This is a genomic window from Marinibaculum pumilum (assembly GCF_042646425.1).
Classification (GTDB): domain Bacteria; phylum Pseudomonadota; class Alphaproteobacteria; order Ferrovibrionales; family Ferrovibrionaceae; genus Marinibaculum; species Marinibaculum pumilum.
This window is the reverse complement of the sequence record NZ_JBHRTR010000034.1, coordinates 1-84,485: the sequence shown is the minus strand read 5'-3', so window position 1 is coordinate 84,485 and position 84,485 is coordinate 1. Positions and strand designations below refer to the sequence as shown.

At 69.7% G+C, this 84,485-nt stretch carries 85 protein-coding genes; 47 read left to right on the top strand and 38 right to left on the bottom strand.

The window, feature by feature from the left end; all coding sequences use genetic code 11:
• Both ACFOGJ_RS20260 and ACFOGJ_RS20255 read left to right on the top strand, forming a co-directional pair.
• Positions 1 to 428: hypothetical protein (locus ACFOGJ_RS20260; RefSeq protein WP_379903943.1), on the top strand; the 428-nt coding region annotated here is incomplete at its 5' end.
• A 110-nt stretch (positions 429 to 538) separates the two neighbouring features.
• The gene (locus ACFOGJ_RS20255; protein ID WP_379903941.1) at positions 539 to 1,240 is read left to right on the top strand and encodes a DUF3011 domain-containing protein; all 702 of its coding nucleotides are present in this window, start codon (positions 539 to 541) and stop codon (positions 1,238 to 1,240) included.
• 51 nt (positions 1,241 to 1,291) lie between these two features.
• Here ACFOGJ_RS20255 and ACFOGJ_RS20250 read toward each other — a convergent pair whose 3' ends face one another.
• A complete protein-coding gene (locus ACFOGJ_RS20250) occupies positions 1,292 to 1,792 on the bottom strand; it encodes a GNAT family N-acetyltransferase (RefSeq protein WP_379903939.1) in 501 nt (166 codons plus the stop codon).
• 354 nt (positions 1,793 to 2,146) lie between these two features.
• Here ACFOGJ_RS20250 and ACFOGJ_RS20245 point away from each other — a divergent pair, with 354 nt between their 5' ends.
• Together ACFOGJ_RS20245 and ACFOGJ_RS20240 are read left to right on the top strand one after the other, a co-directional pair.
• Positions 2,147 to 2,758, top strand: coding sequence for a flavin reductase family protein (locus ACFOGJ_RS20245; RefSeq protein ID WP_379903937.1), 612 nt, complete (start codon positions 2,147 to 2,149; stop codon positions 2,756 to 2,758).
• Between the two features lie 48 nt (positions 2,759 to 2,806).
• Positions 2,807 to 3,211, top strand: coding sequence for a hypothetical protein (locus tag ACFOGJ_RS20240; protein ID WP_379903935.1), 405 nt, complete (start codon positions 2,807 to 2,809; stop codon positions 3,209 to 3,211).
• 205 nt (positions 3,212 to 3,416) lie between these two features.
• On the opposite strand, the gene ACFOGJ_RS20235 is transcribed toward ACFOGJ_RS20240, so the two are convergent.
• Both ACFOGJ_RS20235 and ACFOGJ_RS20230 read right to left on the bottom strand, forming a co-directional pair.
• Positions 3,417 to 4,712, bottom strand: coding sequence for a dicarboxylate/amino acid:cation symporter (locus ACFOGJ_RS20235; protein WP_379903933.1), 1,296 nt, complete (start codon positions 4,710 to 4,712; stop codon positions 3,417 to 3,419).
• A 26-nt stretch (positions 4,713 to 4,738) separates the two neighbouring features.
• Entirely contained in the window at positions 4,739 to 5,362 is a 624-nt protein-coding gene (locus ACFOGJ_RS20230) for a glutathione S-transferase family protein (protein ID WP_379903931.1), read from the bottom strand.
• Positions 5,363 to 5,550: 188 nt separating this feature from the next.
• Between ACFOGJ_RS20230 and mscL the strand changes: the two genes are divergently transcribed.
• Complete coding sequence (gene mscL / locus ACFOGJ_RS20225; protein WP_379903929.1) at positions 5,551 to 5,997, top strand: large conductance mechanosensitive channel protein MscL; 447 nt, start codon at positions 5,551 to 5,553, stop codon at positions 5,995 to 5,997.
• Between the two features lie 39 nt (positions 5,998 to 6,036).
• On the opposite strand, the gene ACFOGJ_RS20220 is transcribed toward mscL, so the two are convergent.
• Positions 6,037 to 6,222, bottom strand: coding sequence for a hypothetical protein (locus ACFOGJ_RS20220; RefSeq protein ID WP_379903927.1), 186 nt, complete (start codon positions 6,220 to 6,222; stop codon positions 6,037 to 6,039).
• A 210-nt stretch (positions 6,223 to 6,432) separates the two neighbouring features.
• On the opposite strand from ACFOGJ_RS20220, the gene wrbA reads away from it, so the two are divergent.
• The 3 genes from wrbA (at position 6,433) to ACFOGJ_RS20205 (ending at position 9,103) form a co-directional block, all read left to right on the top strand.
• A complete protein-coding gene (wrbA, locus tag ACFOGJ_RS20215) occupies positions 6,433 to 7,032 on the top strand; it encodes an NAD(P)H:quinone oxidoreductase (RefSeq protein ID WP_379903925.1) in 600 nt (199 codons plus the stop codon).
• 41 nt (positions 7,033 to 7,073) lie between these two features.
• Positions 7,074 to 8,048: a glutathione S-transferase family protein gene (locus tag ACFOGJ_RS20210; protein ID WP_379903923.1), complete on the top strand. Its 975-nt coding sequence runs from the start codon at positions 7,074 to 7,076 to the stop codon at positions 8,046 to 8,048.
• 89 nt (positions 8,049 to 8,137) lie between these two features.
• The gene (locus tag ACFOGJ_RS20205) at positions 8,138 to 9,103 is read left to right on the top strand and encodes a LysM peptidoglycan-binding domain-containing protein (RefSeq protein WP_379903921.1); all 966 of its coding nucleotides are present in this window, start codon (positions 8,138 to 8,140) and stop codon (positions 9,101 to 9,103) included.
• Positions 9,104 to 9,115: 12 nt separating this feature from the next.
• Here the strand turns inward: ACFOGJ_RS20205 and ACFOGJ_RS20200 are convergent, their stop codons facing one another.
• Positions 9,116 to 9,661, bottom strand: coding sequence for a DUF924 family protein (locus tag ACFOGJ_RS20200; protein WP_379903919.1), 546 nt, complete (start codon positions 9,659 to 9,661; stop codon positions 9,116 to 9,118).
• Positions 9,662 to 9,726: 65 nt separating this feature from the next.
• Here ACFOGJ_RS20200 and ACFOGJ_RS20195 point away from each other — a divergent pair, with 65 nt between their 5' ends.
• The 3 genes from ACFOGJ_RS20195 to msrB all read left to right on the top strand — a co-directional run bounded on the left by ACFOGJ_RS20195 (position 9,727) and on the right by msrB (position 11,777).
• Entirely contained in the window at positions 9,727 to 10,758 is a 1,032-nt protein-coding gene (locus tag ACFOGJ_RS20195; protein WP_379903917.1) for an LLM class flavin-dependent oxidoreductase, read from the top strand.
• Between the two features lie 62 nt (positions 10,759 to 10,820).
• Positions 10,821 to 11,312, top strand: coding sequence for an NUDIX hydrolase (locus ACFOGJ_RS20190; RefSeq protein WP_379903915.1), 492 nt, complete (start codon positions 10,821 to 10,823; stop codon positions 11,310 to 11,312).
• Between the two features lie 21 nt (positions 11,313 to 11,333).
• Entirely contained in the window at positions 11,334 to 11,777 is a 444-nt protein-coding gene (gene msrB / locus ACFOGJ_RS20185) for a peptide-methionine (R)-S-oxide reductase MsrB (RefSeq protein WP_379903913.1), read from the top strand.
• Positions 11,778 to 11,947: 170 nt separating this feature from the next.
• On the opposite strand, the gene ACFOGJ_RS20180 is transcribed toward msrB, so the two are convergent.
• The 5 genes from ACFOGJ_RS20180 to ACFOGJ_RS20160 all read right to left on the bottom strand — a co-directional run bounded on the left by ACFOGJ_RS20180 (position 11,948) and on the right by ACFOGJ_RS20160 (position 17,194).
• Positions 11,948 to 12,796, bottom strand: a complete 849-nt coding sequence (locus tag ACFOGJ_RS20180) for a carbohydrate ABC transporter permease (protein ID WP_379903911.1) — start codon at positions 12,794 to 12,796, stop codon at positions 11,948 to 11,950.
• Positions 12,793 to 13,668 (bottom strand): carbohydrate ABC transporter permease, encoded by an 876-nt coding sequence (locus ACFOGJ_RS20175; protein WP_379903909.1) that lies wholly within the window; start codon positions 13,666 to 13,668, stop codon positions 12,793 to 12,795. The genes ACFOGJ_RS20180 and ACFOGJ_RS20175 overlap by 4 nt, the downstream gene beginning before the upstream one ends.
• 223 nt (positions 13,669 to 13,891) lie before the next feature.
• A complete protein-coding gene (locus ACFOGJ_RS20170) occupies positions 13,892 to 15,205 on the bottom strand; it encodes an ABC transporter substrate-binding protein (RefSeq protein WP_379903907.1) in 1,314 nt (437 codons plus the stop codon).
• A 67-nt stretch (positions 15,206 to 15,272) separates the two neighbouring features.
• The gene (locus ACFOGJ_RS20165) at positions 15,273 to 16,400 is read right to left on the bottom strand and encodes an ABC transporter ATP-binding protein (protein WP_379903905.1); all 1,128 of its coding nucleotides are present in this window, start codon (positions 16,398 to 16,400) and stop codon (positions 15,273 to 15,275) included.
• 5 nt (positions 16,401 to 16,405) lie between these two features.
• On the bottom strand, positions 16,406 to 17,194 hold the full coding sequence (locus ACFOGJ_RS20160; RefSeq protein ID WP_379903904.1) for a DeoR/GlpR family DNA-binding transcription regulator: 789 nt from the start codon (positions 17,192 to 17,194) through the stop codon (positions 16,406 to 16,408).
• Between the two features lie 188 nt (positions 17,195 to 17,382).
• Between ACFOGJ_RS20160 and ACFOGJ_RS20155 the strand changes: the two genes are divergently transcribed.
• From ACFOGJ_RS20155 to ACFOGJ_RS20145, 3 genes are all read left to right on the top strand, one after another.
• Positions 17,383 to 18,063 (top strand): TetR family transcriptional regulator, encoded by a 681-nt coding sequence (locus ACFOGJ_RS20155; protein WP_379903902.1) that lies wholly within the window; start codon positions 17,383 to 17,385, stop codon positions 18,061 to 18,063.
• A 104-nt stretch (positions 18,064 to 18,167) separates the two neighbouring features.
• A complete protein-coding gene (locus tag ACFOGJ_RS20150; RefSeq protein WP_379903900.1) occupies positions 18,168 to 19,214 on the top strand; it encodes an aromatic ring-hydroxylating dioxygenase subunit alpha in 1,047 nt (348 codons plus the stop codon).
• A 12-nt stretch (positions 19,215 to 19,226) separates the two neighbouring features.
• Complete coding sequence (locus ACFOGJ_RS20145; RefSeq protein ID WP_379903898.1) at positions 19,227 to 20,279, top strand: hypothetical protein; 1,053 nt, start codon at positions 19,227 to 19,229, stop codon at positions 20,277 to 20,279.
• Positions 20,280 to 20,294: 15 nt separating this feature from the next.
• Here ACFOGJ_RS20145 and ACFOGJ_RS20140 read toward each other — a convergent pair whose 3' ends face one another.
• The 5 genes from ACFOGJ_RS20140 to ACFOGJ_RS20120 all read right to left on the bottom strand — a co-directional run bounded on the left by ACFOGJ_RS20140 (position 20,295) and on the right by ACFOGJ_RS20120 (position 24,347).
• On the bottom strand, positions 20,295 to 20,849 hold the full coding sequence (locus ACFOGJ_RS20140) for a GNAT family N-acetyltransferase (RefSeq protein ID WP_379903896.1): 555 nt from the start codon (positions 20,847 to 20,849) through the stop codon (positions 20,295 to 20,297).
• Between the two features lie 7 nt (positions 20,850 to 20,856).
• Positions 20,857 to 21,603 (bottom strand): hypothetical protein, encoded by a 747-nt coding sequence (locus ACFOGJ_RS20135; protein WP_379903895.1) that lies wholly within the window; start codon positions 21,601 to 21,603, stop codon positions 20,857 to 20,859.
• A 2-nt stretch (positions 21,604 to 21,605) separates the two neighbouring features.
• Positions 21,606 to 22,994: an amidase gene (locus tag ACFOGJ_RS20130; RefSeq protein WP_379903893.1), complete on the bottom strand. Its 1,389-nt coding sequence runs from the start codon at positions 22,992 to 22,994 to the stop codon at positions 21,606 to 21,608.
• Between the two features lie 157 nt (positions 22,995 to 23,151).
• Entirely contained in the window at positions 23,152 to 23,973 is an 822-nt protein-coding gene (locus ACFOGJ_RS20125; protein WP_379903891.1) for a family 1 encapsulin nanocompartment shell protein, read from the bottom strand.
• Positions 23,974 to 23,978: 5 nt separating this feature from the next.
• Positions 23,979 to 24,347 (bottom strand): encapsulin-associated ferritin-like protein, encoded by a 369-nt coding sequence (locus ACFOGJ_RS20120; RefSeq protein ID WP_379903889.1) that lies wholly within the window; start codon positions 24,345 to 24,347, stop codon positions 23,979 to 23,981.
• Positions 24,348 to 24,610: 263 nt separating this feature from the next.
• Here ACFOGJ_RS20120 and ACFOGJ_RS20115 point away from each other — a divergent pair, with 263 nt between their 5' ends.
• Positions 24,611 to 24,949, top strand: a complete 339-nt coding sequence (locus tag ACFOGJ_RS20115) for a hypothetical protein (RefSeq protein ID WP_379903887.1) — start codon at positions 24,611 to 24,613, stop codon at positions 24,947 to 24,949.
• A gap of 3 nt (positions 24,950 to 24,952) precedes the next feature.
• Here the strand turns inward: ACFOGJ_RS20115 and ACFOGJ_RS20110 are convergent, their stop codons facing one another.
• Positions 24,953 to 25,561, bottom strand: coding sequence for a Crp/Fnr family transcriptional regulator (locus tag ACFOGJ_RS20110; RefSeq protein ID WP_379903886.1), 609 nt, complete (start codon positions 25,559 to 25,561; stop codon positions 24,953 to 24,955).
• Positions 25,562 to 25,663: 102 nt separating this feature from the next.
• On the opposite strand from ACFOGJ_RS20110, the gene ACFOGJ_RS20105 reads away from it, so the two are divergent.
• On the top strand, positions 25,664 to 26,299 hold the full coding sequence (locus ACFOGJ_RS20105) for a hypothetical protein (RefSeq protein ID WP_379903884.1): 636 nt from the start codon (positions 25,664 to 25,666) through the stop codon (positions 26,297 to 26,299).
• A gap of 6 nt (positions 26,300 to 26,305) precedes the next feature.
• Here ACFOGJ_RS20105 and ACFOGJ_RS20100 read toward each other — a convergent pair whose 3' ends face one another.
• A complete protein-coding gene (locus ACFOGJ_RS20100) occupies positions 26,306 to 26,458 on the bottom strand; it encodes a hypothetical protein (RefSeq protein ID WP_379903882.1) in 153 nt (50 codons plus the stop codon).
• A 124-nt stretch (positions 26,459 to 26,582) separates the two neighbouring features.
• Between ACFOGJ_RS20100 and ACFOGJ_RS20095 the strand changes: the two genes are divergently transcribed.
• Positions 26,583 to 26,762, top strand: coding sequence for a hypothetical protein (locus ACFOGJ_RS20095; protein WP_379903881.1), 180 nt, complete (start codon positions 26,583 to 26,585; stop codon positions 26,760 to 26,762).
• Positions 26,763 to 26,839: 77 nt separating this feature from the next.
• Entirely contained in the window at positions 26,840 to 27,367 is a 528-nt protein-coding gene (locus ACFOGJ_RS20090) for a c-type cytochrome (RefSeq protein WP_379903879.1), read from the top strand.
• Positions 27,368 to 27,409: 42 nt separating this feature from the next.
• Here the strand turns inward: ACFOGJ_RS20090 and ACFOGJ_RS20085 are convergent, their stop codons facing one another.
• Positions 27,410 to 28,717 (bottom strand): MFS transporter, encoded by a 1,308-nt coding sequence (locus ACFOGJ_RS20085; protein ID WP_379903877.1) that lies wholly within the window; start codon positions 28,715 to 28,717, stop codon positions 27,410 to 27,412.
• Positions 28,718 to 28,872: 155 nt separating this feature from the next.
• Between ACFOGJ_RS20085 and ACFOGJ_RS20080 the strand changes: the two genes are divergently transcribed.
• Together ACFOGJ_RS20080 and ACFOGJ_RS20075 are read left to right on the top strand one after the other, a co-directional pair.
• Positions 28,873 to 29,724, top strand: coding sequence for a polysaccharide deacetylase family protein (locus tag ACFOGJ_RS20080; RefSeq protein ID WP_379903875.1), 852 nt, complete (start codon positions 28,873 to 28,875; stop codon positions 29,722 to 29,724).
• Between the two features lie 7 nt (positions 29,725 to 29,731).
• The gene (locus ACFOGJ_RS20075; protein WP_379903873.1) at positions 29,732 to 30,643 is read left to right on the top strand and encodes a putative capsular polysaccharide synthesis family protein; all 912 of its coding nucleotides are present in this window, start codon (positions 29,732 to 29,734) and stop codon (positions 30,641 to 30,643) included.
• A gap of 21 nt (positions 30,644 to 30,664) precedes the next feature.
• Here ACFOGJ_RS20075 and ACFOGJ_RS20070 read toward each other — a convergent pair whose 3' ends face one another.
• Both ACFOGJ_RS20070 and ACFOGJ_RS20065 read right to left on the bottom strand, forming a co-directional pair.
• Positions 30,665 to 31,141 carry a hypothetical protein gene (locus ACFOGJ_RS20070; protein WP_379903872.1) on the bottom strand — a complete coding sequence of 159 codons (477 nt, stop codon included), beginning with the start codon at positions 31,139 to 31,141 and terminating at the stop codon, positions 30,665 to 30,667.
• Between the two features lie 250 nt (positions 31,142 to 31,391).
• On the bottom strand, positions 31,392 to 35,282 hold the full coding sequence (locus tag ACFOGJ_RS20065) for a hydantoinase B/oxoprolinase family protein (RefSeq protein ID WP_379903870.1): 3,891 nt from the start codon (positions 35,280 to 35,282) through the stop codon (positions 31,392 to 31,394).
• Between the two features lie 112 nt (positions 35,283 to 35,394).
• On the opposite strand from ACFOGJ_RS20065, the gene ACFOGJ_RS20060 reads away from it, so the two are divergent.
• Together ACFOGJ_RS20060 and ACFOGJ_RS20055 are read left to right on the top strand one after the other, a co-directional pair.
• Entirely contained in the window at positions 35,395 to 36,762 is a 1,368-nt protein-coding gene (locus tag ACFOGJ_RS20060; RefSeq protein ID WP_379903868.1) for a tetratricopeptide repeat protein, read from the top strand.
• Positions 36,763 to 36,864: 102 nt separating this feature from the next.
• Complete coding sequence (locus ACFOGJ_RS20055) at positions 36,865 to 37,629, top strand: lipid-binding SYLF domain-containing protein (protein WP_379903866.1); 765 nt, start codon at positions 36,865 to 36,867, stop codon at positions 37,627 to 37,629.
• A 107-nt stretch (positions 37,630 to 37,736) separates the two neighbouring features.
• Here ACFOGJ_RS20055 and ACFOGJ_RS20050 read toward each other — a convergent pair whose 3' ends face one another.
• Positions 37,737 to 39,200: an amidase gene (locus ACFOGJ_RS20050; RefSeq protein ID WP_379903863.1), complete on the bottom strand. Its 1,464-nt coding sequence runs from the start codon at positions 39,198 to 39,200 to the stop codon at positions 37,737 to 37,739.
• Between the two features lie 405 nt (positions 39,201 to 39,605).
• Here ACFOGJ_RS20050 and urtA point away from each other — a divergent pair, with 405 nt between their 5' ends.
• The 8 genes from urtA to ureC all read left to right on the top strand — a co-directional run bounded on the left by urtA (position 39,606) and on the right by ureC (position 48,091).
• Positions 39,606 to 40,907, top strand: coding sequence for an urea ABC transporter substrate-binding protein (gene urtA, locus ACFOGJ_RS20045; protein WP_449288597.1), 1,302 nt, complete (start codon positions 39,606 to 39,608; stop codon positions 40,905 to 40,907).
• A 175-nt stretch (positions 40,908 to 41,082) separates the two neighbouring features.
• Positions 41,083 to 42,732, top strand: coding sequence for an urea ABC transporter permease subunit UrtB (gene urtB / locus ACFOGJ_RS20040; protein ID WP_379903859.1), 1,650 nt, complete (start codon positions 41,083 to 41,085; stop codon positions 42,730 to 42,732).
• Positions 42,729 to 44,048: an urea ABC transporter permease subunit UrtC gene (urtC, locus tag ACFOGJ_RS20035; protein ID WP_449288596.1), complete on the top strand. Its 1,320-nt coding sequence runs from the start codon at positions 42,729 to 42,731 to the stop codon at positions 44,046 to 44,048. Before urtB ends, urtC begins: the two co-directional genes overlap by 4 nt.
• Before the next feature lie 3 nt (positions 44,049 to 44,051).
• Positions 44,052 to 44,798, top strand: coding sequence for an urea ABC transporter ATP-binding protein UrtD (urtD, locus tag ACFOGJ_RS20030; protein ID WP_379903857.1), 747 nt, complete (start codon positions 44,052 to 44,054; stop codon positions 44,796 to 44,798).
• 19 nt (positions 44,799 to 44,817) lie between these two features.
• Positions 44,818 to 45,513: an urea ABC transporter ATP-binding subunit UrtE gene (gene urtE, locus ACFOGJ_RS20025; protein WP_379903855.1), complete on the top strand. Its 696-nt coding sequence runs from the start codon at positions 44,818 to 44,820 to the stop codon at positions 45,511 to 45,513.
• Positions 45,514 to 45,577: 64 nt separating this feature from the next.
• Positions 45,578 to 45,880 carry an urease subunit gamma gene (locus tag ACFOGJ_RS20020; RefSeq protein ID WP_379903853.1) on the top strand — a complete coding sequence of 101 codons (303 nt, stop codon included), beginning with the start codon at positions 45,578 to 45,580 and terminating at the stop codon, positions 45,878 to 45,880.
• 176 nt (positions 45,881 to 46,056) lie between these two features.
• Entirely contained in the window at positions 46,057 to 46,374 is a 318-nt protein-coding gene (locus ACFOGJ_RS20015) for an urease subunit beta (RefSeq protein WP_379904621.1), read from the top strand.
• A gap of 4 nt (positions 46,375 to 46,378) precedes the next feature.
• Positions 46,379 to 48,091 (top strand): urease subunit alpha, encoded by a 1,713-nt coding sequence (gene ureC, locus ACFOGJ_RS20010; protein ID WP_379903851.1) that lies wholly within the window; start codon positions 46,379 to 46,381, stop codon positions 48,089 to 48,091.
• Positions 48,092 to 48,604: 513 nt separating this feature from the next.
• Here ureC and ACFOGJ_RS20005 read toward each other — a convergent pair.
• The gene (locus ACFOGJ_RS20005) at positions 48,605 to 49,714 is read right to left on the bottom strand and encodes a 5-methyltetrahydropteroyltriglutamate--homocysteine S-methyltransferase (RefSeq protein ID WP_379903849.1); all 1,110 of its coding nucleotides are present in this window, start codon (positions 49,712 to 49,714) and stop codon (positions 48,605 to 48,607) included.
• Positions 49,715 to 49,790: 76 nt separating this feature from the next.
• On the opposite strand from ACFOGJ_RS20005, the gene ACFOGJ_RS20000 reads away from it, so the two are divergent.
• Positions 49,791 to 50,441 carry a TetR/AcrR family transcriptional regulator gene (locus tag ACFOGJ_RS20000; RefSeq protein WP_379903847.1) on the top strand — a complete coding sequence of 217 codons (651 nt, stop codon included), beginning with the start codon at positions 49,791 to 49,793 and terminating at the stop codon, positions 50,439 to 50,441.
• On the opposite strand, the gene arfB is transcribed toward ACFOGJ_RS20000, so the two are convergent.
• From arfB to ACFOGJ_RS19985, 3 genes are all read right to left on the bottom strand, one after another.
• A complete protein-coding gene (arfB, locus tag ACFOGJ_RS19995) occupies positions 50,438 to 50,869 on the bottom strand; it encodes an alternative ribosome rescue aminoacyl-tRNA hydrolase ArfB (protein ID WP_379903846.1) in 432 nt (143 codons plus the stop codon). The two genes, ACFOGJ_RS20000 and arfB, sit on opposite strands and share 4 nt — an antisense overlap.
• A complete protein-coding gene (locus ACFOGJ_RS19990) occupies positions 50,866 to 51,564 on the bottom strand; it encodes a 4-hydroxythreonine-4-phosphate dehydrogenase (RefSeq protein WP_379903844.1) in 699 nt (232 codons plus the stop codon). The genes arfB and ACFOGJ_RS19990 overlap by 4 nt, the downstream gene beginning before the upstream one ends.
• A gap of 625 nt (positions 51,565 to 52,189) precedes the next feature.
• Positions 52,190 to 52,606 carry a response regulator transcription factor gene (locus ACFOGJ_RS19985; protein WP_379904619.1) on the bottom strand — a complete coding sequence of 139 codons (417 nt, stop codon included), beginning with the start codon at positions 52,604 to 52,606 and terminating at the stop codon, positions 52,190 to 52,192.
• On the opposite strand from ACFOGJ_RS19985, the gene ACFOGJ_RS19980 reads away from it, so the two are divergent.
• The 5 genes from ACFOGJ_RS19980 to ACFOGJ_RS19960 all read left to right on the top strand — a co-directional run bounded on the left by ACFOGJ_RS19980 (position 52,517) and on the right by ACFOGJ_RS19960 (position 56,986).
• A complete protein-coding gene (locus ACFOGJ_RS19980) occupies positions 52,517 to 53,503 on the top strand; it encodes a hypothetical protein (protein WP_379904633.1) in 987 nt (328 codons plus the stop codon). The two genes, ACFOGJ_RS19985 and ACFOGJ_RS19980, sit on opposite strands and share 90 nt — an antisense overlap.
• Positions 53,504 to 53,798: 295 nt before the next feature.
• Complete coding sequence (locus tag ACFOGJ_RS19975; protein WP_379903842.1) at positions 53,799 to 54,434, top strand: glutathione S-transferase; 636 nt, start codon at positions 53,799 to 53,801, stop codon at positions 54,432 to 54,434.
• Positions 54,435 to 54,449: 15 nt separating this feature from the next.
• The gene (locus tag ACFOGJ_RS19970; RefSeq protein WP_379903840.1) at positions 54,450 to 55,421 is read left to right on the top strand and encodes an alpha/beta fold hydrolase; all 972 of its coding nucleotides are present in this window, start codon (positions 54,450 to 54,452) and stop codon (positions 55,419 to 55,421) included.
• 79 nt (positions 55,422 to 55,500) lie between these two features.
• On the top strand, positions 55,501 to 56,370 hold the full coding sequence (locus tag ACFOGJ_RS19965) for a phytanoyl-CoA dioxygenase family protein (RefSeq protein ID WP_379903838.1): 870 nt from the start codon (positions 55,501 to 55,503) through the stop codon (positions 56,368 to 56,370).
• A gap of 118 nt (positions 56,371 to 56,488) precedes the next feature.
• Positions 56,489 to 56,986 (top strand): YciE/YciF ferroxidase family protein, encoded by a 498-nt coding sequence (locus tag ACFOGJ_RS19960; protein WP_379903836.1) that lies wholly within the window; start codon positions 56,489 to 56,491, stop codon positions 56,984 to 56,986.
• A gap of 54 nt (positions 56,987 to 57,040) precedes the next feature.
• Here the strand turns inward: ACFOGJ_RS19960 and ACFOGJ_RS19955 are convergent, their stop codons facing one another.
• Positions 57,041 to 59,203, bottom strand: a complete 2,163-nt coding sequence (locus tag ACFOGJ_RS19955; RefSeq protein ID WP_379903834.1) for an anthranilate synthase component I — start codon at positions 59,201 to 59,203, stop codon at positions 57,041 to 57,043.
• Positions 59,204 to 59,579: 376 nt separating this feature from the next.
• On the opposite strand from ACFOGJ_RS19955, the gene ACFOGJ_RS19950 reads away from it, so the two are divergent.
• Together ACFOGJ_RS19950 and ACFOGJ_RS19945 are read left to right on the top strand one after the other, a co-directional pair.
• Positions 59,580 to 60,845 carry a cytochrome b/b6 domain-containing protein gene (locus ACFOGJ_RS19950; RefSeq protein WP_379903832.1) on the top strand — a complete coding sequence of 422 codons (1,266 nt, stop codon included), beginning with the start codon at positions 59,580 to 59,582 and terminating at the stop codon, positions 60,843 to 60,845.
• 219 nt (positions 60,846 to 61,064) lie between these two features.
• Positions 61,065 to 62,585, top strand: coding sequence for a sensor histidine kinase (locus tag ACFOGJ_RS19945; RefSeq protein WP_379903830.1), 1,521 nt, complete (start codon positions 61,065 to 61,067; stop codon positions 62,583 to 62,585).
• Positions 62,586 to 62,633: 48 nt separating this feature from the next.
• On the opposite strand, the gene ACFOGJ_RS19940 is transcribed toward ACFOGJ_RS19945, so the two are convergent.
• The 8 genes from ACFOGJ_RS19940 to ACFOGJ_RS19905 all read right to left on the bottom strand — a co-directional run bounded on the left by ACFOGJ_RS19940 (position 62,634) and on the right by ACFOGJ_RS19905 (position 70,314).
• Positions 62,634 to 63,200: a YceI family protein gene (locus tag ACFOGJ_RS19940; protein WP_379903828.1), complete on the bottom strand. Its 567-nt coding sequence runs from the start codon at positions 63,198 to 63,200 to the stop codon at positions 62,634 to 62,636.
• 254 nt (positions 63,201 to 63,454) lie between these two features.
• Entirely contained in the window at positions 63,455 to 64,495 is a 1,041-nt protein-coding gene (locus tag ACFOGJ_RS19935) for a ThiF family adenylyltransferase (RefSeq protein ID WP_379903826.1), read from the bottom strand.
• Positions 64,480 to 65,121, bottom strand: a complete 642-nt coding sequence (locus tag ACFOGJ_RS19930) for a thiamine phosphate synthase (RefSeq protein ID WP_379903824.1) — start codon at positions 65,119 to 65,121, stop codon at positions 64,480 to 64,482. Before ACFOGJ_RS19930 ends, ACFOGJ_RS19935 begins: the two co-directional genes overlap by 16 nt.
• Positions 65,114 to 65,938 carry a thiazole synthase gene (locus ACFOGJ_RS19925; RefSeq protein ID WP_379903822.1) on the bottom strand — a complete coding sequence of 275 codons (825 nt, stop codon included), beginning with the start codon at positions 65,936 to 65,938 and terminating at the stop codon, positions 65,114 to 65,116. Before ACFOGJ_RS19925 ends, ACFOGJ_RS19930 begins: the two co-directional genes overlap by 8 nt.
• 3 nt (positions 65,939 to 65,941) lie before the next feature.
• On the bottom strand, positions 65,942 to 66,139 hold the full coding sequence (gene thiS, locus ACFOGJ_RS19920; protein WP_379903820.1) for a sulfur carrier protein ThiS: 198 nt from the start codon (positions 66,137 to 66,139) through the stop codon (positions 65,942 to 65,944).
• 4 nt (positions 66,140 to 66,143) lie between these two features.
• Positions 66,144 to 67,130: an FAD-dependent oxidoreductase gene (locus tag ACFOGJ_RS19915; RefSeq protein ID WP_379903819.1), complete on the bottom strand. Its 987-nt coding sequence runs from the start codon at positions 67,128 to 67,130 to the stop codon at positions 66,144 to 66,146.
• A 70-nt stretch (positions 67,131 to 67,200) separates the two neighbouring features.
• On the bottom strand, positions 67,201 to 67,833 hold the full coding sequence (locus tag ACFOGJ_RS19910) for an ATPase, T2SS/T4P/T4SS family (protein ID WP_379903817.1): 633 nt from the start codon (positions 67,831 to 67,833) through the stop codon (positions 67,201 to 67,203).
• Positions 67,834 to 67,956: 123 nt separating this feature from the next.
• A complete protein-coding gene (locus tag ACFOGJ_RS19905; RefSeq protein WP_379903815.1) occupies positions 67,957 to 70,314 on the bottom strand; it encodes a bifunctional salicylyl-CoA 5-hydroxylase/oxidoreductase in 2,358 nt (785 codons plus the stop codon).
• Positions 70,315 to 70,430: 116 nt separating this feature from the next.
• On the opposite strand from ACFOGJ_RS19905, the gene ACFOGJ_RS19900 reads away from it, so the two are divergent.
• Both ACFOGJ_RS19900 and ACFOGJ_RS19895 read left to right on the top strand, forming a co-directional pair.
• Positions 70,431 to 71,000: a winged helix DNA-binding protein gene (locus ACFOGJ_RS19900; RefSeq protein ID WP_379903813.1), complete on the top strand. Its 570-nt coding sequence runs from the start codon at positions 70,431 to 70,433 to the stop codon at positions 70,998 to 71,000.
• Positions 71,001 to 71,022: 22 nt separating this feature from the next.
• Complete coding sequence (locus ACFOGJ_RS19895; protein WP_379903811.1) at positions 71,023 to 72,219, top strand: BaiN/RdsA family NAD(P)/FAD-dependent oxidoreductase; 1,197 nt, start codon at positions 71,023 to 71,025, stop codon at positions 72,217 to 72,219.
• Positions 72,220 to 72,304: 85 nt separating this feature from the next.
• Here ACFOGJ_RS19895 and ACFOGJ_RS19890 read toward each other — a convergent pair whose 3' ends face one another.
• Positions 72,305 to 73,378, bottom strand: a complete 1,074-nt coding sequence (locus tag ACFOGJ_RS19890) for a helix-turn-helix domain-containing protein (protein ID WP_379903809.1) — start codon at positions 73,376 to 73,378, stop codon at positions 72,305 to 72,307.
• Positions 73,379 to 73,631: 253 nt separating this feature from the next.
• On the opposite strand from ACFOGJ_RS19890, the gene goxA reads away from it, so the two are divergent.
• From goxA to ACFOGJ_RS19870, 4 genes are all read left to right on the top strand, one after another.
• Positions 73,632 to 75,683 carry a CTQ-dependent glycine oxidase GoxA gene (gene goxA / locus ACFOGJ_RS19885; RefSeq protein WP_379903807.1) on the top strand — a complete coding sequence of 684 codons (2,052 nt, stop codon included), beginning with the start codon at positions 73,632 to 73,634 and terminating at the stop codon, positions 75,681 to 75,683.
• Between the two features lie 7 nt (positions 75,684 to 75,690).
• A complete protein-coding gene (gene goxB / locus ACFOGJ_RS19880) occupies positions 75,691 to 76,845 on the top strand; it encodes a glycine oxidase maturase GoxB (RefSeq protein ID WP_379903805.1) in 1,155 nt (384 codons plus the stop codon).
• A gap of 37 nt (positions 76,846 to 76,882) precedes the next feature.
• On the top strand, positions 76,883 to 77,359 hold the full coding sequence (locus ACFOGJ_RS19875; RefSeq protein WP_379903803.1) for a RidA family protein: 477 nt from the start codon (positions 76,883 to 76,885) through the stop codon (positions 77,357 to 77,359).
• 108 nt (positions 77,360 to 77,467) lie between these two features.
• Positions 77,468 to 78,166 (top strand): isochorismatase family protein, encoded by a 699-nt coding sequence (locus ACFOGJ_RS19870; protein ID WP_379903801.1) that lies wholly within the window; start codon positions 77,468 to 77,470, stop codon positions 78,164 to 78,166.
• A 12-nt stretch (positions 78,167 to 78,178) separates the two neighbouring features.
• Here ACFOGJ_RS19870 and ACFOGJ_RS19865 read toward each other — a convergent pair whose 3' ends face one another.
• The 3 genes from ACFOGJ_RS19865 to ACFOGJ_RS19855 form a co-directional block, all read right to left on the bottom strand.
• Positions 78,179 to 79,285, bottom strand: coding sequence for an FAD-dependent oxidoreductase (locus tag ACFOGJ_RS19865; RefSeq protein ID WP_379903799.1), 1,107 nt, complete (start codon positions 79,283 to 79,285; stop codon positions 78,179 to 78,181).
• Positions 79,286 to 79,396: 111 nt separating this feature from the next.
• Complete coding sequence (locus tag ACFOGJ_RS19860; RefSeq protein WP_379903798.1) at positions 79,397 to 80,311, bottom strand: TauD/TfdA dioxygenase family protein; 915 nt, start codon at positions 80,309 to 80,311, stop codon at positions 79,397 to 79,399.
• Positions 80,312 to 80,449: 138 nt separating this feature from the next.
• Complete coding sequence (locus ACFOGJ_RS19855) at positions 80,450 to 81,631, bottom strand: ABC transporter substrate-binding protein (RefSeq protein ID WP_379903796.1); 1,182 nt, start codon at positions 81,629 to 81,631, stop codon at positions 80,450 to 80,452.
• A 245-nt stretch (positions 81,632 to 81,876) separates the two neighbouring features.
• Between ACFOGJ_RS19855 and ACFOGJ_RS19850 the strand changes: the two genes are divergently transcribed.
• Genes ACFOGJ_RS19850 through ACFOGJ_RS19840 form a run of 3 tightly spaced genes read left to right on the top strand, consistent with a single transcriptional unit; the run spans position 81,877 to position 84,286 of the window.
• Complete coding sequence (locus tag ACFOGJ_RS19850) at positions 81,877 to 82,662, top strand: ABC transporter ATP-binding protein (RefSeq protein WP_379903794.1); 786 nt, start codon at positions 81,877 to 81,879, stop codon at positions 82,660 to 82,662.
• A complete protein-coding gene (locus ACFOGJ_RS19845; RefSeq protein ID WP_379903793.1) occupies positions 82,659 to 83,405 on the top strand; it encodes an ABC transporter ATP-binding protein in 747 nt (248 codons plus the stop codon). The genes ACFOGJ_RS19850 and ACFOGJ_RS19845 overlap by 4 nt, the downstream gene beginning before the upstream one ends.
• Positions 83,402 to 84,286 (top strand): branched-chain amino acid ABC transporter permease, encoded by an 885-nt coding sequence (locus ACFOGJ_RS19840; protein ID WP_379903791.1) that lies wholly within the window; start codon positions 83,402 to 83,404, stop codon positions 84,284 to 84,286. Before ACFOGJ_RS19845 ends, ACFOGJ_RS19840 begins: the two co-directional genes overlap by 4 nt.
• Positions 84,287 to 84,485 lie beyond the last annotated feature (199 nt).

Sequence of the window (84,485 nt, the reverse complement as noted above, 5' to 3'; positions counted from 1 at the left end):
GCCGCGGCAAGTTCATCCAGGGCAATTGGGATGCCTGCGGGCCGACGCCGGGTGTCCGCCGGCCGCCGCCGCCGGCCGCCAGCGCCGGCATTCCGGTTACCGACATGCCCTGGCGACAGAATGACGGGCGCCAGAGTGGCGGCCAGCCGTCCGGCGGCTGGCGGCCGCCGGAGCAGAATGCCGGGGTGTCGCAGCGGGACCTCGCCGCCTGCCGCGATTCGCTGAACAACTATGTCCACCAGCAGGCGTCGCAGGCGCGGCGGGTCGCCATCGACGTGGAACGCACCGATGCCCGGCAGCAGGGCGGCAATACCGTCGTGCAGGAAGTGGCCAGGGTTTCCACCGATTTCGGCAATGGCCTGCTCAGCTATCGCTGCACCCTGTCCCCCGCCGGCCACGTCATCGCCTTCGACGCCAGCGACATGTGAGCGGGCGGCAACGGCCAACCTGAACCTCGGCCAACCGCCGCCTTCAGTCCCGGTTCAGCCCCCGGCCGCCACCCTTTTGCCGGGATGGGGGTCGAACGGGAGGCAAGGCGATGGGGTTGAGACCGGTATGCCGGGCGGGAATCGCCGCGGGCGCAGCGATGCTGGTGGCCGCGGCCGCGTTGGCGCTGGCCGGCACGGCGGCGGCGCGCAGCGGGGGCTCGACGGTCCCCTGCTACAGCGAGAACTATCACTACAAGCACTGCCCCGCCGACACCCGCGGCGGGGTGCAGCTGTTCGAACAGTATTCCCGCGGGCGCGGGCGCTGCGTGGAAGGGCAGAGCTGGGGCTGGGACCAGCGGGGCGTCTGGGTGAATGACGGCTGCCGCGCCCTGTTCTGGGCCGGACCGCCGTACGGCGCCCGACGGGGCTGGGACAGGGGCCGTCCCTGGGATGATGGCCGGGATCGCGATCGGGGCCGCCCGCCGCCCGGCATTGTCGGCCAGCCCCTGGGCGGGCTTCTGGGCGCGCAGCCGGGCGGTCCGCGCCCCCCTTGGCAGAGGCCGGGCGGCCATGGCGCACCGGGGCGCGGCCAGCCGTCGAGCTTCACCCTGGACTGCGCCAGCCAGGGATATCGCCGCGCCTTCTGCTACGCCGATACCAGCGGCGGCGTGGCCCTTGAGCAGCAATATTCCAACCGCAGCGGCGAATGCCGGGAAGGCCATAGCTGGGGGGCCAGCGCGCGGGGCATCTGGGTCGACAATGGCTGCCGCGCCCGGTTCCGGGTCTGGCCGGCCTGGGGCAGGCGGCGCTGAACCGCGCCGTCCGGCCGGGCGGGCGTGATGACGCCCGCCCGGTATTCCGGATCAGGCGCGGGCGCCGGCCACCATGCCGCTGACGCCGAGCAGGGCGCGGGCGGCCACGTCGTCCTGGAGGTTCAGCGCCAGCAGCCGCTTCGGGTCCGGGTTGCCGGGCATCACGATGCCGGCGGGGCTCGCCGCCTGGAAGCCGAACTGGGTGTAGTAGGCCGGATCGCCGACCAGCACGCAGTAGGTATGGCCCAGGTCATGCGCCCGCTTCAGGCCGGCGGCGATCAGCGCCTTGCCGATGCCCAGGCCCTGCCGGCCGGGTTCCACCGCCAGCGGCCCCAGCAGGATGGCGGGGGTGCCGCCGACCTGGATCGGCCAGAAGGCGAGCGAACCGATCAGCCGGCCTTCGCTGCGCACGCAGAGGCCCAGCTGGGGCAGGATTTCCAGCCCGTTCCGCAGGCGCGAGGCGGCCTTTTCGTGCCGGCCGGCGCCGAACGCCTTGTCGAGGAGAATGTCGTTGGAGGCCGCATCCTGCGGCAGGAGGGTGTCGATCGTCACCTTCGTAGATCCCAAACTGTGCCAGTCCAAAAACCGATGGCCTGGCCGGGACCCCGAGGGCTAAGCCGGACAGGCCGCGAGGCCGCGGTGCATGCGCACCACCTCGCTCAGTCGTCGTCGTTGCACGTCCGGCTTGCATGCCTGCATGGCAGCTCTTCTTTCTTCCGGGCCCGGCGTCACGGCGCTGCGCGCCGCAATTGCAGTCGGATGCGCCGACTGCGGCCGGGATCCCCTCAGACCCCGTTACCGTGATCCAATGGGTGCCGCCTTCACCATGAAAGCGGCTTGCGTCCCAATGCGGGCTGCTCATTATCATGAGCGGCCCCTCAGCGCCACAGATATCGGAGCCCCTGCATGTTTTACAAGACCAGCGACCCGCCGCCGCTGCCCCATCGCCCCTTCAAGTCGCTGGTCGTGCCCCGCCCGATCGGCTGGATCAGCACGATCAGCACCGACGGCAAGGTCAACCTGGCGCCCTATTCCTTCTACAACGCCGTCGGCGACGATCCGCCGATGGTGATGTTCTGCACCAACGGCCCGCACAAGGACGGTCCGCTGAAGGACAGCCGCATCAATGCGGAGGAAACCGGCGAGTTCGTCGTCAACCTGGCCAGCTACGACCTTCGGGAGCAGATGAACGAGAGCTCCCGCCATGTCGAGCGGGGGGTGGACGAGATGGCGCTGGCGGGGCTGGAGGCGGCCCCCTGCAACCTGATCAAGGCGCCGCGGGTGAAAGAGGCGGCGGCGAACCTCGAATGCGTCTACCTGCAGACGGTCGAGATGCCGTCCTGGAATCCGGAGCATGTGAACTCCATGGTGATCGGCGAGGTCGTCGGCATCCATATCCGCGACGACGTGATCACCGGCGACCGGGTCGACATCACGAAGATCCGCCCCCTGGCCCGCATGGGCTATCTGGATTATGCCGTGGTGAACGAGGTGTTCACCATGAAGCGCCCGCGCTGACGGATGCGGGCCCCCCATCTGCGGTCGATACCGAACAGGAGAGCCGTCATGCCGGATCTGCATCAGCCCGCCCGCCCCACAGGACGGTGCCGCGCCGTTCCGCTGGCCGTGGCGGCGGCGGTCCTGGCCTGCCTGGCCGGCGCCCCCTCTCTCCCCGCACTGGCGCAGATCTCGGAACGGCTGGACACCAACGGCGACGGCTTCATGGACCAGAAGGAGGCGCAGGATTCGGCGCTGGCCAAGTTTCAGTCCCTGGACCAGAGCCGGGACGGTGCCCTCAGCGACGCGGAGATGGGCCTCGCCCGGGGTGCAGCCAACCCGCTGGACAAGAACGCCGACGGCCTGGTGAGCTTCGACGAGTACTGGTTCTATTTCGGCAACGTCTTCTCTGCCGCGGACAGCAACCGCGACGGCCGCCTGTCGCCCGACGAACTGCAGTCGATGCGGCAGTAGGCCCGGCTTCCAGCGCGGTCACAACTTGGCCGGTCACCACTTGGTTGGAAGCGGTCCGGATGGAAGCGGTGACGCGACCACTAACGTCATCCCGGACTTGATCCTGGATCCATTCCGCCAACTTTGCGGCCTCTGAGCAGCTGGCGGAATGGGTTCTCGGGTCAAGCCCGAGAACGACACGTTTTCTACCAAATCTAGGCAGTCTCTATGCGGGGATGCCGGCGGCGGCGGCCCTGTGCCGCAGCAGCAGGCAGGCGACCAGGTCGCCGCTGACATTCACCGTCGTGCGGCACATGTCCAGGATCCGGTCGACCCCCAGGATGATCACCACCCCTTCCGCCGGGATCCCGGCGGCGGCGGCAACGCTCATCAGGATCGCGATGCTGACGCCCGGCGTGCCCGGCGCGCCGATCGAGGAGGCGACCAGGGTGGTGGTGATCAGCGCGATCTTAGCGAAACCCAGGTCCACGCCGGACATCTGCGCCAGGAACAGGATCGCCACCGACTGGTAGAGGGCGGTGCCGGCCATGTTCATCGTGGCGCCCAGCGGCACGACCAGGTTGCCGATCCGCTCCGGCACGCCGAGCCGCTTCGCGGTGCCGATCGTCATCGGCATGATCGCCGAGGAGCTGGAGGTGGAGAAGGCCAGCAGCAGGGTGCCGCCGGCTTCGCGCAGGAAGGTGACCGGCCGCGTGCCGGCCGCCATCAGGACTGCCATGTAGACCAGCATCAGCAGCGCCAGGCCCAGCAGGACCGTGCCGACATAGGCTGACATGCCGACCACCGTCTGCAGGCCGGTGCGCATCACCAGCTGCGCCATCAGGCCCAGAACCGCCCAGGGCGCCAGGAACATCGCCCACTTCACGACCGTCATGGAGATCGACAGCAGGGCGTCGAGCAGGCCGAGGAACGGCCCCACCTTGTCCCGGTCCACCTGGGTGGCGGCGATGCCGACCAGGACAGCCAGCACGACGACCGCCAGCATGTCGCCATCCACGATGGCGGCGGTCGGATTGGTCGGCACCACATTGGCGATCGCCCCCGGAATGAGTCCGAGGTCGAAGACGGTGCCATCATCGGCAGATTGCGGCGGCAGCCGAAGGGTACCCGCCAGCGGGGCGCCGGGCTGCAGCCAGTCGGCCAGGAAGATGCCGATCCAGGCCGCGGCCAAAGTGGTGACGCCGACAAAGGCGGCGAAGCGCAGGCCGACCTGCCGCAGCTCCCGCCCCGATCCGGCGCCGGTCAGGCCGCCCACCACGGAGGCAAAGATCAGCGGCACCAGGACCATCGCGATCAGGCCCAGGAACAACTGCCCAGGCAGGGCCAGCCAGCGCCCGACCACCTCGGCCGTGGCGGGCGGCAGCCAGCCCACATCCGGCCCCAGCAGGGTGCCCAGGCCCAGGCCGGCCAGCAGCCCGGCGATCACCTGTGCCCAGAGCCGGGTCCGGATCCAGGCGCGCAGACGGAAGCGCTGATGCTGCAGATGGACCGCGGGTTCCATTGCGCCGCCGCTCCCCGGTCAGCCCGTCAGGCGAAGCGGTAGGGACCGCCCCGCTCGATCGCGGCGGTATAGGCCGGCCGGGCATGGATCCGCTCCCGGTAGGCGGCCAGCGCCGGATAGCTGTCGAGCAGTCCGTAGACCGCCGCGATCTCGGCCACGAAGCTCATCAGGATGTCGGCCGCGGTCAGCTGCGAGCCCATCAGCCAGTCGCTGCCCTGCAGCGCACCGTCGATATAGGACAGGTGGTTCGCCAGCTCGCTCTGGATGCGCGGCTGCAGCGGCGCGCCGGCATCGCCCAGCCGGCTGACATAGAGGTTCAGCAGGAATGGCAGCATCGCCGAACCCTCGGCGAAATGCATCCAGTGCAGATAGCGGGGATAGTCGGCGGCGCCCGGTTCCGGCGCATAGCGGCCCTCGCCGTATTTGCGCGCCAGATATTCGACGATCGCCCCCGACTCGGCGATCACCTGGCCGTCGTCGACGATCACCGGCGACTTCCCCAGGGGATGGATCTGCTTCAGCTCCGGCGGCGCCAGATTGGTCTCCGGATTCCGCTTGTACTGCACGATGCCGTAGGGCTGGCCCAGTTCCTCCAGGAACCAGAGGATGCGCTGCGAGCGGGAATCGTTCAGGTGATGGACGGTGATCATGCTGCCTCCGAGAGGTTGCGCCGCCTGCCGGCGGCGGCATCTGAACATGCGCCGCGATGGCGGTCCATCGGGCGCCTGCCGGCCCCGTGCGGCCCGCCCCCGTGGCCGGATCGAAGCGCAATCGCGCCCTGGACAAAGCGCGGGAATGGGCGCGAACTCCGGACATCGTCCTGGCTTGGAGAAAAGCGATGCTCAAGGAGTTCAAGGAGTTCGCCCTGCGGGGCAATGTCGTCGACCTGGCCGTCGGCATCATCATCGGCGCCGCCTTCACCGCGATCGTCACCTCGCTGGTGAACGACATCGTCATGCCGCCGATCGGCGTGATCCTCGGCGGCCTCGACTTCTCCGACTTCTTCGTCGTCCTGGCAGGCGACCAGACCCCGGCCTCGCTTGCCGAGGCGAAGGAGGCCGGCGTACCGGTCTGGGCCTATGGCACCTTCATCAACGCCCTGATCAAGTTCGTCGTGGTGGCGGTGGTGCTGTTCCTGGTCGTGCGCCAGATGAACAGGATCCGGCGCCGCTTCGAGAGCGGCGCCGAGGTCGCGGTCGCGCCGCCCCGGCAGGAGGTGCTGCTGGAAGAGATCCGCGACCTGCTGAAAGCCTCCGCCGACCGGGGCAAGCCCCCTTCCGCCTGACGGCCGCAGCGATCGGGGCCGCGGTCAGGCGGCCGGCCCTCAGAAGCAGGAGATGCCGGCGTTGACCGCGGCGATCAGGGGCGCCAGCAGATAGGCCTCCAGCGCATTGTCCAGCCCGGCGAGGCGTGACGGGTCGATCAGCAGCCCGAGCGCCGCGCCGGCCAGGATTCCGGCGGCGATGATCAGGCCCTCCGGCCGCAGCCGGCGCAGGGGGTCCTTTGGCATGCGCGCATCCATATCCTCTAGCTAGGCGATCGATCCGCCGCAGGCAATTCCCTGTCCGTCCGGAGACCGGCCGTACGGCCTCGCCCCGGCCATTGTCCACTCATTCGGAACAATGCGTCGGCACCAGACCGCTTTTCCATGCCTGCAGGCCCCCTATATCCGCCGGGAAGGTCAACGGATCCGGCATCCAGGCCGGACAGGAAGGGCGAGATGACGAAGGTTCTGGTTCTCTACTATTCGACCTACGGCCATATCGAGACGATGGCGAAGGCAGTGGCGGAAGGCATCCGCCAGGTCGACGGCGCCGAGGCGGTGATCAAGCGCGTGCCGGAACTGATGCCGCGCGAGGTCGCGGAGAAGGCGGGCGCGAAGCTCGACCAGGAGGCGCCGATCGCCGACCCGGCGGAGCTGCCGGACTATGACGCGATCATCGTCGGCACCCCGACCCGGTTCGGCAACATGGCCTCCCAGATGCGGAATTTCTGGGACCAGACCGGCGGTCACTGGATGAACGGCAAGCTGATCGGCAAGGTCGGCAGCGTCTTCACCTCCACCGCCACCGGCGGCGGCAACGAGACCACCATTCTCTCCACCCAGGTCACCCTGATGCACCACGGCATGGTGATCGTCGGCATTCCCTATTCCGCCAAGGAACTGCTGGAGATCGACGAGCGCCGCGGCGGCTCGCCCTACGGCGCCGGGACCATGGCGCTCGGCGATGGCAGCCGGCAGCCCGGCGAGAAGGAGCTGGCGCTGGCCCGCTTCCAGGGCCGCCATGTCGCCGAGATCGCGAAGAAGCTGTCGGCCTGATCGCAGGCCGACGGGACAGGATAGAGAAGGGAGCGGCTGCGATGGGACTCCTGGTCGACGGCAAGTGGCAGGACAAGTGGTACGACACCAGCAAGTCCGGCGGGCGCTTCGTGCGCCAGGATTCCGCCTTCCGGGACAGCATCGGCGACGACCGCTTCCCGGCGGAAGCCGGCCGCTACCATCTCTATGTCTCCCTCGCCTGTCCCTGGGCGCATCGTGCCCTGATCGTGCGCCGCCTGAAGCGGCTGGAGGATGCGATCAGCCTGTCGGTGGTCGACTGGCTGATGCTGGAAAACGGCTGGGAGTTCTCCGACCGGCCGGGCTGCATCCCCGACACGGTGAACGGCGCCGACTACATGCATCAGGTCTATACCGCCGCGCAGCCGGACTATACCGGCCGGGTCACGGTGCCGGTCCTGTGGGACCGGAAGGAAGGCACGATCGTCAACAACGAGAGTGCGGAGATCATCCGCATGTTCAACAGCGGCTTCGACCATCTGGGCGGCGGCATCGGCAATCCGCAGCTGGACCTCTATCCGAAGGCGCTGCGTGCCGAGATCGACGCGATCAACGAGCGGGTCTACAACGACATCAATAACGGCGTGTACAAGTGCGGCTTCGCGACCACGCAGGAGGCCTATGAAGAGGCCTTCGACGCCCTGTTCGCCGCCCTGGACGAGGTCGAGGCCCGGCTTGCGCGCCAGCGCTACCTGGCCGGTAACCGCATCACCGAAGCGGACTGGCGGCTGTTCACCACCCTCGTCCGCTTCGACCCGGTCTATGTCGGCCATTTCAAGTGCAACCGGCAGCGGATCGCCGACTATCCGAACCTGCAGAACTACCTGCGCGAACTCTACCAGGTCCCCGGAATCGCAGACACGGTGAACCTGCGGCACATCAAGGGGCATTATTACGAGAGTCATCGCGGCGTGAACCCGACCGGCATCGTGCCGAAGGGCCCTGCCTTGTCCCTGGACTCACCGCACGACCGCGACCGGCTGAAGGCCGCCGCCTGACCCGGGCTATCCCCGGGAACCTGCAGGACGCGCCGACGGTTGTCCTCACGTCCCCTGCCGGGCAAGAGTGGGGGCGGAGCAACGGCAACATGTCCCCTGGAAGTCCGCATCGCCGCCGATCGGTGCGCCTCGCCGGCGCCACGATGCTGCTTGCCTGCAGCCTTGCCGTCCTGGCCGCCGCCAAGCCGGCGCTGGCCGCAGGCCCCTGCGGCGACAGCGCGACCGTCAGCCGCGGCGACACCCTCGCCGCCATCGCGCGACGCTGCGGCACGGCGGTCGACGACCTGATGAATGCCAACCCGCAGATCGCCGATCCGCGCCGCATCCGGCCCGGATGGGTGCTGCGCCTGCCGGGCGCACCGGCTGCTTCCGGGGCCGCGCCTGCGACGCAGGAGGCGGCACCCGCGGCCGGGCCGGCGGAAGCGGCCGCGGCACCGCGGCGGCCCGCCAACCGGGACGGCCTGACCCGGGAGGGCTATCAGCCGGCCCGCCGCAGCGTACAGAGCCTGATGATCTGGCCGCGCGAAGGCGCGGCCGGCAGCCGGCTGACCGTTTCCGGCAGCGGCCTGCCGGAGGGCGAGGCGGCGATCGGCGTCGGCCCGCCCGGCACCGTCTGGCAAAGGGTGGCCGCCGTCGCGGTCGGCCCGTCGGGAGAGGTCGAGACGGAGATCCCGGTGCCCGACTGGGCGCGGCAGGGCGAGGAACTGGTGGTCACCCTGCAGAACGGCGACGGCAGCACCCTGAACAGCGGCCGCTTCCGGGTCACCGGCAGCGGCGACGCGATGCTGGCGGGCGGCGTGCCGGACGGCAGCTTCTCGGTCCGGGGCACGGTGCGCCAGGGGCGGGGCTGCATGCTGCTGGAGACGCCGCACGGTCATCTCTACAGCCTGTCGGGAGGCGGCTGGCGCTTCGACCCGGGCACCCGGGTCGCACTGACCGGCCTGCCGGCCGCGGCGGGCAACTGCGACACCGCGCGCGGCACGATCGAGGTCGTGGCGCTGCATCCCGACGACACGCCGGAGACGATCGTCCCGCCGCCGCCGAGCGCGAACTGACCCGCAGCGGCGTCAGAAGGAGGAGCCCGGCTCCTTCAGGAAGGCCTCCTCCTCCGCCGTCGAGGTGCGGCCGAGCACCGCGTTGCGGTGCGGAAAGCGGCCGAACCGCGCGATGATCCGCTGGTGCGCCTTCGCATAGTCGACGAACGTTTCGCTGCCCGTCCGCTCCCGCATCAGGGCGATGCAGCGGTCCTGGTGGGCCAGGTCCTCCGAATGCTCCAGCGGCAGGTAGAAGAAGTGTCGGCGGTCCTGCGGTACCTGCATGTCCTGGCCGCGCGCGATCGCCTCGATCGCGATCTGGCGGGCCTCCGGATCGCAGGCATAGGCCTTCGGGCTGTCCCGGAACAGGTTGCGGCTGAACTGGTCCAGCACGATCAGCAGCGCCAGGGTGCCGTCGGCGGTGACCCGCCAACCATCCAGCGCCCCGCGCGCGGCCGCCGCATGCAGCTCGCCGAACCGGGTCCGGACCCGGTCGTCGAAGGCCGCATCCTTCTTCCAGTGCAGTTCCACCACGTCGGGTGCGAACCAGAAGTCGAGGATCTCCGCAGGGTCTGTCATTCTCTGCCGCCTGTCCCGGTTCAGGAACCTGTCGGGACCGCCCGTCCCGCCGATCGAGAGGCGTTATGGTCAGATTGAGCGTGCTGGATCAATCCCCGATCGCCGCGGGGCGGAAACCGGCCGATGCCTGGGCGGAGAGCCTGGAACTGGCGCGGGCCTGCGACCGGCTCGGCTATCACCGCTACTGGCTGGCGGAACATCACGCCACCCCGGCCCTGGCCTGCTCCGCGCCGGAGATCATGATCGCCCGCATCGCCGGCGAGACCCGCAACATGCGGATCGGCGCCGGCGGCGTGATGCTCAGCCACTACAGCCCGCTGAAGGTGGCGGAGCAGTTCCGCATGCTGGAGCTGATGTTCCCGGGCCGCATCGACCTGGGGATCGGCCGTGCGCCGGGCTCCGACGGGCTGACCGCCGTCGCCCTGGCCAGCGGCCCGAACGGCTATTCCGACGGCCGCTTCGACCCGCGGCATTTCCCGCGCCAGGTTGCCGACCTGGTCGGATACCTCACCGACGCCATGCCGGCGGAACATCCCTTCGCGCATATCGCCGCCATGCCGGTGGGGCCCGATGCGCCGCCGGTCTGGATGCTCGGCTCGTCGGACCAGAGCGCACAGGTCGCGGCCCTCCTGGGCACCTCTTTCTGCTTCGCCCATTTCATCGGCGGCGATGCCGGGGCCGAAGTGACGGCGATGTACCGGAAGCTGTTCCGCCCGTCGGCGCTGCAGCAGGCGCCGGCGACCAGCGTCGGCACCTTCGTCCTGGTGGCGGAGAGCCAGGAGGAGGCCGACCGGCTGGCACGCAGCCGGGACCTGTTCCTGCTGCGCCTGCGTCAGGGGCGGCACCTGCCCTACCCGACCCCGGAAGCGGCAGAGGCCCACGACTACAGCGCGGCGGAGGCGGCAATCGTCGCCGACGGGCGCAGCCGGGCCATCGTCGGCACGCCGGAGGCTGTCCGCGCCGGGATCGAGGAACTGGCCCGCGCCTTCGGCACCGAGGAGGTCGTCGCCCTGACGATCTGCCACGATTTCGGCGCGCGCCTGCGCTCCTACGAACTGCTGGCGGAGGCCTTCGGCCTCGACCGGATCGCCGCGTGATGCTCTAAGACGGCCCAGATCTTCCGCCGACATCCTCCGCCTGCCATCCGTTCGAGGCCCCCATGTCCGACCATGCCTTTGTCGATGCACCGCTGCCGCTGGTGCCCCGCCCCGCCGTGGCCGCCCTGGTGCGGCTGGCCGACGGGCGCTACCTGCTGCAGCTGCGCGACGATATCCCCGGCATCTGGTACCCGGACCATTGGGGCCTGTTCGGCGGCGCCATCGAGGCGGGGGAGACGCCGGAACAGGCGCTGGTGCGCGAGGTCCGCGAGGAACTGGGGGTCGAGCCGCTGAGCCACGGCTATTTCATGCGGCTGACCTTCGACTTCGCCTTTGCCGGGCTGGAGACCATGCCGCGGGACTATTTCGAGGTGACCCTGCCCACCACCGACCCGTCGGAGCTGGTGCTGGGCGAGGGCCGCGCGGTCGCCGCCCATACCCCGCAGGCGATCCTGCAGGACCTGCGGGTGGTGCCCTACGACGCTTTTGCCCTTTTCCTGCACATCAACAACGCCAAGATTAAGGGCGACGCGGATCACGCCCACGCCCGCTGAAGAACCGAGAAGGAGGACCCGATGGTCGATCGCATCACCCGCTCCGACGAGGAATGGCGCGCCCTTCTGACGCCGGAGCAGTACAAGGTCACCCGCAAGCACGGCACCGAGCGCGCCTTCACCGGCCCCAACTGGGACAGCAAGGCGGCAGGCGTCTATCGCTGCATCTGCTGCGGCACGCCGCTCTTCGCCTCCGACACCAAGTTCGATTCCGGCACCGGCTGGCCCAGCTTCACCGCACCGATCGCACCGGACCATGTCGCGACGAAGACCGACCGCAGCTTCTTCATGACCCGCACCGAAGTCCTCTGCGCCGCCTGCGACGCCCATCTGGGCCATGTCTTCGAGGACGGCCCGGCGCCGACCGGCCTGCGCTACTGCATGAACGGCACGGCGATGCACCTGGACAAGGACGTGACCCCGGAAGAGGCGCTGAAGGGCGGCGCCGAGGACGCGGCGGAATAGGCCTGCGGGGCAGGCGCGAGGCCGGACCGGGAAGCCATTGCACCTCTCCGACCGTCATCCCGGCCTTGAGCCGGGATCCATTCCGCAAGCCCTCGGGCATCCGTGAGGCTTGCGGAATGGGTTCTCGGGTCAAGCCCGAGAACGACAGGGTCCAGCGGACAAGAAATGCCTCACTTCACCCCGGCGCGCATGAAGCTCTGCACGAACTGGCGCTGGAATAGCAGGAAGGCGACCAGCAGCGGCCCCGCGGTCATCAGGGTGGCGGCGGTGATCACCGACCAGTCGACCCCCTGGTCGGTGGAGGCGAAGACCGACAGGCCGACCGTCAGCGGCCGGGTCTCCACCGAGTTGGTGATGATCAGCGGCCAGATGAAGTTGTTCCAGTGGTGGCTGACCGAGACCAGGCCGTAGGCCAGGTAGGTCGGCGCCGCCAGGGGCACATAGACCTTCCACAGCACCTCCAGGAAGCCCGCCCCTTCCACCCGCGCGGCCTCGTCCAGTTCCTTCGGCACGGTCAGGAAGGTCTGGCGCAGCAGGAAGATGCCGAAGGCCGAGGCCATGTAGGGCAGGCCGATCGCCAGGATCGTGTCCACCAGGCCCAGCGCCCGCATGGTCTGGTAGTTCTGCACGATCAGGATGTCGGGCATGATCATCAGCTGCACCAGCACCAGGACGAAGACCAGGTCGCGGCCGGGAAAGCGGAACCGCGCGAAGGCGAAGGCCGCCAGGGTGCAGAGGATGAACTGCCCCGCCAGGATCAGGGTGACCAGCAGCACCGAGTTCAGGAAATAGCGGGCGAAGGGCGCCGCCTCCCAGGCGCGGGCGAAATTCTCCAGGGTCAGCGGCGCCGTCAGGTCGAAGCGGGTGGCATAGGCGCCCGGATGGAAGGCGGTCCAGACCGCGTAGGCCAGGGGCGCCACCCAGAGCAGCGCCAGCAGCCAGGCGCCCGCCGTGTTCAGTACCCGGTCATAGTCCCAGCCGCCGGCAGCCGCGGAAGGGTGCAGGAGCCGCGCCGTCATCGGTAGTGCACCCGCTTGTCCAGCAGGACGAACTGGCCGATCGCCGCGACACCGAGGATCAGCAGGATCACCACCGTCAGGGTCGAGGCATAGGCCGTGTCCCAGAACCGGAAGGCCGTCTCGTAGACGTAGAACAGCAGCAGGGCGGTGGCATTGTCCGGCCCGCCCTCGGTCATCACGAAGACATGGTCCACCAGCCGGATCGCGTTGATCACCGCATTGACCAGGACGAACAGGGTGGTCGGCATCAAGAGCGGGAACAGCACCCGGCGGAAATAGGTCCAGCGGCCCGCCCCCTCGATCGCCGCGGCCTCCCGCAGGTTCGGCGGCACGGTCTGCAGGGCGGCCAGGTAGAAGATCATGAAGAAGCCGGCCTCCTTCCAGATCGCCACCACGATCAGCGCGTTCAGCGCGGTGGAGGGGTCCCCCAGCCAGTTCCAGCGCGGCAGGCCGAACAGGCCGGTGACCTGGTCGATCAGGCCGAAGCCCGGCGTGTAGAAGAACATCCAGATATTGGCCACCGCGATCAGCGGCAGCACGGTCGGCGTGAAATAGGCCATGCGCAGGAAGGCCCGGCCGCGCAGCCGCTCGTTCACCCAGAGCGCCATGGCCAGGGCCAGCACGATCGACAGCGGGATGGTCAGCAGGGCGTACCAGGCATTGTTGCCCAGCACCTGCCAGAACTGCTCGTCCGCCAGCAGCTTCTCGTAGTTCTCCAGCCCGACGAACTTTGCCGGCCGCCGGCCGCGCGGGGTGGAGAAGAAGCTGTCCCAGACGGTCAGCGCCGCCGGATAGTGGGTGAAGGCGACCAGGAGGATCACCGCCGGGCTGAGGAACAGCCAGGCATAGATCCAGCTGCGGCGGGCGGTCATCGGGATGAGGCCCCGTATCGTCGCGGCCCTCGGGTCAGGCCCGAGGGCGACGGCATGGCTGGTTGAAGCTGCCGCGCCCCCTGCCTCCCCGTCGCCCTCGGCCCCCGAGCCGAGGGCCGCGACGATACAGGGCCACGGACGGGCTCGTTGCTAAGGCGATGGCTCATGCCCGTTGCCCCCGGAAGGTGGGGCCGGCGGCGCGCGCCGCCGGCCCCGGCCTTCGTCAGTGATAGTCCTTCAGGATCGCGTCGGCCTTTTCCTGCGCTTCCTTCAGCGCAGGGCCCGGCTCGCTGCGGCCGGTGATCGCCGCCTCCAGCGCGTCGTTCAGGATCTGGGTGATCCGCTGGTTCTGGTAGGTGGAGAGCTCCGCCACTGCATGTTGCAGCTGGTCGCGGGCGACCAGGGCCGGCGGGAAGTCCTTGACGTATGCCTTCATCGCCGGGGTCTCCCAGGCATCGGGACGCGGCGCGACATAGCCGGTCGCGATGGTCCACTTCGCCGCCTGCTCCGGCGCGGTGATCCACTTGATGAAGTCCAGCGAGGCCTGCTTCTGTTCCTCGGTGGAGTCCTTGAAGATGTAGAAGTTGCCGCCGCCGGTCGGCGCACCGCGGCGCTCCTTCTTCGGCAGCATCGCGACGCCGAAGGGGAAGGGCGCGTTGTTGCGCACGTTGGTCAGGTTGCCGGTGGTGGTCCACATCATCGCCGTCTCGCCCTCGAAGAAGGCCTTCGGCGTGGTGCCCCACTCGATGATGCCGGGGGCCATCACCTCGTACTTCTTCGACAGGTCGACCAGGAACTGCAGCGCCTCCACGACCTTCGGGTCGTCGAAGTTGGTCTGGTTGCCGGCGTCGTTGGCCAGGATCGCGCCGTTCTCGGTGGTCAGGCCCTGGAACAGCCAGTACGGGAAGCCGGAGGACGGGATGCGCAGGCCCCACTGGGTGACATTGCCGTCCTTGTCGCGCTTCGTCAGCTTCTTGCCGAATGCGACCATCTCGTCCCAGGTCGCCGGCGGCGTCTCGGGGTCCAGGCCGGCCTCCTCGAAGGCGGTCTTGTTCCAGTACAGCACCGGGGTGGAGCGCTGGAACGGGATGCCGTAGGTCTTTCCGCCGGTCCGGCTGTTCTCCATGAACGCCGGGTAGAAGGAGGTCAGCCAGGCCTTCTCCTCCTCGGTCTCGACCAGATCCTCGAAGGCGGCGATCGCGTCTTCCTCCAGCAGGGTGAACATGTCCACCGCCAGGATCACGGAGAGCTGCGGCGGCTGGCCGCCGCGCACAGCGGTCAGGGTCTTCGTGATGGTGTCCTGGTAGCTGCCGGCATAGACCGGGTCGATCTTCACGTCCGGATTGGCGGCCAGGTATTCCTTGGTCAGCCCCTCGATGGTCTCGGCAGCCTTGCCGCCCACGGCCACCGGGAAGAAGAACTGCAGGTCCGTCGCCTGGGCCTTGCCGCCGAAACCGGCGATCCCGAAGGCGAGCGCCGCGGCGAGGGCCCCCGCCCCCAGCCGCCGGCCGAGCAGCTGCTTGCTGGTATGCTTCATCGGTCTGGTTCCTCTCTCCACCCTGTATGGCCGCCGGCGGCGCCGGCGGTCCGCTTGCGCCGGCCGCTCAGCCGGCGCCTCCGCCACAGCCGGTCGCCATCCCGGCGGCCGCGTGGGTCAGTTCGTCCAGCCGTTCGCCGGTATCGGCGTCGAACAGGTGCATCGCCCTGGGCGACCAGCGCAGCTGCAGGACCTGTCCCGCCTGCAGCCGCTGCGCGCCCTGCATCCGCACGGTCAGCCGCTCCGCCCCCAGGCGGCAGTCGACCAGGCTGTCGGCGCCCAGATATTCCAGCCCCTCCACCACCGCGGGCTGGCCGCCTGTGTCCACCGCCGCGATGTCTTCCGGCCGCAGGCCGAGCACCAGCGGCCGCGCCACGGGCAGCCGCAGCAGAGGCCGCTCCAGGCCCCGGATCGCATGGCCGTTCGCCCCAGGTTCCAGCTGGAGAAGGTTCATCGGCGGCGTGCCGATGAAGCGCGCGACGGTCAGGTTGGCGGGGGCGCCGTAGATCGCCTCCGGACCGGCATCCTGGGCAATGCGGCCCTCGTGCAGCAGCACGATCCGGTCGGCCAGGGCGATCGCCTCCGCCTGGTCGTGGGTGACGTACAGCATGGTGATGCCGAGCTTGCGCTGCAGGCTGCGGATCTCCGTCCGCATCTCGTGGCGCAGCTTGGCGTCCAGGTTCGACAGCGGCTCGTCCATCAGGCAGACCGGCTTTTCGGCGATGATCGCCCGCCCCAGCGCGACCCGCTGCTGCTGGCCGCCCGACAGCTGCGCCGGCTTGCGCCCCAGCAGCGCCTCAAGTCCCAGCAGCGCCGCGACCCGGTTCAGCCGCGCCTCGCGCTCCGCCCGGGCGATGCGCCGGACCTTCAGGCCGAACAGGATGTTCTCCGCCACGTTCAGGTGCGGGAACAGGGCATAGGACTGGAACACCATGGCGATGCCGCGCGCCGCCGGCGGCGCGTGGGTCACCTCCTGCCCGGCGATGTGGATGCGGCCGGCGGTGGCCGCGTCGATGCCCGCGACCAGGCGCAGGGTCGTCGACTTGCCGCAGCCCGAGGGTCCCAACAGGACGGTGAAACGGCCGGCCTCGGCGGTGAAGGAGATTCCGTCCAGCGCGGTCGTGTCGCCCCAGCGGCGTACAAGGCCTTCCACCCGGACCTCGCCGCCGGCGGCGGCGTCTGCAGAACGGGACATGGAGGTCATGCCGCGTGCTCCGCATCGTCGGCGACCACCAGCTCGCGTCCGGCGACTGCAAGCTGCCGCGCGATTGCGGGCGGCGGGGCACGGTCGCAGAACACCACGTCCGGGTCGGCGATCAGGCCGCCGCGGACATGGGCCGGCCGGCCGAACTTGCTGTGGTCCAGCACCAGGAAGCTGGTCCGGCAATTGGCGGCGATGGCGGCACGGGCACGGATCTCTTCCTCCGCGAAGTCCAGCAGGCAGCCGTCGCTGTCGACGCCGCCGACGCCGAACAGGCCGATATCGACCTTGTGCGCGGCGAACATCCGCTCCGCCTGTTCGCCCAGCACGTCCCAGCCTTCGGGCCGCAGTCGGCCGCCCGCGATGGTCACCTCCGCATCCGGCAGGCCCATGGCGGTGAGCGCGGCGGCGATGCTGTTGGTGACGATGCGCAGGCCGCGGTGGTGCTGCAGGTGGCGCAGCACGATCTCCGGCGTGGTGCCGATGCTGACCGCGATCGATGCGCCATGCGGGATCCGTGCCGCGGCCAGCCGCGCCACCCGCTGCTTCGCCGCGAACTGCAGGACCCGGCGCTGCTCGATCCCGAGATTGAGGTTGGGCGCCGGCAGCTCCACGCCGCCATGGCGCCGGCGCAGCAGCCCCTGCCGGCAGAGCTCGTTCACGTCGCGGCGGATCGTCTGCTCGGTCAGGGCGAAACGCGCGGCCAGCGCCGCCGTCGACTGGAAGCCCTCGGTGCGGACGATCTCCGCGATCTCGACCTGTCTGGCGGTGAGGGTGCTGGCTTGCAATGGGGGTCCCCGACCTGGTTGCGTCGGGCTTCCCTAAAGGCTGCGTGTTACAGTTCCCCTCCCCATTCGGTGACGATTTTCTGACATTCGAATGTTCGAACGAACATGGCCGGTGCTGGACGGTACAGCTCGAACCCATGTAAGCAGATACTGATATTTTGGCGGCGACCGACCGGGAGCAGCAGGACATGACCGCAGATGAAGGCGGCACGACAGCACCGTCCCGCCCGGCCGCGGCGGCGCGCAGGAAAGGCGAGCGCGCACCAGCGGTCACCCGCGCCGCCCTGCTGGAAGCCGGCATCCAGGAATTCGCCGCCTCCGGCTTCGGCGGCGCGCGCACCGACCGCATCGCGCGCCGGGCCAATTCCAACGAGCGCAGCCTGTACTACTATTTCGGCAGCAAGCAGGGCCTGTACGTCGCCGCGCTGGAGCATCTGTACGAACGCCAGGCGGCGGCGGAGGCGGCGCTGGAACTGGACCGGCTGGACCCGCGCGACGGTCTGCGCCAGCTGATCGCCTTCACCTGGCGCTACTACCAGGACAACCCGGAATTCCTGGGCATGCTGGCGACGGAGAACCTGTACCGCGCGAAGCATCTGCGCGACTCCGAGAAGATCCGCGCCATCGCCTCGCCGAAGATGCGGCTGCTGGAAGGGATCCTGGCCCGCGGCGTGGCCGCCGGGCATTTCCGCCGCGACATCACCGCGACGGACCTGTTCCTGACCTTTTCCGGCCTTCTCTACTTCTACCTGTCCAACCGCTGGACCCTGTCCAGCTATCTGGACCGCGACCTGGACGCAGCCCCCGCCCGCGATGCCTGGCTGACCCATGTCACCCAGCTGACGATGGAGCATGCGTTGCGCCGCTGACCCCCATATCAGTATTTACTTACATAATGCCCGGCATTACACTGAACTGCACAGGTGGCAATGCCGGGAACGCGGCAGCGCCCTACCGGATCGGGAGCATGGAAATGAGCTTTCTCAGGAACGCCTGGTATCCGCTGTGCTGGTCGGCGGAGGTGGGCGAGGGGCTGGCGTCCCACCGCGTGCTGGGCGAGCGGGTGGTCGTCTACCGCAGGACCGACGGTACGATTGCGGCGCTCGAGGATTGCTGCCCGCACAAGTTCCTGCCGCTGTCGATGGGCCGCCGCCATGGCGACCGGATCGAATGCGGCTATCACGGCATGACCTTCGACTGCACCGGCCGCTGCACCAGCATCCCCGGGCAGGAGGTGATCCCCGCCACCGCCGCGGTGCGGTCCTATCCGATGGCGGAGCGGCTGGGCCTGGCCTGGATCTGGATGGGCGCCGCGGAGAAGGCGGACGAGAGCCTGCTGGTCGACCTGCCGCAATACCACGACCCGGCCTGGAAGGCGGTGCACGGCGCCTCCCTCTACAACGCGGCGAACTACCTGAACCTGATCGACAACCTGCTGGACCCCAGCCATGTCACCTTCGTGCATGGCTCCACCCTGGCGACGCCGGGCGGCCGCGACGTGCCGGTGCAGAGCGAGAAGACCGACGCCGGCGTGACGGTCTGGCGCTGGATCCTGGATTCACCGCCAATCCCTGTCTTCGCCAAGACCGGGCATTTCAAGGGCAATGCCGACCGCTGGCACTACTACATGTTCACCCCGCCCTCGAACTGCATCATCGACTTCGGCAGCGGCGAGCCCGGCGCGCTGACGGAAGAGACGCGCAGCCAGGGCCTGCAGATCTATGCCTGCCACTTCATCACCCCGGTGGACGATGAGAACTGCATCGACCACTGGCTGCATGTCCGCAACTTCCGCATCGACGACCCGGTCCTGGACGCGCAGCTGAACGCCGACCTGGCCGGCGCCTTCAACGAGGACAAGGCGATCCTGGAGGCGATCCAGGAACAGGAGCGACGCTACCCGGAGCGCCGCCAGATCCGGCTGGCCATCGACGGCGGGCCGAACCGCATGCGGATGATGATGCGCAAGCTGATCGAGGCGGAGGAACAGGCCGCGGCCGGCACCTCGACCGCCGCCTGAGGGGGGCATCCGTTGACGAAGCCGCCCTTCTCCATCGGCTGCAACGGCCGCGGCGCGCAGGCCTCCTCCATCGACCGGCCGGTCTCCCTGGAGGAGCCGCCGCTGGAGGAACAGTTCCGCCTGGTGGCGGAGACAGGCGTTTTCGATCATTTCGACCGCCTGCCCCTGCCCGACCAGCTGCCGGCCTATCGCGCGCTGGTGGAGCGTCATGCGCTGCCGGTACGCACCGCGAGCTGGTTCTACCGGCTGGGCGAGGACGAGCCGCTGATCGGCCGCAACCTGCAGATCGCGGCCGAAATCGGCGCGACCATGCACAACATGATGATCTTCACACATCATGCCGCGGGGCATGTCGTCACAGACGACGAACTGGTCGACTGCTACCTGCGCAGCTACGACGAAGGTGCAAAGCTGGGGGTGGAGCCCGCCTACGAGCTGCACGTGAACATGTGGAGCGAGGATTTCCGCCGGGTGACCCCGGTGGCGGAGGCGGTGATGCGCCGCGGCGTGCCCTTCAACTATGTCCTCGACTACAGCCACGGCATCTTCAAGATCGGCAATCCGGCGGAGCAGGAGATCTCCGGCGTGCGCGCCGATGTCGAGGCCGGCCGCCTGATCCTGGACCCGTTCGAGCCCGGCAACCTGGTCGACGAATGGCTCGACATGGGCATCGTGCGCTGGCTGCAGGTACGCGCCGCGGTGCCGAACGGGCCGCCGAACATCTGGTCGCTGCACGAACCGGGCCGCGGCCTGGCGGCCCTGCCCGACGACCCGGACCAAGCGGGCAAACCGGGGCGCGGAATCATGTACCCTTTCACCAAGCCGGCGCCGGGCGAATGGCATTCGCCCTGGCACGCCTGGATGCTGGAGCCCTGCAAGGAGGTGGTGCGCAAGGTGCTGCGCCACCACCGCGACACGCCGGACAGCCGGCTGGATTTCGTCACCACCGAAATGATCAACCTGCCCGACTACGGGCACAATGCGCGTTTCTCCCTCATCGGGCAGAACGCCGCCATCGCCGCCTTCGTGCGCGACAGCTGGGCGGAGATCGCCCCGGAAGGCTGATCGTGATGGCAGACGTCAGGCCGGCGCCGGCAGCCGGTAGAGGACGTGCCGGCGCAAGGGACTGCCTTCCGACACCGCCGGATGGTCGAAATCGTCCGCCGGGTCGCGGCTCATGCCCAGTCGCTCCATCACCGCGCGGGACCGGTCGTTGCCGGCGGCGGTGAAGGCGACCACCTCCGGCTCGCCCAGGTCATGGAATGCGAAGTCCAGGGCGGCGCGGGCGGCCTCCGTCGCATAGCCGCGGCCCCAGGCGGCACGCCCCAGCCGCCAGCCGATCTCGATGCAGGGGGTGAAATGCGCCTCGAACCCGGGCCTGTTCAGGCCGACGAAACCGATGAATCCGGACACCGGCTCCTCGGGCGCCGCCACCTCCACCGCCCAGAAGCCCCAGCCCTGCCGCGCGATGCGCCGGCGGATCTCGACGGCCAGATCGTCGCTTTCCGCCCGGTCCAGGCGCGCCGGGAAGTGCCGCATCACCTCCGGATCGGCATTCAGCGCCGCGAAGGGAGCGAAATCCCCCTCCCGCCAGTTGCGCAGCCGAAGCCGCGCGGTCGCGATCTCCGTCACCATCGCCGCCCTACCAGTCCGCGCAATGGCGTTCGGTGCGGCGGTAGCTTTCCTGCGAGTCCAGCAGTTCGTGCTTGGCATCGCCCTGCAGCCACATGTTCGCCAGGACCGGCTGCACGCCGGCCTTCAGCATATCCTGGGCCATCGTCTCCGCCGTTTCGCGATCCGGCGCCAGGAACGGCGTCTTGCTGCGGATCGTATATTCGATCGCGTCGGCGAACGGGCGCCGCGCCTTCAGCACCTCGTTGCGGAAGATCTCCACATGCTTGTGCTCGTGGTTCAGCACCTCCTTGTAGGCGCAGGAGGCGGTGCCGTACTCCGACGCCACATAGACCGTCATGTTCGTGAAGCCGAATACCGCGCTCACCCGGCGGAACTCCACGCAGACGCCTTTCTCCACCTTCCGGAAGCGCAGCTGGGTGTCGAACTGCGACAGGAAGGTCACCGTGGTCAGGCCCACGGTGCCATCCACCCATTCATGATCGTGGTCGATGCGCGGCTCCACCTCGGCCGCGCGACGGGCGATGTCCGGACCGGACAGGGTGAGGTCATGACTCACCGACGGCAGGCGGATCTGAGCGCTGACCAGCGCCTGGGGTGCCGGCCCCGGGCAGGCCGGCCCTTCGGCCGCCGCATCGTCGGGCTTCGCCATCTCCGCCGCCATGGCCGCCCCCTGCAGGCCGGTGGAGGCCGTCAGCGCAAGGGCTGCCGCCCGGAACAGGGCCGAAGCCGGACGAAGCTGGCGGCAGCCGGTCATCGTCAGGCGGCGGCGACCGCCGCCTCCATGCCGCGCGCCACCGACAGCAGGCGCCGGTCCTGCCCGCCGGGCAGCATCAGGTGCAGGCCGACGGCCGGCTCCCCCGGCCGGTGGATCGGCAGGGAGATCGCGCAGCCGTCCAGGAAGTTCATCGACGAGGTGTTGCGCAGCATCAGCACGTTGGTGCGGACATAGGCCTCGTCATCGGCCTCCAGCTCGGCGATCGGCGCCGCGATCGCCGCCGTGGTGGGGCCGATCATGCCGTCGAAATCCGCCATCAGCGCGCCGAAGCTGGCGATCGCCTCGGCCCGGATGCGGAACATGTCCAAGAGCTGTGCCGCGCTCTGCGTGGAGCCGGCCATGATGCGGCCCAGCACATGCCGATAGTACTGGTCCTTGTGCCCGTCCAGCAGCGGCCGGTGCCAGGCATAGGCCTCTGCGGCGACGATGCCGCCGGGTGCCACCTTGCCCGCTTCGACAACCATGTCGAAGGCCGGCACATCGACCTCCTCCAGCACCGCGCCGGCGGCACGCAGGGCGGAGGTGGCGCGCTCGAAAGACGCCGCGACATGCTCGTCCATGCCGTCGAAATGATAGTTGCGCGGCACTGCCAGCCGCAGCCGCGCCGCGGGCTGCAGCGGCGGCGCGGCGGGCTCCGGCCGGCCGTCCAGCACCGCGTCGAACAGCGCGGCACAGGTGACGCTGTTCGCCAGCGGGCCGACCGAATCCATGGTCTTCGACAGCGGCACCATGCCCTCCACGGGGATCCGCCCGACCGTCGACTTCAAGCCGACCGTGCCGCAATGTGCCGCCGGGATCCGGCAGGAGCCGCCGGTATCCGTTCCCAGCGCGGCCACCGCCATGCCGTCCGCTACCGCGACCCCGCTGCCGGAGGAGGAGCCGCCGGGGATCCGCCGGGTCTGCCGGTCCCAGGGGCTGGCCGGGGTGCCGTAATGCGGATTGATGCCCAGGCCGGAATAGGCCCATTCGGTCATGTTGGTGCGGCCGACGATGACGAAGCCGGCCTGTTCCAGGCGCGCGACTGCGGGCGCGGTGCGCTCCGCCGGCGGCCGCTGCGCGAAGATCGGGCTGCCGGCGCGGGTTACCTCGCCACGGATGTCGGCCAGGTCCTTGATGGCGATCGGGATGCCGGCGAAGGGCGGCAGCGGCAGGCCGTCGCGGCGGGCCTGGTCGATCCAGGCGGCGACCTTGCGGGCGCGCTCGTTCGCCACCGACAGGAAAGCCTTGTCCCCTTCCCCATCCAGGTCGCCGATCCGCGCCAGGCAGGTCTCCACCAGGCGGGTCGCCGTCTCCCTGCCCGCCGCCAGGTCCTGCGCCAGGCCCTCGATCGTCCAGCGCCCCTCGATCCGTCCCGCCCCGCCGTCGCTCACTTCGTTCTCCCCCTGTCCAGAATGCCGGTTGCCGGCTGCCGATCCGTCGCATTGCCGCGTCCGGCGGCCCAGAACGACAACGGGCGGCGCGATCGCTCGCGCCGCCCGCAGCGTAAACGAGATGCGACGGGCGGCAAGATGCCGCCCGCGCCCCGGATCAGGACTTCTTCTTGTCGGTATAGACCAGCGGTACCGCGGCCTCGGGGCCCAGGCAACGGAAGGTCAGGCTCTCTTCCAGGTAGAGCTCGACCTTCTTGTCGTCATGGCCCCAATAGCCGATGGAGATGTCGCGCCCGATCGACAGTTCGAAATCGCCGCCGCGCATGCTCATCACCACCGCGCCATCGACCGCCGGCGCCCAGACGATCGGCCCGTCCACCAGCTGCTTGACGTGCTGCAGGATCGGATAGCCGGCGCCGGTCACCGTCTTGGTCAGGCCGGCATAGCAGCGCGGCCCCAGGGCAATGCCGTACGGGCCGGAAACGCCGGCGTCGCGCAGCTTCTGCAGCGCCTCCACCACCGTCGCCGGATATTTCGTGAAATCGCTGGACAGCGACAGGGTCGCGTCCTTCGCCGCGGTCATGATGCCCTCGATCTGGCCCGCCGGATAGCCGGCGAAGATCGCCCGGTCCTCGGCCTGCGACAGCGCGGTGGCCGCCTTCACCACCGGGTCCAGGTCGGCATCCTTCGCGCCGCGCTCGATCGCCTCGATCTCCTCGCGATCGAGGACGAACGGCACCCGCAGCTCCACCAGCGGCAGGGAGCGGCGCACCGCGGCCTCCACCCCGTCGGCGGGCCTGGCCCGCAGCTTCTCGGTACGGCCCAGGTCCAGGGCCGAGGTGTTCCAGCCCAGCGGACCGTTGAAATCGACCAGCTTGCGGCCGGCCAGGCGGAGCTTCAGGACCTCGGTCGCCTCGCCGTCGATCTCTTCCCAGACCTCGGCGGAGAACGGCGCGCGTTCGCGTTGCAGGTCGTTCATGGCGCTCACTCCTTCAGACTTCCGATTCCCAGCGACCCGGTCGGCGTGTCGGCCTTGCCGCCCCCGCCGCCGCCGGTTGCCGCCTCTTCCGCCGCGACGATCTTGCCTTCGGAATTGAGGTAGGTGCCCAGTTCCTCGTCGAACTTCGGCACCCGGCGCCGCAGCCATTCCAGGACCATGGCGGCATGCTCGATCTCCTCGTCGCGGTTATGCGCGAGGATCTCCTTCAGTTCCGGATCGCTGGCGCCGTCTACCCGCTGCTGGTACCAGTCCACCGCCTCAAGCTCTTCCATCAGAGACACGATGGCACGGTGGCGGTCGCGGGTTTCGGGCGTCAGGTCGTCGAAGCGTTCGTGCAACCCTTCGCTTGCCATGCTCCCCTCTCCTTAGATCCATTCCAAACGAGTATGTAGGCGCGGGCCGGCAAAGCGCCAAGGCCTGCGCCGATGATCGGACCGGGTTCCGGTAGCCCCGGGCCCCTTCGACCGGGCGGCCGTCCCGGTGTTATATGCATCAGCGTTATATGCATTTGTGCCGCCCGGCGCGACAGCCCGCGGTCGAAGCGAAGCGGAGACCGGGTAACGCCGGCCAGAGGCAACAGTTCCGCGGCATGCGCCGCAAGGATGAAAGGCACAACGTGTCCGGCGATGAAGAGCCCGATATCAGCCGCCTCTTCGGCAGCGACACTGCCGCCGAGGCGGAGATCGACCTGCGCGGCATGGAGATGATCGAGGCCTTGGAAAAGCTGGGCCAGGGCATCGCCTCCCTGCCGGCCGCGACGGTGCGCGTGCTGATCGATCCCGCCTCGCCCACCAGCGGAGAGACCCTGTTCCAGCCTGTCGGCCGCTACCTGCTGGAGGCGCGCCGGGACGGCGAGGTGCTGGCGATGAGCCCGCTGCAGGCGGCGGACGGGGAGGGCCGGCCGCTGGCCGGCTTTCTCATCCACCTGCCGCGCAGCGGCCCGCCCCTGCACTGACCTTCAGGCATCCGCGCCCGGGCCGCGCGGACCAGTTGCCAGCCGAAACCGGCCGCGCGCCAGGCGCTCGATCCGCCCGTCGCGCTCCAATGCCGCCAGCGCCCGGTAGAGCGCCTCGTGGGTGAGGCCGATCTCGGTCGCCATTTCCTTCACCGGCCGGTCCAGGGCAACCGTGTCGCCGTCGGCCTGCAGCGCCAGCCAGGCAGCGGCCCGCTCCGCGGCGCCGCGCATCGACAGGATCTCCGCCCGCGCCCGCAGATCCTGCACCTGGCCCGCCAGGCGGGCAGCGAATCGGGCAGCGAAACCGGGCACTTCCGCGAGCGCCGCCCGTACCGCAGCGGCGGGAACGATCCGCACCTCCACCTCCGTCACCGCCACCGCGTCGCAGTGATAGACGGCCGAGAACACCGCCGCTTCGGCAAAGGTGTCCACCGCCGCGGCCCGGTGGACCACGACTTCGCTGCCGTCGGCGAGCGGCCGCAGCAGACGGATCCGGCCGGACAACAGCAGGTACAGGCCGGCACTGTCCGTTCCGGCGCGGAACAGCGTGGCCCCGGCGGAATGGCGCCGCGGGGGAAGGCCGTAGGGCTCCAGGAAGGTCAGGTCCGGCATGATGGACGCTCCGCGCGATATGATCCGGATCATATCTGCAGGCGGGAAAGCGCGACAGGATGCGCTCATTCCCTCCCGGGACCCGACACGAAGGAGCCAACCATGCCCGAGCTTCGCGCCCTGTTCGGCACCGCCGCGCTGACCCTGATCCTCGCCGCAACAGGCGCGGCGGCGCAGGACCAGCACGGCCAGGACCAGCATCGGCACCAGCATTCCCAGCATCAGGACAGCGCCCGCCAGGGCGGGCATGCGATGCCCGCCGCGCCGGGCGACCGGCCCGCCATCGCGCCGCCGCGCGAGGCGGGCCAGGGCGCCTTTGCCGCCCTGGCGGAAATCGTCGCCATGCTGGAGGCGGACCCGACGACCGACTGGAGCCGGGTCGACCTGGATGCGCTGCGGCAGCATCTGGTCGACATGAACGCCCTGATGCTGCACGCCGAAGCGGTGGCGGAGCGGCTTCCGGACGGCCTGCGGATGCGGGTCGGCGGCAGCGGCGCGGCGGGCGCGGCGGTGCGCCGGATGGTGCCGGCCCATGCCCGGGAACTGGACAGGATCGCCGGCTGGACGGCCGCCGCCATCGCCGATGGCGATGAGATCGTCCTGACGGTCAGTGCCACGGAACCCGGGGAGGTGGCACGCATTCAGGGGCTCGGCTTCTTCGGGCTGATGGCCACCGGCGCCCATCACCAGGCCCATCATCTGGCCGTGGCCCGCGGCGAAGGTATGCACGCGCACTGACGGCGGTCATGTCGTGCCGGGATGACGATGTGGTGAAATGACAAGCCGGCCGGCCGCCGCTAGCGTCAGCGGCATGACGCACAGGGGCGGCAGCAACAGGGGCGGCAGCAGCGGTTCGGGCGGGTCGCGCTTCGGCGCGGCGACCTTGCTGGCCGCCATGCTGTGCCTGCTGCTGGCCCTGGCGCCCGGATCGCGAGCCGCCGCTGCGGTGGCATTCGCACCCGCCGATGGCGGCGCCCGGATCGCCGGCCCGGCTGGCGATACCGGCAGCCGCAACTGCGGAATGGCACACGGAACGTTCGCCGGCAGCGGCGGCGAATGCTGCGCTGCCGCCTGCCATGCCGCCACCCTGACCGATCCGCCGGCGATGGCCGCCGCCCCCGCCCGCCCGGCCGCCGCGCCGCCGCACCGCCTGCCGGTCGGCAATCCCCGCACACCGCCGCATCCGCCGCCCAAGGCCTGATCCGCCCGTCCCGCCGGTGGACGCCTGTCCGCCGCCCGATTTCCCGGTACGAACGGATCGAACGCATGAGAGTCCAGATGCCTGCAGCCGCCCTTGCCGCGATGCTGCTTTCCGCCCCCCTGCTCACCCTTTCCCAGCTGCCCGCTCTTTCCCTGCTGCCCGCACTTTCCCTGCTGCCCGCACTTTCCCTGCTGACCGTGCGGTCCGCTGCGGCCGAGACCGGGATCCGACTGACACCGGACGATCCCGCTGCCGTCGCCCGCGGCAAGGCGGTCTACGCGGAGGCCTGCGCCAGCTGCCATGGCGTCGACCTGGAGGGCCAGGAGAACTGGCGCCGCCGCCGGCCGGACGGCCGCCTGCCGGCACCGCCGCATGACGAGAGCGGCCATACCTGGCACCATCCAGACGCCCAGCTTTTCGCCCTGACGAAGCAGGGCCCCGCCGCCCTGGTCGGCGGCGGCTACCAGAGCGACATGCCGGGCTATGACGGGGTCCTGACCGACCGCCAGATCCTGGACGTGCTGTCCTACATCAAGAGCACCTGGCCGGAGCGGGTGCGGCAGCAGCACGACCGCATCAACGCGGCTGCGGCGGGCGGCGACTGACCGGCGGGCGGGCCGGCATCTTTGCTGCAGGCCCGACCGGCCTCAGCCGGTTTCCGCCACCGGGTCCGCCACCGGGTCCGCCACGGGGCCCGGCTGCGCCGGCAGGCCGACCACCGGCGAGGCGAGGATGATCGCCGCCTGCGCCGCAAAGATCGCCACTGTCGCCATCAGGCAGGCCTCCACGCCGTAGAGGCCGCCGACGAGCGCCCCCAGGCCGGCGCCGATCGGCCGCGCGCCGAAGGCCAGGACGTTGAGTGCCGATGCCCGGCCCAGCAGCCGTGCCGGCGTGACCGCCTGGCGCAGGGTCGTGGTGCTGATGATCCACAGGATCGGGCCGGCCCCCAGAAGGAAGAAGGCGAGCGCGGCGACCCAGCCGGCGCCGCTCCAGATGGTCGAGGCAAGCAGAACGGATGCCGCCAGGCCAGATACCGGCCCGACGGCCACCACCCGCCCGAACGGCAGCAGCCGCATGATGCGCGGTGCCAGCAGGGCGCCCAGCACCATGCCTGCGCCCAGCATGGCAAGGGTGAGGCCGGTGCCGGTGGCCGACATGCCCAGATGTCGCACCGCGTAGGGAACGAACACCGCCAGGATCATGTACAGCGCGGTACCGAAGACGAACTGCGTCACGAAGACCGGCATCAGCAGCCGGTGCCGGAAGACGAAGCCCGCGCCTTCCCGCAGATCCTGGAATATCCGCCGGCGCGGGCCCGACGGCGCGCCGGTCTCAGGCAGGCGGCAGAGCGCGCCGACCGCCAGCCCGGCCAGCAGAGTGGCCAGCGCGAAAGCCGCACCGCCACCGGCCCATCCGACCACCGCCCCGCCCACAGCCGGCCCGGCGGTGAAGGCGGCGGTACGCGCGAGTTCGATTCGCGAATTGGCGACGGTCAGCTGCGCCCGCGGCACCAGCTCCGGCACCATCGCCGGCGCTGCCACAGTGAAGACCACGCTGCCGCAGACGCCGACGAAGCCCAGCACCGCCAGCAGCGGCCAGGTCAGGTCGCCCGTCAGGAACAGCGCCAGGATGACGGCGAGCGACAGGAAGCGCAGCACTTCCGCACCGACCATCAGCCGGCGCCGGGAGAGGCGGTCGACCAGCACCCCGGCAGGCAGGGCGAGCAGCAGGAACGGCAGGGTCAGGCCGGTCTGCAGGCTGCCGGTCTCCGCCACCGTCGCGTCGAAGGCGAGCACAGCCACCAGCGGCGCGGCCGCGACCGCAATCTGTTCCGCCGATTGCGCGAACAGATTGCCCCAGGCCAGGGGCGCGAAGCCCGCCCCGCTGCCATCCCCCCCGCTGCCATCCCCGCTGGCCGCTCCGTCCGATCTCTTGCCGTCTGTTGTCGCTGCCATCGCCGCCTCCTGCCTGCCGCCGGATGGCCCTGGCTAACAGGGGGGATGTCGCGGCGCCTCCCGATTCCTGCGGCCGGCAGTCAATCGGCGCGCGTTGACAGGGATGCGGCCGCCGCAGTCGAATTCCCCGTACCGACCGCCCGGAGGACCCGACCATGCCGCGCCACATCGCCTGCCTGACCTTCGACTTCGACACCTGGTCCAGCTTCGCGGTGCGGGGCATGACCACCCCGACGCCGATCTCCCGCGGCGAGTTCGGCCTGGTGGGGGCGAAGCGGATCCTGGCGCTGATGGCGAAGTACGGCATCCGCACCACCTGGTTCGTGCCCGGGATCGTGATCGACACCTATCCGGAGGCCTGTGCGGAGATCGTCGCGGCGGGCCACGAGATCGCCCATCACGGATATACCCACGAGTTGCCGGCGGCGATGGATGCGGAGCGGGAGGAGCGCGAGATGCTCCGCGCGATCGAGTGCATCCGACGCCTGACCGGCCGGGCGCCGCGCGGCTACCGCTCCGCCGCCTGGGACCTCAGCGACGCCACCCTGGACCTGCTGCTGAAACATGGCTTCGACTATGAGAGCAGCATGATGGGCCACGACCACCAGCCCTATTTCGTCCGCCAGGGCGACGTTGTGTCGGCGGACGAGCCGATGCGATTCGGCAAGCAGACCCGGCTGGTGGAGCTGCCGATCTCCTGGAGCCTGGACGACCATCCGCATTTCGAGTTCCTGCGCACCAAGTCCTTCCTGATGCCGGGCCTGCAGGCGGCCGACGGCGTGCTGAAGAACTTCACCGACGACTTCGTCTACATGACCCGGGAGGAAACCGACTGGGGCGCGCTGACCTACACCTTCCACCCCTATGTGGTCGGTCGCGGCCATCGCATGCTGCTGCTGGAACGGCTGATCCTGGCGCTGCAGGAGATGGGCGCCAGCTTCATGGCGATGGAGGACCTGGCCGACGAATGGCTCGGCCGCCAGGACGCCCGCGCCGCGGCGCAGTAGGCGTGCCATGACCGGCAACCGACCGCCCGTCCTGATTTACTGCCCTGGACGGACCGCCACCACCTCGCTCGGTGTCACTTTGACCGATCACGGCGTGGCGAACCTGGTCACCCACAACCTGGACTGGCAGTTCTGGGCGGAGCGGAACCGGCATGCCCTCGGGCCGCAGCCGAAGCCCGGGCAGCTCAACGGCATCGCCTACGAGTTGCAGCGCATGCGGCAAGCCGAGATGGCGCTGGCGGAAAGCCGAAACGGGCGGGTGCCGCCGATCAAGATCGTGACCGCGGTCCGCTTTCCCTACAACCACTTCTTCTCGGTCATTGCCTATATGGCACCCCACCAGTTCGACGCGCTGCAGCGGGCAGGCCTAGCCTCGAGCACGGACGGCGGCCTGGCCGTCGACGCCGATGGATATCTCGCCCTGTTGGAAGAGGCTGCCGCCCGTTTCTGCCGCAGCCTGGCGACCGATCCGGAGATCCTCATCCGGGCCGATACCGGCGACGGCTATCGCCCGCCCCTCGATCCGCGCGACGAGATCCGGAATTTCGCGCTGTTCTACATTCAGTACATGCAGACCTGGCTGCGTCGGGAGTTCCAGGCCGTGCTCGGAATCGACCTGCTGCGGGACCGTCCGATGGCGTCCGGCCACGGCGCGTGGATCTACGACACGGTCCATGCCCAGGTCCTGCTGCTCAAGATCGACGAGCCGGCTCTCGATTTCGGCGGCTGGCTCGGCTCGTTCCTGCAAGTTGACGGGCTGGAAATGCGGCGCGAGAACCAGTCGGCGGACAGGCATCCCGGCTTCCACGGCCTTGTGATGAGCCTCAAGGAACGTTTCGGATACAAGGCCGCTCTTCTCGGTCACTATCGCGCGGATCCCCTGCTGCAACTCCTGTACCCGGACGAGACGCAGCCTTGACGCGCCGCTGCCGGCAGCGGTTCAGAGCGGCTCCACCTTCTTGATCTTCAGGAAATAGGGCGGCCGGTCGTAGTGCTGCTCGCGGAAATAGTCCGTCTCGCTGACCCACTTGTCGGGCTCGCCGTCGCGGTCGGCCGCGCAACGCGCCGCCACCGCCGCTTCCTCATGCTCCGGGCCGTATTCGGTCCAGCGGAAGGTGCTGTCGACGAAGGAGGTCTTGCCGGCTGCGTTGTAGTGCAGGTGCGGCTCGTCCACCGCCTCCACCCCCTTGGCGCCCGGCAGCGCCTCGTGCGGCGAGTTCTGGCGCGACCAGACGAAGCAGGCGGTGCCGGTCTCGAAGACCAGCTCCTGCGGCTGCTCGACATAGGCGCCGTCCTTCTGGAAATAGACTCCCACGGTGATCCGCATCGGGGCTGCGGTTTCTGCCGCGGTCGCGGTACCGGCGAGCGGCAGGCCGGCCAGGAGGAGCGCTGCCAGTAGGCGGTGGGCTGCAGTCATGGGCGGATCCTCCGGCAACGGGTACGGCTTCGCTTGGCCACCGATCCTGGCAGGTTCACGGCGAAGGCGGAATCCGTGCCATAATATGAGAATGTCATCCCAGGCCTTGAGCCTGGGATCCATTCCACCGGCTTCGAGGTACGTCACAGCTTGCGGAATGGGTTCTCGGGTCGAGCCCGACAACGACGGGCTTCCACCTGTTTCGGCAACTCTCCAGCCGCCAGGGTGCCGGAGGTCGTCCCGTGACGCCCTATTCCGCCGCCCGCAGGTCCGCCCGGCGCTTCTCCGTCGCCGCCGCATCCACCGCCAGGCTGTCGTCGTCGGCAGAACCCGTCAGCACCACGCCGTAGATCTCGGTCGCCGCCTTCGCGCTGATCCAGCGTTCCAGCACGTCCTCGCAGACGGAAGCCGGGTCGCGGTCCAGCGGGCTGCCATAGCCGCCGCCGCCATTGTCGCGGCCCATCACATATTCGCCGGGCTGCAGTTCGATGATTGCCACGTTGGGCTGCTTCTCGCGCTTGCCGCCGGGAAGGATCTTCCAGGTCTCGGCGGCCGCGCCCGGCAGGCCGCCCAGCACCCCCTTCGGCGGGTTGTGCTGGCCGTCCGACGGCACGACGACCGTCATCGGCCGCTTCTTGGTGCCGTAGACCACCTCCGAGCCCGGCGCGCCGCGATGGCGGCCGGCACCGCCGGTGTCGGGCATCAGCCGCTGCGAGCGGATGTCGAGCGGATGCTTGATCTCGTCCAGTTCGATGCTGTCGCGATAGATCAGGCCGGAGCAGCAGGGCAGCAGGTAGGTCACCCAGCCGTCCGCCGCCGGCCCGCCAGGGCCGCCATTGGTGCCCAGGAACAGCTGGTTGATGTAGGGGGCATCGTTGCGGCGGAAATCCTCGCCCGACACGACCGCATTGGCGGCGCCGATGGAATTGCCGCCCTCGGCCAGGCCATAGCCCTCGCCGAACTTGGCGAAGGCCGACTGGGTGACGTTGATCAGCCGGTCCGCCAGGTTGGTCGTCGCCATCGAGCAGGAATGCGGGAATTCCGGGATGCCGACGACGCAGTTCTCCCGCAAGCGGATGTCGATGCGCCGGAGCGAGCCGGAGTTCTGCGGCACGTCCCAGTCGACGCAGTTGAAGACCCCGGTGACGGTGTTGTTCACCGCGCAGGCCTCCGACTGGTTCAGGCCGCAATCCAGGCAGTCCGGATTGTCCCGCAGATCGACGGTGATCTTCGCCGCCTCGGGATCGACGGTCAGCACCGCCTTCACCGGGATGCCGCCCGGCACCGCCGGGGTCGGGTCGTGCGCGGTATGGTTCTCCACCGTGCCGGCGGGCAGCTTCTCGATCGCGCTGACCATGCGGCGCTCGGAATAGTCGAACCATTCCTCCACGAAGCGCTTCACCATGTCGGCGCCGTAATGGGCGGTGAAGTCCTGCAGCCGGCGCTCGCCGGTGCGGGCGGAGCCGATCATTGCCAGATAGTCGCCATACCACTGGTCGGCGATGCGGATCCGCCGCCGGCACATCCGGATCACGTCCGCGATGTCCTGATAATCCTCCTGCACCTTCACGCAGGGGAAGACCAGCGCGCCCTCGGCATAGATGTCGCGTGCCTCGGCATAGTAGGTGGTCGGGATCGCATTGCCGATATCCGCCTGGTGCGCCTTGGCACTGGCGGTGAACAGGTGCTGCCCCTCGCCGAACACCGGCACCAGGATGGTGTGGTCGGCGGCATGGGTATTGCCCATGTAGACGTCGTTGTGCAGGTAGGCATCGCCTTCCTTCACCTGGTGCAGCTGCGTCATCGAGGCGGCCTGCAGATGCGCGCCGAAGATATGCACCGGCAGCCCTTCGGCGATCGACAGCAGGCGGTTGTCGCCGGTCACGATCGAGCAGGAGAAGTCGCGCGCCTGGTTGATCACGGCGGAGCGGCCGGCGCGCAGCATGGTGTTCGACATGTCGCGCACGATCGCGTCCAGCCGGTTCGCCATCACCGCCATGGTGACCCCGTCCAGCGGGCCCTTGCTCAGGGCAGGCGCCGCCGGCTCTGCCGCTTCCGCCGCCGCTTCCAGCGGGTGCAGGACATAGCTGCCATGGGCGGAGAGTTCCGCCCGCATGCCGGGATAGACGACGACCGTCGTGGTCGGTTCCTCGATCACGGCCGGGCCGGCGATCTGCGCGCCGGGCTGCAGGTCCTTGCCCAGATAGACCGGCATCTCCACCGCGCCGGTGGCGGCGAAATAACCCTGCCGCCGGCGATGCGGCTCCGCCTCGAAGGCGGTGGCGCCGGGCTTCGCCGCCGGCTTGGGCGTCTTCAGCTGGGCCGCGAAGCGCAGCTTCCAGTTCAGGCACTCGACGGTGGCCCCCGGTTCCTTCACCGAGAAGACGCGCTCATGCGCCGCGTGGAACGCCTCCTCCAGCGCCTTCACGTCCTCCGGCCCCTCGAAGCGGCCCTTGGGCAGCGCCACCTCCAGCTCCCAGACCTGGTAGAGATAGCGGGCCTCCACGCTGTAGGTCAGGCTGTAGTCGGTGACCCCGCGCGCCTTCACCGCCTCGGCGAAGCCCGCGATCTCATCGTCCAGGCCGGCCAGCACCGCATTGGCACCTTCAAAGTCGAAGGCATCGGTGCGGGCGACGAAGGTGCCGGTATGCTCGAAGACGATGTCGGAATACTGCGCGCCGCAGGCCGACAGGGCGGAGGCGGTGCGCGGCAGCACCACCTTCGCGCAGCCCAGTTCGCGCGCGATCGGCATGATGTTGAAGCCGCAGGAGCCGCCGCCTGCGACAATCGCGCTTTCCTTCGGGTCGATGCCCTGGTTGACGGTGATCTCCTCGATCGCCTTCACCATATGCTCGTTGGCGACCGCCAGGATGCCGGCGGCGGCCTGCTCCACCCCCTGCCCCAGCTGCGCTGCCAGGCCGCCGACCGCCTTGCGCGCCGCGTCGAGGTCCAGGGTCATGCGGCCGCCCAGGAAGTAGTCGGGGTCCAGATAGCCCAGCACGGCGGCGGCGTCGGTCACCGTCGGTTCCGTGCCGCCCTGGCCGTAGCAGGCCGGGCCGGGCATCGCACCGGCGGAATGCGGCCCGACACGCAGCAGGCCGCCGGAATCGATCCAGGCGATGGAGCCGCCGCCGGCGCCGATGGAGCGCACGTCGACCGAGGACATGCCCAGGCATTCGCCCTGGTAGCGCGGTCCCAGCCAGGTTTCGCGGGTGAACTTCACCTCGCCGCCCTGCACCAGGGAGACGTCGAAGGTGGTGCCGCCGGCATCGCAGACGATGATCGACTGGCCCATATCCTCCGCATCGGCGTAGGTCAGGCCGGCGACCGGCGCCATCGCCGGCCCCGACTTGGTCAGGAAGATCGGCCGGTTGGCGACATCCTCGACATGCATCACGCCGCCGAAGGAGGTGGAGATCAGCAGTTCGCCACCATAGCCGGCGGCCCGCAGGTCGGCCTCCATCTGCTCCAGGTGGCGGCGCATCAGCGGCCCCAGGGAGGCGTCGATGGCGGTCGCCGAGGCGCGGCGATATTCCCGGATCACCGGGTTCAGGCGATGCGACAGGGTATAGGCGGTCCCCGGCATGACCTCCTCGATCAGTTCGCCCACCCGTGCCTCGTGCGCCGGGTTCATCACCGACCAGAGGAAACAGACGGCAACGGCTTCGAAGCCGCGCGCCTTCAGCCCCTCCAGGATGCGGCGCACCGCATCCTCGTCCAGCGGGGTGTCGACCTCGCCCTCGGAGGAGATGCGCTCCGGCACCTCGAAGGTGTAGCGGCGCGGGATATAGGGCTTCGGATAGGGCACGTCCCAGCGATGGGCGTGGAAGCGCCCGCCCTCCTTCAGCACCAGCACGTCGGGGAAGCCCTCGGTCACCAGCAGGGCGGTCTTCGCCACCTTGCGCTCCACGATGGCATTGGTGGCCCGCGTGGTGCCGTAGACGAACAGGTCCGCATCGGCCAGCAGCGCGGCCCGGTCCAGGCCCATCTCGGACGCCACATTGTCCAGCGCGGCACCCATGCCGTCGAAGATCCGGTCCGGCGTGGTCAGGGACTTGCCGATCCGCAAGTGCCCCTCCCCATCGGCGACCACCACGTCGGTGAAGGTGCCGCCGGTGTCGACCGAGATCCGAAACGCCATATGCTTGTCCTCCTGAGATCCGGAGCCGGGCAGTGCCACATCGCGAAGGCGCCTGCCCGAACGGACGTTCAGCTTATCCCCGCCGCGATCCGCGGCAATCGCGAGTGCGCAGATGCACAACGAACCGTTCGCGCTGCTGCAGCAGGCCGTCGCGCTTCACCAGAGGGGCGAGCGCCGCCGCGCGATCCCGCTCTACGAACAGGTCCTGGCGCAGGAGCCCGACAATGGCTGGGCCCTGTTCTTCCGCGGCGTGGCGGCGGAGGAGGAGGAGCTGTTCGCCGCCGCGGAGGGCTTCTATGCGCGGGCCGCGGCGGCGGGCTTCGGCGAGCCGGAGCTGCTGATCGCGCAGGGCGGCCTGGCGATGAAGCAGGCACAGTGGGCGGAGGCGGTGCGGCACTACGAGAATGCGCTGCGCGTCGCGCCGGAGATCGCCGCCCTGTGGCACAATCTGGGGCTGGCGCTGAAGCGCCTGGACCGGCTGTCGGAGGCGCGCATGGTCTGGGCCGAGAGCCTGCGGCTGCGCCGCGGCTGCCCGGCCGATCCTTCCGCGATTCTCGACGCCGACGAGCGGCGGGCCCTGCGCCGCGCCAACGGGCCGAAGATCGCCCACGACCTGGCGCAGCTGCGCTGGCTGCGCGCGGAGCGGGTCGCCGGGCCGGAGGTAGAGCCAGCCATCGCGGCCCTGACGGCGCTGGCGGCGCGGGTTCCGGAAGCCGACTCCCGCCTGCGGGAACTGACGGATGCCGAGCTCGGGGCCGCCGCCGGCATCTTCAACCGGCTGGCCTTCCTGGCCGACGGCCGCGCGGTCGAGGACTCGCCCCTCGTCTCCGGGGCGGTGGCGGCCCTGGCGACCGCCGACAGCACCGCACCGGAGGACGGCCCGATCGTGATCGACGACCTCCTCGCCCCGGCGGCGCTGTCGCGCCTGCAGCGCTTCCTGCGGGAGAGCACGATCTGGTTCGAGGCGAAGGACCATGGCGGCCATGTCGGCGCCTATCTGGAGGAAGGCCTGGCACAGCCCCTGCTGCTGCAGCTGGCGGAAGCGCTGCAGGCGGCCCTGCCCCGCCGGCTCGGCCATCTGCGGCTGGCGCAGCTCTGGGGCTACAGCTATGCCGCGGCCGGCAGCGGGACCGACATCCATGCCGATGCGGGGACGGTCAGCGCCAATCTGTGGCTCACCCCGACGGAAGCCTGCCGGCAGGGCGGCGGGCTGCAGCTCTACGATGCACGGGTGCCGTCGGACTGGCGCTTCGAGGAGGTCAACGGGCCGGCGGAACGGCTGCGCAGCTGGCTGGCGGAGGCCGCGCCGGCGGCCCGGACGATCGCCTATCGCGGCAACCGCCTGGTGCTGTTCGACGGCCGCGCACCGCACCGGACGGAGCCCTTCCGCTTCGCCCCCGGCTTCGACAATCGACGCCTCAACCTGACCCTCCTGTTCGATGCCCCCGACAGCGGCCTCGCCGCCAGCCAGTGGCACTGACCCGAAAAGCCGCACGTTTCTCACAACGGTCCGAAAGATGCGCGGAACAAGCGTCCCCGTAATGCGTTTCACAGGCGTCCCTCAACCACGGAGGATCGAGCCATGAACGGACGCATTCGGAGCCTTGGCGCGTCGGTGGCCCTGGCCGCGCTGCTCGCGGGCGGCCCGGCGCTGGCGGCCGGCGACACCACCACCGCCGACGCGAAGGTAGAGACCCGGACCACGGTCATCACCACCAAGAAGGCGGAGCCGGCCGTGCCCGAGCAGCAGGGCGCGGCGATCACCGACGAGCTGGAAGACGCGGAGGAGACGGTCCGCGGCGCGAAGGCGGCCATCGCGAAGATGAAGGGCAATGCCGAACTCACTGGCCTGATGCAGCGCGCGAAGGGCATCTACATCGTGCCGGAATTCGCCAAGGGCGCCATCGTCGTCGGCGGCTGGGGCGGCGAGGGCGTGCTGCTGACCCGCAATGGCAGCGGCTGGTCCGGCCCGGCCTTCTATGACATCGCCGCCGTCAGCGCCGGTGCGGAGATCGGCTTCACCTCGGGCACCGTCGCCTATCTGCTGCTGAGCGACAGCGCGCTGGACGAGTTCCGCACCGACGAGAGCTTTTCGCTGGGCGCGAATGCGGAGCTGACCGTGGTCGACTTCTCCGCGCAGGCCAAGGCGACCCTTGGCGACAAGGACATCGTCGTCTGGTCGGACACCGAAGGTGCCTATGTCGGTGCCGGCGGCAGCGTCTCGGACATCAACTGGGATGCCGAGGCGAACAATGCCTATTACCGCAAGGACGTGACCGTCCGGCAGATCCTGAACGGCGAGGTGCAGAGCCCGAACATGAGCCTGCAGGACGCCCTGTCGGGCTGACCCTGGCGGGCTGACCCTGGCGGGTTAACCTTGCAGCCGCCGCAAAGCGGCAGTTGCGGAAACGCCCCCGGGCCAGCGGCCCGGGGGCGTTTTCATGTCAGCCGGCCTCAGAGCTTGTCCAGCAGCGCCGGCCACTTGTCGGCCCAGGGCCGCGCCGCCTCGAATGCGGCGGCGGCCTTCAGCACCGTCTCGTCGCCCAGGTGCCGGCCGACGATCTGCAGACCGACCGGCAGGCCGGCGCCGAACTCGCTGTCGGTGGTCCAGCCGGCCGGCACGGTGGCGGCCGGCTGCCCGGTCATGTTCATCGGGAAGGTGAAGGCCAGCCATTTCACCGGATGCACGATCTGTCCGTCGATCTTCTCCGGCCCCTGGGTCAGCAGCGGGAAGGGCGGCACCGCCAGGGTCGGGGTCAGCAGCAGGTCGTAGTTCTGCATCAGCCGCCACATCCTGTTGCAGACCGCCTGCCGGGTGCGATGGGAATTGGTCAGGTCCTCCGCCGTCCATGGCCGCATCAGGAAATCCACCAGGTGCGGCGACATGTGGTGCGCATGGTCCGGCAGCCAGGCCCGCATGCCGGCGAGGTCGGAATTCGACGCCACCAGCGCCCAGAAGTCGTTGTAGGGATCGTCCCAGCCGGGATTGGCCTCCTCCACCGTGCAGCCCAGGTCGCTCTCGAAGACCTTTACCGCCTCGCCCACGATGCGGCGGACATCCGGGTCGACCGGCGCATAGCCCCAGTCGGCACTGTAGGCCACCTTCAGCCCCTTGATGCCGTCCCTGCCCTTCTCCACCGCGCCCATCCAGTCGACATCGCCGCAGGGGATCGACAGCCGGTCGCGCATGTCGGGACCGGTGATCACGGCCAGCATCGCCGCGGAATCGGCGACGGAACGTGACATCGGGCCGATATGCTCGATGGACTCCCAGCTGGAGATGCCGGGGAAGCGCTCGTCGCGGCAACCGGGATAGAGCGGCACCCGGCCCATCGAGGCCTTCACCCCGACCAGGCCGCAATGCGCCGACGGGATCCGGACCGAGCCGCCGCCGTCGGAGCCGATCGCGAACGGCGTCACGCCGGCGGCGACCGAGGCGCCCGAGCCGGCGGACGATCCGCCCGGCGTGCGCTCCAGGTTCCAGGGATTGCGGGTGGTGGGGAAGACCGGGTTGTGGCCGACACCGCTATAGCCGAATTCCGGCACGTTGGTCTTGCCGACGATGATCGCGCCGGCCGCCTTCAGCCGCTCCACGCAGATATCGTCCTCGTCGGGCGTGAAGTCCTTGTAGACCATCGAGCCCTGCACCGTGGGCAGGTCCTTCGTCGCCACCAGGTCCTTGATACCGACCGGCACGCCGGCCAGCGGGCCGACCTCCTCGCCGGCGGCCAGCTTCGCCTCCAGCGCCTTCGCGGTGCTGCGCGCCAGTTCCGGCGCGGCATGGCAGAACGCCTTCAGATGCGGCTCCGTCGCCTCCATCCGCTTCAGGGAGGCCTCCACCACCTCGCTGGGCGAAAGGTCCTTGCTCCGCACCTTGGCGGCGATCTCCACCGCCGTCATGCGATTGATGTCGCTCATGCCTGCCTCCTCTGGCCCGACCGCCGGCCACCCCCCTCGGGCCCGGCCCGGACAGATTAGCGGCGTATGCGGAAAGCATGCCAGAGGCGGGCAGCCGACGCAGAGGCGGCCGCGCCGGACGGCATCGTCGGACAACCGGCGCCAATTGCGCCGCGATTTATTGTCTGAACCACACATCCCGGGGGTGGAGGCTGAATCCCTGCAAAGGTATGCAGGAAATAATACCTTTGTATTTGCCGCATTTTTGTTCGAACGGCACATTTTTGAGCAGTTTTCGACTCTCGCCGATCGATGCCATCAGGATTTCTGGTCGCTTCTGTTGCAGCTGCTGCTGGCACGCCCCTTGCTCCTGCGCGGTCAGGCGGGCGTTTGCACGCCACACAAGCAATGGGACGGAGAAACTTGATGACAGGAACCAGCTTGGCGTCACGCCTTGGGGGACTGGCCGTGGCGGCCGCCCTGGGTGCAGCGACGATCATGCCGGCGGCAGCGGCGGACGACACCATCAAGGTGGGCGTGCTGCACTCGCTGTCCGGCACCATGGCGATCAGCGAGACGACCCTGAAGGACGTCATGGAGATGCTGGTCGCGGAGCAGAACAAGAAGGGTGGCCTGCTGGGCAAGCAGCTGGAGGCGGTGGTGGTCGACCCGGCCTCCGACTGGCCGCTGTTCGCCGAGAAGGCGCGCGAGCTGATCGAGGTGCAGAAGGTCGACGCGGTGTTCGGCTGCTGGACCTCCGTGTCCCGCAAGTCCGTGCTGCCGGTGTTCGAGGAGCTGAACTCGATCCTGTTCTACCCGGTGCAGTACGAGGGCGAGGAAAGCTCCCGCAACATCTTCTACACCGGCGCCGCGCCGAACCAGCAGGCGATCCCCGCCGTCGACTATCTGATGGAGAACGAGGGGGTCGAGCGCTGGGTGCTGGCCGGCACCGACTATGTCTATCCCCGGACCACCAATAAGATTCTTGAGGCCTACCTCAAGTCTCACGGCGTGGCCGAAGAAGACATCATGATCAACTACACGCCGTTCGGTCATTCCGACTGGCAGACCATCGTCGCCGACATCAAGAAGTTCGGCTCCGCCGGCAAGAAGACGGCCGTGGTCTCCACCATCAACGGCGATGCCAACGTGCCGTTCTACAAGGAGCTGGGCAACCAGGGCATCAAGGCGGAGGATATCCCGGTGGTCGCCTTCTCCGTCGGCGAGGAAGAGCTGGCCGGTATCGACACCGCGCCGCTGGTCGGCCACCTGGCCGCCTGGAACTACTTCCAGTCCGTCGAGGCCCCGGCCAATGCGGAGTTCATCCAGGCCTGGCACGACTTCACCAAGAATGCCGACCGGGTGACGAACGACCCGATGGAGGCCCACTACATCGGCTTCAACATGTGGGTGAAGGCGGTCGAGAAGGCCGGCACCACCGATCCGGACGCGGTGATCGACGCCCTGGTCGGCGTGGCGGTGCCGAACCTGACCGGCGGCTATTCGGCGATGATGCCGAACCACCACATCACCAAGCCGGTGCTGATCGGCGAGATCCAGGAGGACGGCCAGTTCTTCACCGTCTGGCAGACCCCCGGCCTGGTCGCGGGCGACGCCTGGTCGAACTACCTGCCGGATTCCAAGGTGCTGATCTCCGATTGGCGGGAGCCGCTGTCCTGCGGCAACTTCAACACCGAGACCGGCAAGTGCGGCGGCAAGGGCTCCTGATCGCACCCCCCGTTTGAGCAGAGCCTGAGCCTTGGGATCGGGGGCCGCCACCCGGCGGCCCCGCATCTCTCCCCCGATCCCCGCCCGGGCCCCGTTCGCGGCCCGGACCGGCCGCGGCCCTTGCCCGCCGGCCCCCGCCCCATCCCCGCCTGACGTACATACTGGGACCAAGCCGGTGCGCTTCCGCCAGATTCCAACCTTCTCCCTGATCGCTGCAGCGCTGCTGGCCCTGCTCTGCCTGGCGCAGCCGGACAAAGCCGCCGCGCAGTCGGACGGCGCGGATGCACAGCTGCAGCCGCTGGTCGCGGCGCTCGGCACCAAGAACCTGCGCGATATCGGCAAGGCGGTCACCGCCCTCGCCGCGACCGGCGACCCCGCCGTAGCACCGGCCCTGCGGGCGCTGAACGACGGTGATCTCTACATCCAGAAGTCCGACGGCGCGGTGGTGATCGGCCGCAGCGCCCAGGGCGGCTATGCCATCAGCGACCCCCTGACGGGTGCGGCGCTGGGCGAGGTTGCCAGGGGCGCCGTCGACAAGATCCGCATCAACAACGCCGTGCGCCGTGCGGTCCGCGCCGCGCTGGGCGGGCTGGACCTGCTGTCCCCCGACCGGGCCCGCCGCCTGGCGGCGGCGCAAGCGGTGTTCGCGGAGAAGGATCCCGAATTCCTGCCCGCCCTCGACGCGGCTCTGGCGAAGGAGAAGGACGCAGGCGTCCGCACGGCCATGGAACGCGCCCGCGCCGCCACCGTGCTGGCCAGCGACGCCGCGCCGGAAGAGAAGCTCGCCGCCATCGACACCGTCGCGGCCCGCGGCGACCGCGACGCCCTGGCCTCGCTGAACATCATCGCGGAAGCGACCGAGGACGAGGCCCTGCGCGCCGCCGCACGCAAGGCCGCCGCCGGCATCGAGACCAACCTGCAGGCCTGGAACGCCGCGCAGAACGTCTGGTACGGGCTGTCGCTCGGCTCCGTCCTGCTGCTGGCCGCGGTCGGGCTGGCCATCACCTTCGGCGTGATGGGCGTGATCAACATGGCGCATGGCGAGATGGTGATGCTGGGCGCCTACACCACCTTCGTCGTCCAATCGGTGCTGCGCGAGATCTCGCCCGGCCTGATCGACGTCTCCCTGATCGTGGCGATCCCCGCCGCCTTCCTGGTCGCGGGTGCCGTCGGCGTGGCGATCGAGCGCGGCATCATCCGCTTCCTCTACGGGCGGCCGCTGGAAACCCTGCTGGCGACCTGGGGCATCTCGCTGATCCTGCAGCAGGCGGTGCGGACCATCTTCGGCCCCACCAACCAGGAGGTCGCCAACCCGTCCTGGATGTCCGGCGCCTTCGAACTCGGTCTCATGACCATCACCTACAACCGACTGTGGATCCTGGTCTTCGCCCTGCTGGTGCTGGCCGCCCTGATGCTGGTGCTGCGGCGCACCCCGATCGGCCTGCAGATGCGCGCGGTGACGCAGAACCGGCGGATGGCGTCGAACATGGGCATCCGCACCGACCGGGTCGACGCGATGACCTTCGGCCTGGGCTCCGGCATCGCCGGCATCGCCGGGGTGGCGCTGTCGCAGATCGACAATGTCAGCCCGAATCTGGGCCAGTCCTACATCATCGACAGCTTCATGGTCGTGGTGTTCGGCGGGGTCGGGAACCTCTGGGGCACCCTGGTCGGCGCGATGACCCTGGGTGTCGCCAACAAGTTCCTGGAACCCTATGCCGGCGCGGTGCTCGGCAAGATCCTGGTGCTGGTCTTCATCATCCTGTTCATCCAGCGACGCCCGCGCGGGCTGTTCGCCCTCAAGGGCCGGGCGGTGGAAGCATGAGCAACGGACAAGACAGCCGGGACAGCTCCATGTCCGATCCCGACATGTCCGGCCGGCTGGAGCGGATGCTGCCGCCGAACCGGCTGCCCGCGGGCGGCCGCGGCAGCGCGCTGGGCCGGGCGCTGGGCGGCCGCGCCTGGATCTTCCTGGCGGTCGTCGCGGCCGTCGCGGTGCTGGTGCCGGTCTTCAACCAGCTGGTGCCGGAAAGCTCCGGCCTGCAGCTGCCGAACTACATCGTCGCCCTGGCCGGCAAGTATCTCTGCTTCGCGCTGTTGGCGGTCGCCGTCGACCTGGTCTGGGGGTTCTGCGGCATCCTCAGCCTGGGCCATGGCGCCTTCTTCGCGCTGGGCGGCTATGCCATGGGCATGTACCTGATGCGCCAGATCGGCACCCGCGGCGTCTATGGCCATCCGGAGCTGCCGGACTTCATGGTGTTCCTGAACTGGCAGGAACTGCCCTGGTTCTGGTACGGCTTCGACAGCTTCTGGTTCGCCGCCCTGATGGTGATCCTGGTGCCCGGCGTGCTGGCCTTCGTGTTCGGCTGGCTGGCCTTCCGCTCGCGGGTGACCGGCGTCTATCTGTCGATCATCACCCAGGCGATGACCTTCGCCCTGCTGCTGGCCTTCTTCCGCAACGAAACAGGCTTCGGCGGCAATAACGGCCTGACCGATTTCAAGGATATCCTGGGCTTCGACCTGCAATCCTCCGGCACGCGGATCGGCCTGTTCATCGCCAGCGCGGTGGCGCTCGCCGCCGGCTACATCATCTGCCGGCTGGTGGTGACCTCGCGGCTGGGGAAGGTGCTGATCGCGGTGCGCGACGCGGAAAGCCGGGTGCGCTTTCTGGGCTACCGGGTGGAGAACTACAAGCTGTTCGTCTGGACCCTGTCGGCCTGCCTGGCCGGCGTGGCGGGCGCCCTCTACGTGCCGCAGGTCGGCATCATCAACCCGTCGGAATTCTCCCCCGCCAATTCCATCGAGATGGTGATCTGGGTCGCCGTCGGCGGCCGCGGCACCCTGTTCGGCGCCGCCCTGGGCGCGGTGCTGGTGAACGGCGGCAAGACGATCTTCACCGGCGCCCTGCCGGAAGCCTGGCTGTTCGTTCTGGGCGGGCTGTTCATCGCCGTCACCCTGTTCCTGCCGCGCGGCATCATGGGCGCCGTCAGTGCCTTCCGCAGGGGCGAGAAGCCGGTGGCGGCAGCCGCCCGGCCGGCGCCGGGCAAGCGTGGCCGCGGCGATGCCGCCGGCCAGGGTGCGCCGCGGACCTTCCCGCCCGACCCCGCACCGGAACCGGGCCGCACGGGCGGAGGGGATTGAGCGATGACCGCCACCGGAACCCTGCTCTACATGGAACGGGTCAGCGTCAGCTTCGACGGCTTCAAGGCGCTGAACGACCTGTCGCTGGCCGTCGCGCCGGGCGAGATGCGGGCCATCATCGGCCCCAACGGCGCCGGCAAGACGACGATGATGGACGTCATCACCGGCAAGACCCGGCCCGATACCGGCTTCGTCCTGTTCGACGAGGTGCACGACCTGAAGGGCATGGACGAGGCGGCGATCGCCAATCTGGGCATCGGCCGCAAGTTCCAGAAGCCCACCGTGTTCGAGAGCCAGTCGGTGGAGGACAATTTCGTCCTGGCCCTGCAGGGCGAACGCGGCGTCTGGCCGAACCTGTTCGGCAGGCCGCGGGCGCGGGAGGCGGAGCGGATCGAGGAACTGCTGGCGCTGACCCGTCTGGCGCCCCATCGCGACACCCTGGCCGGCAGCCTCAGCCATGGCCAGAAGCAGTGGCTGGAGATCGGCATGCTGCTGGCGCAGGACCCGAAGCTGCTGCTGGTCGACGAACCGGCCGCCGGGATGACCGACGCCGAGACGGCGGAGACGGCGGAGCTGCTGAAGCGGATCGCCACGACCCACTCCGTCATCGTGGTCGAGCATGACATGACCTTCATCCGCGCCCTGGGGGTGCGGGTCACCGTGCTGCACGAAGGCTCGGTGCTGGCGGAGGGCTCCCTGGACCATGTCAGCGCCAACGAACGGGTGATCGAGATCTATCTCGGCCGCTGACGACAGGAACCGGAAGACGATGCTTGCGATCAACGACCTCGACCTTCACTACGGCGCCGCGCAGGCGCTCTGGCAGGTCTCGCTCGACGCCGAGCCGGGCCGGGTCACCTGCGTCCTGGGCCGCAACGGCGTGGGCAAGACCAGCCTCTTGCGGGCCATCGTCGGGCAGCAGCCGATCTCGGGCGGCCAGATCGAATGGGAGGGGGAGGATATCTCCCGCCTGAAGCCGTCGGAGCGTGCGCGCCGCGGCATCGGCTATGTGCCGCAGGGCCGCGACATCTTTCCCCTGCTGACCGTACGGGAGAACCTGGAAACCGGCTTCGCGGTGCTGAAGCGCGGCCAGCGCAAGGTGCCGGACGAGGTGTTCGACCTGTTCCCGGTGCTGTCGGACATGCTGGGCCGGCGCGGCGGCGACCTGTCCGGTGGCCAGCAGCAGCAGCTCGCCATCGGCCGCGCCCTGGTGCTGCAGCCGCGGCTGCTGGTGCTGGACGAGCCGACGGAAGGCATCCAGCCCTCGATCATCAAGGATATCGGCCGGGCGATCGGCTATCTGCGCGACAAGGGCACGATGGCGATCCTGCTGGTGGAGCAGTATTTCGAGTTTGCCCGCGACCTGGCCGACAGCTTCGCCGTGATGGACCGCGGCGAGATCGTCATGGCCGGCAGCCGCGAGAGCATGGACGAGCAGGAGGTGCGCAAGCACCTGTCGGTGTGAGCTTCCACCGGCCTGCGCCTGCTGCCACTATGCTGGTTTAGTCTGCACGATCCGGAACCTGCCGATGAACCTGACGCCGCGTGAGAAGGACAAGCTGTTGACCGCCATGGCCGCGATGGTCGCCCGCCGCCGCCTGGAGCGCGGCGTGAAGCTGAACCATCCGGAGGCGATCGCGCTGATCTCCGACTTCGTCACCGAGGGCGCCCGCGACGGCCGCCCCGTCGCCGACCTGATGGAGGCCGGCGCCCATGTGATCACCCGCGACCAGGTGATGCCCGGCGTGGCGGAAATGATCCACGACGTGCAGGTGGAGGCGACCTTCCCCGACGGCACCAAGCTGGTCACCGTCCACCAGCCGATCCGCTGAGGCGGTGATGGCGGCCGCATTGAAGTTTCCGTCGTCCTCGGGCTTGACCCGAGGACCGCGACGGGACGGCGCTGCCGCGCAGCGTCGATGCCAGCGCTATGGGTCCTCGGGTCAAGCCCGAGGACGACGGTACCGATAGAGATCCGGAGCTGTTCATGACCGAGGTCGTTTCAACGATGCTCCCCGGCGAGATCCTGCCCGCCGAGGGCGAGATCGAGCTGAACGCCGGCCAGCCGACCATCACACTGGAGGTGGTGAACAAGGGCGACCGGCCGGTGCAGGTCGGCTCGCACTACCATTTCGCGGAGACCAATGCCGGCCTGCAGTTCGACCGCGAACAGGCGATGGGCATGCGGCTGGACATCCCCGCCGGCACCGCCGTCCGCTTCGAGCCCGGCCAGAGCCGGGAGGTGACCCTGGTGCCCTATCGCGGCAAGCGGCAGGTCTTCGGCTTCAACCAGCGGGTGATGGGCCCGCTCGACAGGAAGGGCTGAACGCATGCCGAGCCGCATCTCCCGCGCCGCCTATGCGGACATGTTCGGCCCCACCACGGGGGACCGTGTCCATCTTGCCGATACCGGCCTGGTCGCCGAGGTGGAGAAGGACTTCACCACCTATGGCGAGGAGGTGAAGTTCGGCGGCGGCAAGGTGATCCGCGACGGCATGGGCCAGTCCCAGGCCAGCCGCGCCAACGGCGCCGTCGACACGGTGATCACCAACGCCCTGGTGATCGACCATTGGGGCATCGTGAAGGCGGATGTGGGCCTGCGCGAGGGCCGCATCGCCGGCATCGGCAAGGCCGGCAACCCGGACGTCCAGCCCGGCGTCGACATCATCGTCGGCCCGTCGACGGAAGCGATCGCCGGCGAGGGCAAGATCCTCACCGCCGGCGGCTTCGACAGCCATATCCACTTCATCTGCCCGCAGCAGATCGAGGAGGCGCTGATGTCCGGCGTCACCACGATGCTGGGCGGCGGCACGGGGCCGGCGACCGGCACCAACGCCACCACCTGCACCCCCGGCCCCTGGCATCTGGGCCGGATGATCCAGGCGGCGGAGGCCTTTCCAGTCAACCTGGCGTTTTCCGGCAAGGGCAATGCCGCCACCCCGGCGGCGCTGGTGGAGCAGATCCTGGGCGGCGCCTGCGCGCTGAAGCTGCACGAGGACTGGGGCACCACGCCGGCGGCGATCGACTGCTGCCTGGAGGTCGCCGACGAGCATGACGTGCAGGTGATGATCCACACCGACACCCTGAACGAGAGCGGCTTCGTGGAGAATTCCATCGCCGCGATCAAGGGGCGGACGATCCACGCCTTCCATACCGAGGGCGCGGGCGGCGGCCATGCGCCGGACATCATCAAGGTCTGCGGCGAGGCGAACGTCCTGCCCTCCTCCACCAATCCGACCCGGCCCTACACGGTGAACACCATCGAGGAGCATCTCGACATGCTCATGGTGTGCCACCACCTGGACCCGCGCATCCCGGAGGACGTCGCCTTCGCCGAGAGCCGGATCCGCGCCCCCACCATCGCGGCGGAGGATATACTCCACGACCTGGGCGCCTTCTCGATCATCGCCTCCGACAGCCAGGCGATGGGCCGGGTGGGCGAGGTGCTGGTGCGCACCTGGCAGACCGCGGCGAAGATGAAGGCGCAGCGCGGGCCGCTGGCCGGCGACAGCGACCGTGCCGACAACAATCGCATCAAGCGCTATATCGCCAAGTACACGATCAACCCGGCGATCGCGCACGGCATGTCGGCCCAGATCGGCTCGATCGAGGTGAGCAAGCGCGCCGACCTGGTGCTCTGGGACCCTATGTTCTTCGGCATCAAGCCGGACATGGTGCTTGTCGGCGGCATGATCGCGGCGGCGGCGATGGGCGATCCCAATGCCTCGATCCCCACGCCGCAGCCGGTGCACTACCGGCCGATGTTCGGCGCCTATGGCCGCGCGCGCACAGCGTCGTCGGTGGTCTTCGTCTCCGCCGCCGCCGCGCAATGGGGCCTGCGCGCCCGGCTCGGCGTGCAGAAGGAGCTGGTGCCGGTCGCCAATACCCGCGGCGGCATCTCCAAGGCGTCGATGATCCACAACGCCGCCACTCCGAAGATCGAGGTCGACCCGCAGACCTACGAGGTCCGCGCCGACGGCGAACTGCTCACCTGCGAACCGGCGACGGTGCTGCCCCTGGCGCAGCGCTACTCGCTGTTCTGAGGGGGGCGGACACCCCATTCGCCGTCACCCTCGGCCTCCGAGGCTACGGCATTCACACAACTCGCCAGCAGACCTGAAGCAGCCTCACAGTCCAACCTATTTCGCCATCGTCCTCGGGCCTGACCCTACGGCATTCCCACATCTCGTCAGGGAGCCAAATCAGCCCTGCGGTCCTCCCTTTCTGCCGTCATCCTCGGCCCCCGAGCCGAGGATCGTGGCAAGGTGGCGAAGCTGCGCGGCCTCCCTGTCCCGTCAGGCCCCTCGGATCAAGCCCGAGCGCGACGGCAGCAGGGAGGCGTGTCGAAGAGAAGAGATATGTGAATCCCGTAGGGCCTGACCCGAGGATCGTGGCAAGGCGGCGAAGCTGCGCGGCGTCCCTGTCCCGTCGTGCCCCTCGGGTCAAGCCCGAGGGCGACGGCAACAGGGAGGCGCGTCGAAGAGAAAAGAGTATGTGAATCCCATAGGCCCCCAAGCCCAAGGATGACGGACAGGGTGGAGGCACAGCCCCGCCTCCTATCCCCAGATCTTCCCCGCCGCCTCGACGATCCGCGCGAGCTTCGCCCGCTCGATCTCCTCGGTGACCGGGTTGCCGGCGACGGTGCTGGCGAAGCCGCATTGCGGGCCCAGCGCCAGCTGGCCGAGGTCGATGTGCCGCGTCGCTTCGTCGGTCCGGCGCTGCAGGGTCTCCACGCTCTCCAGCTCCGGGCTCTTGCTGGAGACCAGGCCCAGCACCACGCCCTTGTCCTTCGGCACATGGCGCAGCGGCTGGAAGTCGCCCGCCCGGTCGGTGTCGTATTCCAGCAGGAAATGGTTCACGTCGGTTTCGCCGAAGAAGCGGCCGGCCACCGATTCGTAGCCGCCCTCCGACAGGTACAGTCCCTTGAAATTGCCGCGGCACATGTGGATGCCGACCGCCACCCCGTCCGGCACGTCGCGCACCGCCGCGTTGATGGCGCCGATATAGAGCCCGACAAGGGCATCGGGATCCTGCCCCACAGCCTTCACCTGGTCGCGGATCGCCGGATCGCAGAGCATGGCGACCGCCACCTCGTCGAACTGCAGGTAGCGGCAGCCGGCGGCGACCAGGTCGGCGATCTCCGCCCGATAGGCCGCCGTCAGGTCGGCGAACAGCGACTCCGCGCTGTCATAGGCCTCGGCCGCGGCGAAGTCGCTGCAGCGGTAGAAGTGCAGGGTCGACGGCGCCGGCAGGGTGATCTTGCCCATCGCCGAGGTCACGCCCTTCACGAAGTCGAACTCGTCGACGGCGAGCGGCTGCACCCGGCGCACCTTCGCCGCGGCATAGGGCGCGGTAAAGTCCTGTTCATGGCCATGTTCGTCGTGGAACCGGAAGATCGCGGGGCGGATCTCCAGCCCCTCCAGCCGCTCCACGAAGCGTCCCCAGTAGGAGCCCCGGCGGAATTCGCCGTCGGTCACCACCTGCAGGCCAGCATCTTCCTGCAGGCGGACAACGGCGCGTATGGCCTCGTCCTGGATATTCTGGAACTCTGCCTCCTCGATATCGCCGGTGCGCCGGCGGCGGAAGGCATCCTTCAAGGCGGGCGGGCGAAGCAGGCTGCCGACATGATCCGCGCGAAAGGGCGGGCGGCCATTGTGTGAAGTCATGGAGCGTTTCCCCCTGCGGTTGCCGGCAAGTCCGGCAAAATTCTATAGCGTTATAGAGAAAGGCTAGCCCCCGGCGATGCGGCAGGCAAGACCAGAAGAAGGCGCAGCGAAGCGCATCGGGCGTCCGCGCGGGCGCCGCCGCCGCGCCGCAGAGATTGCCGACGCGGCAGCGCAGGTCTTTGCCCGACGCGGCTATCACGGCGCGAGCACGCAGGAGATCGCGGACCTGCTGGGCATGCGCCAGGCCAGCCTCTACTACTATTTTCCGTCCAAGGAGGCGGCCCTGGAAGAGGTCTGCCGCATCGGCGTGGAAGGCTTCGTCGAGTCGGCCCTGGCCATCGCCGCAGGCGGGGGCGGACCGGCGGAGAAGCTGACGGCACTGATGACCGCCCATACCCGCCCGGTCGAGACCCGCGCGGACTATGTCCGGGTGTTCCTGAACGAGCGCCGCCACCTGCCGGTGGACAGCCGCCGCCGCATCGGCCGCAAGTCCCGCCGCCTGGAACGGATCTTCGAGGCCGTGCTGAAGGAGGGGGTCGATGCCGGCATCTTCCGCAGCGATACGGAGCCGCGTCTCTGCACCCTGGCCATACTCGGCATGCTCAACGGCGTACCGGCCTGGTATGGCAGGGAGAAGCGCGCCGATGTCGACGGTATCGTGGCGGCGTTCGCCCGCCTCACCCTGGACGGCCTGCTGGCCGCCCCCCGGGAGCGCGGCGCCGGCTAGTCGTCCATCCCCGGCCGGCCCCGCTGGCGCTTCACCTGGCCGCGCTGGGTCTTCGCTTCCAGCCGGCGGCGCTTCGCGCCGAGGCCCGGCTTCGTCGGGACACGAAACTTCTGCCGCGCCGCGGCCTCGCGGAGCAGTTCCGCCAGGCGGTCGAGCGCGTCGCGGCGATTGGCGTCCTGCGTGCGGTGGCGGTTGGCGGTGATGACAATCTCGCCGTCCTTGGTCATCCGGCTGCCGGCGATCCGTTCCAGCCGGTGGCGCACCCGCTCCGGCAGGCTGGGCGAGCGGCGCGCATCGAAACGCAGCTGCACCGCCGTCGCCACCTTGTTGACGTTCTGCCCGCCGGGGCCGCCCGAGCGGATGAAGCTGAGCTCGACTTCCTCCTCGCCGATGGCGAGGTCGGGGGTGACCTGGATCGGTCCGGTCATCGCCGCGCCACCGCCTCGTCCAGGCTTCGCCGTATCGCCGCCAGCTGGCCGGCGAGCCCGGGACTGCTGGCCGGGAACAGGCCGTCCAGCGCCGCCGTGCCGACGGTGAAGCCGGCGGCCCCGGCGCCGATCACGGTGGCGATCCGCGCCGGGCTGTCGATGGAGCCGGCGATGAAGACCGGCTTGGCGACCGCGGCGCAGACTTCGCGCACCAGCCGGTCGGCATCGCCCGCGAAGCGATAGGCCAGAAGGTCGAGACCGGTGACACCGTCGAGCGCGGCCAGCCGTGCGGCATCGGCCACGATCTCCTCCAGGCTGCCGTCCAGCCGGCTGGGATGGCCCACCACCCGGCCGGCGAAGGGCGCGTAGCTGATGCCGCGCCCGGCGATCACCGGCAGCACGACCTCCGGCCGGGTGCCACCCATCAGCACATCGACCTGCAGCTCCAGCGCCGCCTCAGCGGAGCGGCGCTCGCTGGCGGCATCCAGGCTGACCACTTCCAGATAGGCGGTGGCGCCGGCCGCGCGGATCCGCCGGGCCAGCGCGGTCAGCGCGGCGAGCGGCAGGCCGACATCCTTGAAGCCGATATCCTGCACGCCGGCGGCAAGCGCATCCTCCAGGCGCGCCCCGGCATCGGCCACCGTGCGGTCCTGGTTGGTCAGCATGAAGATGAAGGCCGGTGCGGTCGGCTGCATTCCGGTTTTCCTGGCCCCTGGCCGCCGTTCCGGCCCTGTATGACTTGCGCGAAACAGGTCGCTGCGCAACAACCCTGACGCGTCCAGGCTGCCTGATGGCGCCGTCTGCGTCCATGGCGGTGCGCAGTCCGGGCGCCCGGGCCCCGCCTGCTGCGGACAGGAACCTGCCGACGCCCGAACGGTTCCCTATACCGCGGGGCGCAGGAAAGGGAGCGCGATATGCCATCGCAGAGCGCCATTGCCAAGGCCCTGCTGCGGCTGCACGGGCACGGCTTTGCCGAAGAGATCGGGATTCCGCTGCAGCGGAACACGCCCTCGCCCCTGTTCCGCTGGCTCGTGGCCTCGCTGCTGTTCAGCACCCGCATCAGCGCCGGCAAGGCGGTCGCCGCGGCGAAGGCCCTGTCGAAGGCCGGCTGGCGGACGCCCCAGGCGATGGCGGAGGCGTCATGGGCGGACAGGGTCGAGGTGCTGAACCGCGCCGGCTATGCCCGCTATGACGAGAGCACCGCCCGCATGCTCGGCGCGATGGCCCGCCATGTCCTGGACAGCTATCGCGGCGACCTGCGGCGGCTGCGCAAGGCGGCAGGCGAAGACCCGCAGGAGGAACGCCGCCTGCTGCAGGCGTTCAAGGGCATCGGCGATACCGGCGCGGCGATCTTCCTGCGGGAGGTGCAGGCGGTTTGGCCGGAAGCCTATCCCTTCGCCGATCCGAAGGCCCTCTCAACCGCCAGGGCCATGAGCCTGCCGGACGATCCATCCGCCCTCGCCGGGCTGGTGTCGCGCAGCGACTTCCCGCGACTTGTCGCCGCCCTGGTCCGCACCGGGCTGACCGGCGACCGGGACAGGGTGATCGACGCTGCGGCCGGGCGGCCGGGCTGAACCAGCGCAGCAGGCCGCGGGCGGCAAGGGCCACCGCCGTCCGGTTGGCGAGGCCGAGCCCGCGGAGAATGTTGTGGACATGCAGCTTCACGGTCGCGGCGGAGAAGTTCAGACGGGCGGCGATCTCCTTGTTGGAGCAACCCTCCGCCAGGCAGAGAAGCACCTCGCGCTGTCGGACCGTCAGGTGGGCCAGGCCGGCGGGATCCGCGCGGGGACCGTCACCGAGAGCGAGCGGCTGTCCGACAGGGCCGGTGCCATGCGGTTCGCCGACCCGGTAATTCTCTGCGGCAATGCCGACGCAACTCAGCCCGCCGGCGCCGAACAGCGCGTGACGATCCAGGTGACACAGGATCGCCCGCGGTGGTCCCGCCAATCGCCGGAAGCGCAGAAGAACCGGCTCCGGTGGCGGTCCGGCTTCCGCGGCGGCCAGGTGCGCTTCCAGCATCTCCCGCTGATCGGAGACGACGAAATCGCCCAACGGAAGGTCCGACTGCACGCGCACGCCATCCAGCATGACCAGTGCGGCCTGCTTGTTGGCATAGACCACCCTGCGATCGAAGATGAGGAGGATCGGTGCCGGCAGGCGGTTGATGAGTTCGATCAGGCCCTGCTGGCCGTTGAACAGGCAGACCTCGGACGCGTCCCGCGACTGGCTCAGGACATCCGGATCGACATACCGGTTGCCCGCCATCATGAATTGCAGGGCGTCGGCGAAACGGTCCGGGTCGAGCCGCGAGGACAGGATCCCGGTGAGTCCCTGCCGCAGCCATTGTCCGGCCTCCGCCTCGGTGACGATACCGACAGCGGCGATCGCCGCACCGGAGAAACGGGACCGCAACGCACCCACGCCCACCGGTGCCAAACTTCGCAGAAGGTGGTCGGCCATCAGCACAAGCCTCAGTGCAGGGCTCTGATCCGCGATCGACGCAGCCTCGTCCATGTTGCGGGCGGTTCGTACCCGCAACCGGCTCAGCCGTTGGCGCAGCGCGGTCTCTATCGCCAGCAGGTCCATGGCCCGTTCGCTGACGATCAGCACCTCGGCGCCGCCATCGACAGATGAGGCCCCGCCGCCGCCGGACGCCGGCATGCTTCCGAATGCGTTTCCTGGCATTGAATCCCAGTGTCCCGGCTGCCTCCCAATGCGCCAGGATCGTCCTTTTCATTTTATTCTCCTGGAACAGTATCGGCGCACAGGTCCAGGAAAAATACACATTTGGATCGTAGTTCATGACCGGGCTCCAGATCCACCGGTCCAGATATGCGCAACCGGCGCGGGCGACCCGGGGCGCAATTGTCTTCGACCTCGAAACGCGATCTAACCTGCCCCGGGAACCGGCCAAATCGGGAGGAAAGCAATGACCGTCACGTTCTACGACTGCGCCACCGCGCCCAGCCCGCGCCGGGCACGAATCCTGCTGGCGGAGAAGGGCATCGAGGTCGAGACCGTGCAGGTCGACCTGGGCAAGGGGGAACAGCTCTCCGACAGCTTCAAGGCGATCAATCCCGACTGCACCGTGCCGGTGCTGAAGCTGAAGGACGGCACGGTCCTGTCATCCAATGCCGGCATTGCCGCCTGGGCGGAAGCCTACCGGCCGGAGCCGCCGCTGCTGGGCGGTACACCGGCGGAGAAGGGCCTGGTGGCGCACTGGAACGCCAAGGTCGAATTCGACGGCCTGATGGCCGTGGCGGAGACCCTGCGGAACGGCTCGCCGCGGATGAAGGACCGCGCCCTGCCGGGGCCGGAGAACTATGCCCAGATCCCGGAACTGGCGGAGCGCGGCCGCGCCCGGCTGACCCGCTTCATGGCCGACCTCGATGCACAGCTGAAGGGACGGGAGTTCGTCGCCATCGACCAGCTGTCCGTGGCGGATATCACCGCGCTGGTCACCGTCGACTTCGCGAAATGGGTGAAGGTGGTGCCGGATGAGAGCCAGGCCGACCTGTTGCGCTGGCACGCGGCGATGTCGGCACGACCTTCCGCCAAGGCCTGACGGGAGCCGACCGGCATGAGCGAGATCGAGACGACCGAACACCGGGTGCCGTCCACCCTGCCCGGCCTGACCCTCCTGGTGCGCAACAAGCGCCTGCGCGGCCGCGAGGATTTCGGCCCCGGCGGCACCCTGCTCTGCGTCCACGGCGCCACCTATCCCGCCACCGTCACCTTCGACTATCCGGTCGAGGGCCGCTCCTGGCTGGACCTGCTGGCGGCGCAGGGCTTCGATGCCTGGTGCGTCGACCTGCTGGGCTACGGCGGCTCGGACCGGCCTTCCGCGATGGAAGACGATCCGATAGCTGCCGACCCGCTGGTCGACACCGCGCAGGCAGCCGCCGACGTGTCGCAGGTGGTGGACTACATCCTGGCGGAGCGCGGCCTGGGCCGGCTCTGCCTGCTGGGCTATTCCTGGGGCACCGCGATCGGCGGCACGGTCGCCGGCCGCATGCCGGAGAAGATCGCGCGGCTGGTCCTGTACGGCGCACTCTGGCTGGGCGCCGGGCGCCTGGTGCCGCCGGACCAGAAGCTCGGCGCCTACCGCCTGGTCGATGCCGATGCCGCGGCCGCGCGCTGGGTGCAGAACCTCTCCGACCAGCAGATCGAGGCGATCGTGCCCGCCGGCCTGATCCGGGCCTGGGCCGAGGCGGCGGTGGCCAGCGACCCGGCGTCCGCGGCCAAGGATCCACGGGTGCTGCGGGCGCCGACCGGCGTGATCAAGGATGTCCGCGCCCTGCAGCAGGATGGCACCGCAATGTACGATCCCGGGCTGATCCGCTGTCCCACCATGATCGTGGTCGGCGAATGGGACCAGGAGACGACGCCTGCCCAGGGGCGCGAGGTGTTCGACCGTCTGACCGGCGCGGCGGAGCGGCGCTACGTGGTGCTGGGCCGCGGCACCCACACCATGCTGCTGGAGAAGCAGCGCCATCACCTGCAGGCCTGCGTTGCCGGCTTCCTGAAGGAGGGCTGGGAAGGCGCCGCGTGAGTCCGGCGGCGCTTGCCGGACGGCCGCGCTGCGCGGAAACTGCGGCGGCAGGTGCAGCCGGGCGGGGAGGAACGCGGCCATGGCGATGACGATCCAGACCGGCACGGTGCGGGAGCTGCACGACTATGTCGTGACCGGCAACGCCCGCACCCACCGCTCCGATGCCGGCAGCCAGGCGGCGGTGGGGGATGCGGTGCTCGCACCGCTTGCCGAAGCGCTGGAGCGCGACGGCTACGCGGTTCTGCCCGACCTGCTCGACGGCGACCGGGTGGCGGAGATCCGCGCGCAGCTGGCGCCGCATTTCCGCGACGGCGGCGGCCGCAACCTGTTCGAGGGGCTGAAGACCCGGCGGATCTACGGGCTGGTGGAAAAGGCGCCGGCGAGCCATGCCCTGGCGGAGCATCCCCTGGTCCTGGGCCTGCTGGACCGGGTGCTGGAGCCCAACTACCTGCTGTCGCAGCTGCAGGCCATCGACATCCTGCCGGGCGAGGCGACGCAGCCGCTGCATCACGACGACGGCTTCTATCCGGTGCCGCGGCCGCGCCCGCCGCTGGGCGCGGCGACGATCCTGGCACTGGGCGATTTCACGGCGGAGAACGGCGCCACCCGGGTGATTCCCGGCAGCCATCTCTGGGACGGGCGTGAGCCCAGCCCGGAAGAGGCCGCGGCGGCGGTGCCGGTGGCGATGCCGGCGGGTTCGGCGGTGATCTTCCTGGGCACCCTCTGGCATGGCGGCGGCGGCAATGACAGCGGCGCCCCGCGCCTCGCCCTGACGGCGCAGTACTGCGCCCCCTGGTGCCGCCAGCAGGAGAATTACAGCCTCTCCGTCAGCCTGCAGACCGCACGTGCCTGCAGCCCGCACATGCAGCGCCTGCTGGGCTACTCGATCCATGCGCCGTTCATGGGCATGGTCGACGGCATGCATCCCCGCCGCCTGCTGGAAGGCTGAAGCCCGGGCCGCGCACTGCCGCGATCCTGGAACCTGCACGCCATCCGCCCGTTTCCCGGCCAGAGACCAGCCAGGCTGCCGCCCGGCGCGACTGGCCGGCGGCCGGAAAGGAATGGCGATGACCATCGAGAATTTCGACCAGATGTATGTGGCCGAGCTGCAGGAACTGGCGAGCGCGCAGCGCCAGCTGGAAGAGGCGCATGAGCGCATGGCGCAGGCAGCCCGGCATCCTGAGGTAAAGGCGCTGCTGTCCCGCCACCGGGACGAGACGAAGACACAGCGTGAACGCCTGGAAACGGTGCTGCGCGCGCACCGGGCCAGCCCGACGGCCCATACCGACCAGGCGATGCAGGCGCTGATTGGAGAGGCCGACAAGATGCTGGATCAGCTCCAGGGCGACGCCCTGCGCGATGCCGGCCTCGTCGCCTCCGCCCAGAAGATCGCGCACTACGAGATCGCCACCTTCGGCACCGCGGCCGCCCTGGCCGGGCAGCTGCGACTTCCGGAGGAACAGCGAATTCTGCACCAGTGCGTCGAGGAGGAACGGCAGGCCGACCAGGCGCTGAGCCGGCTGGCGATGGTCGACCTCAACCCCGCGGCGGCGGTCGCCGGCTGATCCCCCGCGGGCGCGTCCGCCCCCGGCGCGGGGGGCCGAGGTGTGTGGCGGCGGTCAGGCGGGCGCCCCGATGCCTGCGATCATGTTGCCGATGATGCGCAGCCCCGCACCGGACTCGACGCTCAGGATGCTTTCGGGATGGAATTGCACGGCCCGCACCGGAAGGTCCCGGTGGGCCAGTGCCATGATGACCCCGTCGCCGGTCTCCGCGATCACCGACAGCGCCTTCGGCAGGGTCTTCCGTTCCGCATAGAGGGAATGGTAGCGGGCAGCCTGAATGCAATCGGGCAGGTCGGCGAACAGCGGGTCGGGCTGCAGCCGGATGTCGGCCGGCTTGCCATGCTCAGGCAGCGGCAGCACGCCGAGGCTGCCGCCGTAATATTCCGCGATCCCCTGCAGGCCGAGGCAGACCCCGAACAGCGGCAGGCCGCGCTCCAGCGCCGCGCCGATGGTGGCAGACAGGTCGAAATCCGCCGGCCGGCCGGGGCCGGGCGACAGCATCACCAGGTCGGGCCGCATCTCCGCCAGCGCCGCGCGCGCCAGGTCGGGCCGCAGGGTGGTCACCTCCGCCCCGGTCTGGCGGACATAATCGGCCAGGGTCAGCACGAAGCTGTCCTCGTGATCGACCAGCAGCACCCGGCGGCCGGCGCCCAGCCCCTCGACATTCGGCGCGGCGCGCTGCGGACGGCCGCGCGCCCGCCCCTCCAGCACCGCCAGCAGCGCGGAGACCTTCAGGCGGCATTCGGCATCTTCCGCCTCCGGCTCGGAATCGTAGAGCAGGGTGGCGCCGACCCGGGCTTCCGCGATGCCGTCCTTCAGGCGCAGGGTGCGCAGGGTTAGGCCGGTATTCACGTTGCCGTCGAAACCCAGCATGCCGATGGCACCGCCATACCAGCGGCGGGAGCCCTTCTCGCGGCTCTCGATGAACTGCATCGCGCGGCGCTTGGGCGCGCCGGTCACCGTCACCGCCCAGGCATGGGTCAGGAAGGCGTCCAGCCCGTCCATGCCGGGCCGCAGCCGTCCCTCCACATGGTCGACGGTGTGGATCAGGCGGGAATAGACCTCGATCTGCCGGCGGCCGATCACCTTCACCGAGCCCGGCACGCAGACCCGCGACTTGTCGTTGCGGTCGACATCCGTGCACATCGTCAGCTCCGCCTCGTCCTTGGCGGAATTCAGCAGGGTGCGGATCTGCTCCGCATCCGACACCGCGTCGGCGCCACGGGCGATGGTGCCCGAGATCGGGCAGGTCTCCACCCGCTCGCCGGTCACCCGCACGAACATCTCCGGCGAGGCGGCGACCAGGAACTCGCCGTCGCCCAGGTTCATCAGCGCGCCATAGGGCGATGGATTGCTGAGTTTCAGCTGCTCGAAGATCGCCGACGGCGGCAGCTCGCAGCGGCGATAGAAGGTCTGCGACAGCACGCTCTCGAACATGTCGCCGACCCGGAAGCGCTCCCGCGCCTCGGCCACGGAACTGGCATATTCCCCCTGGCCATGGTCGCCCTGCAGCGCCGGATCGCGGGGCGCCCCCAGTTCCGAGCTGCCGCCGGTGCGTTCGAAGCCCCGTGTCTCGGCACCGTCCACGGCAAACTCGTAGCGGCGGATCACCGCCTGCTGCCGCAGATGGTCGACCACCAGCATCTCGTCGGGGAGGAACAGCACAAGGTCGCGCTGGTCGTCGGGACGCCGGATATGTTCCTCGATCGGATCCCACTGGAAGGCGAGGTCGTAGCCGAAGGCGCCGTACAGGCCGAGATGGCCGTCCTCGGCACTGCGGAACAGGTCGAGGATGCGCCGCAGCAGGGTGAAGACGGTCGGCCGGCGGGTGCGCCCCTCCTCCGTCAGGTCTTCCGCCTGCCCACTGACGCGGAAGCGGCCCTCGCCCAGCACCTCCGCCATCGGCTCGGCGGCGACCGCCCGCTGGATCGCCGGCGCCAGGACCCGCCCGCGCTCGTTCAGCGGCGTGACGGTCAGGATCCTGCCCTTCGCCGTGATCTCCAGCGGCGGATCGGCAAAGCCGAAGTCCCAGCGGGTGTAGCGGTTTGGATATTCGAAGCTGGAGGACAGCACGACGCCACGGGCGCTATCCAGCCTGCGCACCAGCGGGGCCAGGGCGCCGCCATAATCGGCCGCGTAGACGGAAACGGAGACGGCGATGCCGCCGGCCGTGGCGAAGGCGAGCCGCTCGCGCGGCTCGATATGGTCCAGGTCCATCCGGGCGCTCCTGTTCAGGGACCGTCTGACTGCGGCAGCTGACCCCGGTGAACGCGCCCAAAGACAAACGGCCGCCTCACCGGAGGCGGCCGTCGCGGAATATGCACGGGCATCCGCTGCGGCCGCCTAACGGCGCCACCACCAGATGCCTGCGGACTTCCGATTGCAGTTCACGTGCATGTCCATGAGTGTGCGAAGCGGCATCGCACTTGGCAAGCGGAATATCGGTGACCGCGGTCACAGCGAAAGCCGTGCCCGAACACCCTTATGGCACGCCGGCATCGTTCACGCCTGCGCGAGCGGCAATTGTTCGATTGCCGCAGCGCAGCAAAACGGCATCCTTGTGTGCGTCAGACCCCCAACCGACGGTCCGTCCATGTCGATCCTGAACACCCGCGACACCTATGGCCGGGTCGCCCAGTGCCTGCACTGGCTGACCGCGGCCCTCATCCTCACCCTGCTGGCCCTCGGCCTGTGGATGGAGGACCTGCCGCGGGAAACCGCGGCAGAGGTCGACCGGGTGGTCTTCTACTACGGCCTGCACAAGGTCATCGGCATCGCCACCCTGGCCGTGGTCCTGGTCCGCATCGGCTGGGCGATCGCCAATCCGCATCCGGGCCTGCTGAACGCCGGCCGGCGGCTGGAGGCGTTCGCGGCGAGCGCCATCCACTGGGTGCTGTACGGGGCGATCCTCCTGATGCCGGTCAGCGGCTGGCTGTATCACGCCAGCCATGCAGGCTCCGCCCCGATTCTCTGGCCGCCCGGCCTCGACCTGGGTCAGGGCCTGCCCCTGGTGCCGAAGTCGCACGAGCTGTCGCGGTTCTTCGGCGAGCTTCATGCCGCCCTGGCCTGGGTGATCATTGCGGCTATCGTCCTGCATGTCGGCGGCGCCCTGAAGCATGCCGTGATCGACCGGGACGAGACCCTGCGCCGGATGCTGCCCTTCGCGCGGCCGCCGCAGGCGGAGCCGCCGGCGGCACAGCCCCGCCGCCTGCCGCCGCTTGCCGCCGCCGGCCTGCTGTTCGTCGTCATCCTGGCCTTTGCCGGCTGGAGCGCCAGCAGCACGGCGCCGCAAGACGCGGGCGGTGCGCAGCTCGCGGCGGCGGACGGCACAGCGGCTGACGGCAATGCGGCGGACGGTGCGCCGGCAGGCAACTGGATCGTCGACCCGCAGGCCAGCAGCCTCTCCATCCTCGTCCAGCTGATGGGGTCCTCGGTCGGCGGCGCGTTCGGCAGCTGGGAGGCGGATATCCGCTTCGACCCCGACGACCTGCCGGGCAGCCGCGTCGTGGTGACGATCGATACCGCCAGCCTGACCCTCGGCGATGTCAGCGAGCAGGCGACCGGCCCTGCCTATCTGGACAGCGCCGGCCATCCGACCGCCCGTTTCGAGGCCACCACCTTCCGCCGCCTCGCGGAAGGCCGCTACGAGGCCGTGGGCGACCTGACCCTGCGCGGCGTGACGGCGCCCGTCACCCTGCCCTTCGACCTGGCGATCGACGGCGATACCGCACGGATGAACGGTCGTACCCGCCTGGACCGCCTCACCTTCGCCGTGGGGGCGGAGGCCATGCCCGATGATGACACGCTGGGCTTCCCGGTGGACATCGTCGTGGAGGTCACCGCCACCCGCCGCCCGTAGCAGCGGCTGCGCGTGCAGGACCGCGGCCGGCGGAAGATTAACGGATTGGCAGGAGGTCGGCCCTAACCTTCCGGATCAGGGGCCGATCGGCATGGCTGGGGGGCCATCGCCTCCGTATTCGACGAATAGCCAATCGCATCTGCCGGCCCATCGCGGCAGTCTGCCTGAAATTGACCCTGCCGGGCCCGTGCTGGTGCCCGGCTTCGCCGAAGTCCGGACATGATCGATCGCCTGACGCGATATCTGCGCCCAGACCTGCCCCAGCGCACGCGCGACGAGCTGGATATCGAGCGCCTGCTGCAGCTGAACGCGCACCAGCTGATCGCGGCGCTGGCCGGCACCGTCAACCCGATCCTGCTGGTGCTGTCGATCTGGCGGGCGGAGATGGCCGCCTTCCTGCTGGCCTGGTGCGCCTTCGGCATCCTCATCTCGGGCCTGCAGTTCCATTCCTGGCTGCGCCATCGCGGCAAGCCGCGGCCACAGCGCCCGCCCCGGCAGCTGGCCCGCCGCGTGATCCTGCGCGCGATCCTGGGGGGCGGCTATTGGGGGCTGATCGGCGTGGTGATGACGCCGGTGATCACCGACGGCGAGCTGCTGCTGCTCTGCCTGGTGATGTTCGGCATGGGGGTGGGCGGCGCGATGGCGCTGGCCGTGGTGCCGGCGGCCGCGATCGCTTTCCTGCTGATCGCCTACCTGCCGGAGGTGGCGATGATCTACCTGCGCTATCCCGGCACCTCGTTCGAACTCGCCATCCTGGTGGCGAACTTCTTCATCTTCGTCTCACTGGTGGTGCTGCGCATCGACCGCGGCTTCGTCCGCTCCACCGCCAGCGCCGTCGAGAACCGCCGCCTGGCACTGGAGGCGCGCGCCGCCGATGCCGCAAAGTCGCAGTTCATCGCCAATATGAGCCACGAACTGCGCACGCCGCTCAACGCGATCATCGGCTATTCGGAACTGATGGCGCTGGAGATGTTCGGCCCGCTGGGCAGCGACCGCTATCGCGAATATGCCGGCTATATCCAGAATAGCGGCGGTCATCTGCTGTCGATCGTCAACGACATGATCGACATCTCCCGCATCGAGGCCGGGGAACTGTCGCTGGAACGCGAGCCGGTCGACCTGCCGGACCTGCTGCGGGACTGCACCAACCTGTTCGACCGCCGTGCCTCGGAAGGCCGGATCCTGCTGCGCCGCGACCGGATCGACCCGGTCACGATCAATGTCGACCGGCGGGCCATGCGGCAGGTGATGTTCAACCTGCTGTCGAATGCACTGAAGTTCACGCCGGCCGGCGGCAAGGTCACCGTCACCGCAACCGCCGACACGGACGGCGCGGTGAGCCTGGCGGTCAGCGATACCGGAATCGGCATGACCCGCGACGAGATCGGCATCGCCCTCACCCGCTTCGGCAAGGTCGCCAGCGCCCTGGTGTCGAATGCCGGCGGTGCCGGCCTGGGCCTGACCCTGAGCCAGCAATTGCTGGCCATGCATGGCGGCCGCCTGACGATCGAGTCGACCCCCGGCACCGGCACCCGGGTCGAGGTCGAGCTGCCGGCCGGCACGGTGGTTCCGGTAGAGCCTCTGGCGGACGGGCCGGCGGCCGTCGCGAACGGCAATGACTCCGACGCAACCGGCGGCCCGGCCGGAACCGCCACCCTGCCGTCCCAGGCGGCGGAATCCAGGCTGCAGCCGCCGGACGCGGCCGATGCCGGGCGCGGCGCACGCAAGGCCGGCCGCTGAACGCCTTGCGCCGGACGGGCGGCGCTGCCACCCGCCCGGCAGAAGCGGCTATTCGGCCTTCATCGCCTCGACCGAGATCATCACCGCGACCTCGTCGGAGATCGCCGGCGCGAACTTGTCGAGACCGAAATCCGAGCGCTTCAGGGTCGTTTCGGCATCGAAGCCCACCCAGGGCTTGCCCGCCATCGGATGGTTCGCCTGCTTGTTCAGTTCGGCATCCAGCACCACCGGCTTGGTCATGCCGTTCATGGTCAGATTGCCGGTGATCTTCGCGGTCTTTTCGCCGGTGACCTCGACCTTCGTGCTCTCGAAGGAGATCGGCGCCTGCTTGAAGAAGTCCGGGCTCAGGAAATGCGCGGTCCGCTTCTCCCAGCCGGTGATGATGTCGTCGGCCTTGAAGGCGGTGCTGACGGATGACTTCGACGGATCCGCCTCATCCAGCATGATCGTTCCCTCGAAGCCGGAGAACATGCCCCAGGTCGTGGAGAAACCCAGATGCTGGTAGGAGAACAGAACCTGGGAGTGGCTCGAATCGAAGACGTACTTGTCGGCCGACCAGGCGGGCGAGGCCGCCGCCATGGCGAGGCCGGCGGCCAGCAGCAAGATCTTGCGCATAGTCTGATTCCTTTTCGACGTCGGTGGCGCCCAGGCCGTGCCGCCGGGGTCCCCCCTCGGCGCCGGCGCGCCGACCAGAGGTAAGGCAGCCCGGGGGCGCGCTCCAATGCCCATCATCGCCACACACCGGTTTGTGAAGTGTGGCGGCCGGCGCGCCCACTGCCGCCCAAGTGCCGACAATCAAAGGGAAATCCAACGAAACAGATCGTGATTGTCGCAATATTCGGGATAATATTGTTCCGGGTCGACGACGGTCAGCCGGTACGTTCCCGCCATCGCGACAGCCCGCCGGCGAGCGAGGCCACATCATAGCGGCCCAGCCGGTGCATGGTCATGCAGGCCAGTTCGCTGCGCCGGCCGCTCTGGCAGACGAAAAGAAGCGGCCGGTCGCCCGGCAGCCCGCTCCCTTCGGCCGCCAGCCGGTCCAGCGGCAGGTGCAGGGACGGCAGCGGCAGCGGATCGGCGGCCCGTTCGTCGGCGCGACGGACGTCCACCAGGCACAGATCGGGCCGCGCCTCTTCCACCACCCGGATGGCATAGGGCCGGCTGCCCTGTCCCGCGCCGGGATCTGCGGCCATGTTCTTGAAAGAGAAGGCGGTCATCCGCGACAGGTCGGCATTCACCCGCAGCAGCCGCCCCATCACCGTGTCAGGCCGGTCGAGCAGCACCTTGAGCGCCTCCACCGCCTGCAGGCATCCCATCATGCCGGCGACCGCCCCGAGGATGCCGGCGATGTCGCAATTGGGCGCGTCCAGCGGCACGTCGGGAAAGACCGCACGATAGCCGGGAGCGCCGGCGCAGAAGCCGCCGACATAGCCTTCCCAGCCGATCACGCTGGCGGCGATCAGCGGCACCTGCGCCGCCTCGCAGGCATCGCTGAGCGCATAGGTTGCGGCAAAGCTGTCGGTGCCGTCGACGACCAGGTCGTGGCCGGCCACCAGTTCGGCTGCCAGGTCCAGGTCCAGCCGCCGGGCAACCGGCCGCAACCGACAGCCCGGCGCGAAGGCGGCCAGGCGTTCCACCGCGCATTCCGCCTTCGGCCGGCCGGCATCGGCCGGCGTGAACAGCACCTGCCGGTTGAGATTGCTGATTTCGACCCGGTCGTCGTCGACGATGGTGATCGCGCCGACCCCTGCCGCGGCCAGGTAGAGGGCGGCGGGGCAGCCCAGCCCGCCGGCGCCGACCAGCAGCACCGATGCCCGGGCCAGCCGTTCCTGCCCGGCCGGACCGATCTCCGGCAACACGGCCTGGCGCGCGAAGCGCGGATCCATTGCGGCGCCTACGGCCGTGTCCATTGCTGCCGTTCCCGCAGCCAGGCGGCCGTGCGTGTTTCCGGATCCGCATGGTTCACGACATCGCTGACGACGGACACGATGTCGGCGCCGGCGGCGAAGACGCCGGGCGCCCGCTCCAGGGTGATGCCGCCGATGCCGACCAGCGGCACCGACACCTTCGCCTTCCATTCGGCGACCCGGTCCAGGCCCTGCGGCGCCCAGCGCATCGCCTTCAGGGTGGTCGGATAGACAGGCCCCAGCGCGACATAGTCGGGGTCATGCGCCAGCGCCGTCGCCAGCTCAGCTTCGTCATGGGTCGACAGGCCGAGCCGCAGGCCGGCACGCCGGATCGCCGGCACGTCGGCCTCCGCCAGGTCCTCCTGCCCCAGATGCACCCAGGGGGCGCCATGGTCGATCGCCGCCTGCCAATGATCGTTCACCACCAGGGTGCAGCCGGCCTTGGCAGCATGGGCGACGGCAAGGCCGACCTGGCGGTCGACCTCCGCCGCCGGCGCATCCTTCAGCCGCAGCTGCACCAGCCGGATGCCGCTGGCCAAAAGCCGGTCCAGCCAGGCGAGGTCCGGCACGATCGGATAGAACCGGTCCAGCCCGTGCGGCAGCGCCCTATGATCCCAGGCCTCAGCCATGGTCGGACCAGGGCGAAAAGGGCGTGCCGAACTGCGGCGTGGAGGCGGTGGCCATCTCCTGGCTGTCCATCACCTCCGCACGCAGGGCCAGCCGCCCCGCCTCGATCGCCAGCGCGAAGGCGCGGGCCATGGCGACCGGATCGCCGGCCCTTGCCACCGCGGTGTTGATCAGGATGCCGTCATAGCCAAGCTCCATCGCCGCCGCGGCATGGCTGGGGGCGCCCAGGCCGGCATCGACGATCAGCGGCACGTCCGGGAAATGCGCCCGCATCAGCTTCAGGGCGTAGGGGTCGTTCAGGCCGCGGCCGCTGCCGATCGGCGCCGCCCAGGGCATCAGCACCTTGCAGCCGGCCGCCAGCAGCCGTTCCCCCACCACCAGGTCGTCGGTGGTGTAGGGAAAGACCTCGAACCCCTCCTCGGTCAGGATCCGGGCGGCCTCCACCAGCTGGAAGACGTCGGGCTGCAGGGTCGCATCGTCGCCGATCAGCTCCAGCTTCACCCAGGGCGTGCCGAACACCTCGCGCGCCATCTGCGCCGTGGTCACCGCCTGCTTCACGCTCGAACAGCCGGCGGTGTTGGGCAGCACGTCGACGCCAAGGTCGCGGATCAGCCGCCAGAAGGCGTCGCCGCTGCCGCCGGCGCTACTCTCCCGCCGCAGGGAGACGGTCACCAGCTGTGCGCCGGACTGGGTCACGGCACCGCGCAACGCGTCGGGGGAAGGATATTGGGCCGTCCCGAGGAACAGGCGGCTGGAAAGGCGCCGGCCATAGACCGTCAGGGCATCGCAGTCCTGCTCATGCGCGATCGGTGCATTCATCCTTCAGCCACCTTGCATGGGGGCGACCACCTCGATCGTGTCGCCCTCCTTCAGCGCAGTCGCCGCGCGGGCGTCCCGGGGCACGAAATCCCCGTTCACAGCCGTCGCCACGCGCGGCCCGTCCAGCCCCAGGTCCGCGCAGAGCTGCTCCAGGGTCGCCGCCTCGACCGATGTCGCCTCGCCGTTCAACACGACCCGCATCGTTTCACTCCAACTCGACCGGCCCGCCCTGCAGCGCAGCGAGCGCGCGCTCCGCCATCGCGGGCGCCAGCAGATAGCCGTGCCGGTAGAGGCCGTTCACATGCACCACCGCGCCCCGGCGCGAAAGCCGCGGGCGGTTGTCGGGAAAGGCGGGCCGCAGGCCGGCGTTCATTTCCAGCACCTCGGCCTCGCCGAATGCCGGATGAACGGCATAGGCCTGGGTCAGGAGCTCGCCGGCGCCACGCACCGTAACCCCCGCCCTGCCGCCGCTCTCGACCGTCGTGGCGCCGATCATAAAGACATTGCCTTCCCGCGGCACCACGTAGATCGGGTGGCGGGGATGCAACAGCCGCACCGGCCGCGCCAGGGCCAGGTCCGGGGTGCGGATCAGCAGCATCTCGCCCTTCACACCCCTCAGGTCGGGCAGTGCATCGGCCGCGTCAAGGCCGCGGCAGTCGAGGCAGGGGCCGCCGGCCGCTTCCGGCGCCAGCGCTGCCTCCCATTCGAACGTCACCCCGTCCGCCTGCAGCGCCGCGACCATCGCCGGCAGCACCGCGCGGGGGTCCACATGCCCTTCCACCGGATAGTAGAGGCCGCGCCCGTGATGGCCTTCCAGCACGGGCTCCAGGGCGACCACCCGGTCGGCATCCGCCTCCTCCCAGCCCTCGGTCTGGCGGCGGAAGCGGTTCAGCTGTGCGGGGTCGCGCCGCGGCGGCAGCAGCAGGGTGCCCTGCATCGTCACCAGCTGCGGGAAATGCGCCTGCCACAGGGCCAGACTGCGCCGGCCCAGCACGGTGACCACCGGCTCCGCCGTCTCCGCCTCCACCTCGGGTGCCAGCATGCCGCCGGCCCGCCAGGAACAGCCGGCGGTCAGCGCCTCCGACCCCCGCTCCACCACGCGTACGGCCATGCCGCTCCGCCGGGCCAGCCAGGCGCACCACAGGCCGGCAATGCCGGCGCCGACGATCGTCAGGTCGTAGTTCGTATCCATCGCCCCGGCTGGTTAGGACCGCCGGGGCCGCGATGCAAGCCTGCCGTTGCGGCGGGGCCGCCGGGCGGCGTCACGCGGCCGCATCCGGGTCGAATGCCACCGCTCGCGGCGAGAGCCGCCGGATGTCGGCGACCCAGGGCTCGGTGCCCGGGACGCGGTTGAGCAGGACCACGATGTCGACCGTCGTGCAGAGGGTGTCGTGCACCTGGCGCTCATCCTCGCCCGCATTGGCCAGGGTCCGGGCCACCGTGTCCAGGGCCAGCGCAGGGCTGTCGGCCTCGATCGTGCTCAGGAAGCCCTGCTGCCGGTCGGCCAGGATGCGGACGGCGGTCTGGCAGGAATCATGGCCGACTTCGCCCATCACCACCCGGTCCGGCTCGTGCTGGCGCGCCTTCTTGGCCGCCCGCCGGTATTCGACCCGCTGGCCGTCCGGGCCCGGAACGCCGACGGTGATCCGCCGGACATGCTCGCCCTCGAACTCCACTTCGCGGGCCTCTTCCACCACCAGCAGGCGTTCGCCGGCCCGCGCCAGCGACAGGCAGGCGTTCAGGAACCGGGTCTTGCCGCAACAGGCCGTCCCGCAGATCAGGACGTTCCACCTTTCGGCAATGGCCTTGCGGATCAGCGCCTCGCGCGCAGGCGACACACCGAAATCCGACAGCCTCCAGCGGCTGCGCCGGACCGACAGCAGATCGGCTGACATGTGCGGCCGTCTCCCCGATGCAACGGCTTCACGCGCGGCCGTCTCTCGGACGGCCGCGCGGCAAGACCCTGACCTTAGAGCCGAAACGCTGACAGTGTAACCGGTTGTCGCCCGCCGGTGCGGCTATTCCGCCGCCTCCTGCCGGCTGCGGCCGGCGGCGACGGCGGCGGGCCGCATCGGCGGCGGCTTCACCGCGCGCGCGGCCGCATCCTGCTTCGCCCGCGCCGCCAGGCTCTCCGCCTGCTGCTTGCCGGGCATGTACTGCTTCGGCCATGGCTGGGTAGAGATGCCGTATTCGGCGGCGGCCTGCAGGGTGAAATGCGGGTTGGTCAGGTGCGGCCGGGCCAGGGCGCAGAGGTCGGCGCGACCCGACGCGACGATGGTATTCACCTGGTCGGCGGTGGTGATGGCGCCGACCGCCATCGTGGCGATGTCCGCCTCCAGCCGGATCGCCTCCGCGAACGGGGTCTGGTACATGCGGCCATAGAACGGCTTCGACGCCGGATCGGTCTGGCCGGTGGAGACATCGACCAGGTCCACGCCATGGGCCTTCAGCATTTTCGCGATCTCCACCGCGTCCGGGCCTTCCAGCCCGCCCTCTGCCCAGTCGGTGGCGGAAATCCGCACCGACAGCGGCTTCTCCTCCGGCCAGGCGGCGCGGACCGCGTCCAGCACCTGCAGCGGATAGCGCATGCGCGCCTCCAGCCCGCCGCCATAGCCGTCGGTCCGCCGGTTGGTCAGCGGCGAGATGAAGCTGGCCAGCAGATAGCCGTGCGCCATGTGCAGCTCCAGCATGTCGAAGCCGCAGGCCAGCGCGGCCTTGGCGGCGGCGACGAACTGCGCCGTCACCCGCGCCATGTCGGCCTCGTCCATCTCCTTCGGCACCTGGCTCTCGCCAGGATAGTAGGGCAGCGCGGAGGCGGAACAGATCGGCCAGTTGCCGTCGGGCAGCGGATGGTCGATCCGGTCCCAGCCCAGCTGGGTGGAGCCCTTGCGGCCGGCATGGCCGATCTGCATCGCGATCTTCGCCTGGCTGTGGGTGTGCACGAAATCGACGATGCGGCGCCACTGTGCGGCCTGGCCCTCGGTCCAGATGCCGGCACAGCCGGGGCTGATCCGCGCATCCTCGGCCACGCAGGTCATCTCCGTCACCACCAGGCCGGCGCCGCCGACGGCACGCGCGCCCAGATGCATCAGGTGCCAGTCGTTCGGCATGCCATCGGCGGCGGAATACTGGCACATGGGGGAGACCACGACCCGGTTGCCCAGGGTCATGTCGCGCAGGCGGAACGGCGTGAACATCGGCGGCACCGGCGGTTCCGGCGCGATCAGCTTCTGCTCCGCCGCGACCTTCGCGGTGTACCAGCGGTCGACTTCCGCCACGACGGCGGGGTCGCGCTCGCGCAGGTTCTCGTAGGTGATCTGCTTCGACCGCGACAGCAGCGAGAAGTTGAACTGCACCGGGTCCACGTCCCACAGCCGCTTCACGTTCTCGAACCAGACCAGGCTGACATCGGCAGCGTGCTGGGTGCGCTCTACCTCGTCGCGGCGGTTCACGTCGTAGGCGGCCAGGGCCTTGGGGACGTCGCCGTAATGTGCGTCGACCTCCGCGGCAAGCGCGATCGCGCTCTCCATCGCCAGCTTGGTGCCGGACCCGATGGAAAAATGCGCGGTATGGGCGGCATCGCCCAGCAGGACGACATTGTCCTTCACCCAGCTGTCCAGCCGCATCATCGGGAAGTTGCGCCAGTAGGACCGGTTGGTGACCAGCTTGCCGCGGCCGAATTCGTCCGCGAAGACCTCGTCCAGATAGGCGACGGTCTTTGCCTCGTTCTCGACCTCCAGCCCGGCGGCGGCAAAGGCCGCATCCGTGGTCTCCGCCACCACGGTGCACATACCCGGCTCGTACTGGTAGGCATGCGCCGTCCAGATGCCGTGCGCGTTGTGCTTGAAGACGTAGGTGAAGCCCGGAAGGGTCATCTCCGCGCCCAGCCAGGTGAACTTGTTGGGCCGCAGGTCGGTATGCGGCCGGAAATGCTCCTTCCAGCCCTCCCGCACGCGCGAATTGATGCCGTCCGCGGCAACCACCAGGTCGGCCTCCAGATAGGGGGCCAGGTCCGCCACGTCATGCTCGTAGTGGATCGCGACGCCGAGTTCCTGCGCGCGGGCCTGCAGGATCTGCAGCAGCTTCAGCCGCGAGACGCCGGAAAAGGCATGGCCGGCCGACTTCAGCACATGGCCGCGGAAGTGGGTGTAGATGTCGTCCCAGTAGGCGAAGGCCCGCTCGATATTGACATAGGTCTCCTGATCCGCGGCATAGACATTGCCCAGGGTGGCAGCGGACAGAACGACGCCGAAGCCGAAGGTGTCGTCGGGGCGGTTGCGCTCGTAGACCGTCACCTCGTCCGTCGGATGCGCCTTCCTGTGCAGGATCGCGTAGAACAGCCCGCCCGGCCCGCCGCCGATCACGTTCACCTTCATCGCTTCGCCCTCCGCTCCCGGCTGCCCTGCGGCGGGACAGGCCGCCGCGCGTTTGCCATATCGAAATCTACGTTGTAATTTACCTTGTAATTTCACCCTGTCAAACGGAGCCGGACGTGAGCGAAGCGACCCAGACGGAGGTGCGGAACGATGTCGAGAAACGCGACGGGCACCGCCTGCGGAAGGAGCCGGCGCATCTGGCGCGGACGCCGCACGAACAGGCGATCACGGATTTCGAGCAGGCGCTGATCTGCGCGGCGGAGGGCTTCTACCGCTTCGCCGCGGCGATCATGGGACCGGCGGCGCGGGACCATAATCTCTCCGGCCAGGACAATGTGATCCTGCAGCTGCTGATGACCGCCGGCCGGCCGCGCGGCATCGGCGACCTGTCGCGGTTCGCGAACCGCGACGACACCGCCAACATCCAGTATTCGCTGCGCAAGCTGATCAAGGCGGACCTGGTGGAAAAGGTGCCCGGCGCCGCCCCGCGGGAGACCGCCTACCGGGTGACGGAGAAGGGCCGCGCCCTGACCGAGGACCTGGTCGCCCGCCGGCGGGAGATGCTGATGGACCCGACCGCGGCGATGCCCGCCTTCGACACGCAGCTGGCGGAGGCGACCCGGATGCTGGGGCTGGTCACCGGCCTCTACGACCATGGCAGCCGCATGATCGCCGGCCGCGACTGACCGGCGCCGGGTTATTCGGAAGATGGCCGTCCCCGAACGGTACGACGCGATCGTCCTGGGTGCCGGCGCGGCGGGGCTGATGTGCGCCGCCACGGCCGGCCAGCGCGGCCGTCGGGTGCTGCTGCTGGACCATGCCGAGGCGCCGGGCAAGAAGATCCTGATTTCCGGCGGCGGCCGCTGCAACTTCACCAATCGGGAAGCGCCGGCTGAACGCTTCCTGTCGGCCAACCCGCATTTCGCCAAGTCCGCGCTCAGCCGCTACCGGCCGGAGGATTTCATCGCCCTGGTCGACAGCCACCGCATCGCCTGGCACGAAAAGACCCTGGGGCAGCTGTTCTGCGACGGCTCCGCCCGGCAGATCGTCGCCATGCTGCTGGCGGAATGCGACCGTGCGGCCGGCGCCGGCGGGGCGGTGACACACAGCCTGGGCGCCGCCGCACGATTGGTCGAGCATGCGGACGGCCGCTTCCGCATCGCCTTCGGCAGCCGCAGCGCCGAGGCACCCGCCCTGGTGATCGCCACCGGCGGACCGTCGATCCCGAAGATGGGCGCCACCGGCTTCGCCTACGACCTGGCACGGCGCTTCGGCCTGAAGGTCGTTGAGCCCCGCCCCGCTTTGGTGCCGCTGACCCTGGGGCCGGAAGAGGCGATGTTCCGCACCCTGTCCGGTGTCGCCACCCCGGTGGAGGCGCGCTGCGGCAAGGCCCGCTTCCGCGAGGCGGCCCTGTTCACCCACAAGGGCCTCAGCGGCCCGGCGATCCTGCAGCTCTCCTCCTACTGGCGGCCGGGCGCAGGCATCGAGATCGACTTGCTGCCGGACGAGGCGGCCGGCTGGCTGCGCGCGTGCAAGGCGGAACAGCCGCGGGCGCACCTGAAGACCGTGCTGGGCCACCGCCTGCCCGCCCGCCTGGCCGAGGTGCTGGCGGAACGGCTGGACCTGGCCGGCGACCTGGGCAATCTCGCCAACCGGAAACTCGACGCGGCGGAGCGCCGGCTGGCGGGCTGGCCCTTCGCGCCGACTGGCACCGAGGGCTTCGCGAAGGCGGAGGTCACCGCCGGCGGCATCGCCACGGCGGGCCTGTCGTCGAAGACGATGGAAGCCCGCCACCTGCCGGGCCTGTTCTGCATCGGCGAGGCGGTGGACGTGACCGGTTGGCTGGGCGGCTACAATTTCCAATGGGCCTGGGCCAGCGGCCGGGCGGCGGCGGCAGCGCTGTAGCCTGCACCCCTCCGGTCCATCCTGGCTCCGGTCGTGCTGGCTCCGGTCGTGCTGGCCCCGGTCGGGCCACCCATGGGCCGGTGCATCAGAGCCCCAGATGATGCACCCAGGCCTCGTGCCGGCGGTCGATGCCGGCGGTCCGGCGCTGTGCCTCCGCCGGAATGCCACCGGCCATGCGCACGTCGAGCGGGGTGACGCCGTAGCGGTTGCGGAACGCCCGGATGAAGGCGGCGTCGTTCTCGTAGCCGACCATCAGCGCGATCTCGTAGATGGTGCAGTGCGCATGGGTGCGGTCGGTCAGCGCCAGCAGCGCCCGCCGCAACCGCCGGTGGCGGACATAGCGCGCCACGCCGCCATAGGCCTCGAACAGTTCGTACAGCTTGGAGCGCGACATGCCGGCCTGGCGGGCGATCCGGTCGGCCGAAAGCCGCGGGTCGTCCAGGTGCAGTTCTATGAAACGCTTGACCGCGCTGGTGCGGGCCATCGCGACGCCTGAGGATTGCCGCGGATCGTCGGGCGAGACGGCAGCGTTCAGACAGGCCGCCGCCAGACCCACGGTCGCCGGCGCGATCGCCACCGCCTGGCGGGCGGAGATGCGCGGCGCCAGGCGCTTCAGCGACAGCATGTGGTCGCGCAGGAGCTGCACCATCGGCTCCCGGCCGGTAAGGACGCGCAGGTGCTGGTCGCCGGAGGATTTCAGATGCTCCTCCAGCATGATCCGCGGGATGAACAGCGAGAGGTTGGCGAAGTTGTTCGTCCGGGTCTTCACCTGCTGTGCCAGGTCGAACACCACCAGCCCATCCGTCGGGAAGGAGCGGGCGCCGTCCCGCGCCTCCCAGAGCATGTCGCCATGCTCGTAGAGCTGGATCATGTAGTGATCCATTCCGTCGCGCGCCATCAGGGCCGGGGTGCGGTGCCAGCGCTGCTCCAGGGTCCGGGTGCGGGCCAGCATGATGGAATCGAAGACGCTTGCCTCGATCTCGGCGCTGAAATCGCCGCCGGCGCGAAGGTCCGGCGGCGCCTCCACCTCGAAGATGCAGGAGATGCTGTCACGCCAGAGTTCGTAGCGTTGGCGGCTGGGGGCATCGCCCAGGCGGAAATGAGCATGCGGCACCGGATCGTCGCCCGGCGGATCAACCGTTCCAGGAAGCTCCGGCATCCTCCTCCCCCGCCGACATCCGGACGGGTCCTGCAGACCCGCCCTGCCCGCGACGATCCTGGCACCCCCTCTTCCCGCAGGATGGCCGCCTCGGAAAGCCTTGCGGACGTTCTGCATGGATCTGCGGACGCCCGGCAGGCAGTGCCGCGCAGCCGCCGCCACAATCGGCGGGCACAAGATACGGCACCAACCTGCCGGACGCCATGCCCCCGGGCTGCCGTCCTGCAGGGCAGGCACCGGGAGGCAAACCGCCATGAGGACAGGTCGAACGACCGCAACCAACCAGGGCATCCGCCGGCGCGACTTCCTCGCCGGCATGGGGGCTGCCGCCGGGCTGGCCGGCGCGGGCTTCCCGTTCCTCTCCAAGCTCGCGGTCGCGCCGGCCGCGGCGGCAGAGGCCGCGCCGGCCGGCGCGGCGATCGCCCGCGTCGGCATCCACCCCGCGATCGGCATCAGCCGGGTCGGCGGCAGCGACAAATGGTTCTACGCACCGGAGCTGCCCGGCATACCGGCCCGCCCCGAAGGGGGCTTCAAGGACGGCACGGCGCTGATCAAGAAGCAGGTGCAGCGCTTCCGCATCTACGCCTTCGACGCGGAGGACCGGGTGATCGGCGAACTGACCGCCGCCGATGCCAAAATCGACTGGCGGGTCCATGTCGCCAACACGAAGGCCGCCTGGTACGGCTTCTACAACCCGCTGGACAATGCCGAGCATGCACCCGGCCTGCCCGGCAAGATGCGCAACCAGTACTTTCACAGGCAGACACAGCGCGAACGGATGCTGGTGATCGACCCCGGTCCGGTCGGGATCGGCGGCACGTCGGTCAACTGGGAGGGGGGCAGTCGCGCGCATGCGATGGTCGGCCGCTTCTGGGCGGAGATCGACGTCGCCCTGGGGGAGCTCCGCACCGACGATGCTGGCCGCCTGCTGGTGGTGCCGGCAAACGGCGTTTCGGATTCCCCGCGCGGCGCGCCGATCACCAGCTTCGCCGACAATGACGGCTGGTACGACGACTGGTGCGACGGCCCGGTCGACGCCACGGTCACCCTGCCCGACGGTCGGGTCCTGCAGGCGGACGGCGCCTGGATCGCCTGCGTCGGCCCGAACTTCGCGCCCGAAATTCCGCCGATCAGCACCCTCTACGACGTGATCGACAGCCTGAACTGGGAGCAGGGCTGGACCGCAGCACCGACACCGCCGCTGTCGTTCCGCCGCGACATCTATCCGGCTTTCCGCCGGCTGGCGCTGATGGAATGGGTCTCCGCCGCAGCCAACCTGCGCAAGGGCTGGCTGAACGTTGGCGATTTTTCCGATCCCGCCTATCTCGCCCGCCTGGCCGACCCCGGCGCCGGGAACAGGACGTTCCGTCAGGACGTCTTCGCGAAGTTCCGCAACCCCTACAACATGTCCGACACCGCCGCGCGGGAGGAGCATCTGAAGCTGCCGATGATGCCGGGCGACGGGGTCGACCATAACGGCAGCCCGCTGCAGTGGTTCCAGTTCCCCAAGCTGCAGTACGAGCGGCTGCGGCTCTGGGCCGATGGCGCTTTCGTCGACGATTTCGAGGATGCCGCGCTCGACGCGGTGCAGCGCCTGGAGGACCTGCCCGCGGCGCAGCAGCCCGCAGCCCTGACGGAGGCGGCGCTGGAGCCCTGTTCCGGCGGCGCCTTCCATCCCGGGGTGGAGCTGTCCTACTACCTGCGCCTGGCGCCGCTCTATGCCCGCCACACCAACCCCGCCGCGAAGCCGTTCCGTATCGCCCGCGGCAACCGCCCCTCGCTGGTGCAGGATGTCGGCCGGGTGCTCGACTTCCGGGCGGCGACGACCGGCGGCCCCGGCGGCGTGCCGCCGATCGGGCCGCAGATGCCCGGCGACCTGACCCGCTGGATGGGCCTGCCCTGGCAGCCCGACGCCTTCTCCTGCCAGCGGGTGGCGATGCAGGACGATTTCCCGGTCCCGGTCTGGTGGCCGGCGCTGCTGCCGGTCGACGTGCTGCCTGAGGATTTCTACGCGCAGCTGATGCGCACCGACCTCTCCGCCGGCGAGCGGGTGAAGTTCTACGAGAACCGGGTATGGTGGGCGCGCGGCGTACCGGGCATCGGCTACCACGCGAATGCCAGCTACTGGGACGGGATCGAGCGGATGATCACCATCTGGCAGCAGATGGGCTTCGTGGTGAAACGCCCCGGCCCGACCGACCCGGGGCGGCCGGACGCGATCCCGCAGGACCTGTATGTGGAGACGGGCCGCGGTCAGGTGGAGACCCGCTTCGACTGGACCCCGGAGCACGGGCAGCTGCCCTGATCAGGCCATGTCGGCAGCGGCCATCTCGGACCCCGGCGGCAGCGATCCCGACGCCGTGATCGCGGTCGCTGGCGGCGGCATCGCCGGTGCGGCCTGCTGTCTGGCCCTGGCCAAGGCCGGCCGGGCCGTCACCTGGCTCGCCCCGCCTTTGCCGGACGCCGCACGGCCGGGCGAGAGCCTCGCCGCCGCGGCGGTGCCGCTTCTGGCCAGGCTGGGCCTGGCGCATCTGCTCGACCACCCCGCCCACCGGCGGGCAGCGGTCAGCTTTACCGCCTGGGGCAGCGATGCCCTGCTGGAAAGCAGCGCCATCGCCCGGCCCGGCGGCATGGGCCATGTCATCGACCGCGGCCGGCTGGAAGCGGACCTGGCCGCCGCTGCCGGATGCCGCCCGGAAGTCCGCCTCATCGACGACAGCCTTGCCGATTTCGCCCGCGCCGATGGCCACTGGCAGGTCGAGACTTCGGGCGGTCAGCGGCTCCGGGCCGGCTTCCTGGTCGATGCCACCGGCCGGGCGGCCGCGATCGGGCGCCGGCTCGCCGCGCAGAAGCGGGCCGACCGTCTGATTGCGGCCTATGCCTTCCTCGAGCAGACCGACGACGGGATCGACCCGACTCCGGCCACCCTGGTGGAAGCGGTCCGCGACGGCTGGTGGTACGCCACCCTGCTGGCCGACCGGCGGCTGGCGGTCAATTTCTATTCCGACCCCGACCTCATGCCCGCCGGCCTGGCACGCGACCCTGCGGCCTGGCGGCGGATGATCGCGGAGAGCCGCTACATCGCGCGCTGGGTGGAGACGGGCGGCTTGGAGATCGGCGGCCCGCCGCAGCTCACCGGCGCCGGAACCGCCTGGCTGGACCAGGCCGCGGGCCCCGGCTGGATGGCCGTCGGCGACGCCGCCGCCGCCTTGGACCCGCTTTCCGCCCATGGCATGACCACGGCCCTGTGGACCGGGATCGAGGCCGCGCGGGCGCTGTGCCGCGCGCAGGACGGCGACCCGGCGGCGCTGCCCGCCTATGCGGACCGCGTCCTGCGGGGGGTCGAGCGCTACCGCATCGACCGGCAACGCATCCACTTGGCGGAGAGCCGCTTCGCCGGGGCACCGTTCTGGCAGCGCCGGACCCGCCACCATGACGCCGCTGCGGGCCTGGCGGCGCATGCCTGACAGCCAGAGGCCCCCCAACGACCTGCAGGAGGAACCCATGACCAGGACACCGCTCCGTTCCGTCGGCGCGCCGCTATGCGCCGCTGCCATGCTCGCCGTCGCCACAACGGCCGCGGCACCAGCGGCATCGGCGGCAGACATCGCCGCCTATCCCTCGCCTTCTATGGAGGGGCTGCCCTATTCCGGTGCGGTGCGTGCCGGTGGAGTTGTCTATGTCGGTGGCGTGCTCGGCAATGTCCGCGGCAAGAAGGAGCTGGTGCCGGGCGGCGTCGAGGCGGAGGCGCGGCAGGCCTTCGCCTATGTGAAGGAAATGCTGGAGACGGCCGGCAGCGCGCTCGACAGGACGGTGAAGTGCGTCGTGCTCCTTTCGGACATCGACGACTTCCCCAAGATGAACGCGGTCTATACCGAGGTCTTCCCGAAGGCGCCGCCGACCCGCTCCACCATCATCGTGCCCGAGATCCCGCTGGGCGCGGCGATCGAGGTGGAGTGCAACGCCCTCGCCGGCGACTGAGGCGGGCCGGCCGGGACGGCGATGCGCTTGCCATCGCCGTCCCGCATTGCACAATCGGGGACCTGCCCGCCCGGACCCTGACCGGCCGGGCGTGCAAGGAGCCGGCCGATGCCCCACCCCTTCGAGCTGCCGCAGGACGTCGCCGACCGGATCATCGGCCGTCGCGGGCGGCTGAATGTCTACGACCGGCTGGAGCCGGCGAAGACGGCGCTGCTGGTCGTCGACCTGCAGGTCGCCTTCCTGGACCCGGGCGCGGACGGCACCGGCGGGGTCGCCATGGCGCGGGAGATCGTGCCCGACGTGAACCGGCTGGCCTCCGCCCTGCGGGCGGCCGGCGGCCGGGTGGTCTGGATCGTCTCCACCTACGGTCCCGACCCGGACGACCGCTGGACCAACCTTTTCGACCATATGCTGGGCCCGGAGCGGGCGAAGAGCTTCCGCGACGGGCTGACCATGGGCGCGGCCGGACACCGGATCTGGCCGGAGCTGGAGCGCCTGCCGGAGGACTGGGAGGTTTCCAAGAACCGCTTCGGCGCCTTCCTGGGCAGTCGCGGCCGGCTGGAGCGGCAGCTGCGCGACGCCGGTATCGACACCGTTCTGGTCGCCGGCACGATCACCAATGTCTGCTGCGACTGCACCGCGCGGGAGGCGGCGGCCCTGGACTTCAAGACGGTCTTCGTCGCCGACGCCAATGCCGGCCGCAGCGACCGCGAGCACAATGCCGCCCTGGCCAACTTCCTGGACACGATGGGCGACGTGCGGAATGTGGACGAGGTGATCGAGATGCTGCACCGCGGGTCGGACTGAGGCAGGCCGTGCTCAGTCCCACCCGCCGCTGGGGCTGAGCCCCGTGGCCCGGCGCCGTGCCAGGCGCTGCACCGGCTTCAGCCCCAGCAGCGACGGCAGCAGCAGATCGCGCACCGGCCGCCAGAGCGGCGACGCCCCGGTGGCGATGCGGGTCAGCAGGTCGATCTGGCGGACCACCGCGCGGTCCACCTTGCGCCGGCGCATATGGTACTGCGCCAGCCGCCCGCCGGTGGCCAGGTGGGCGAAGACCGTCGCATCCTCGATCCCTAGGTTCATGCCGCGGGCGCCCAGCGGCGAATGCAGGTGGGCGGCATCGCCAGCCAGGTAGACCTGCCCGACCTGGAAATGCTCGACGACCCGGTGGCTGATGCGGAAACTCGAGCGCCACTGCTCCGCCTCGATGCGGCAGCCTTCCGGCAGGATCGCGTCTAGGTCGCGGCTGGTCGACATCGCCCGCCACAGCCCGTCGCCGAAGCGCATCATGAACAGGAAGCCGTCGGGCCGCAGCACGACATGGCCGGCATCCGGCGCCAGGTCCGTCTCCAGGCGATAGTCGGCGAGCTGCCAGTCCGCCTCGTAGCGATAGCCGGGGAAGTCGAGCCCCAGCGCATGGCGCGCGGTGCTGTGCGCGCCGTCGGCGGCCAGCAGGGCCTCGGGATGCACCTCCACCGCGCCATGGGGCCCGTGCAGGGTGGCGCGCGGCCGGCCGGGTCCGGCCAGGCCGCTCAGTTCCGTGCCGCGTTCCACCGTCACGCCCTGGTCCGCCAGGGCCGCTTCCAGCACCGCCTCCACCCGCCCCTGCGGGATCGCCAGCATGAAGGGGAAGCGGTGCGGCAGGTCGCCGAATGGCACCTCCTGCACCAGCCGCGTCCGGCCGCTGTGCCAGCGGTGCAGATGCATCCGGGTGATGCGATGGCCCTCGGCCATCAGTTGCCCGGTGACGCCGGACGGCTCCAGCAACTCCAGCGACCGCGGATTGACCGCCAGCGCCCGGGACTCAGTCAGTGGGGTCGGCGGGCCGCGGTCGACGATGCGCACCGGGCAACCCAGCCGGGTCAGTGCAAGGCCGGCGGCGAGCCCGGTCGGGCCCGCGCCGGCGATCAGGGTGGTGCCGTTCATGCCGCCCCGCCGGTCGCTGGCAAACCGGCGTTGCCGCGGCGGCGCCGGCCGATCGGGCGATGCTGGCCGATTTCCTTGGCACTGCCAACCGGCAGCGGCGCGAGCCGGCTGTCAGGCGGCCTTGTCCTGCGGCAGGCCGGATTCCGTTGCCGGATCGCCGGCGATGCGGGAATGCACCATGATCCGCGGCTGGGTGTAGTCCCAGGCGCAGGCCTTGTGCATCAGGCAGCGATTGTCCCACAACACCACGTCGCCGGCTTTCCAGGCGTGCAGGTAGACCCGCGCCGGATCGCCGACCGCGAAATCGATCAGGTCCTGCACCAGCTTTTCCGATTCCGCCTCTTCCAGGCCGGGAATGCCGAAGGCATGGCGGCCGACCGCCAGGGTCTTGCGCCCGGTCTCCGGATGCACCTTCACCAGCGGCCGCAGCGGCGCGTCGGCGACGTCCAGGCCATAGCCGAAATACTCGCTGTCGTCCTTCTTGGTCTGCTCGCCCAGCTTCGCCTGGCTGTAGGCCAGGGAATGGTAGGCGTTCAGCCCGTCGATCCTGTCCTTCGTTGCCTGGTCCAGCGCGTCATAGGCGGCGCGCATGTCGGCGAAGCCGGTCTCGCCCTTTTCCGTCGGCACGACCCGGGCGGAGAAGACCGCGCCCTTCGCCTGCAGCGGCATGTAGGTATTGTCCTGGTGCCAGAACATGTTGCCGCGGATGATCTTCATCATGTCGTCGTCCGGCGCCTCGCGCAGGCGGCCGTCCGGCAGCACATTGGTGATCTGCACCGCCGCCAGCTCCGGCACCAGGTCGCCGAAGCGCCGCGCGAATGCCATCTGCCCCTCGTCGTCCAGGTCCGTCTGGCCGGGGAAGATCAGCAGCGCATGCTCCAGCCAGGCTGCCTTGATGGCGGCGACCTGCGCCTCCGTCGGCGCGGCCAGGCGAACACCCTCGACCACCGCGCCGAAGGTGTGGTCCGCCAGGGGGGTCACCGTCAGTCCCGCCGCGTCCGTGCGGGGCGCTGTTCCAACGTTCATGGCTTCCTCCACTCTGCCGCCGGTCGACCCGCCGGCCCTTGTCATTGACGGCCAGGATAGCATACGGCCGGCGGTTTCCCGCCGGCCGCATACCAGGGTTGTGCGCCCCGCCAGGTGCGCCTCAGCAGGTGATCCCGATCAGTAGGTAATTTCCGGGATCTCCGACGGTGCCTGGCGCTCCAGTGCCTCCGGCTTGCCGCCCGTCACCTTGCGGATCACCAGCGGCCAGTCGTGCAGCATGTGCACGTCGGGCGAGAAGCTGGTCGGGCCCATGATCGTCACCACGCCGTCGAAGCCGTCCAGCGCATCGCGCACCGCCGCGCCGTCGGCGGAGCCGGCCTGCTCGATCGCCTTCTTCCAGACCTCCATCAGGGCATAGCCCAGCACGTACTGGCCGCTGACCGGCGGCTCGCCGAACTTCTCCTTGTGCTTCGCCAGCAGCTTCTGGACCTCCGGATTCGGGTCGTCGCCGCTGATCGAGGCATAGCTCAGATTGTAGAAGTTGGAGAGGTCGGGCACCGCGTCCATCCAGTGGATGCCGTCAAAGGCGGCGCCGGCCAGGATCGGTGCGTCGATACCGGCGGCGCGGATCTGGCGCACCACCTTGTTGCCGCCGGCGGCGCCGCCGCCGGAATAGAAGATCACGTCCGGCGCCTCGGCATTCTTCATGCGGCTGATCTGGCTGACGACTGAATCGTCGGCCAGCCCGTTGACCGTGTCCTCGCCGACAATGCCGGTGCCGTCCAGCGCGTCCCAGCGGGTCTTGAAATGGTCGGCGAGCGACTTGGTGTACTCCACCACCGTGTCCTTCAGGATATAGGCCTTGCGCCAGCCCTGCTCATGCGCCCATTCGGCGGCCAGGACGCCCTCGCCCACCGTCGACATGCCCATCGAATAGGCGAAGTCGCCGATGCCCTGGGAACCGAACTTCGGGTCCGCGGCACAGAGCGAGAAGGTCACCACCCCCTGGGACTGGCCGATCAGCGCCGCCGGGGCACCCATGTCGAAGTCGCAGGACACGACCAGCATGTCGGCGCCCTGCTCCAGCACCTGGATCGCGGCATTCGCGCCCTGCGCCGGGTCCGACTTGGTATCGGCATAGACGATCTTCACCGGCTTGCCGTCGATGCCGCCCGCGGCATTCACCTCGTCCACCGCGATCTGCAGTCCCTTCAGCGGCACCCCGTCGAACGGGGTCATGAAGCCCGACTGCGCGATCGCCGCGCCGACCACCAGCTCGTGGTCGTCGGCCGCGGCCCCGCCGGCCGCAATGCCGACCCCCAGCCCGACCGCAACGCCTGCCAGCAGCAAATGCCGCATCTTTCGCCTCCCTCTCGAGTCGCGACGGGCCCCGGCCCGCGGTGACCGCCGCCATCATGGATGCCCCGGCCCGGCACGATCCGGGCAGGAGCCGTAAACACCCGGGTATTCTGCATGGGTCGGCAAGCGCTGGCCAGAAGGCGGTTGCGGGGGACGGGGCGGCACGGCATGAATGCAGCCATGACGACGGTCCGAACAGCCTGTTTCCACGGCGCCGCCGGCCGTGCCGGCGCGATCCGTTCCGCATGAGCGCGGCGGCTGGCCTGCAGGCGGAGGCCGTGACCGTCCGGTTCGGCGGCCTGGTCGCCATCGACCGGGTCGACCTGACCCTGGCGCAGGGCGAGATCCTGGGCCTGATCGGCCCGAACGGCGCCGGCAAGTCCACCCTGATCAACGTCCTCAGCGGCTTCCAGCGGCCGTCCTCCGGCGAGTTGCGCATCGATGGCACGCGCATGACCGGTGCCCCGGCCCATGCGCTGGCGCGGCGCGGCGTCGCGCGCACCTTCCAGGCGGTGCGCCTGTTCGCCGGCCTGAGCGTCCGGGACAATGTCGCCGCCGCCCGCTGCGTGAAGGCGGAGAGCCGCACCGCAGGCGATGCCCGGGTCGACGAGATCCTGGACTGGCTGGGCCTGGCCGCCCATGCCGACCGGCAGGCCGGAACCATGCCCTACAGCGCGGAGCGGCTGCTGGGCGTCGCCCGAGCCCTGGCGGTGGAGCCGCGCTTCCTGATGCTCGACGAGCCCGCCGCCGGCATGAACGCGGAGGAGGTCGAGCAGCTGGTCGACCTGATCGGCCGCATCCGCGACCGCTTCGGGTGCGGCGTGCTGGTGGTGGAGCACAACATGGCGGTGATCATGAGCCTGTGCGAACGGGTGCAGGTGATCGACCATGGCGCCACCATCGCCATCGGCACGCCGGAGGATGTGGCGGACGACCCCGAGGTGCGCCGCGCCTATCTGGGCGAAGAGGATGACGACCTGCCGCCGGAGGAAGCCGTCAGCGACGGCCCTGGCGGGGAGGTCCGGCCGTGAGCCTGCTGCGGATCGAAGGCCTGGACGTGCGTTACGGCCCGGTGGCGGCGCTGCGCGGCGTCTCGCTGGAGGTCGGCGCCGGCGAGGCGGTCGGCGTGGTCGGCCCGAATGGCGCCGGCAAGTCGTCGCTGCTGCTGGCGATCGCCGGCGCGGTGCGCCCCGCCGGCGGCGAGATTCTGCTGGACGGCGCGCCGATCACGACCCTGCGGCCGGAGGAGATCGTGCGCCTGGGCATCGCCCTGGTGCCGGAGGGGCGGGAGATCTTCGGCGAGCTGAGCGTGGAGGAGAATCTGCGCCTGGGCACCACGGTGCGCGACGACCGCGCCGCCGCGCAGGGCCATCTGGCGGAGCTGATGGCCGCCTTCCCGATCCTGCAGGAGCGTCGGCACCAGCGCGCCGGCAAGCTGTCCGGCGGCGAACAGCAGATGCTGGCGATCGCCCGTGCCCTGCTCTGCCGGCCGCGGCTGCTGCTGCTCGACGAGCCCTCGCTGGGCCTGGCGCCGCTGATCACGCGGCAGGTCTATCGCATCCTGCACGACCTGCGGCGCGACGGCATGACGATCCTGGTGGTGGAGCAGAACCCGGTACGGGTGCGCCACCTGGCGAGCCGGGTCTACCTGCTGCGCACCGGCGAGATCACCGGCAGCGGCACGCCGGAAATCCTGGGCCGGCCGGAGGATCTGGAGGCGGCCTATTTCGGCTATCGCAAGCGTCGCCGCGCGACAGGGGACGCGCAGCCGTGAGCCAGGCGATCCAGATCCTGGTCGACGCCCTGTCGGTCGGCGCGCTCTATGCCCTGAGCGCCCTGGGGATCGGCCTGATCTTCGGCATCATGCGGCTGATCAATTTCGCCCATGGCGAGTTCATCGCGCTGGGCGCCTACCTGCTGATGGTGATGGGCGGCCTGTGGGTGCCGCTGGCGATCGTGCTGATGGTGGCGGCGATCGCGGTGCTGGCGATGTCGACGGAACGGATCGCCTTCCGCCCGGTGCGCAACGCCGACCCCGCCACGATGCTGGTCACCAGCTTCGCCGTCAGCTTCCTGCTGCAGAACCTCTATCGCCTGATCTGGGGGTCGCGGCCGCTGGGCTTCGACTTCCTGTCGATCCTGGGCACGCCGCTGCTGATCGGCGAGGTGCGGATCCCGACCCTGCAGCTGATGACCCTGGGGGTGACGGTGCTTCTGCTGGTCGCCCTGGTACTGTTCCTGACCCGCACCCATTTCGGCATCGAGATGCGGGCCGCGGCGGTCAACTTCCGCATGTCGCGGCTGCTCGGCGTCCGTGCCGACCGGGTGATCTCCGTCGCCTTCGCCATGTCCGGCGTGCTGGCGGCCGCGGTGGCGGCCATGCATCTGAGCCAGACCGGCTCCCTGACCCCGGTGATGGGGCTGCAGCTGGCGCTGGTCGGCTTCGTCTCCACCATCGTCGGCGGCATGGGCAGCCTGCCCGGCGCGGTGCTGGGCGGCTTCTTCATCGGCATCGTCACCGTGCTGCTGCAATCCGCCCTGCCGCTGGACCTGCGCCCCTATCGCGACGCCTTCGTCTTCGGCATCGTGATCCTGGTGCTGCTGGTGCGGCCGCAGGGCCTGTTCCTCTCCGCCCAGGTACGGGAGCGGATCTGATGCGGCCGGTAGCATTCCAGGTTCCGTCACCCTCGGGCTTGACCCGAGGGTTCCAGCGCCGGCGATCCCGCACCACCGGCCGGCAGCGTCGCCGTCCTGCCACGATCCTCGGGTCAGGCCCAGTGCTGTCCGGCACATTGCTTGCTCATGTGAGTTTGAATTCGAGTTGTGGGCCGGCTTCGGGTCTTCGGTTCCTGTC

Coding starts and splice junctions, on each gene's coding strand:
- ACFOGJ_RS19950 (WP_379903832.1), top strand. CDS start 59,580: ATGTCGATCCTGAACACCCGCGACACCTATGGCCGGGTCGCCCAGTGC.
- ACFOGJ_RS20175 (WP_379903909.1), bottom strand. CDS start 13,668: ATGACCGCCCGCCGCAGCTGGATCTATGCCTGGCTGTTCCTCAGCCCG.
- ACFOGJ_RS20065 (WP_379903870.1), bottom strand. CDS start 35,282: ATGGCGTTTCGGATCTCGGTCGACACCGGCGGCACCTTCACCGACGTG.
- ACFOGJ_RS20220 (WP_379903927.1), bottom strand. CDS start 6,222: ATGCCAAAGGACCCCCTGCGCCGGCTGCGGCCGGAGGGCCTGATCATC.
- ACFOGJ_RS20150 (WP_379903900.1), top strand. CDS start 18,168: ATGAGCTTTCTCAGGAACGCCTGGTATCCGCTGTGCTGGTCGGCGGAG.
- ACFOGJ_RS19940 (WP_379903828.1), bottom strand. CDS start 63,200: ATGCGCAAGATCTTGCTGCTGGCCGCCGGCCTCGCCATGGCGGCGGCC.
- ACFOGJ_RS20095 (WP_379903881.1), top strand. CDS start 26,583: ATGGCACACGGAACGTTCGCCGGCAGCGGCGGCGAATGCTGCGCTGCC.
- ACFOGJ_RS19915 (WP_379903819.1), bottom strand. CDS start 67,130: ATGGATACGAACTACGACCTGACGATCGTCGGCGCCGGCATTGCCGGC.
- ACFOGJ_RS20205 (WP_379903921.1), top strand. CDS start 8,138: ATGTCCCCTGGAAGTCCGCATCGCCGCCGATCGGTGCGCCTCGCCGGC.
- ACFOGJ_RS20075 (WP_379903873.1), top strand. CDS start 29,732: ATGACCGGCAACCGACCGCCCGTCCTGATTTACTGCCCTGGACGGACC.
- ACFOGJ_RS19955 (WP_379903834.1), bottom strand. CDS start 59,203: ATGGACCTGGACCATATCGAGCCGCGCGAGCGGCTCGCCTTCGCCACG.
- ACFOGJ_RS20210 (WP_379903923.1), top strand. CDS start 7,074: ATGGGACTCCTGGTCGACGGCAAGTGGCAGGACAAGTGGTACGACACC.
- ACFOGJ_RS19850 (WP_379903794.1), top strand. CDS start 81,877: ATGAGCGCGGCGGCTGGCCTGCAGGCGGAGGCCGTGACCGTCCGGTTC.
- ACFOGJ_RS20195 (WP_379903917.1), top strand. CDS start 9,727: ATGGTCAGATTGAGCGTGCTGGATCAATCCCCGATCGCCGCGGGGCGG.
- ACFOGJ_RS19970 (WP_379903840.1), top strand. CDS start 54,450: ATGAGCGAGATCGAGACGACCGAACACCGGGTGCCGTCCACCCTGCCC.
- ACFOGJ_RS19935 (WP_379903826.1), bottom strand. CDS start 64,495: ATGGACACGGCCGTAGGCGCCGCAATGGATCCGCGCTTCGCGCGCCAG.
- ACFOGJ_RS19965 (WP_379903838.1), top strand. CDS start 55,501: ATGGCGATGACGATCCAGACCGGCACGGTGCGGGAGCTGCACGACTAT.
- ureC (WP_379903851.1), top strand. CDS start 46,379: ATGCCGAGCCGCATCTCCCGCGCCGCCTATGCGGACATGTTCGGCCCC.
- ACFOGJ_RS20240 (WP_379903935.1), top strand. CDS start 2,807: ATGCCGGATCTGCATCAGCCCGCCCGCCCCACAGGACGGTGCCGCGCC.
- ACFOGJ_RS20015 (WP_379904621.1), top strand. CDS start 46,057: ATGCTCCCCGGCGAGATCCTGCCCGCCGAGGGCGAGATCGAGCTGAAC.
- ACFOGJ_RS19860 (WP_379903798.1), bottom strand. CDS start 80,311: ATGAACGTTGGAACAGCGCCCCGCACGGACGCGGCGGGACTGACGGTG.
- urtD (WP_379903857.1), top strand. CDS start 44,052: ATGACCGCCACCGGAACCCTGCTCTACATGGAACGGGTCAGCGTCAGC.
- ACFOGJ_RS20190 (WP_379903915.1), top strand. CDS start 10,821: ATGTCCGACCATGCCTTTGTCGATGCACCGCTGCCGCTGGTGCCCCGC.
- ACFOGJ_RS20245 (WP_379903937.1), top strand. CDS start 2,147: ATGTTTTACAAGACCAGCGACCCGCCGCCGCTGCCCCATCGCCCCTTC.
- ACFOGJ_RS20235 (WP_379903933.1), bottom strand. CDS start 4,712: ATGGAACCCGCGGTCCATCTGCAGCATCAGCGCTTCCGTCTGCGCGCC.
- urtC (WP_449288596.1), top strand. CDS start 42,729: ATGAGCAACGGACAAGACAGCCGGGACAGCTCCATGTCCGATCCCGAC.
- ACFOGJ_RS19855 (WP_379903796.1), bottom strand. CDS start 81,631: ATGCGGCATTTGCTGCTGGCAGGCGTTGCGGTCGGGCTGGGGGTCGGC.
- ACFOGJ_RS19910 (WP_379903817.1), bottom strand. CDS start 67,833: ATGTCAGCCGATCTGCTGTCGGTCCGGCGCAGCCGCTGGAGGCTGTCG.
- ACFOGJ_RS19930 (WP_379903824.1), bottom strand. CDS start 65,121: ATGGCTGAGGCCTGGGATCATAGGGCGCTGCCGCACGGGCTGGACCGG.
- ACFOGJ_RS19895 (WP_379903811.1), top strand. CDS start 71,023: ATGGCCGTCCCCGAACGGTACGACGCGATCGTCCTGGGTGCCGGCGCG.
- ACFOGJ_RS20020 (WP_379903853.1), top strand. CDS start 45,578: ATGAACCTGACGCCGCGTGAGAAGGACAAGCTGTTGACCGCCATGGCC.
- ACFOGJ_RS20050 (WP_379903863.1), bottom strand. CDS start 39,200: ATGAGCGACATCAATCGCATGACGGCGGTGGAGATCGCCGCCAAGGTG.
- mscL (WP_379903929.1), top strand. CDS start 5,551: ATGCTCAAGGAGTTCAAGGAGTTCGCCCTGCGGGGCAATGTCGTCGAC.
- ACFOGJ_RS19905 (WP_379903815.1), bottom strand. CDS start 70,314: ATGAAGGTGAACGTGATCGGCGGCGGGCCGGGCGGGCTGTTCTACGCG.
- ACFOGJ_RS20155 (WP_379903902.1), top strand. CDS start 17,383: ATGACCGCAGATGAAGGCGGCACGACAGCACCGTCCCGCCCGGCCGCG.
- ACFOGJ_RS20255 (WP_379903941.1), top strand. CDS start 539: ATGGGGTTGAGACCGGTATGCCGGGCGGGAATCGCCGCGGGCGCAGCG.
- ACFOGJ_RS20005 (WP_379903849.1), bottom strand. CDS start 49,714: ATGACTTCACACAATGGCCGCCCGCCCTTTCGCGCGGATCATGTCGGC.
- ACFOGJ_RS20100 (WP_379903882.1), bottom strand. CDS start 26,458: ATGGCGGCCAGCAAGGTCGCCGCGCCGAAGCGCGACCCGCCCGAACCG.
- ACFOGJ_RS20165 (WP_379903905.1), bottom strand. CDS start 16,400: ATGTCCCGTTCTGCAGACGCCGCCGCCGGCGGCGAGGTCCGGGTGGAA.
- ACFOGJ_RS19945 (WP_379903830.1), top strand. CDS start 61,065: ATGATCGATCGCCTGACGCGATATCTGCGCCCAGACCTGCCCCAGCGC.
- ACFOGJ_RS19925 (WP_379903822.1), bottom strand. CDS start 65,938: ATGAATGCACCGATCGCGCATGAGCAGGACTGCGATGCCCTGACGGTC.
- ACFOGJ_RS20070 (WP_379903872.1), bottom strand. CDS start 31,141: ATGACTGCAGCCCACCGCCTACTGGCAGCGCTCCTCCTGGCCGGCCTG.
- ACFOGJ_RS20170 (WP_379903907.1), bottom strand. CDS start 15,205: ATGAAGCATACCAGCAAGCAGCTGCTCGGCCGGCGGCTGGGGGCGGGG.
- ACFOGJ_RS20125 (WP_379903891.1), bottom strand. CDS start 23,973: ATGAACGACCTGCAACGCGAACGCGCGCCGTTCTCCGCCGAGGTCTGG.
- ACFOGJ_RS20000 (WP_379903847.1), top strand. CDS start 49,791: ATGCGGCAGGCAAGACCAGAAGAAGGCGCAGCGAAGCGCATCGGGCGT.
- goxB (WP_379903805.1), top strand. CDS start 75,691: ATGTCGGCAGCGGCCATCTCGGACCCCGGCGGCAGCGATCCCGACGCC.
- thiS (WP_379903820.1), bottom strand. CDS start 66,139: ATGCGGGTCGTGTTGAACGGCGAGGCGACATCGGTCGAGGCGGCGACC.
- ACFOGJ_RS19865 (WP_379903799.1), bottom strand. CDS start 79,285: ATGAACGGCACCACCCTGATCGCCGGCGCGGGCCCGACCGGGCTCGCC.
- ACFOGJ_RS20085 (WP_379903877.1), bottom strand. CDS start 28,717: ATGGCAGCGACAACAGACGGCAAGAGATCGGACGGAGCGGCCAGCGGG.
- ACFOGJ_RS20055 (WP_379903866.1), top strand. CDS start 36,865: ATGAACGGACGCATTCGGAGCCTTGGCGCGTCGGTGGCCCTGGCCGCG.
- ACFOGJ_RS19870 (WP_379903801.1), top strand. CDS start 77,468: ATGCCCCACCCCTTCGAGCTGCCGCAGGACGTCGCCGACCGGATCATC.
- ACFOGJ_RS20080 (WP_379903875.1), top strand. CDS start 28,873: ATGCCGCGCCACATCGCCTGCCTGACCTTCGACTTCGACACCTGGTCC.
- goxA (WP_379903807.1), top strand. CDS start 73,632: ATGAGGACAGGTCGAACGACCGCAACCAACCAGGGCATCCGCCGGCGC.
- ACFOGJ_RS19875 (WP_379903803.1), top strand. CDS start 76,883: ATGACCAGGACACCGCTCCGTTCCGTCGGCGCGCCGCTATGCGCCGCT.
- ACFOGJ_RS20120 (WP_379903889.1), bottom strand. CDS start 24,347: ATGGCAAGCGAAGGGTTGCACGAACGCTTCGACGACCTGACGCCCGAA.
- ACFOGJ_RS20140 (WP_379903896.1), bottom strand. CDS start 20,849: ATGGTGACGGAGATCGCGACCGCGCGGCTTCGGCTGCGCAACTGGCGG.
- ACFOGJ_RS20110 (WP_379903886.1), bottom strand. CDS start 25,561: ATGCCGGACCTGACCTTCCTGGAGCCCTACGGCCTTCCCCCGCGGCGC.
- ACFOGJ_RS19890 (WP_379903809.1), bottom strand. CDS start 73,378: ATGCCGGAGCTTCCTGGAACGGTTGATCCGCCGGGCGACGATCCGGTG.
- ACFOGJ_RS20135 (WP_379903895.1), bottom strand. CDS start 21,603: ATGACCGGCTGCCGCCAGCTTCGTCCGGCTTCGGCCCTGTTCCGGGCG.
- ACFOGJ_RS20230 (WP_379903931.1), bottom strand. CDS start 5,362: ATGATCACCGTCCATCACCTGAACGATTCCCGCTCGCAGCGCATCCTC.
- urtA (WP_449288597.1), top strand. CDS start 39,606: ATGACAGGAACCAGCTTGGCGTCACGCCTTGGGGGACTGGCCGTGGCG.
- ACFOGJ_RS20105 (WP_379903884.1), top strand. CDS start 25,664: ATGCCCGAGCTTCGCGCCCTGTTCGGCACCGCCGCGCTGACCCTGATC.
- wrbA (WP_379903925.1), top strand. CDS start 6,433: ATGACGAAGGTTCTGGTTCTCTACTATTCGACCTACGGCCATATCGAG.
- ACFOGJ_RS19975 (WP_379903842.1), top strand. CDS start 53,799: ATGACCGTCACGTTCTACGACTGCGCCACCGCGCCCAGCCCGCGCCGG.
- urtE (WP_379903855.1), top strand. CDS start 44,818: ATGCTTGCGATCAACGACCTCGACCTTCACTACGGCGCCGCGCAGGCG.
- ACFOGJ_RS20060 (WP_379903868.1), top strand. CDS start 35,395: ATGCACAACGAACCGTTCGCGCTGCTGCAGCAGGCCGTCGCGCTTCAC.
- ACFOGJ_RS19990 (WP_379903844.1), bottom strand. CDS start 51,564: ATGCAGCCGACCGCACCGGCCTTCATCTTCATGCTGACCAACCAGGAC.
- ACFOGJ_RS20090 (WP_379903879.1), top strand. CDS start 26,840: ATGCCTGCAGCCGCCCTTGCCGCGATGCTGCTTTCCGCCCCCCTGCTC.
- ACFOGJ_RS20200 (WP_379903919.1), bottom strand. CDS start 9,661: ATGACAGACCCTGCGGAGATCCTCGACTTCTGGTTCGCACCCGACGTG.
- ACFOGJ_RS19960 (WP_379903836.1), top strand. CDS start 56,489: ATGACCATCGAGAATTTCGACCAGATGTATGTGGCCGAGCTGCAGGAA.
- arfB (WP_379903846.1), bottom strand. CDS start 50,869: ATGACCGGACCGATCCAGGTCACCCCCGACCTCGCCATCGGCGAGGAG.
- msrB (WP_379903913.1), top strand. CDS start 11,334: ATGGTCGATCGCATCACCCGCTCCGACGAGGAATGGCGCGCCCTTCTG.
- ACFOGJ_RS20180 (WP_379903911.1), bottom strand. CDS start 12,796: ATGACGGCGCGGCTCCTGCACCCTTCCGCGGCTGCCGGCGGCTGGGAC.